This is a genomic window from Agromyces lapidis, assembly GCF_009749405.1.
Lineage (GTDB): Bacteria > Actinomycetota > Actinomycetes > Actinomycetales > Microbacteriaceae > Agromyces > Agromyces lapidis.
The window spans coordinates 511603-624795 of record NZ_WBIQ01000001.1 but is presented as its reverse complement, the minus strand read 5'-3'; the positions used below and the strand labels follow the sequence as shown (position 1 = coordinate 624795).

102 protein-coding genes (2 of these 102 cut by a window edge) are annotated in these 113193 nt (G+C 71.5%); 23 read left to right on the top strand and 79 right to left on the bottom strand.

The annotated features are described in order from the left end of the window. A protein-coding gene (locus GQQ93_RS02695; protein ID WP_157422658.1) for a hypothetical protein crosses the window boundary here: on the bottom strand, positions 1 to 638 show its 5' portion. Its footprint begins 253 nt before the window's first position; 638 of the gene's 891 nt are visible here — the first part of the coding sequence; the start codon lies at positions 636 to 638; the stop codon falls past the left edge of the window. 113 nt (positions 639 to 751) lie between these two features. Between GQQ93_RS02695 and GQQ93_RS02690 the strand changes: the two genes are divergently transcribed. Both GQQ93_RS02690 and GQQ93_RS02685 read left to right on the top strand, forming a co-directional pair. Continuing rightward, positions 752 to 1840 (top strand): M4 family metallopeptidase, encoded by a 1089-nt coding sequence (locus tag GQQ93_RS02690; protein ID WP_157422657.1) that lies wholly within the window; start codon positions 752 to 754, stop codon positions 1838 to 1840. A gap of 11 nt (positions 1841 to 1851) precedes the next feature. Then, positions 1852 to 2163, top strand: coding sequence for a protealysin inhibitor emfourin (locus GQQ93_RS02685; RefSeq protein WP_157422656.1), 312 nt, complete (start codon positions 1852 to 1854; stop codon positions 2161 to 2163). Here the strand turns inward: GQQ93_RS02685 and GQQ93_RS02680 are convergent. The 7 genes from GQQ93_RS02680 to GQQ93_RS02650 form a co-directional block, all read right to left on the bottom strand. Continuing rightward, positions 2063 to 2758 (bottom strand): lysoplasmalogenase, encoded by a 696-nt coding sequence (locus GQQ93_RS02680; RefSeq protein WP_157422655.1) that lies wholly within the window; start codon positions 2756 to 2758, stop codon positions 2063 to 2065. The genes GQQ93_RS02685 and GQQ93_RS02680 overlap by 101 nt on opposite strands. A 76-nt stretch (positions 2759 to 2834) precedes the next feature. Then, the gene (locus GQQ93_RS02675) at positions 2835 to 3206 is read right to left on the bottom strand and encodes an FKBP-type peptidyl-prolyl cis-trans isomerase (RefSeq protein ID WP_157422654.1); all 372 of its coding nucleotides are present in this window, start codon (positions 3204 to 3206) and stop codon (positions 2835 to 2837) included. Positions 3207 to 3436: 230 nt separating this feature from the next. Next, positions 3437 to 3883 (bottom strand): DUF779 domain-containing protein, encoded by a 447-nt coding sequence (locus tag GQQ93_RS02670; RefSeq protein ID WP_157422653.1) that lies wholly within the window; start codon positions 3881 to 3883, stop codon positions 3437 to 3439. A gap of 13 nt (positions 3884 to 3896) precedes the next feature. Further along, positions 3897 to 5420, bottom strand: a complete 1524-nt coding sequence (gene exaC / locus GQQ93_RS02665) for an acetaldehyde dehydrogenase ExaC (RefSeq protein WP_157422652.1) — start codon at positions 5418 to 5420, stop codon at positions 3897 to 3899. A gap of 138 nt (positions 5421 to 5558) precedes the next feature. Beyond that, a complete protein-coding gene (locus tag GQQ93_RS02660; RefSeq protein ID WP_157422651.1) occupies positions 5559 to 6893 on the bottom strand; it encodes a GAF domain-containing protein in 1335 nt (444 codons plus the stop codon). Positions 6894 to 6946: 53 nt separating this feature from the next. Then, positions 6947 to 8122, bottom strand: coding sequence for a PrsW family intramembrane metalloprotease (locus tag GQQ93_RS02655; protein WP_157422650.1), 1176 nt, complete (start codon positions 8120 to 8122; stop codon positions 6947 to 6949). Between the two features lie 9 nt (positions 8123 to 8131). Further along, a complete protein-coding gene (locus GQQ93_RS02650; protein ID WP_157422649.1) occupies positions 8132 to 9535 on the bottom strand; it encodes an FAD-binding oxidoreductase in 1404 nt (467 codons plus the stop codon). Positions 9536 to 9609: 74 nt separating this feature from the next. On the opposite strand from GQQ93_RS02650, the gene GQQ93_RS02645 reads away from it, so the two are divergent. Further along, entirely contained in the window at positions 9610 to 11172 is a 1563-nt protein-coding gene (locus GQQ93_RS02645) for a DNA-3-methyladenine glycosylase 2 family protein (RefSeq protein WP_157422648.1), read from the top strand. A gap of 31 nt (positions 11173 to 11203) precedes the next feature. Next, positions 11204 to 11875, top strand: coding sequence for a FadR/GntR family transcriptional regulator (locus GQQ93_RS02640; RefSeq protein ID WP_157422647.1), 672 nt, complete (start codon positions 11204 to 11206; stop codon positions 11873 to 11875). A 106-nt stretch (positions 11876 to 11981) separates the two neighbouring features. On the opposite strand, the gene GQQ93_RS02635 is transcribed toward GQQ93_RS02640, so the two are convergent. The 7 genes from GQQ93_RS02635 to GQQ93_RS02605 form a co-directional block, all read right to left on the bottom strand. Beyond that, positions 11982 to 12971: an ABC transporter substrate-binding protein gene (locus tag GQQ93_RS02635; protein ID WP_157422646.1), complete on the bottom strand. Its 990-nt coding sequence runs from the start codon at positions 12969 to 12971 to the stop codon at positions 11982 to 11984. 106 nt (positions 12972 to 13077) lie between these two features. Next, a complete protein-coding gene (locus GQQ93_RS02630; RefSeq protein ID WP_157422645.1) occupies positions 13078 to 14124 on the bottom strand; it encodes an ABC transporter permease in 1047 nt (348 codons plus the stop codon). Then, on the bottom strand, positions 14121 to 15647 hold the full coding sequence (locus tag GQQ93_RS02625; protein WP_157422644.1) for a sugar ABC transporter ATP-binding protein: 1527 nt from the start codon (positions 15645 to 15647) through the stop codon (positions 14121 to 14123). Before GQQ93_RS02625 ends, GQQ93_RS02630 begins: the two co-directional genes overlap by 4 nt. Next, positions 15644 to 16084 carry an RbsD/FucU family protein gene (locus GQQ93_RS02620; protein WP_157422643.1) on the bottom strand — a complete coding sequence of 147 codons (441 nt, stop codon included), beginning with the start codon at positions 16082 to 16084 and terminating at the stop codon, positions 15644 to 15646. The genes GQQ93_RS02625 and GQQ93_RS02620 overlap by 4 nt, the downstream gene beginning before the upstream one ends. Positions 16085 to 16194: 110 nt before the next feature. Next, complete coding sequence (locus tag GQQ93_RS02615; protein ID WP_157422642.1) at positions 16195 to 17040, bottom strand: amidohydrolase family protein; 846 nt, start codon at positions 17038 to 17040, stop codon at positions 16195 to 16197. Further along, the gene (locus tag GQQ93_RS02610) at positions 17037 to 18011 is read right to left on the bottom strand and encodes an aldo/keto reductase (RefSeq protein ID WP_157422641.1); all 975 of its coding nucleotides are present in this window, start codon (positions 18009 to 18011) and stop codon (positions 17037 to 17039) included. Before GQQ93_RS02610 ends, GQQ93_RS02615 begins: the two co-directional genes overlap by 4 nt. After that, a complete protein-coding gene (locus GQQ93_RS02605; RefSeq protein WP_157422640.1) occupies positions 18008 to 19312 on the bottom strand; it encodes an L-fuconate dehydratase in 1305 nt (434 codons plus the stop codon). The genes GQQ93_RS02610 and GQQ93_RS02605 overlap by 4 nt, the downstream gene beginning before the upstream one ends. 148 nt (positions 19313 to 19460) lie before the next feature. On the opposite strand from GQQ93_RS02605, the gene GQQ93_RS02600 reads away from it, so the two are divergent. The 3 genes from GQQ93_RS02600 (at position 19461) to GQQ93_RS02590 (ending at position 22127) form a co-directional block, all read left to right on the top strand. Next, on the top strand, positions 19461 to 20309 hold the full coding sequence (locus GQQ93_RS02600) for a fumarylacetoacetate hydrolase family protein (RefSeq protein ID WP_157422639.1): 849 nt from the start codon (positions 19461 to 19463) through the stop codon (positions 20307 to 20309). Between the two features lie 22 nt (positions 20310 to 20331). Then, complete coding sequence (locus GQQ93_RS02595; protein ID WP_157422638.1) at positions 20332 to 21105, top strand: SDR family NAD(P)-dependent oxidoreductase; 774 nt, start codon at positions 20332 to 20334, stop codon at positions 21103 to 21105. A 146-nt stretch (positions 21106 to 21251) separates the two neighbouring features. Next, the gene (locus tag GQQ93_RS02590) at positions 21252 to 22127 is read left to right on the top strand and encodes a fumarylacetoacetate hydrolase family protein (protein ID WP_246192023.1); all 876 of its coding nucleotides are present in this window, start codon (positions 21252 to 21254) and stop codon (positions 22125 to 22127) included. Between the two features lie 46 nt (positions 22128 to 22173). On the opposite strand, the gene GQQ93_RS02585 is transcribed toward GQQ93_RS02590, so the two are convergent. Next, on the bottom strand, positions 22174 to 23637 hold the full coding sequence (locus tag GQQ93_RS02585; protein ID WP_157422637.1) for an aspartate ammonia-lyase: 1464 nt from the start codon (positions 23635 to 23637) through the stop codon (positions 22174 to 22176). Positions 23638 to 23915: 278 nt separating this feature from the next. After that, positions 23916 to 24233, bottom strand: a complete 318-nt coding sequence (locus GQQ93_RS02580) for a DUF4190 domain-containing protein (RefSeq protein WP_246192021.1) — start codon at positions 24231 to 24233, stop codon at positions 23916 to 23918. A gap of 137 nt (positions 24234 to 24370) precedes the next feature. Here GQQ93_RS02580 and GQQ93_RS02575 point away from each other — a divergent pair, with 137 nt between their 5' ends. Further along, the gene (locus GQQ93_RS02575) at positions 24371 to 25657 is read left to right on the top strand and encodes a uracil-xanthine permease family protein (protein ID WP_157422636.1); all 1287 of its coding nucleotides are present in this window, start codon (positions 24371 to 24373) and stop codon (positions 25655 to 25657) included. Positions 25658 to 25742: 85 nt separating this feature from the next. On the opposite strand, the gene GQQ93_RS02570 is transcribed toward GQQ93_RS02575, so the two are convergent. From GQQ93_RS02570 to GQQ93_RS02540, 7 genes are all read right to left on the bottom strand, one after another. Then, the gene (locus GQQ93_RS02570; RefSeq protein ID WP_157422635.1) at positions 25743 to 27173 is read right to left on the bottom strand and encodes an NCS2 family permease; all 1431 of its coding nucleotides are present in this window, start codon (positions 27171 to 27173) and stop codon (positions 25743 to 25745) included. A 92-nt stretch (positions 27174 to 27265) separates the two neighbouring features. Then, entirely contained in the window at positions 27266 to 27610 is a 345-nt protein-coding gene (locus tag GQQ93_RS02565; protein ID WP_157422634.1) for a peptidase, read from the bottom strand. After that, positions 27607 to 28797, bottom strand: a complete 1191-nt coding sequence (locus GQQ93_RS02560) for an inorganic phosphate transporter (protein WP_157422633.1) — start codon at positions 28795 to 28797, stop codon at positions 27607 to 27609. The genes GQQ93_RS02565 and GQQ93_RS02560 overlap by 4 nt, the downstream gene beginning before the upstream one ends. A 57-nt stretch (positions 28798 to 28854) precedes the next feature. After that, positions 28855 to 29331, bottom strand: coding sequence for an 8-oxo-dGTP diphosphatase (locus tag GQQ93_RS02555; protein WP_157422632.1), 477 nt, complete (start codon positions 29329 to 29331; stop codon positions 28855 to 28857). A gap of 2 nt (positions 29332 to 29333) precedes the next feature. Further along, the gene (locus tag GQQ93_RS02550; protein WP_157422631.1) at positions 29334 to 30365 is read right to left on the bottom strand and encodes a 6-phosphofructokinase; all 1032 of its coding nucleotides are present in this window, start codon (positions 30363 to 30365) and stop codon (positions 29334 to 29336) included. Between the two features lie 192 nt (positions 30366 to 30557). After that, complete coding sequence (locus GQQ93_RS02545; RefSeq protein WP_157422630.1) at positions 30558 to 32681, bottom strand: DEAD/DEAH box helicase; 2124 nt, start codon at positions 32679 to 32681, stop codon at positions 30558 to 30560. A 216-nt stretch (positions 32682 to 32897) separates the two neighbouring features. Continuing rightward, complete coding sequence (locus tag GQQ93_RS02540; protein ID WP_157422629.1) at positions 32898 to 33629, bottom strand: ZIP family metal transporter; 732 nt, start codon at positions 33627 to 33629, stop codon at positions 32898 to 32900. A gap of 57 nt (positions 33630 to 33686) precedes the next feature. Between GQQ93_RS02540 and GQQ93_RS02535 the strand changes: the two genes are divergently transcribed. Further along, entirely contained in the window at positions 33687 to 33902 is a 216-nt protein-coding gene (locus GQQ93_RS02535; RefSeq protein WP_157422628.1) for a hypothetical protein, read from the top strand. Positions 33903 to 33962: 60 nt separating this feature from the next. Here GQQ93_RS02535 and GQQ93_RS02530 read toward each other — a convergent pair whose 3' ends face one another. After that, positions 33963 to 35867, bottom strand: a complete 1905-nt coding sequence (locus tag GQQ93_RS02530) for a DUF2207 family protein (protein ID WP_157422627.1) — start codon at positions 35865 to 35867, stop codon at positions 33963 to 33965. A 43-nt stretch (positions 35868 to 35910) separates the two neighbouring features. After that, the gene (locus GQQ93_RS02525; RefSeq protein ID WP_157422626.1) at positions 35911 to 38283 is read right to left on the bottom strand and encodes a heavy metal translocating P-type ATPase; all 2373 of its coding nucleotides are present in this window, start codon (positions 38281 to 38283) and stop codon (positions 35911 to 35913) included. A gap of 54 nt (positions 38284 to 38337) precedes the next feature. Here GQQ93_RS02525 and GQQ93_RS02520 point away from each other — a divergent pair, with 54 nt between their 5' ends. Then, positions 38338 to 38616, top strand: a complete 279-nt coding sequence (locus tag GQQ93_RS02520) for a metal-sensitive transcriptional regulator (protein WP_157422625.1) — start codon at positions 38338 to 38340, stop codon at positions 38614 to 38616. 10 nt (positions 38617 to 38626) lie between these two features. Here the strand turns inward: GQQ93_RS02520 and GQQ93_RS02515 are convergent, their stop codons facing one another. From GQQ93_RS02515 to GQQ93_RS02490, 6 genes are all read right to left on the bottom strand, one after another. Next, complete coding sequence (locus GQQ93_RS02515; protein WP_157422624.1) at positions 38627 to 39607, bottom strand: glycerophosphodiester phosphodiesterase; 981 nt, start codon at positions 39605 to 39607, stop codon at positions 38627 to 38629. A gap of 100 nt (positions 39608 to 39707) precedes the next feature. Continuing rightward, positions 39708 to 39947, bottom strand: coding sequence for a hypothetical protein (locus GQQ93_RS02510; protein WP_157422623.1), 240 nt, complete (start codon positions 39945 to 39947; stop codon positions 39708 to 39710). A 40-nt stretch (positions 39948 to 39987) separates the two neighbouring features. Beyond that, a complete protein-coding gene (locus tag GQQ93_RS02505; RefSeq protein WP_157422622.1) occupies positions 39988 to 40848 on the bottom strand; it encodes an aldehyde dehydrogenase family protein in 861 nt (286 codons plus the stop codon). Further along, complete coding sequence (locus tag GQQ93_RS02500) at positions 40845 to 42410, bottom strand: aldehyde dehydrogenase family protein (RefSeq protein ID WP_157422621.1); 1566 nt, start codon at positions 42408 to 42410, stop codon at positions 40845 to 40847. Before GQQ93_RS02500 ends, GQQ93_RS02505 begins: the two co-directional genes overlap by 4 nt. Positions 42411 to 42421: 11 nt before the next feature. Beyond that, positions 42422 to 43444 (bottom strand): deoxyribose-phosphate aldolase, encoded by a 1023-nt coding sequence (gene deoC, locus GQQ93_RS02495; protein ID WP_157422620.1) that lies wholly within the window; start codon positions 43442 to 43444, stop codon positions 42422 to 42424. Positions 43445 to 43482: 38 nt separating this feature from the next. Next, positions 43483 to 44427, bottom strand: a complete 945-nt coding sequence (locus GQQ93_RS02490; protein ID WP_157422619.1) for a sugar-binding transcriptional regulator — start codon at positions 44425 to 44427, stop codon at positions 43483 to 43485. Positions 44428 to 44546: 119 nt separating this feature from the next. Here GQQ93_RS02490 and GQQ93_RS02485 point away from each other — a divergent pair, with 119 nt between their 5' ends. After that, entirely contained in the window at positions 44547 to 45485 is a 939-nt protein-coding gene (locus tag GQQ93_RS02485) for an ROK family protein (RefSeq protein WP_157422618.1), read from the top strand. A 35-nt stretch (positions 45486 to 45520) separates the two neighbouring features. Here the strand turns inward: GQQ93_RS02485 and GQQ93_RS02480 are convergent, their stop codons facing one another. Genes GQQ93_RS02480 through truB form a run of 5 tightly spaced genes read right to left on the bottom strand, consistent with a single transcriptional unit; the run spans position 45521 to position 49455 of the window. Continuing rightward, positions 45521 to 46738, bottom strand: coding sequence for a CynX/NimT family MFS transporter (locus tag GQQ93_RS02480; protein ID WP_157422617.1), 1218 nt, complete (start codon positions 46736 to 46738; stop codon positions 45521 to 45523). Between the two features lie 35 nt (positions 46739 to 46773). After that, positions 46774 to 47706 (bottom strand): bifunctional riboflavin kinase/FAD synthetase, encoded by a 933-nt coding sequence (locus GQQ93_RS02475; protein ID WP_157422616.1) that lies wholly within the window; start codon positions 47704 to 47706, stop codon positions 46774 to 46776. Then, positions 47703 to 48140, bottom strand: a complete 438-nt coding sequence (locus GQQ93_RS02470) for a hypothetical protein (protein WP_157422615.1) — start codon at positions 48138 to 48140, stop codon at positions 47703 to 47705. The genes GQQ93_RS02475 and GQQ93_RS02470 overlap by 4 nt, the downstream gene beginning before the upstream one ends. Before the next feature lie 29 nt (positions 48141 to 48169). Further along, positions 48170 to 48538, bottom strand: a complete 369-nt coding sequence (locus tag GQQ93_RS02465) for a hypothetical protein (protein WP_157422614.1) — start codon at positions 48536 to 48538, stop codon at positions 48170 to 48172. Continuing rightward, the gene (gene truB / locus GQQ93_RS02460) at positions 48535 to 49455 is read right to left on the bottom strand and encodes a tRNA pseudouridine(55) synthase TruB (protein WP_376863484.1); all 921 of its coding nucleotides are present in this window, start codon (positions 49453 to 49455) and stop codon (positions 48535 to 48537) included. The genes GQQ93_RS02465 and truB overlap by 4 nt, the downstream gene beginning before the upstream one ends. Before the next feature lie 67 nt (positions 49456 to 49522). On the opposite strand from truB, the gene GQQ93_RS02455 reads away from it, so the two are divergent. Continuing rightward, positions 49523 to 50518 carry a ketopantoate reductase family protein gene (locus tag GQQ93_RS02455; RefSeq protein WP_157422612.1) on the top strand — a complete coding sequence of 332 codons (996 nt, stop codon included), beginning with the start codon at positions 49523 to 49525 and terminating at the stop codon, positions 50516 to 50518. Between the two features lie 106 nt (positions 50519 to 50624). Here GQQ93_RS02455 and GQQ93_RS18010 read toward each other — a convergent pair whose 3' ends face one another. The 3 genes from GQQ93_RS18010 to GQQ93_RS02440 all read right to left on the bottom strand — a co-directional run bounded on the left by GQQ93_RS18010 (position 50625) and on the right by GQQ93_RS02440 (position 56064). Continuing rightward, the gene (locus GQQ93_RS18010) at positions 50625 to 53021 is read right to left on the bottom strand and encodes a hypothetical protein (RefSeq protein WP_157422611.1); all 2397 of its coding nucleotides are present in this window, start codon (positions 53019 to 53021) and stop codon (positions 50625 to 50627) included. A gap of 413 nt (positions 53022 to 53434) precedes the next feature. After that, positions 53435 to 55159 carry a hypothetical protein gene (locus GQQ93_RS02445; RefSeq protein ID WP_157422610.1) on the bottom strand — a complete coding sequence of 575 codons (1725 nt, stop codon included), beginning with the start codon at positions 55157 to 55159 and terminating at the stop codon, positions 53435 to 53437. Positions 55160 to 55476: 317 nt separating this feature from the next. After that, entirely contained in the window at positions 55477 to 56064 is a 588-nt protein-coding gene (locus GQQ93_RS02440) for a nucleoside/nucleotide kinase family protein (RefSeq protein WP_157422609.1), read from the bottom strand. Positions 56065 to 56111: 47 nt separating this feature from the next. Between GQQ93_RS02440 and GQQ93_RS02435 the strand changes: the two genes are divergently transcribed. Then, positions 56112 to 56999: an HhH-GPD family protein gene (locus tag GQQ93_RS02435; protein ID WP_157422608.1), complete on the top strand. Its 888-nt coding sequence runs from the start codon at positions 56112 to 56114 to the stop codon at positions 56997 to 56999. A gap of 75 nt (positions 57000 to 57074) precedes the next feature. Here the strand turns inward: GQQ93_RS02435 and rbfA are convergent, their stop codons facing one another. From rbfA to GQQ93_RS02405, 6 genes are all read right to left on the bottom strand, one after another. Beyond that, on the bottom strand, positions 57075 to 57539 hold the full coding sequence (rbfA, locus tag GQQ93_RS02430; RefSeq protein ID WP_157422607.1) for a 30S ribosome-binding factor RbfA: 465 nt from the start codon (positions 57537 to 57539) through the stop codon (positions 57075 to 57077). Between the two features lie 57 nt (positions 57540 to 57596). Then, positions 57597 to 60377 carry a translation initiation factor IF-2 gene (gene infB, locus GQQ93_RS02425; protein WP_157422606.1) on the bottom strand — a complete coding sequence of 927 codons (2781 nt, stop codon included), beginning with the start codon at positions 60375 to 60377 and terminating at the stop codon, positions 57597 to 57599. An 83-nt stretch (positions 60378 to 60460) separates the two neighbouring features. Beyond that, entirely contained in the window at positions 60461 to 60724 is a 264-nt protein-coding gene (locus tag GQQ93_RS02420) for a YlxR family protein (protein ID WP_157422605.1), read from the bottom strand. Positions 60725 to 60788: 64 nt separating this feature from the next. Next, positions 60789 to 61787, bottom strand: a complete 999-nt coding sequence (gene nusA / locus GQQ93_RS02415) for a transcription termination factor NusA (RefSeq protein WP_157422604.1) — start codon at positions 61785 to 61787, stop codon at positions 60789 to 60791. 99 nt (positions 61788 to 61886) lie between these two features. Beyond that, on the bottom strand, positions 61887 to 62978 hold the full coding sequence (locus GQQ93_RS02410) for an LOG family protein (protein WP_246192019.1): 1092 nt from the start codon (positions 62976 to 62978) through the stop codon (positions 61887 to 61889). 163 nt (positions 62979 to 63141) lie between these two features. Continuing rightward, positions 63142 to 65214: a PhoX family protein gene (locus tag GQQ93_RS02405; protein WP_157422797.1), complete on the bottom strand. Its 2073-nt coding sequence runs from the start codon at positions 65212 to 65214 to the stop codon at positions 63142 to 63144. Between the two features lie 211 nt (positions 65215 to 65425). Between GQQ93_RS02405 and GQQ93_RS02400 the strand changes: the two genes are divergently transcribed. After that, on the top strand, positions 65426 to 66373 hold the full coding sequence (locus tag GQQ93_RS02400; protein WP_157422603.1) for an ion transporter: 948 nt from the start codon (positions 65426 to 65428) through the stop codon (positions 66371 to 66373). Between the two features lie 104 nt (positions 66374 to 66477). Beyond that, positions 66478 to 67986 (top strand): alanine/glycine:cation symporter family protein, encoded by a 1509-nt coding sequence (locus GQQ93_RS02395; RefSeq protein WP_157422602.1) that lies wholly within the window; start codon positions 66478 to 66480, stop codon positions 67984 to 67986. A gap of 57 nt (positions 67987 to 68043) precedes the next feature. Here GQQ93_RS02395 and GQQ93_RS02390 read toward each other — a convergent pair whose 3' ends face one another. Then, entirely contained in the window at positions 68044 to 69807 is a 1764-nt protein-coding gene (locus GQQ93_RS02390) for a proline--tRNA ligase (protein ID WP_157422601.1), read from the bottom strand. Positions 69808 to 69857: 50 nt separating this feature from the next. Between GQQ93_RS02390 and GQQ93_RS02385 the strand changes: the two genes are divergently transcribed. Continuing rightward, on the top strand, positions 69858 to 70874 hold the full coding sequence (locus GQQ93_RS02385; protein ID WP_157422600.1) for a phosphotransferase: 1017 nt from the start codon (positions 69858 to 69860) through the stop codon (positions 70872 to 70874). Between the two features lie 48 nt (positions 70875 to 70922). Next, the gene (locus tag GQQ93_RS02380) at positions 70923 to 72344 is read left to right on the top strand and encodes an RNB domain-containing ribonuclease (RefSeq protein ID WP_157422599.1); all 1422 of its coding nucleotides are present in this window, start codon (positions 70923 to 70925) and stop codon (positions 72342 to 72344) included. Positions 72345 to 72386: 42 nt separating this feature from the next. Here the strand turns inward: GQQ93_RS02380 and GQQ93_RS02375 are convergent, their stop codons facing one another. The 15 genes from GQQ93_RS02375 to GQQ93_RS02305 form a co-directional block, all read right to left on the bottom strand. Beyond that, complete coding sequence (locus GQQ93_RS02375) at positions 72387 to 72548, bottom strand: hypothetical protein (protein WP_157422598.1); 162 nt, start codon at positions 72546 to 72548, stop codon at positions 72387 to 72389. A 78-nt stretch (positions 72549 to 72626) separates the two neighbouring features. Continuing rightward, the gene (gene ispG / locus GQQ93_RS02370; protein ID WP_157422597.1) at positions 72627 to 73757 is read right to left on the bottom strand and encodes a flavodoxin-dependent (E)-4-hydroxy-3-methylbut-2-enyl-diphosphate synthase; all 1131 of its coding nucleotides are present in this window, start codon (positions 73755 to 73757) and stop codon (positions 72627 to 72629) included. A gap of 68 nt (positions 73758 to 73825) precedes the next feature. Then, positions 73826 to 74545 (bottom strand): hypothetical protein, encoded by a 720-nt coding sequence (locus GQQ93_RS02365; protein WP_157422596.1) that lies wholly within the window; start codon positions 74543 to 74545, stop codon positions 73826 to 73828. Positions 74546 to 74644: 99 nt separating this feature from the next. Beyond that, entirely contained in the window at positions 74645 to 75694 is a 1050-nt protein-coding gene (locus tag GQQ93_RS02360) for an alpha/beta fold hydrolase (protein WP_157422595.1), read from the bottom strand. 96 nt (positions 75695 to 75790) lie between these two features. Beyond that, entirely contained in the window at positions 75791 to 76432 is a 642-nt protein-coding gene (locus tag GQQ93_RS02355; RefSeq protein WP_212277231.1) for a CoA transferase subunit B, read from the bottom strand. A 1-nt stretch (position 76433) separates the two neighbouring features. Then, complete coding sequence (locus GQQ93_RS02350; RefSeq protein ID WP_157422594.1) at positions 76434 to 77207, bottom strand: CoA transferase subunit A; 774 nt, start codon at positions 77205 to 77207, stop codon at positions 76434 to 76436. Further along, the gene (locus GQQ93_RS02345) at positions 77204 to 78118 is read right to left on the bottom strand and encodes an alpha/beta hydrolase (RefSeq protein WP_246192017.1); all 915 of its coding nucleotides are present in this window, start codon (positions 78116 to 78118) and stop codon (positions 77204 to 77206) included. The genes GQQ93_RS02350 and GQQ93_RS02345 overlap by 4 nt, the downstream gene beginning before the upstream one ends. After that, entirely contained in the window at positions 78115 to 78861 is a 747-nt protein-coding gene (locus GQQ93_RS02340; RefSeq protein WP_157422592.1) for a 3-hydroxybutyrate dehydrogenase, read from the bottom strand. Before GQQ93_RS02340 ends, GQQ93_RS02345 begins: the two co-directional genes overlap by 4 nt. Beyond that, positions 78858 to 79541: a TetR/AcrR family transcriptional regulator gene (locus GQQ93_RS02335; RefSeq protein ID WP_157422591.1), complete on the bottom strand. Its 684-nt coding sequence runs from the start codon at positions 79539 to 79541 to the stop codon at positions 78858 to 78860. Before GQQ93_RS02335 ends, GQQ93_RS02340 begins: the two co-directional genes overlap by 4 nt. Further along, on the bottom strand, positions 79538 to 81112 hold the full coding sequence (locus tag GQQ93_RS02330; protein ID WP_157422590.1) for a class I adenylate-forming enzyme family protein: 1575 nt from the start codon (positions 81110 to 81112) through the stop codon (positions 79538 to 79540). The genes GQQ93_RS02335 and GQQ93_RS02330 overlap by 4 nt, the downstream gene beginning before the upstream one ends. Further along, positions 81105 to 82196 (bottom strand): branched-chain amino acid ABC transporter permease, encoded by a 1092-nt coding sequence (locus tag GQQ93_RS02325; protein WP_157422589.1) that lies wholly within the window; start codon positions 82194 to 82196, stop codon positions 81105 to 81107. The genes GQQ93_RS02330 and GQQ93_RS02325 overlap by 8 nt, the downstream gene beginning before the upstream one ends. After that, positions 82193 to 83068: a branched-chain amino acid ABC transporter permease gene (locus tag GQQ93_RS02320; RefSeq protein WP_157422588.1), complete on the bottom strand. Its 876-nt coding sequence runs from the start codon at positions 83066 to 83068 to the stop codon at positions 82193 to 82195. Before GQQ93_RS02320 ends, GQQ93_RS02325 begins: the two co-directional genes overlap by 4 nt. Then, positions 83068 to 83793, bottom strand: a complete 726-nt coding sequence (locus GQQ93_RS02315) for an ABC transporter ATP-binding protein (RefSeq protein WP_157422587.1) — start codon at positions 83791 to 83793, stop codon at positions 83068 to 83070. The genes GQQ93_RS02320 and GQQ93_RS02315 overlap by 1 nt, the downstream gene beginning before the upstream one ends. Then, positions 83790 to 84545, bottom strand: coding sequence for an ABC transporter ATP-binding protein (locus tag GQQ93_RS18005; protein WP_157422586.1), 756 nt, complete (start codon positions 84543 to 84545; stop codon positions 83790 to 83792). Before GQQ93_RS18005 ends, GQQ93_RS02315 begins: the two co-directional genes overlap by 4 nt. Positions 84546 to 84628: 83 nt before the next feature. Beyond that, on the bottom strand, positions 84629 to 85825 hold the full coding sequence (locus GQQ93_RS02305; RefSeq protein ID WP_157422585.1) for a substrate-binding domain-containing protein: 1197 nt from the start codon (positions 85823 to 85825) through the stop codon (positions 84629 to 84631). Positions 85826 to 85961: 136 nt separating this feature from the next. On the opposite strand from GQQ93_RS02305, the gene GQQ93_RS02300 reads away from it, so the two are divergent. After that, on the top strand, positions 85962 to 87146 hold the full coding sequence (locus tag GQQ93_RS02300; protein WP_157422584.1) for an acetyl-CoA C-acetyltransferase: 1185 nt from the start codon (positions 85962 to 85964) through the stop codon (positions 87144 to 87146). 135 nt (positions 87147 to 87281) lie between these two features. Further along, complete coding sequence (locus GQQ93_RS02295) at positions 87282 to 88532, top strand: low temperature requirement protein A (RefSeq protein WP_246192015.1); 1251 nt, start codon at positions 87282 to 87284, stop codon at positions 88530 to 88532. A gap of 78 nt (positions 88533 to 88610) precedes the next feature. On the opposite strand, the gene GQQ93_RS02290 is transcribed toward GQQ93_RS02295, so the two are convergent. From GQQ93_RS02290 to GQQ93_RS02265, 6 genes are all read right to left on the bottom strand, one after another. Continuing rightward, positions 88611 to 88910 (bottom strand): SHOCT domain-containing protein, encoded by a 300-nt coding sequence (locus GQQ93_RS02290; RefSeq protein ID WP_157422583.1) that lies wholly within the window; start codon positions 88908 to 88910, stop codon positions 88611 to 88613. Positions 88911 to 89068: 158 nt separating this feature from the next. Further along, positions 89069 to 89734: a response regulator transcription factor gene (locus tag GQQ93_RS02285; protein WP_157422794.1), complete on the bottom strand. Its 666-nt coding sequence runs from the start codon at positions 89732 to 89734 to the stop codon at positions 89069 to 89071. Further along, the gene (locus tag GQQ93_RS02280) at positions 89731 to 90939 is read right to left on the bottom strand and encodes a sensor histidine kinase (RefSeq protein ID WP_170296098.1); all 1209 of its coding nucleotides are present in this window, start codon (positions 90937 to 90939) and stop codon (positions 89731 to 89733) included. Before GQQ93_RS02280 ends, GQQ93_RS02285 begins: the two co-directional genes overlap by 4 nt. A gap of 91 nt (positions 90940 to 91030) precedes the next feature. Next, positions 91031 to 92356 (bottom strand): M50 family metallopeptidase, encoded by a 1326-nt coding sequence (locus tag GQQ93_RS02275; protein ID WP_157422581.1) that lies wholly within the window; start codon positions 92354 to 92356, stop codon positions 91031 to 91033. A 45-nt stretch (positions 92357 to 92401) separates the two neighbouring features. After that, positions 92402 to 93496: a 1-deoxy-D-xylulose-5-phosphate reductoisomerase gene (gene dxr, locus GQQ93_RS02270; RefSeq protein ID WP_157422580.1), complete on the bottom strand. Its 1095-nt coding sequence runs from the start codon at positions 93494 to 93496 to the stop codon at positions 92402 to 92404. Between the two features lie 37 nt (positions 93497 to 93533). Further along, entirely contained in the window at positions 93534 to 94175 is a 642-nt protein-coding gene (locus tag GQQ93_RS02265; protein WP_157422579.1) for a 4'-phosphopantetheinyl transferase family protein, read from the bottom strand. Between the two features lie 85 nt (positions 94176 to 94260). Between GQQ93_RS02265 and GQQ93_RS02260 the strand changes: the two genes are divergently transcribed. Next, entirely contained in the window at positions 94261 to 95022 is a 762-nt protein-coding gene (locus GQQ93_RS02260; RefSeq protein ID WP_376863500.1) for a lysophospholipid acyltransferase family protein, read from the top strand. A gap of 202 nt (positions 95023 to 95224) precedes the next feature. Further along, on the top strand, positions 95225 to 96166 hold the full coding sequence (locus GQQ93_RS02255; protein WP_157422578.1) for a hypothetical protein: 942 nt from the start codon (positions 95225 to 95227) through the stop codon (positions 96164 to 96166). Between the two features lies 1 nt (position 96167). On the opposite strand, the gene GQQ93_RS02250 is transcribed toward GQQ93_RS02255, so the two are convergent. Further along, the gene (locus GQQ93_RS02250; RefSeq protein WP_157422577.1) at positions 96168 to 96647 is read right to left on the bottom strand and encodes an OsmC family protein; all 480 of its coding nucleotides are present in this window, start codon (positions 96645 to 96647) and stop codon (positions 96168 to 96170) included. 126 nt (positions 96648 to 96773) lie between these two features. Here GQQ93_RS02250 and gabT point away from each other — a divergent pair, with 126 nt between their 5' ends. Next, on the top strand, positions 96774 to 98147 hold the full coding sequence (gene gabT / locus GQQ93_RS02245; protein ID WP_157422576.1) for a 4-aminobutyrate--2-oxoglutarate transaminase: 1374 nt from the start codon (positions 96774 to 96776) through the stop codon (positions 98145 to 98147). Positions 98148 to 98150: 3 nt separating this feature from the next. Continuing rightward, positions 98151 to 99140 carry an asparaginase gene (locus GQQ93_RS02240; protein ID WP_157422575.1) on the top strand — a complete coding sequence of 330 codons (990 nt, stop codon included), beginning with the start codon at positions 98151 to 98153 and terminating at the stop codon, positions 99138 to 99140. A 79-nt stretch (positions 99141 to 99219) separates the two neighbouring features. Here the strand turns inward: GQQ93_RS02240 and GQQ93_RS02235 are convergent, their stop codons facing one another. From GQQ93_RS02235 to GQQ93_RS02190, 10 genes are all read right to left on the bottom strand, one after another. Further along, positions 99220 to 100002: an ABC transporter permease gene (locus tag GQQ93_RS02235; RefSeq protein ID WP_246192057.1), complete on the bottom strand. Its 783-nt coding sequence runs from the start codon at positions 100000 to 100002 to the stop codon at positions 99220 to 99222. A gap of 113 nt (positions 100003 to 100115) precedes the next feature. Beyond that, positions 100116 to 101027, bottom strand: coding sequence for an ABC transporter permease (locus tag GQQ93_RS02230; RefSeq protein ID WP_157422574.1), 912 nt, complete (start codon positions 101025 to 101027; stop codon positions 100116 to 100118). A gap of 2 nt (positions 101028 to 101029) precedes the next feature. After that, positions 101030 to 102229 (bottom strand): ABC transporter ATP-binding protein, encoded by a 1200-nt coding sequence (locus GQQ93_RS02225; protein ID WP_157422573.1) that lies wholly within the window; start codon positions 102227 to 102229, stop codon positions 101030 to 101032. Between the two features lie 2 nt (positions 102230 to 102231). After that, positions 102232 to 103446, bottom strand: a complete 1215-nt coding sequence (locus tag GQQ93_RS02220; RefSeq protein WP_376863504.1) for an ABC transporter substrate-binding protein — start codon at positions 103444 to 103446, stop codon at positions 102232 to 102234. A gap of 136 nt (positions 103447 to 103582) precedes the next feature. Then, positions 103583 to 106654 (bottom strand): FtsK/SpoIIIE domain-containing protein, encoded by a 3072-nt coding sequence (locus GQQ93_RS02215; protein ID WP_157422571.1) that lies wholly within the window; start codon positions 106652 to 106654, stop codon positions 103583 to 103585. Positions 106655 to 106747: 93 nt separating this feature from the next. Then, positions 106748 to 107350, bottom strand: coding sequence for a zinc-ribbon domain-containing protein (locus tag GQQ93_RS02210; RefSeq protein WP_157422570.1), 603 nt, complete (start codon positions 107348 to 107350; stop codon positions 106748 to 106750). Continuing rightward, positions 107347 to 109644, bottom strand: coding sequence for a transglutaminase TgpA family protein (locus tag GQQ93_RS02205; RefSeq protein WP_157422569.1), 2298 nt, complete (start codon positions 109642 to 109644; stop codon positions 107347 to 107349). Before GQQ93_RS02205 ends, GQQ93_RS02210 begins: the two co-directional genes overlap by 4 nt. Further along, positions 109641 to 110954, bottom strand: coding sequence for a DUF58 domain-containing protein (locus GQQ93_RS02200; protein ID WP_246192014.1), 1314 nt, complete (start codon positions 110952 to 110954; stop codon positions 109641 to 109643). Before GQQ93_RS02200 ends, GQQ93_RS02205 begins: the two co-directional genes overlap by 4 nt. Further along, a complete protein-coding gene (locus GQQ93_RS02195) occupies positions 110951 to 111922 on the bottom strand; it encodes an AAA family ATPase (RefSeq protein ID WP_157422568.1) in 972 nt (323 codons plus the stop codon). The genes GQQ93_RS02200 and GQQ93_RS02195 overlap by 4 nt, the downstream gene beginning before the upstream one ends. Next, a protein-coding gene (locus tag GQQ93_RS02190) for an Ig-like domain-containing protein (RefSeq protein ID WP_157422567.1) crosses the window boundary here: on the bottom strand, positions 111919 to 113193 show its end. The gene runs 4593 nt beyond the window's last position; only the last 1275 of its 5868 coding nucleotides appear in the window; its start codon lies beyond the right edge, outside the window; it ends in the stop codon at positions 111919 to 111921. Before GQQ93_RS02190 ends, GQQ93_RS02195 begins: the two co-directional genes overlap by 4 nt.

The window sequence follows — 113193 nt, the reverse complement described above, 5'->3', positions numbered from 1 at the left end:
AGCAGTTCGACGGCGCGCGCCGCGCCGAGGTCCTTGCCGAGCCGCACCGACTCGACGTCGGTCGAGATGATCGTCGGATCGATGCGCCAGTGCACGCGCCCCGTGTCATCCGGCCGTTCATCGCCCTCGCGCACGGTGCCGAAGCCGCGCGCGGCGAGCGATTCGTGCGCGTGGGCGTCGAATCGGGGCTGCGCCTCGAGATAGCGCTCGGATGCCACGTGCACGTGCTGCTCGACGGAGACCATGGCCCGCTTGGTGTCGTCGAAGAACGCGAACTCGTCGAAATGCGCCTCGACGTAGGCGCGCATCTCGGCGGCGAAGTCGGCGGGCATGGCGAGATCGAGATCGACGAACACCTCGCCGAGCCCGCCCACGCCGATCTCGGCCCAGACCGCGCCCTTCTCGCAGATCGCCCAGACCGGCGCGCCCGGCGCGAGCCCCGCCGCGAGGAGCGGCGGCACGACCTCGGCGGCGATGAACGCGTCGGAGCGGCCCGTGTTGAAGACGACGGGATTGCCGGCGTTCGCGAGGGCCGCCAGATCGCGAGCGATCGACGGGATCGCGATCGACCGGGTGACCGGACTCGCGATGGGTCCGTCGACGTCGAGCAGCAGCGCGAGGAAGGGAGCGGCGGTCACGCCACCAGCCTAACCGGACGGCATGCGTCGGACCCGGCGCTGCAGCGACCGGCCGCGCCCGCCGGTCGCACGACGCGCCTCGACGTTGTCGGCGGCGGATGCCAACATGAGGCATGCGACAGATCGTTCCCCCCTACCTGCTCGATCGGATCGCCGACGCGGGCGCCGATCGCTTCCCGCTCGCCGCCGAGGCGGCCCGGCGTTCGCTGCTGCACGACGCTCCGCGTCGGGCACTTCGGGGTGCACCGCCGGTCTTGCCGCCGCTGCACGACGACGACGACCTTCCCGCGGTGCTGCCCGACGCCCCGTCGATGCCCGACCGCCGCATCTCCGACGCCGGGGGCCGCGAGACGCTGCCGGGCCGGCTCGTGCGCCGCGAGGGCGAGCCCGCGAGCGGCGACGCGTCCGTCGACGACGCGTACGACGGCCTCGGCGACACCCACCGGCTCTTCGACCGGGTCTTCGGCCGCGACTCGATCGACGGGGCGGGCATGCCGCTCGAGGCGACCGTGCACTTCGGACGGCTCTACGACAACGCCTTCTGGGACGGCGAGCGCATGGTCTTCGGCGACGGCGACGGCGAGGTGTTCCGGGGCTTCACCGACTCGCTCAGCGTCATCGGCCACGAGCTCGCCCACGGCGTCACCGAGCACACCGCCGGCCTGCGCTACCAGGGGCAGTCCGGTGCGCTCAACGAACACGTCTCCGACGCATTCGGCGCGCTCGTCGAGCAGTACGCGCTCGGCCAGGACGCGGGCGCCGCCACCTGGCTGATCGGCGAGGGCATCTTCACCGACGAGGTCGAGGGCCGGGCCCTGCGCTCGATGCTCGAGCCCGGCACGGCGTACGACGACGACGTGCTCGGCCGCGACCCGCAGCCCGGGCACATGCGCGACTACATCGACACCGACGACGACAACGGCGGCGTGCACCTGAACTCCGGCATCCCGAACCGGGCGTTCGCCCTCGCCGCTCGTGAGCTCGACGGCTTCGCGTGGGAGCACGTCGGGCGCATCTGGTACGACACGCTCATCTCGGGCCGGCTCGGCCGCGACGCCACCTTCGCCGAGTTCGCGGCCGAGACGGTGCAGAGCGCCGAGTCGCGCTTCGGCGCCGGCTCGCGCGAGGCCAGTGCGGTGCGGCACGGCTGGCAGACCGTCGGCGTGCTCGACGAGCAGGCGGCCGACACGCCGTCGGAGTAGCATCCAGCACGATGGATGTCATCGTGCAGCGCAGCGGCGGCCTCGCCGGCACGCGCCTCACCTGGGAGGTGCGCGTCGACGAGCAACCCGACCCCGACGAGTGGTACATCCTCATCGACGAGATCCCGTGGGCCGAGCCGCCCCCGGTGCCGCCCGAGCCCGATCGTTTCATCTACCGGATCCGCTGCGAACCGAACGAGGCGACCCTCGCCGAGCGTCAGCTCACGGGGCCGTGGCGTCAGCTCGTCGAGCGGGTGCAGGAGACGACGGACCCGACGCGGAACGATCCGCGCGAAGCTTCGCGACGACGCCCCACGCGATGAGCCCCTGGGCTGCGAGGTAGGTCGACATGACGACGAAGTCGTGGGCGGCGAACTCGTACCCGGGCAGGAACCGACCGAGCGCGAGCACCGAGTCCGAGACGACGAAGAACGCACCGCCAAGGGCGATCCACCCGCCGTGCATCGACGCGGTCGTCGCCATCAGGCCGATCGCGACCGCGTAGAGCGTGATCGGCACGGCGAGCATGCCGGCGTGCGGCAACAGCACGACGAGCATCACGACCACCCACGCCCAGTAGACGGTCGACCAGGCAGGCGGACGGCGGCGCGATCGGGGCAGCCGCACGAAGAGCACGATGTAGACGACGTGAGCGAGGAGGAACGATGCCAGCCCGGCCGCGAACCACCCGTCGCCCGGGAAGGTGAGGAGGACGTCGCCGCCCCATGAGCAGGCGATGCCGCCGAGGAGGAGGAGCGGGCCCGCGGCGCGCACCCTGGGCACGAGGATGAGGACCGCGAGCGCGAGGAGCGGCATCAGCAGCGACTTCGTCGCCGTCACGCTCCAGGCCGGGCCGGCGTACTGGAGCACGAGGTGGAGCACGGAGACCACGAGGTAGGGGGCGAAGGCGGGCAGCACCCCCGAATCGTAGCCCACGCGCGACGAAGGCCGGCGGGCTCGCGCCCACCGGCCTTCTCGGTGAATCGACGTCGGTTCAGCTGACGCCGAGCAGGTCGATCACGAAGATCAGGGTCTTGCCCGAGAGCTGGTGCCCGCCGCCCGCGGGGCCGTAGGCCTTGTGCGGGGGGACGGTGAGCTTGCGGCGTCCGCCGACCTTCATGCCGGGGATGCCCTCCTGCCAGCCGGAGATGAGGGCTGCGAGCGGGAAGTTGATCGACTGGCCGCGACCCCACGAGGAGTCGAACTCCTCGCCGCTGTCGTACTCGACGCCGAGGTAGTGCACGTCGACCGTCGAGCCGGCGGTCGCCTCGGCGCCGTCGCCCACGACGATGTCCTCGATGATGAGGTCTGCGGGCGCCGGGCCCTCGGGGGCGTCGATCTCGGGCTTGCTGTTCGTATCGGTCATGCGTCAAGCCAAACAGGTTCGCGGTGCACTCGCAATCGCGGACAACCGTCCACCCCCCTCTTGCGCTGACTGCGAACACGTTGCACTCTGGAATCCGAGAACTCGTCGCCCCGTAGAGATGTCGGCAGTGCCACACCACAGGGCGGCGAGTTTCCTCGTGTCGGGGGCATCGCTGGGCACCCCCGAGACGAGTCGGAGCAGGCGGGCTCCGCCGCCCTGTGGCGAGTCCATCACTCCAGCAGTCGCGACCTGATGAGAAATCGCACGCCCTCGGGCGCCTCGACCGAGAAGCCGCTGCCGCGGCCGGGCACGACGTCGACGGTGAGGTGCGTGTGGCGCCAGTACGCGAACTGCTCTGCCGACATCCAGAAGGGCACGACGCGCGTCGCCGCCTCCGAGCCCGTCCACGAGGCATCCGGCCCGGCGGCGCCGCGCCCCAGGTCGAGCTCGCCGAGCAACACGTCGGCGCCGCTCGTCAGGAACTCCCCCGCTGGATAGCACATCGGAGCACTGCCGTCGCAGCATCCGCCCGACTGGTGGAACATCAACGGTCCGTGCGCCTCCCACAGGCGCTCGAGCAGGGTCGCCGCCGCGGGTGAGAGCTCCACCCGCGGCGACGTCTCCCCCGCGATCACCACCCGGCCGACGACGCCGTCCGCGAAGCGCTCGAGTGACATCGTCCGCCGCCGATCAGAAGAACCCGAGCGGGTTCTCGTTGTAGCTGACGAGCAGGTTCTTCGTCTGCTGGTAGTGGTCGAGCGCGAGCTTGTTGTTCTCGCGGCCGATGCCCGACGACTTGTACCCGCCGAACGCGGCGCCCGCCGGGTACGCGTGGTAGTTGTTCACCCAGACGCGACCGGCTTGGATGTCCCGGCCGGCGCGGTAGGCCTCGTTGCCGTTGCGACTCCAGACGCCCGCACCGAGTCCGTACAGGGTGTCGTTCGCGATCGAGATCGCGTCGTCGTAGTCGGTGAAACTCGTGACGGCGACGACCGGGCCGAAGATCTCCTCTTGGAACAGTCGCATGCGGTTCTGACCCTCGAAGATGGTCGGCTGCACGTAGTAGCCCCCACTGAGGTCGCCGCCGAGATCGGCCCGCTCGCCGCCGAGCAGCAGCTTCGCGCCCTCCTGCTTGCCGATGTCGATGTAGCTCAGGATCTTCTCGAGTTGGTCGTTCGACGCCTGCGCGCCGACCTGGGTCTCGGTGTCGAGCGGGTTGCCCTGCTTCGCCTGCTTGGTTCGCTCGATCGCGTCGTCGAGGAACGTGTCGTAGATCGACTTCTGGATGAGCGACCGGCTGGGGCAGGTGCAGACCTCGCCCTGGTTGAAGGCGAACAGGCTGAATCCCTCGAGCGCCTTGTCGTAGAACGAGTCGCGTCGGTCGGCGACCGACTCGAACACGATGTTCGGGCTCTTGCCGCCGAGCTCGACCGTCGAGGGGATGATGTTGTTCGAGGCGTACTGCAGGATGAGCCGACCCGTCGTCGTCTCCCCCGTGAACGCGATCTTGCGGATGCGGTTCGACGAGGCGAGCGGCTTGCCTGCCTCGACGCCGAATCCGTTCACGACGTTGAGCACGCCCGCCGGCAGCAGGTCGGCGATGAGTTCGACGAGCACGAGGATCGAGGTCGGCGTCTGCTCGGCCGGCTTCAGCACGACGGCGTTGCCCGCGGCGAGCGCGGGGGCGAGCTTCCACACGGCCATGAGCAGCGGGAAGTTCCACGGGATGATCTGGCCGACGACGCCGAGCGGCTCCTGGAAGTGGTAGGCCACCGTGTCCTCGTCGAGCTGCGTGAAGCTGCCCTCCTGCGCGCGGATGAGGCTTGCGAAGTAACGGAAGTGGTCGCTCGCGAGCGGCAGGTCGGCGTTCAGCGGCTCACGGATGGACTTGCCGTTGTCCCACGTCTCGGCGACGGCGAGGAGTTCGCGGTTCCGGTCGATGCGATCGGCGATGGCGTTCAGGATGCCGGCGCGGTGCGCGGCACTCGTGCGGCCCCACGCGGGTGCGGCCTTGTGCGCGGCGTCGAGCGCGGCGTCGATGTCGGCGGCGGTGCCGCGGGCGACCTCGGTGAACGCCTTGCCGTTGACGGGCGAGATGTTCTCGAAGTAGGCGCCGCCTTCGGGCTTGACCCACTCGCCGCCGATGAAGTGCTCGTAGCGCGGCTTGAACTCGATGAGCGCACCGGGGGTGCCGGGCGCGGCGTACACGGTCATCGTGTCTCCTTGACGTCGTTGTCGGATGCCCCTGAGCGGGACGACGTCAGCGTAGGTGCGTGCCGGTTGCGGCGCAGTTGCCCCAGCGTTGCAACCACGTTGCAACGGCACGCACGACGCGGCCGTGCGCCTGCGCGCTCATCGCAGCGCCGCCTCGATGCGCTCGAGGTGCGCGACCACCGAGGCCCGCCGCGGCGACCGCGGCGGCAGCAGCTCGAGCAGTGTGCGCCACAGCTCGACGTCGAAGCGGGACTCCTCGCGCTCGGCGAACGTGGTCAGGACCTCTGCCGAGGCATCCGCCAGCATCGATTCGCGCACCCGGCTCGCGAGTTCTTCGCGGAGCTCGACGATGCCGGGCGCCGTCGACCCCGGAAGCACTGGTCCGACGTACCGTTCCGCTGCGCGGCGGAGCGAGCCCTGCCCGAGCAGTCGCGCGACGACGGCGGCGTCGAGCTCGAGCTCACGGCCGAGTCGGTACGGTCGGGATTCGAGCGGCGGCTCCCCCGCGGCATGGAGGACGCGACGAAGGCGCACGAGTTCGGCGCGGAGCGTAACCGGCGACCCTTCTGCCTCGTAGACGAGCGAGGCCAGGCGTTCGGTGCCGAGCCCCGCGGGATGCCACGCGAGGAGCGTCAGGATCTCGGCGTGCCGCGGGCTCAGCTCGAGCGCGCCGAGCCTCGGACGGCCCGCTCCGAGTACCGACAGCGGGGTGCGCGCGGGACGCTGGGTGCGCGACCCCCCGACGCTCACCATGCGCGAGCGCCGCAGCGTCGCCTGCACCGCCGACTCGAGACTCGCGATCTTGAGCTCCGCCTCGACCGCGGCGACCGTCGCCGAGACGAGTCCGAGCGTGTGCGGAGCGACGGCGTGGTCGGTGCCGGTGATGTCGATGACGCCGAGCACGAGACCGGTCGCCGGGTCGTGCACCGGTGCGGCCGTGCAGCTCCACGGGTGCACGATGCGATTGAAGTGCTCGGCCCCGCGGATCTGGACGGCCCGGTCGAGCGCGAGGGCGGTGCCGGGTGCGCTCGTGCCGACGACCGGCTCCGACCAGTCGGCGCCCGGCACGAAGAGCATGTCCTGCGCCCGGTGGCGCAGGGTCGGGTCGCCCTCGACCCAGAGCAGGCGACCGTGCTCGTCGCCGACCGCGACGACGAGGCCGGCGTCGTGCGCGCCGTCGACGAGGAGCCGCCGCACGACCGGCATCACCTGCGCGAGCGCATGCCCGGCACGGTAGTCGAGGAACTCCTGCTCGTCGTGCTCGAGCCGGGGCAGCGCACGGTCGGGGTCGACGGCGCCGCGAATGGCACGCTCCCATGACGCCCTGACGACGGGCCGAAGACTCAACGGCACGGTGCCCGTCTCGATCGCACGCTGCTGCACGTCGATCAGCCGGTCGCGGAGCGAGCCCGATCGACGGTCGGCGCCGCCGGGCGCGCCCGGATCGGGCTGCGGGAGCGCGGTGCCGGGCATGCCGTCTCCGATCGTCGTCGAGCGGGAATCAGGCCAGCTTAGTCGCGCGGAGATCAGCGCAGAAGTGCCCGGCGTCCGGCGACGATCGAGGCCAGCAGCGCCTGCTCGTCGACCACCGCGACCGCTGCGCCCTGCCCGGTCGCGATGCGCTGACGGGCGAAGGCGAGGTGCGTGGCATCCGCGATGAGCCGCTTCATCGTCGCGGTGCGCGGCGGATGCTGCGCGCGCGCCCACGACCTGGCCTGCCTCCTGCCCGCCGGGGTCGCGAGGAGCTCGACCTCGGCGTGGCTGAACCAGCCGACCGCCGCGTACTCGGCCAGACGACGACGGGTGACCCGCACCTCCTGGCGACGGAGGGCGACGGTCAGGAGGACGGCCGCGATGAAGATCGGCACCTGCACGGTGACGTACAGTCCGATCGCGTCGTCGCCGAAGGCGAGCGAGCCGTTCCAGAGGGCGTGCAGCCCGATCGCGCCGGCGAGGCCCAGCAGGAACCAGCCGATGACGCCCGCGCCCCCGCCGCGCCGTGCCCCGATGCCGATGCAGAGGCCGGTGCACGCCGTGAACAGCACGTGCGCGAACGGCGAGAAGATGCCGCGCACCACGAAGGTCGCCCCGAGGCTCTCGGCGCCGCCCTCGATGAGGGCCGATCCGAAGTAGATGATGTTCTCGGTGAAGGCGAAGCCGGCCGCGACCACCGCGGCGTACACCAGTCCGTCGAGCGGGCCGTCGAACTGCCAGCGTGCGAAGGCGAAGACGAGCAGCACGCCGAGGCCCTTGGCGAGTTCTTCGACGATGGGCGCCTGCACGACGGTGCGCACGACCTCGTCGGCCGCGCCGCCGGGTTGCGAGTAGGCCACGGCGAGCTCGACGCCGAGGTCGACGACGAGGGCGATCGCGACCGAGACCGCGGCACCCCAGAGGAACGCGAACCAGAGCGCGCCGCGCGGCTCGGGCTCCCAGCGGTCGACCCATCGCACCGCGAGGAGCACGCCCGCGAGCGGCACGAGGGCGAGCAGCGAGCCGATCGCGAGCACGGAGGCTCCGAGCGCGAGCGCGAGGTAGGCGACCACGAGGAGGCCGACGAGCCCGCCGATCACGATGCCGATGATCGCGAACACACTGCCGCTGGCGCTGCGACCGCGGACCGGCTCGGCCCACGCCGGCGCTGCGACCGCGGGTTGCGGCGCGACGGGGTACGGGGACGGCCCTGGGGCGAGGTGGCTCACGCGTGCAGCCTAGCGAGCGGCCACGACGGATGCCTCGAACATGACCCCCGGGTTCAGGATGCCCGTCGGGTCGAAGACCGCCTTGATGCCGCGCTGCAGCTCGAAGACGTCGTCGCCGAGCTCCTCGGCGAGCCAGCGTCGCTTCAGCACCCCGACGCCGTGCTCGCCGGTGAGCGTGCCGCCGAGGGCGACTGCCGCACGGAACATCTCGTCGGCGGCCTGCCAGATGTGCGCGGGCACCTCGTCGCCCGTGAACACGAAGTTCGGATGCAGGTTGCCGTCGCCGGCGTGCGCGATCGTCGGGATCTCGACGCCGTGCCGTGCCGCGATCTCGTCGATGGCGCGGAACATCTCGGGCAGCTTCGAGCGGGGCACCGCCACGTCTTCGATGAGCACCTGCCCGCTCGCGGCGAGCGCGGGATGCATCGCCCGGCGGAGGTCGAGCAGGCGCTCGCCGGTCGCCTCGTCGGTCGAGAGCGTGACCCGGCCGCCGGCCTCGGCGAAGAGCTCGGCGATGCGCGCGGCCTCTGAGGTGGCGCCCGCGTCGTCGGTCTGCGCGATGAGGAAGGTCTCGCCGGGCAGCACCTGTTCGAGCGGCGTGCCTGCGAGCGCCTCGTCGCCGAGGAACGCCGCGACCCGGGCGACGACGCCGGCGTCCATGAGTTCGAGGATCGCGGGCCGGATGCGGTCTGCGGTGACGGCGGCGCACGCCGCGGCGGCGGCGGTCACATCGGCGAAGGCGGCCGCGACCGTGACCGGGACGCCCGCGGTGATCGGGCGCACGCGCACGGTCGCCTCGACGATGATGCCGAGCGTGCCCTCCGAGCCGGTGAAGAGGGCCGTGAGGTCGTAGCCGGTGACGCCCTTCACCGTGCGGTGGCCGAGTCGGATCAGTCGCCCGTCGGCGAGCACCACGGCCACGCCGAGCACGGCCTCGCGGGTCACCCCGTACTTCGCGCAGAGCAGGCCGCCCGCGTTCGTCGCGATGTTGCCGCCGACCGAGGCGATCGCCCTGCTGGCGGGATCGGGTGCGAACCAGAGCCCGAGCGGGGCGAGCGCGTCGTTGAGGTCTCCGTTGACGACGCCGGGCTCGACGACCGCCAGCTCGTCGGCCTCGGAGATCTCGAGGATGCGGTTCATGCGCGAGAGGTCGAGCACGATCGCACCCGGGCTCGCGATCGCGCCGCCCGCGAGGCCCGTGCCCGCGCCGCGCGGCACGACCGGCGTGCCGTTCGCGTGCGCGATGCGCATGACCCGGCGCACCTCCTCGACCGACCCCGCGTGCACCACCGCGAGCGGGGGCGTCGCGCTGCGCCACCCCGATCGGTCTTCGCGGGTCGCCTCGAGCGCGTCGGCATCGAGTGAGACGGATGCCCCGAGGGCTTCTTGCAGCTGGGCGACGACGTGCGACATCCCTCCACCCTAGCCACGCGGGCCGAGTCCGATTTCCGCCAGTCGGTGTCGGCGGGACGTGCGAGGCTGGGGTCATGCCCGTCGAAGCCCTCCGCACCGACCCACTCGCCGACCCCGTGTTCGCCGAGCGCTACCGCGCCATGCGGGCGCGCGACGCCAGGTTCGACGGCCAGTTCATCACCGGGGTGCATTCGACCGGCATCTACTGCCGCCCGAGCTGCCCCGCGGTGTCGCCGAAGGCGCAGAACGTGAGCTTCTACCTCACCGCCGCCGCGGCGCACGAGGCGGGGCTCCGGGCGTGCAAGCGATGCCTTCCCGATGCGGTGCCCGGCTCCCCCGAGTGGGACCTGCGCGACGACCTCGCCGCCCGCGCGATGCGTCTCATCGCCGACGGCGTCGTCGAGCGCGAAGGGGTGCCCGGGCTCGCGGCCCACCTCGGCTACACGAGCCGGCACCTCACCCGCGTGCTCACCGCCGAGCTCGGCGCCGGTCCGCTCGCCCTCGCCAGGGCCCACCGCGCCCAGACCGCGCGCGCACTGCTCACCTCGACGACGATGCCCGCAGCCGATGTCGCGTTCGCCTCGGGCTTCGGCAGCATCCGCCAGTTCAACGACACCATCCGCGAGGTGTACGAGCGCAGCCCCCTCGAACTGCGGGCGGCCGCGCGCCTCGGCGAGCGGCCCGAGCGCGCGGGCGACGGGGTGGTGCGGCTGCGGTTGCCCGCCCGCGCCCCGTTCGACGCGGCGGGCGTCTTCGGCTGGCTGGCGGCCCGCGCGGTCGACGGCGTCGAGTCGGCCGGCCCCGGCCACTACGCCCGCACCCTGCGGCTGCCCGCCGGTCCCGCCGTCGTCGCGTTCTCGCCGAGCTCCGACCTCCGCTCCCCCGCCATCGAGGTCGAGGCCCGCCTCGCGAGCCTCACCGACCTGCCGCCGCTCGTCGCCCGCGTTCGGCGCCTGTTCGACCTCGACGCCGACGCGGTCGCGATCGACGAGATGCTCGCGGCCGACCCTGTGCTGGCCGCATCGGTCGCGGAGACCCCCGGCATCCGTGTGCCGGGCGCGCTCGATCCGCACGAACTCGTGTTCCGGGCGCTCATCGGCCAGCAGATCTCGGTGAAGGCGGCGCGCACTGCGCTCAGCCGGCTCGCCGCCGACCTCGGCGAGCCGCTGGCGATCGGCGCCGAGGCGGCCGACGGCGAGCCGCCCGTCGACCGCTCCGCCGACGGCGGCCTCCTCGCCGGCTCGCTCGTGCGCCTGTTCCCGACCGCGGCGGCCGTCGCCGCGGGCGGCGGCGAGGTGCTCCGCGGCCCGACCGCCCGCATCCGCACGATCGTCGACGTCGCCGAGCGGCTCGCCTCGGGCGAGCTCGTGGTCTCGGCCGATCGCGATCGCGGCGAACTCGCGCGCGACCTGATCCTCATCCCCGGCATCGGCCCATGGACGGCGGGCTACATCGCCATGCGGGTCACCCGCGCTCCCGACGTGCTCCTCACGAGCGATCTCGCGCTGCGGGCGGGCGCAGGGCGCCTCGGCCTGCCGGCCACCGCACCGGCGCTCGACGAGCTCGGCGCACGGTGGGCGCCGTGGCGCAGCTACGCGTCGATGCACCTGTGGCGCGCCGCCGCCGCAGAGATCTGATGTCTGGGCGCCCTCGCGATACGATGCGGGCATGGCCGTCACCGACGAAGCGATCCTGCGCATCAAAGAGATGATCCTTTCGGGCGAGTTGGCGCCGGGCGACCGGCTCCCGCCCGAGAAGGAGCTGAGCGAGCGGCTCGGGCTCTCGCGCTCTTCGCTGCGCGAGGCGGTCAAGGCGCTCGAGGTCATCCGGGTGCTCGACGTGCGTCGCGGCGACGGCACGTACGTCACGAGCCTCGAGCCGCGTCTGCTGCTCGAGGCCATGTCGTTCGTCGTCGACCTGCACGACGACCACTCGGTGCTCGAGATCTTCGCCGTCCGCCGCATCCTCGAGCCGGCCGCCGCGTCGCTCGCGGCGCGCCACGCCGGCGAGGCCGAGCTCGAGCGCCTCCGCGAGTCGGTCGCCGGCGTCGACCACGCCGCCGACGTCGAGAGCCTCGTCGACCACGACCTCGAGTTCCACCGCGGCATCGCCGACGCGACGGGCAACGGCTACCTCGCGAGCCTCATCGACTCGCTCTCGAGCCACACGGTGCGTGCGCGCATCTGGCGCGGCATCACGCAGGAGAGCGCGGTCGAGCGCACCCTCCAGGAGCACCACGCCATCCTCGACGCCATCGCCGCCGGCGACGCCGAACTCGCCTCGGCGCTGACCGTCGTGCACGTCAGCGGCGTCGAGCAGTGGCTGCGTTCAGCGCTCTGAACCCCTGATCTCGCCGGCAGCCGCGACCACCGGGACTGCCTCGACAACCGGGCGAGCTCGACGAAGGGGCGCCGGCCGCAGCCGACGCCCCCGAGTCATCCGATCGTCACTCGTAGAGGACGGCCTGGATCTCCTCGTCGTCGATGTTCGTCGCGTCGTACCAGTAGAAGCCGGTGTCGATGGTCTTCGGCAGCTCCTCGCCGTTGATCGCCTCGACCGCGGCCTTGACCGTCTCGTAGCCGATGCCGATCGGGTTCTGCGTGATCGCGCCGGTCATGAGGCCGTCGCGGATCGCGTCCATCTGGGCCTTGCCCGAGTCGAAGCCGACGACGGCGAGCGTCGAGGCGTCGATGCCGAGCTCCTTGACGGCCTGCACAACACCGATCGCCGAGCCCTCGTTCGAGCCGTAGATGCCCTTGAGGTCGGGGTGCGCCGCGAGGATCGCCTTGGCGAGGTCGGCCGACTTCGCCTGGTCGCCGCCGCCGTACTGGATGTCGACGATCTCGATGTCGGGCTCGTTCTCCTCCATGTAGTCGACGAAGCCGTCGCGACGCTGCTGGCCGGTCACCGAGGTCTGGTCGTGCACGACGAGGGCGACCTTGCCCTCGTGGCCGACGGCGTCGGCCATGTGCTTCGCGGCCTCGGCGGCCGCGGCGAGGTTGTCGGTCGCCGCCGTGGTCAGCGGGATGTCGCTGTCGACGCCCGAGTCGAACGCGATCACCGGGATGTTCGCGTCCTTCGCCTGCTGCAGCAGCGGCCCGGCCGCCTGGCTGTCGAGGGCGGCGAAGCCGATCGCGGCCGGGCTCTTGTCGAGCGCGGTCTGCAGCATCTGGATCTGCTGGTCGACGTCGGCCTCGGTGTCGGGTCCCTCGAAGGTGATCTCGACGTCGAACTCCTCGGCCGCCTGCTCAGCGCCCGTCTTCACGGCCTGCCAGAACTGGTGCTGGAAGCCTTTCGAGACGAGGGCGACGTACGGCTTGTCACCGCTCGAGTCGCCGCCCGAGCCCTCGGCTCCGCCGTCGCTGGCGCAGCCGGCGAGGATGAGGGCCGCGGCGACGGCGCCGACGACGACGCCCATCGTGCGCTTCTTGAACATGCTCACTCCTTGGTGTTGGTGGTGCGGTGGTACTGGTCGGGGACGGGGTGGTGCTGGGTCCAGGGGGGTACGGCTGGGTTCGGGGGATGCTGCGACTGAGCGCCGGTCAACCGCGGCGGCGACGGAGCATGTCGAGGTAGACGGCCACGAGGATCACGATTCCGACCGCGACCGACTGCCATTCCTGCGGCACCGAGATGATGCGCAGGCCGTTCGTGAGCACCGCCATGATGAGGGCGCCGATGACGGTGCCGACGATCGAGCCCTTGCCGCCCTGGAGCGACGTGCCGCCGATCACGACCGCGGCGATCGCCTCGAGCTCGAGGCCCATGCCGCCGGTCGGCTGGGCCGACGAGAGCCGTGACGCGCTCAGCACGCCCGCGAGGCCGACGAAGAGGCCGGCCAGCGTGTAGATGGTGATCTTCCAGCGACGGACGTTCACGCCGGAGAGCGCGGTCGCCGCCTCGTTCGAGCCGATCGAGAAGGTGTAACGGCCGAGGATCGTCTTCGAGAGCAGCACGGCCGCGACGATGATCATGACGATGAAGATGGCCACCCCGAGCGGGAACCGCATGCCCGGGATGATCGAGAGGTTCATGATCGACTGGAAGTCGGGCGTCTCGGTGAAGTAGATCGGCTTCGTGCCCGAGATCACGAGCGAGAGGCCGGCCGCGATCAGCATCATGCCGAGGGTCGCGATGAACGGCGGGATGCCGAGCACCGAGACGTTGACCCCGTTGATGAGACCGATCAGCGCACCGAAGAGGATCGTCGCGGTCACCCCCAGCCAGAGCGGCCAGCCGAGGTAGGTGAGGAAGACGCCCGCCATGACCCCGCAGAGCACCATGCCCGTGCCGATCGAGAGGTCGATGCCGCCCGTGATGATGACGAAGGTGGTGCCGAGCGCGAGGATGCCGGTCACCGTCGCCGCCGTCAGGATGGAGACGAGGTTGTTCGCGGTGAAGAAGTGCGGGCTCGCGAACGAGAACACCGCCACGATCACGATGAGGCTCGCGAAGGCGAGCAGCTGCTGCAGCGAGCCGCGCAGCCAGGCGAAGCGGGGCTTGCCCGCCTCGATCGCGGCGTACGCGCTCGTCGAGGGCGTCGAGCCGCCCGTGCTCCCGGTTTCCGGTTTCGTGGTCGTCGGGCTCATCGGGCGATCGTTCCTTCGCTTGAGAATCGGGTTGCGTAGTCCATGAGGTTCTCCTGGGTGGCCTCGGCGTTGTCGAGCACGGCGGTCAGCCGCCCCTCGGCCATGACGGCGATGCGATCGGAGAGTCGCAGCACCTCGGGCAGTTCGGACGAGATCATGACGATCGCCTTGCCCTCGTCGGCGAGCCGCCGGAGGAGCGCGTAGATCTCCTCCTTCGCTCCGACGTCGATGCCGCGGGTCGGCTCGTCGAAGATGAGCACGTCGCAGTCCTTCACGAGCCACTTCGCGATGACGACCTTCTGCTGGTTGCCGCCGGAGAGGTTGCGCACGAGCTGGGCCGTCGAGGGCGTCTTGATGCGCAGCTTCTCGACGTACTCGCGCCCCGTCGCCTCGATGCGCCCGTCGCGCACGAAGCCGGATCGGGAGGCGTAGTCGCGCAGGGAGGAGAGCACGATGTTCTCGCGCACGCTGCGTTCGAGCAGCACCCCGAGCTGTTTGCGGTCCTCGGAGAGGTAGCCGATGCCGAGGCCCGCCGCCTCGGCGGGGCTCGAGATCGCGACGGCGCGCCCGCGAACGCGGATCTCGCCCGACTCCCGGCGGTCGGCACCGACGATCGCGCGCGCGACCTCGGTGCGTCCGGCCCCCATGAGACCGGCGAAGCCGAGGATCTCGCCGGCGTGGACGTCGAAGCTCACGTCGCGCAGCAGGTGCCTGGTCGTGAGGCCCCGCACCGAGAGCACGGGCTCGCCCTCGGGCTGCCGCGGAGCGGGGCGCTGCTCGCCCGAGATCTCGCGCCCGACCATAAGCGAGATGATCTCGCTCGGCGCGGTCTCGGCGGTGACGCGGGTGCCGACGTACCGCCCGTCGCGCAGCACGCTGATGCGGTCGGAGATCCGGGCGAGCTCCTCCATGCGGTGCGAGATGTAGATGACGCCGGTCTCGGGGGTGCGGAACCGCTCGATGAGTTCGAACAGCACGTCGACCTCGGCGTCGTTCAGCGCGGCGGTCGGCTCGTCCATGATGAGGACCTTCGCGTCGAAGGACAGCGCCTTCGCGATCTCGACCATCTGCTGCCGGGCGACCGTCAGCTGCTCGACGCGCTCGGCGGGGTCGAGCGCGAGCCCGAGCCGGTCGAAGAGCTCCTGCGCCCGCCGGTTGAGCGCCCGGTCGTCGAGGAACAGCCCGGCCTGGCGGTGCTCGCGGCCGATGAAGATGTTCTGCGCGACCGTGAGGTCGGGCATCAGGTTGAACTCCTGGTGGATGATCGAGATACCGAGTTCCTGCGCGTGGCGCGGGCCCTCGATCGCCAGTTCGCGGCCGTTGAGCCGGAAGGTGCCCGCGTCGGGCGTGTAGATACCGGCGAGCAGCTTCATGAGCGTCGACTTGCCGGCGCCGTTCTCGCCGACGAGCGCGAGCACCTCGCCGTGGCGCAGCTCGAGCTGCACGTCGGCGAGCGCCTGCACGCCGGGGAACCCCTTGCTGACGCCCTCGACCTCGAGGAGCGCCGTGGTGCCGGCGGTCATCGGGCGGCCTCGTTCGGCTCGTACTCGTTCACGACGCCCTTGCGGATGATCACGTTGCCGTAGGGGCGCAGCTCGCCGCTCCTGATGATCAGCCCGGCACCGCCCGCACGGTCGTAGAACGCGAACCGTTCGAGCTCCTCGACGCGGTCGGCCGGCACCGCCGACGCCGAGACCAGCTCGTGCTGGACGGGCAGCCGTTCGCCGCCCTCGGCGGTCATGAGCAGCACCGAGGGGCCTTCGTAGCGGTCGGCCGGCACGACGGTGCGGACGGCCTCGACGACGCTCGCAGCGGCGAGGCCCGGAAGCTCGACCACGGCCGCGCCGAATCGGTACGCCGGGAAGTTCGCATCGGCGACGACGAGTTCGTCGCCATGCCCGAGCCGATCGAGCGCGGCGAGCAGTTCGCCGTGGAGAATCGGGTGGATGCCGGTGAGCACGTGGTGCCTCTCTTCCTTGAGATGTGATGAGTGTACTACTCATCCGATGTTTCAGCCCAGATCAGGCGAGATGGTTGCCTTTCCGACGAATTCGACGCCGAGACATCAGATTACTCAAGGCGATACACCCGCTCAGCGGTGCCGCCGAGCACCGCGTCGCGCTCGACGGGATCGAGGTCGTCGACGCATTCGCGCATGACGCGCCAGGTCGGCTGATAGCCCCCGTGCGGCACCGTCATCGGCCAGTCGCCACCGTACATCACCCGATCGGGCGTGAATCGCTCGATCGCCAGCTCCCAGAGCGGTCGCACGGTGGCGGGCCCGAAGGGCACACCGGGAAGGTGGAGTCCGGAGAACTTCGCGACCGTGTTCGGCAGCGCCGCGAGCGCGACGAACTCGCGCTCCCATGCCGCGAAGTCGTCGCCGCCGACCGGGGGCTTGGCGAGGTGGTCGATCACGACCGTCAGCTCGGGCAGCGCCTCGGCGAGCCGCCGCGCCGCTCCGAGGTGACGCGGCCACGCGTCGGGGACGTCGAACGCGAGCCCGCGGGCGGCCACCTCTGCGAGCGACGCACGGACCGCCGGCAGTTCGAGGAACTCGTCGCGCGGATCGTCGTGCACGAGATGGCGGATGCCGCGGAGCCGGCGCTCGCCCGCGAGCGCGTCGAGTGCGGCGAGCGCCGAACGCGTGTCGTCGAGCGGCACCCAGCCGACGACGCCGAGCACCCAGTCGTTCGTCGCGGCGACGTCGAGCAGGTAGCGGGTGTCGGCCGCGGAGTCCTCGGCCTGCACGAGGATCGCCCCGTCGATGCCGGCCGCGTCGAGTTCGGCGCGCGCCTCGCCCGGGCCGAAGTCGGCGTTCAGCGGCCCGAGCTCCGGAGTGATCCACCCGTACTCGCTCAGCGACCGGTCCCAGAGATGCAGGTGCGCGTCGATCGTGAGCGACCGGCCGCTCACGGGAGGAGCCCCTGTTCGGCGAGACTCGTCCAGAAGCTCTCGGGCAGCGGTTCGGCGATCCGTGCGAGATTCTGCTCGACGCTCGTCGCACGCGCCGAGCCGACGACGACCGAGCGCACGGCGGGGTGGCGCAGCGGGTATTGGATCGCCGCGACCGGGAGTTCGACGCCCTCGGCCGCGCAGGCCTCGGCGAGGCGCCGCGCACGGGCGAGCATCTCATGCGGCACCGTCGCATAGTCGTAGCGCGCGTCAGCCTGCGGCGAGGCGGTCGCGAGCAGGCCCGAGTTGAAGACCGCGGCGGCGACCACGCCGACGCCCCGCGCCTCGCACAGGGGCAGCAACTCGGCGAGCGCCGGCTGCTCGAGCAGGGTGTAGCGGCCGGCGATCATGACGAGATCGAGATCGCCCTCGCGGACGGCGCGCGCCGCGGCATCCGCGCTGTTCGTGCCGATGCCGATGGCGCCGACGACGCCCTCGTCGCGCAGCTTCGCAAGCGCGGGCAGGCCCTCGGCGAGGCCTCGATCGAGGTCGTACACGTCGGGGTCGTGCAGATAGGCGATGTCGATGCGGTCGAGCCCGAGCCGCTCGAGCGAGTCCTCGAGGCTCCGGCGCACGCCCGCCTCGCTCGGGTCGAAACGGCGCACCAGCCGATTCGGTACGGCGTACTCGAAGGCCAGGTCGTCGCCGCCCGCGTAGTCGGGGTTCGGTTCGAGCACCCGGCCGACCTTGGTCGACACGATGAACTCGTCGCGGGGGCGAGAGCGGAGGAACTCGCCCAGGCGTCGCTCGGAGAGCCCGAGCCCGTAGTGGGGCGCCGTGTCGTAGTAGCGGATGCCTCCCGCCCACGCCGCACTGAGCGCGGCATCGGCGTCGGCGTCGGCGACCTCGCGGTACAGGTTGCCGATGGAGGCGGCGCCGTAGCCGAGTCGGCCGAGTTCGGCCGCCCCCGGCCACCGTGACTCGGGGCTCATGCCGGCACCTCGGCCACGTGCGCGCCGCGCCAGGTGTAGCGCTCGATCGAGGCCTCGTGCATCTCAGTGCCGGCCCCGGGCGCGGTCGGCGTGAGGTAGCGCCCGCGCTCGACGACCGCCGGGGTGACGAAGTGCTCGTGGAGGTGGTCGACGAACTCGATCATGCGACCGTCCATCGTGCCCGACAGGGCGACGTAGTCGAACATCGAGAGATGCTGCACCGCTTCGCAGAGGCCCACGCCGCCCGCATGGGGGCAGACCGGCACGCCGTACTTGGCGGCGAGCAGCAGGTTGGCGAGGTTCTCGTTCACGCCGCCGACGCGCGCGGCGTCGATCTGCATGACCGCCATGCCGCCGGCCTGCAGGAGCTGCTTGAACACGATCCGATTCTGCACGTGCTCGCCGGTCGCGACGCGCACGGGCGCGACGCCGCGGGCGATGGCCGCGTGCCCGAGGATGTCGTCGGGACTCGTCGGCTCCTCGATCCAGGCGAGGTCGAAGTCGGCGAGCGCGCGCACCCACTCGATCGCCTCGTCGACGCCCCAGCGCTGGTTCGCGTCGATCGCGATCGGGAAGCCCGCGCCGACGGCCGCCCGGGCGATGCCGAGTCGGCGCACGTCGTCGTCGAGCGAGGCGCCGACCTTGAGCTTGATCTGCGGGTAGCCGTCGGCGACGGCCTCGCGGCAGAGCCGTTCGAGCTTCTCGTCGGAGTACCCGAGCCAGCCCGGGGTCGTCGTGTACGCGGGGTAGCCGAGCTCGAGCAGCTTCGCGGTGCGCTCGGCGCGACCCGGCTCGGCGGCGCGGAAGAGTTCGAGCGCCTCGGCCGGGGTCACGGCATCGGAGATGTAGCGGAAGTCGACGAGCGAGACGAGCTCCTCGGGACTGAGCCCGGCGAGCAGCTGCCAGAGGGGCAGCCCGGCGCGCTTGGCCCTGAGATCCCACAGCGCGTTGAGCGCGGCGCCGATCGCCATGTGCATGACGCCCTTCTCGGGGCCGAGCCAGCGCAGCTGCGAGTCGTGCGCGAGCAGGCGCCACGCCGCACCCATGTCGCCGAGCAGCTCCTCGACGTCGCGGCCGACGAGGTGCGCGCGCAGCGCGTCGAGCGCGGCGACCTCTACGTCGTTGCCGCGGCCGATGGTGAACACGAAGGCGTGCCCGGCGAGCCCGTCGGCGGCGTCGGTGCGGATCACGAGGTACGCCGCCGAGTAGTCGGGGTCGGGGTTCATCGCATCCGATCCGTCGAGTTCGAGGGAGGTCGGGAAGCGGATGTCCCGGGTATCAACGCTGACGATCGTGCTCATGACGTCCTTTCGTGGGGCGTGATGAGCATAAACATCGGATGTCTCGCCTGTCAACCGTCGGCAGATGTGCAAGAATCTCCGTGAATCCGGCCTGAACCCAGTGGATACTTCAGATGTTCACGCAGCGCCGCGAGCGGAAGGACCAGCGATGAGATTCGCCCGGCTCGGCGACCCCGGCTCCGAGATCCCAGTGCTCCTCGACGGAGGGCGCACCCTCGACCTCCGAGGCGTGACCCGTGACGTCGACGCGGAGTTCCTCGGCGGCGACGGCCTGGCGCGAGTGCGTGCGGCCCTCGAGGCCGGCAGCATCCCCGAGCTGGACGGCGCCGCCGAGCTGCGGATCGGCGCCCCCATCGCACGGCCGGGCGCCGTCTACTGCATCGGCATGAACTACGCCGCGCACGCGGCCGAGTCGGGCTCCGCGCCACCCGAGCACCTCGTGATGTTCATGAAGTCGCCGAACACGGTGATCGGTCCGAACGACGAGGTGGCGATCCCCCGCGGGAGCACGAAGACCGATTGGGAGGTCGAGCTCGGCATCGTGATCGGCGCCCGGGCGAGCATGCTCGACTCCCCCGCGGACGCCCGTGCGCACATCGCCGGCTTCGTCACCGCCAACGATCTCTCCGAGCGCGACTGGCAGCTCGCCGTCTCGGGCGGCCAATGGTCGAAGGGCAAGAGCGCACCGGGTTTCTGCCCCACGGGGCCCTGGCTCGCGACGCCCGACGAGCTCGACGCCGACGACGTGCGCCTGCGCAGCTTCGTCAACGGCGAGCGCCGGCAGGATTCGAGCACCGCCGACCTCATCTTCGGCATCGACACGATCGTGTGGCAGCTGAGCCAGTACCTCGCCCTCGATCCCGGCGACCTCGTGCTCACGGGCACGCCCGAGGGCGTCGCCCTCTCGGGTCGCTTCCCCTACCTCGGCGCGGGCGATGTCGTCGAGATCGAGATCGACGGGCTCGGTCGCCAGCGCCAGCGCTACGTCGACGCCTGACCGCACGAACGAGAGGAACACCATGAGCCAGCACACCACCGGAGCCGCCGAGTTCGACGGCCTCGTGGCCGTCGTCACGGGCGGCGCATCGGGCATCGGCGCCGCGATCGCCGGCCGCCTCCGCCGCGGCGGCGCACGCGTCGCCGTCTTCGACCTCACGCCGGGCTCGGCCCCGCATGCCGACCTGGCGGTGGCGGTCGACATCGCCGACGACACGAGCGTTCGCGCCGGCGTCGACCGCGTCGTCGCCGAGTTCGGCCGGCTCGACATCGTCGTGAACAACGCCGGCATCGGCGCCCAGGGAGACATCTCGGCCAACGACGACGAGGAGTGGCGCCGCGTGCTCGACGTCAACGTGCTCGGCACCATGCGGGTGGCGCGGGCGGCGCTTCCGCATCTGCGCGACTCCCCCGCCGCCGCGATCGTGAACACCTCCTCGATCGCCGCGACCGCGGGCCTGCCGCAGCGGGCGCTCTACAGCGCGAGCAAGGGCGCGATCTCGGCCCTGACCCGGGCGATGGCCGCCGACCACCTGCGGGAGGGCATCCGGGTGAACGCCGTCAACCCGGGTACGGCCGACACCCCGTGGGTCGGACGGCTGCTCGACTCGGCCGACGATCCGGTCGCGGAGCGCGCCGCGCTCGAGGCGCGCCAGCCGCACGGCCGCCTCGTCGATCCCGACGAGGTCGCCGGCGCCGTCGCCTATCTCGCGAGCCCCGCGTCCGGGTCGACGACGGGCGTCTCGCTCGCGGTCGACGGCGGCATGCAGGAGTTGCGGCTGCGGCCGGCGCAGTGACCGCCGCGCGCGCGGCCGGCCGAGCGCTCGACCTGCCGCGCGCGCACGCGGCCGGACATCGGATTGTCGACACCACGGCGTATGCGAAAGCATTCGTTGTACATGCCGCACAGAGCCGGGTCAGGTGCGCCCGATAGCCTAGACAGGTGAAGTTCGCGCACCTGAGAGCCGAAGGCCAATCGACCCCTCGACTCGCGGTGGTCGTCGCAGAGGCTGCGCTCTTCCTCGACGAGATCATGCCCGAGGCGCCGCGCGACCTCCAGGACCTCATCGAGCAGGGCGACGCCGGCCTCGCCGCGGTTCGCGAGGCCGTCGACCGAGGGCTCGCCGTCGGCGCCGAACTCTCCCCGGTCTCCGAACTCCGACACTCCTCGGCTGTGCTCCGCCCCGCGCAGGTCATCGCGATCGGCGCGAACTACGCCGCACACGCGTCAGAGCTGAAGCTCCGCTCCGAGACGGCGATGACGATCTTCTCGCTCTGGCCGAACTCGCTCGCGGCGCACGGCGCCACCACGACCTGGGCGGGCGACCTCGCCACGCAGGTCGACTACGAGGCCGAGCTCGGCGTCATCATCGGCAAGCCCGCTCGCGGCGTGCACGCCCGCGACGCCCTCGATTACGTGTGGGGCTACACGGTCGTCAACGACATCACCGCCCGCGACATCCAGTTCAGCGAGGCCCAGTGGTCGCGCTGCAAGTCGTTCGACGGCTTCACCCCGACCGGCCCTGTCGTCGTCACGGCCGACGAGATCCCCGACCCGCAGGATCTCTGGCTCACCACGAACCTCGACGGCCGCATCCTGCAGGACGCGTCGACCAACGAGATGGTGCGCAGCGTCGCCGACATCATCGAGTACCTGTCGCGCTCCGCCACCGTGCCGGCCGGCACGCTCATCTCGACGGGCAGCCCCGGCGGCGCCGGCTACTCGCGCAACCCGCAGGTCTTCCTCCGCGACGGCTCCACCGTCACCGTCACCATCGAGGGCATCGGCTCGCTCACCACGCACTGCCGCGTGATCTGAGCCGGCCCCGGGGCGCCGCGCACGGCGGCACCCCGAGGCATCCGACTCACTCGTGCGGTTCGGAGTGCAGCTGCTGCACCGGGATCACGGTCGTGATCGGCCGGATGCCCGACAGCTTCGAGGGCTGCAGCTGCGCCATGACCTCTTCACGGCTCATCAGCCCCGCCTCGACGACGAGGTCGGCGACCGGCCGCCCCGTCGCGAGAGCCAGCTTCGCGAGCTTCGCGGCCTCGGTGTAGCCGATGAACGGGATGAGCGCGGTGATCACGCCGACGCTCGACGCGACCATCTGCTCGAGCCGCTCGGTGTTCGCGGTGATTCCGTCGACGCAGTTGACGCGGAGGGTCCAGCAGGCCTGGCGCATCCACGTGATCGACTGCAGCAGCGAGTGCGCGATGACCGGCTCGAAGGCGTTGAGCTGCAGCTGGCCGCTCTCGGCGGCCATCATGACCGTGACATCCGCGCCGGCGACGGCGTACGCGACCTGGCTGACGGCCTCGGGGATGACGGGGTTCACCTTGCCGGGCATGATCGAGGAGCCGGCCTGCATCGGCGGCAGGTTGATCTCGCCGAAGCCCGCCTGCGGGCCCGAGGAGAGCAGGCGCAGGTCGTTGCAGATCTTCGAGAGCTTGATCGCGCTGCGCTTGAGCGCGCTCGAGAAGGTCATGAAGACACCCGTGTCGCTCGTGGCCTCGATGAGGTCGGGCGCGGTCTCGAGGCGCAGCTCGGTGATCGCGCTCAGGTGCTCGACGACGGATGCCGCGTAACCCGGGTCGGCGGTGATGCCGGTGCCGATCGCGGTCGCACCGAGGTTCACCTCGCCGAGCAGCTTGATCGTCTCGCGGAGCCGGTCGATGTCCTCGCCGAGCGTCGTCGCATAGCCGTGGAACTCCTGGCCGAGCGTCATCGGCACCGCGTCCTGCAGCTGGGTGCGGCCGACCTTCAGCACCTCGTGGAACTCGCGGCCCTTGCGGCTGAACGCGATGCGCAGCAGGTCGAGCTCGGTGAGCATGGTGCGCAGCGAGAACGCCATCGCGACCTTCACCGCGGTCGGGTAGGTGTCGTTCGTCGACTGGCTGCGGTTCACGTCGTCGATCGGGTGGATCACGTCGTAGCGGCCCTTGGGGTACCCCGCGATCTCGAGCGAGACGTTCGCGATCACCTCGTTCGCGTTCATGTTCGTCGAGGTGCCCGCCCCGCCCTGGATGACGCCGACCACGAACTGGTCGTGGAACTCGCCGTCGATGATGCGCTGGCAGGCCTCGTCGATCCACGCCGCCTTCTGCGAACCGAGCACCCCAACGTCGCGGTTCGCCCGGGCCGCGGCCTGCTTCACCGAGGCGAGCGCGACCACGAGTTCGGGGTAGACCGAGATGGGTCGCTTCGAGATCGGGAAGTTCTCGAGCGCCCGCTTCGTGTGGACGCCCCAGTAGGCGTCGGCGGGCACCTCGACGGACCCGAGCGAATCGGTCTCGGTCCGGGTCGCCGGGGTGATCTCGGGCTCCTGCATGTCGTTCCTCCACGGAGCCGTGCGGCGCGTCATCGTTCGGACGCTCCGGAACCGGCCCCATCGCCTCATTCGCGCGGGATCGCCGCGCGGTCGTCCCCTCGAGCCTATCCCGCGAGGACGAGCGCGGCGGCGCCGACGGGCGGCCGAGGCGTCCTGACCGTGCTGCCGGGCAGGACGCTCTGCGCGGGCGCAGGTGGGTGCGACCGCGCTGCGACCGCATGCGACGAGCGGGGTCCGAGCTCAGCTCGGACCCCGCTCGTTTCGGTTCGGTGCTGGGCTCAGAGGAAGGCGAACGGCAGCATCACGAGGCCGAAGACGGCCGCGCCGATCGCGACGAGCGTCGCCCCGGCGAGCAGGACCGCGTTGAGCACGATGCCCCAGATGGCCATCGTTCGAGCGGCGGGCTCACGCTTGAGCGCCATGATCCCGAGCACGAGTCCGACGATCGGCACGACGAAGCTGTAGCCGGCCACGATCGAGACGAGGCCGAGCACGAGGCTCGCGATGCTGAACCCGCGCGACTCCGCAATGGGAGCGTCAGCGGGGCGCGCCTCCGCGTACGGCGCCTGGGTCGCGGTGTCGGTGACGGTGGTCATGAGATGTTCTCCTGTTCGTGGGTACCCGTTCGTGGGTATGACTCCACGCTACGGAGGCGGCGCGGCCTCCGACATGGGGCTATCCCCCCGGTACGATCTGATGGATCCCCACCCCTCGACTCCCCGAACGGAGCAGCATGACTCTGCCCTGGACCCTGCACGGCGACGGCAAGAACGTCAACCCGGGCGAGGTCGTCGCCCCCGGCGAACGCCTCAGCTGGCCCCGCACGATCGGCCTCGGCGCCCAGCACGTCGTCGCCATGTTCGGCGCGACGTTCCTCGTGCCGATCCTCACGGGCTTCCCGCCCGCGACGACGCTGTTCTTCTCCGGCCTCGGCACGATCCTCTTCCTTGTGATCACGAAGAACCGGGTGCCGAGCTACCTCGGTTCCTCCTTCGCGTTCATCGCCCCGATCAGCGCCGCGATGGGTGCGAAGGGCATCGCCGACCCGATGGGCGCCGCGCTCTTCGGCATCGTCGTCGTCGGCGTGCTGCTCGCCCTCGTCGGCCTCCTCGTGCAGTGGGTCGGCACCCGGTGGATCGACGCGCTCATGCCCCCCGTCGTCGCCGGCGCGATCGTCGCGCTGATCGGCTTCAACCTCGCGCCGGCCGCGAAGAACAACTTCATGCTCGCCCCGCTGACCGCGCTCATCACCCTCGCCGCCGTGATCATCGCGAGCGTCGCGTTCCGCGGCATCCTCGGGCGCATGTCCATCCTCGTCGGCGTGGTGATCGGCTACATCGCCGCGGCGATCCAGGGTGAGATCGACTTCGCGCGCATCGAGGATGCCGCGTGGATCGGCCTGCCGACCTTCCACCTGGCCGCGAACCCGTTCGCCGACTCCGCCGTGTGGGGCTTCCTCCCGGCGTTCCTGCCGGTCGTGCTCGTGCTCATCGCCGAGAACGTCGGCCACATCAAGGGCGTCGCCCAGATGACCGACGCCTCGGTCAACAAGTCGACCGGCCGCGCGCTCTTCGCCGACGGCCTCGCGACGACCGTCGCCGGCCTCTTCGGCGGCTCGGGAACGACCACTTACGGCGAGAACATCGGCGTCATGGCCGCGACGCGCGTCTACTCGACCGCCGCGTACTGGGTCGCGGGCATCGTCGCCGTGCTGCTCGGTCTCTCGCCGAAGTTCGGCGAGGTCATCAACACGATCCCCGCCGGCGTGCTCGGCGGCGTCACCACGGCGCTGTACGGGCTCATCGGCATCATCGGCGTCAAGATCTGGCTCGACAACAAGGTCGACTTCTCGAAGCCGGTGAACCAGTTCACCGCCGCGACCGCGCTCATCATCGGCATCGCGGACTTCACCTTCGCGATCGGCGGCGTCTCGTTCAACGGCATCGCGCTCGGCACGATCGCGGCCATCGTGATCTACCACGTCATGAACGGCATCGCGAGGGCGCGCGGCACGAACTGACGCGGTCGCCGCGAACGACGGATGCCCCGGGCTGCAGTGCAGCCCGGGGCATCCGTCTTCTCGCGCTCGAGCGGAGCGCGCAGGATCAGCCGGCGAAGAGCGCCTCGATCGGTCCGCGTGCGAAGTACAGCACGAAACCGGCACCGACGATCCACAGGAGCGGGTGGATGGTCTTGGCCCTCCCGGACAGCGCGTTCACGACGACCCAGCTCACGAAACCCGCACCGATGCCGTTCGCGATCGAGTACGTCATCGGCATCACCGTGATGGTGAGGAACACGGGCAGCAGGACGCGGTAGTCGCTGAAGTCGATGTTCTTGATCTGCGAGAGCATCATCGCGCCGACGAGCACGAGCGCGGCACCGGCGATCGCGCCGGGCACGAGCGAGGTGAGCGGCGTGAAGAACATCGCCAGCAGGAACAGGCCGCCGGTGACCACCGTGGCGAAGCCCGTACGAGCGCCCTCGCCGATGCCGGCGCCGGACTCGACGAACACCGTCGCCGACGACGACGAGGTGCCGCCGCCCACGATCGCGCCGACGCCTTCGACGACCAGCGCCGACTTGATGCGCGGGAAGTCGCCCTTCTCGTCGGCGAGGTCGGCCTCCTTCGCGAGGCCGGTCATCGTGCCCATCGCGTCGAAGAAGTTCGAGAAGACGAGGGTGAAGACGATCATCACGAGCGCCAGGCCCCCGACCTTGGAGAGGTCGAAGCCGAAGTCGACGGCACCGATGAGGCTCAGATCGGGCAGGCTCATGATGCCGCCCGCGAAGCCGAAGTCGAGCCCGAACGGCCAGATGAGGTTGATGATCGCGGCGAGCACCGTGCCGCCGACGAGGGCGATGAGGATCGCGCCCTTCACGCGCAGCGCGATCAGGACGCCGCCCGCCAGCAGGGTGATGACGAAGAGCAGGGTGGGCAGGGTCGCGACCGAGCCGCCGATGCCGAGGTCGACCGGCGGCGAGGGGTTGCCGGTGGCCGTCACGAAGCCTGCGTTCACGAAGCCGATGAACGCGATGAACAAGCCGATGCCGACGGTGATCGCGAGCTTCAACTGCACGGGGACTGCGTCGAAGATCATCTTCCGAAGGCCCGTGGCCGCCAGCAGCACGATGACGACGCCGTTGATCATGACCAGCGCCATCGCCTCGGGCCAGGTGACCGAGCCGACGACCGAGAACGCGAGGAACGCGTTGATGCCGAGACCTGCGGCGAATGCGAACGGCAGGCGGGTGACGAGCCCGAAGAGCACGGTCATGACGCCCGCCGTCAGCGCGGTGGCCGCCGCGACCGCTGCGCCGTTCAGCGTGTTGCCGTCGACGTCGGGCGTCGACAGGATGATCGGGTTGAGGATGACGATGTAGGCCATCGTCACGAAGGTGACGATGCCGCCGCGCACCTCGGTGGCGTAGTTGGAGCCGCGCTTCGTGATCTCGAAGAAGCGGTCGACTGCGCCGACCGGCCGCTGCTCGGTCGGGTCGGCGGGGTCGGTCGTCGGGGTGGTTGCAGTGGTCATCCGGGAACCTTCGATGAGGGACGCACGCCGGGGGCGCGCGACGGGTGGACTGTCGGATATGGAGTTGCGGGCGGTGCGGGCGCGCGACGCGTTCAGCTGAAGATCTTGATGAGGTGGTCGCCGACGATCAGGTAGATGCCGACGAGCACCGCGAATCCGCTGACTGCGAAGCAGGCCCAGGCGCCGACGAGTGCGGCGCGCTTCTGGCCGTCGGTGAGCGGGCTCTTCTTGGCGGCCTTCTTCGCACGCTTCTCGGCCTGCTTGATCTCGGCGGGGGTCACGATGGTGATCGCGTCGGTGAACTCGGCCGGCGTCACGATCGGGGTGCGCCCCGAGACGGTGAGCAGGCGGATGCCCAGCGAATAGGCGGAGACCACGACCACGGTGCCGATGAGCGCCGAGACGAACACGAGGAGGAATGCGAGCCAGTCGATCACGACGTCACCTTCTTCTTCGGCTTGGGGTTGCGCTTGATCTTCACGGCGCGGCCCGAGTGGGCGACCTCGCTGACGACGTTGTGGTGCGAGACCTCGTTGCGGCGCGACCACAGGAAGATGCCGACGATGACGCCGACGCCGACGACCGTGTCGATGATGATGCCCACGACGCCCATGTGCGCGACGAGCGCGGCGAGCGCGCCGACGGCGCCCGCGGCGGGCAGGGTGAGCAGCCAGCCGACCCCGATGCGCCCGGCGGTGCGCCAGCGCACCTTCGAGCCGCGACGGCCGAGGCCCGAGCCGATGACCGAGCCCGAGGCGACCTGCGTCGTCGACAGCGCGAAGCCGACGTGGCTCGACGCGAGGATCGTCGCGGCGGTCGCGGTCTCGGCGGCGAAGCCCTGGGCGGGCTTGACGTCGGTGAGGCCCGTGCCGAGGGTCTTGATGATGCGCCAGCCGCCCATGTAGGTGCCGAGCGCGATGGCGACGGCACAGGTCACGATGACCCACCAGTACACGTCGCTGCCTGCGGGCTGGAGGCCCGCGGCGACGAGCGTGAGCGTGATGACGCCCATGGTCTTCTGCGCGTCGTTCGTGCCGTGTGCGAGCGCGACGAGCGAGGAGGAGAAGATCTGCGCGTGGCGGAAGCCGTCGCGGCCGTCGGGCTTGCCGTCGTAGCGACGGGTGATCGCGTAGGCGAGCTTCGTCGCGGCGTACGCGATGAGGCCGGCGGTGAGCGGCGCGAGGATCGCGGGCAGGATGACCTTCGACATGACGACGGAGAAGTCGATCGGGTTGCCGGCGCTGGCGATCCAAGCACCGACGAGCGCCGCGCCGATGAGGCCGCCGAACAGCGCGTGGCTCGACGAGGAGGGCAGCCCGAGCAGCCACGTGATCATGTTCCACACGATCGCGCCGATGAGGCCGGCGAAGATCAGTTCGGGCGTGATCAGCACGCCGCCCTCGCCCTCCTTGATGATGCCCCCCGAGATCGTCTTCGCCACCTCGGTGGAGAGGAATGCGCCGACGAGGTTCAGCAGGGCCGCGAGCGCGACTGCGGTCTTCGGCTTCAGGGCACCCGTGGCGATTGGCGTCGCCATCGCGTTCGCCGTGTCGTGGAAGCCGTTCGTGAAGTCGAAGAAGAGCGCCAGTGCGATGACCAGCACGACGATGAGGGTGAGATCCACCGGCGTCTTTCTTGCGAGAGGGAAGAGTTCACCTGGAGTTCAGGAACCCCGACGATCCTACGCGACCGATGAGCGCTCCGTCACCACCGTGGCGAGATCCTCGCCGAACACGAAGGTGCGGCGCACCGTTCCGCCCGCGAGCACGCCGGGGAGCCACCGCTTCGCGTCGTCCCACATCTCGTCGTACGGCACGTCGGCGAGCGCGAACCACTCGGGGTCGAGTTCGTCGGATGCCACGGGGTCGCCCTCGAAGCGGCGGCCGACGAACACGCTCGACTCCTGGCTCCACGACTCGCGCGAGGGGAAGTGGTAGCTGAGGACGCCGCGCGGCTCGAGGTCGTCGCCGACCACGACGAGGCCCGACTCCTCGAAGACCTCGCGCACCGCGGCATCCACCGCCTGCTCACCGGATTCGAGCTTGCCGCCGAGCCCGACGTAGTAGCCCTCGCCCAGGCCGTGCTTCTTGCGCCCGAGGAGCACCTCGGTGACCCCGGCGCGTTCGCGCAGGAGGTAGCAGACGCAGACCTGGTACATGCTCAGCCGAAGAGGACGCGCGCCTCGTCGTAGCGCGACTGCGGCACACGGTTGAGCGTGCCGACCGCTTCGGCGATCGACACCGTCTTGATCTCGGTGCCGCGGAGCGTGACCATCGAGCCCCACGCGTGGTCGTAGACGGCGTCGATCGCCGCCATGCCGAGGCGGGTTGCGAGCACGCGGTCGTACGCCGAGGGGGCGCCCCCGCGCTGGATGTGCCCGAGCACCGTCGCACGCGACTCGATGCCCGTGCGCTCCTCGATCATCGGCGCGAGGACGTCGGCGATGCCGCCGAGCCGCGGCCGGTTGAAGGCGTCGAGCCCCTTGTGCGAGTGCGCCTCGTCCATGCCCTCGAGCGTGAAGCCCTCGGCGACGACGACGAGCGGGGCGCGGCCGCGGTCGCGCACCGACTCGACCCACTCGCAGATCTGCTCGATCGACTGCGGCTGCTCGGGGATGAGGATCGCGTGCGCTCCTCCGGCCATGCCCGAGTGCAGGGCGATCCAGCCGACGTGGCGGCCCATGACCTCGAGCACCATGCAGCGGCCGTGCGAGTCGGCGGTCGTGCGCAGGCGGTCGATCGCCTCGGTCGCGATCTCGACGGCGGTGTCGAAGCCGAAGGAGTAGTCGGTGGCGGCGAGGTCGTTGTCGATCGTCTTCGGCACGCCGACGACGTTGATGCCGCCCTCGTCGTGGAGGCGGCGGGCCGCGGTCAGCGTGCCCTCGCCGCCGATCGCGATGATGGCGTCGATGCCGTTCGCGTCGAGCATGCGCTGGATGTTCTCGGGGCCGCCGCCCTCGCCCTCGAAGGGGTTGGTGCGGCTCGAGCCCAGGATCGTGCCGCCCTGCTTGGCGAGACCGCGCACGTCATGGCGGACGATCGGAACGATGTCCTCCTCGACGACGCCGCGCCACCCGTTGCGGAACCCGACGAACTCGGTGTCGTGCGAGATGACGCCTCGGAGGACGGCACCGCGGATGACGGCGTTGAGGCCGGGGCAGTCGCCACCAGAGGTGAGCATTCCGATCTTCATGGCGCGTGGGACTCCTTGCAGGTGGGAAATCGTCGCTGGAGCCGCTTCATCGGGGCACGACTCCGGGAAGTCTAGCGAACCTCGACTCTCGTGCGAGGGCTCGGACGGGGCCTCGAATCAAGGTCGCCAGAAGCCGCAAGAATCGCGCCAACGAGTTCCGTTCGAAGCGATCGATCCGACTGCGCGGCGCCGCTACAGCGCCCCGTCGAGCGCCTGACGCAGCAGGTGCTGCAGCGCGTCGAGCTGCACCGAGTCGGCCGAGCCGGGCTCGACGTCCTGTCCGTCGAGGGCCCGGGCCGCGAGGCCCTGCTTCGAGTCGATGAGTTCGGCGATGCGGGCGTCGATCGTGTGCGCGGCGATGATGCGCCACGCGGTGACCGGCTCCTCCTGGCCGATACGGTGCACGCGGTCGATCGCCTGCGTCTGCTCGGCGGCCGTCCAGCTCAGCTCGGCGAGCACGACGTTCGACGCCGCCTGCAGGTTCACGCCGACGCCGGCCGCGGTGAGCGAGCAGACCGCCACCGAGACCTCGGGGTCCTTGTTGAACGCGTCGATCGCGGCCTGGCGCTGCAGGGCGGTCTGGTCGCCGCGCAGCGACACCGTGCGCAGCTCGCGCGCCGAGAACGCGGCCTCGGCCTGGTCCATGACGTCGATGTGCTTCGCGAAGAACACGACCTTGCCCACCGAACGGGCGAGCTGCGCGGCGTAGTCGGCCGCGAGTCCCGCCTTCGCCTGGCCGATGCGGCGCACCATCGTGAAGACGTTCTCGCCCGACTTCGACGACTTCGCCTCCTCGAGCTCGGCGCTCGCGACGGCGCGGATGAACTGGTCGCGGGTGTCCTCGTCGAGGTCGCCGACCTTGAGGTGGCGGGCTTCGACGAGCGCGCGGAACCGCGAGGCGAGGCGGTTGCCGAGCTCGCGCTCTGCGGCGCGCACCGAGCGGCCGAGCTCGTCGTCGAGTTCGACGGGGAGGTCGGCGATGCGCTTGGCCGGCAGGTCGGCCGCGACATCCACCTTGCGACGCCGCACGATGCCGAGGTCGATGACGGTGCGTCGCGCCGCGGAGTAGAAGCCGGGCTCGGCGGGGGTGAGCCCCGTCTCCTCGAGCTTCGCGAGCAGCTCTGTCGAGGGCTTGTCGCCGTCGATCCAGCCGAGGAACTTCCAGATGGCGCGGAAGTCGTCGACGTCGTTGATGAGCGGGGTGCCCGTGAGCGCGAGCAGCAGCGGGTTGCCGCCGGGCGTCGCCTTGCGGATGCGCTCGGCGAGGGCGAGCACGTTCTTCGAGCGCTGCGACTGCAGGTTCTTGATGAAGTGCGCCTCGTCGACGACCATGCCGCGGAAGCCGAGCGTCGACAGCCACGCCATGTGCCGGTCGAGCACGTCGTAGTTGACGATGACGACGTCGGCGAACGCGTCGAGGGTGTCGCCGTCGCCGTGGATCACGGTCGCCCGACGGTGCGGGGTCCACCGTTCGACCTCGCGCGCCCAGTTCATCTTCACGACGTTGGGCACGACCGCGAGCAGCGGGTAGGCATTCGCCACGGATGCCGCGAGCACCGACTGGGCCGTCTTGCCGAGACCCGGCTCGTCGGCGAGCAGGAACGCGCGGTGCCCCTCGCGGGCGCTCTCGATGAAGCGCGCCTGGTGCTTCATGAGCTCGAGGCCGCGCGGAGAGAGCCGGTCGGCCTTCGGCGCCTCGGGCAGCTCCATCGAGGCGGCCTGGCCGCCCGAGCCCTGCTCGAACGACTTGAAGAGTGGGCCGAGCAGCTCCCAGTTCGCGAGCCGGCGCACCGGCACGAGGGGTGCGGCGGGCTTCGAGAAGTCGGGTGCGAGGAAGGGGTTCGCGAGCTGGCGCGACTTCACCGAGGCGGGGATGACCTGGTTCTCGGAGATCTCGATCTTCGCCTCGGGCTCGCGGGTGATGATGAGCTCGTCGGGGCTGAGCTCGGCACCCGACTCGAGCAGCCAGTCGCGGCGGAAGCGCTGCGCGACGGTCGAGATCGAGGCATCCGGTTCGAGCAGCTGGATGAGGCTCGTGTCGCGGGCCGCGGTCTTCGCGAGGATCTGCGCGATGCCGTCGAGGCGCTTCAGGAGCTCGCCGCGCGCGGCGTCGCCGATCTCGGCGTCGGCCTTCACCCGGGCCCGCTCCTCGCGCATGAGCAGCGCGATGACCTGGAACTTGGTGCGGTTCGTCGGGCCGAGCTTGCCCTTCTGCGCCTTCTGCTCGACCTCTCGCACCTTGCGGGCGAGGATCGGGATGATGGGTGCTTCATCGTCGCGCGAACGCGTACGCTGCCGCTGCCTCGTCTGGGCCATGGTCCTCCCGTTTCCTTCGTGCCGTGCCCGGCACGCCCCCTCGGCACCACTCGGTGGTCGAGCCCGCACGCTGCGGCTCGGTTGCCGCGCGGCGCGGTACGCCGAATCCCGAACCGAGCAGCGGCGAGCGGGGCTCGCACGGTCGGCCGAAGAACGGATTCGTCGGGCGCTTCCCCCATTCTAGCGGGCGCGGGGCCCCTGCCGTGAAACGGCGCGTCACCCGATGACGTGCACGGCGTAACTGAGCAGGAAACCCGCGGTGGCGAGGAGCCCCGTGAACGAGTGCGCGGTGCGGAACGCCTCGGGGATCATCGTGTCGCAGATCATCGCGAGGATCGCGCCGGCCGCGATCGCGGTGATGAACGCGGTGAGCTCGCCCGGGGCCTCGTCGAGCAGCACGTATCCGGCGAGCGAGGCGAGGGCGCTCGCGAGCGCGATGCCCGACCACAGCACGAAGACGTACGTTCGCGAACGCCCGCTCTCCTTCAGCGAGGCCGTCGACGACAGCCCTTCGGGGACGTTCGAGATCAGGATGGCGACGAAGACCGGCACGCTCACTCCCCCGCCTCCGACCATGCTGAGCCCGAGCACCGCCGACTCGGGGACCCCGTCGAGGAGCGCACCGACGGCGATACCCGTGCCGGTCCCGGGATCCTGGCCGGTGCCGCGCGGGTTGCGCTGGTCGAAGCGGTCGAGCAGCTGATTCGCGAACACGTAGACGACCGCTCCCACCGCGAAGCCGCCGACGGTCGGCCAGAAGCCGCCCTCCTCCTGCGCCTCGAGCACGAGATCGAAGGCGAGCGCCGAGACGAGCACGCCCGAGCCGAACGCCATGATCGACGCCACGACGCGGGTCGGCACCTTCACATACCAGGCGATGACGGCGCCGACGAGGAGCGCACCGCCGGCGAGGAGGCCGGCGATGCCTGCGAGGATCCACTCAGGCATGCTGCGAGCATAGGGCCGGGGCTACCCGATCGGCGTCGACGCGCCTACCCTTGGAACATGGACGAGCTCGCGGGGGCGGGCGCGGAGATCGCGCCCGACGACGAAGATTTCACGGTCTCGCAGGACACCGAGTTCGACGAGGCCGACGAGGCGCACGACGACGACGAGCGCTCGCTCGACGACGTGCTCGACGAGGAGGTCGCGGGGCTCGACGCCGAGCGCCGGGTCGATCTCGACGACGAGCGCGCGATCTCGTCGGGCGACGCCGAGTAGCGTCGTCGCTGCGCGACGGCCCCGGTCTCTCGGACGGGCCGCGCCTCGGACGTCGCCGCCTCAGACGCCGCCGCCACCGCCGCCGCCGCCACCGCCACCAGACGACCCGCCGCCGCCCGAGCCGCTCGAGGAGGAGCTCGCGCTCGACCCCGACCACGAGCTGTTCGACGAGCTCGAGAACGAGGCGACCCCTGCGGCGAAGTAGGCCGCGTTGAAGCCGCTGCTGCCCGAGTACCAGCCCGGCTGGGTGCCGAGCTGCTCGTAGAGCACGGCGAGTTCGCGGCTCCAGTCGCGCTCGAACCCGAACAGCACGGCGTACGGCAGCAGCCGCTCGTTGAGCTTCAGCACCTGGCCGGGGTCGCTCGTGTCGACCCGCAGCGCGCCTGTCGGGCTCTGCAGCACCCGGATGCGGTCGGCCTCGGCGAGCCGGATGTAGACCCGCAGCCCCTCGAGGTGGTCGCGCAGCTCGCGCCCGCGTTCGGTGAACGGCCGTACCCACACGACCAGCCCGACCGCGAGCAGCGCCGCGAGGACCGCCACGATGAAACAGAGCGCGGGCCAGCCTCCGCCCATCACCGCGGCGAGCGCGACGACGCCCAGCACGAAGCTTGCGACGGCCGCGAGGCCGGCGCCGACCGCGAGCCAGATGCGGAGGCCGACGTCGGGGCTGCGCCGGAGCCCCGCGGCGACGACCCCGCTCGACACCCGCTGCCTGATCGCCAGCAGTCTCTTGCCGAGCGCGGTGTCGCTCGATTTCATCTCGCGCATCGCGCCCGGCTGGGGCGGGCTGCCGAACAGCGCCTCGACGACGGCCCTGGCGTGCTCGTCGCCGGCCGGCCCGCCACCTGTGAACTGGACCGCGTATCGGCGCGGCGCCGTCTCGACGACACGGAGCTCGCCCGCGACGGCGCGTTCGAGCACGGTCGCGGTGACGCCCTTCGACATGCTGCCCACGAGCTCCGCGGCGACGAACGCCGAGACGCCCGCCTGCGGTTCGTACTGCGCGATGATCGTGCCGCGCCCCGGGTGATTGCGCCATCGGCCGAGCCTGAGCCCGAGCGCCACGGCCGCCATCACTGCCGCGATCGCGGCCGCGACGCCGCTGCCGACGGCCGCGGGCGACGACCAGAACGCGTCGTCGCGCGGCACCACGGTGCCCGGCTCGAACGCGACCGCGAAGCTGAGGTTCTCGTACGGCCCGATCGCGGCGGCCTCGGCCACGACGACGGCCTCGCCGTCGACCTCCTCGCTCGTCATCGCATCGCAGGGATCGGTCGACCCCGACCAGCCGCGGTAGCAGGCCATGTCGCTGGTCATCGCCTCGGTGAGTTCGCCGGAGAGGCGCAGCTCGCTGCGCACGACGCCGAAGGGCTGCGCCCACCCGGTGCCGTTGACGTCCCAGTAGAGCTCGTCGATCGCCGCATCGTCGGGCACGTGGGTGACGTTGTGCATGCGGTAGCGGAACACGTACGTCTGCTCGCCGTGCACGAAGTCGTCGGCGCGGCTGGTGACGAGCAGGAACTCGTCGTCCTCGTCGGTCTCGGTCTCGTACGGGCGGGGTGCGCCCGAGGCATCCGTCACCGATTCGACGACGAGGTCGACCGGATGACCGTCGTAGCCGAGCGGGATCGCCCGCCGGATGCCGCGGTTCTGGTCGAAGTCGGGGAACACGGCGACGAGGGTCTCGGTGACCACCATCACCGAGCGGCCCTCGTCGTCGAGGGAGAGTTCGTAGACCGCGTCGAACGAGTCGAACACGAAGTCGTCGGCGTCGGCCCGGGCGGCGCCGAGCGCTGCGACGGCGGGCGGCGCGGCCGCCGCATCGAGCGCTTCGGATGCCGCGCGCTCCCCCGCGGCCGCGGGCGACGCGCCGCCGGCGCAGACCAGGAGCAGGGCGAACGATGCGGCCGAGAGCGCGGCGGCGAGTCGCGCGACGACGGGGCGGCGGGCGGGGCGACGGGGCATGCCCCCACGCTAGCCGCCGCCGCGCCCGTACGTCAGGTGATGCTCAGGCCCGACGCAGCCGCAGGCTGTTCAGCACCACGAAGATGCTCGAGAACGCCATCGCCGCGCCCGCGATCATCGGGTTCAGGAACCCGGCCGCCGCGAGCGGGATCGCCGCGACGTTGTACGCGAACGCCCAGAACAGGTTGCCCCGGATCGTGCCGAGCGTCGCGCGGGCGAGCGAGATCGCATCGGGGATCGCCCCGGGCTCGTCGCGCGTCAGCGCGAGGTCGCTCGCACTCGCCGCCGCGTCGGTGCCGCCGCCCATCGCGATGCCGAGGTCGGCCGCCGCGAGCGCGGCGGCGTCGTTCACGCCGTCGCCGACCATCGCGGTCTTGCGCCCGGCGGCCTGCAGCTCGGTGACGGCCGCGAGCTTGCCCTCGGGACTGACCTCGGCGTGCACGCGATCGATGCCGAGCTCGGCGGCGACGCGTTCGGCCGGGCGGCGGGCGTCGCCCGTGAGCAGGATGGGCTCGAGGCCCTGGGCGCGGAGCCGGTCGACCGCCTCGCGGGCACCCGGGCGGATCGAGTCGCCCACTTCGAGGAGGGCACGCACCTGGCCGTCCCATCCGACCCCGACGGCGGTCGCATCGGACGCCGCGACCCGTTCGGCGAGCGCCGCGGGCAGGGTCATGCCGAGCCCCTCGAGGAAGGCGGGCCGACCCACCGCGGCCCGGGCGCCGTCGACGGTCGCGGTGACGCCGAGCCCGGCGTGGGCGCGGAACTCCTGCGCCTCGGGCACGCTCACCCCGCGCTCGGCGGCGCCGTCGACGACGGCCCGTGCGATGGGATGCTCCGAGCGTCGCTCGAGCGCGGCGGCCACGCCGAGCGCGATGCTCGCGTCGGTGCCGGCCGTCGGGGTGACCTCGCCGAGGCGCATGCGTCCCGTCGTCAGCGTGCCGGTCTTGTCGAGCAGGATCGTGTCGATGCCCGCGGTGCGGTCGAGCGTCTCGGGCCCCGTGATCAGGATGCCGCGCTCGGCGCCGCGCCCCGTGCCGACGAGGATCGCCATCGGCGTCGCGAGCCCGAGGGCGCACGGGCAGGCGATCACGAGCACTGCGACGGCCGCAGTGATGGCCTGCTCGACGGGACTGCCGGTCGCGATCCAGACGATCGCGGTGCCGACGGCGATCGCGATGACGATCGGCACGAACACCGCCGAGATGCGGTCGGCGAGCCGCTGCGCACGCGACTTGCCGAGCTGCGCGTCCTCCACGAGGCGGGCGATCTGAGCGAGGCGGGTGTCGGCGCCGACGCGGGTCGCGGTGACGACGATGCTGCCGCCGTGCACGATGGTCGCCGCGGTGACGGCAGTGCCGGCCGCGACGTCGACGGGTGCGGGTTCACCGGTGAGCATCGACTCGTCGACGCTCGCCTCGCCGTCGGCGACCACGCCGTCGGCGGCGATCCGCTCGCCGGGGCGCACCACGAAGCGGTCGCCGGGGCGCAGCGCGCTGATCGGCACGCGCACCTCGGCGTCGGCAGCGTGCTCGGGCGTGCCGGCCGCGGCGCGCAGCACCGAGACCTCGCGGGGTGCGAGTTCGAGCAGGGTGCGCAGCGACTTGCCCGCCCGCCGCTTCGACTTCGCCTCGAGCACGCGGCCGAGCAGCAGGATCGTGATGACGCCCGCCGCGACCTCGAGGTAGATGTCGCCGCCCGGGGTTCCGCGCACGCCGAACGACCACTCGTGCGTCATGCCCGGCATGCCGGCGTGCCCGAAGAAGAGCGACCACAGCGACCAGGCGAAGGCGGTGAGGGTGCCGAGCGAGACGAGGGTGTCCATCGTGAGGGCGCCGTGCCTCAGGTTCTGCCAGGCCGCCCGGTGGAAGGGCCAGCCGCCCCACACGACGACCGGCGCCGCGAGCGTGAGCGAGAGCCACTGCCAGTACGTGAACTGGAACGCCGGGACCATGGCGATGACCACCACCGGCAGGGTGAGCACCGCCGAGACGATGAGCCGCGTCATGAGCGGGTCGGATGCCTCGCGGCCGTTGCCCGAGGCGCGGGCCCCTCCGGGCGCGAGCCCTCCGTCGGCAGCACTCGGCGACGCGCCGGGAACGACCCCCGCAGAGACGGCGGGTTCCGCGGAACTGCCGACGAACGGCACCGGCGCCGCGTGCGGGGCGGGCGCCGCGGCATCCGCCTGCTCGACGGGAGTGGCCGCGTAGCCGGCCTGCTTGACCGCCTCGACGAGCGCCTCGATCGAGGTGCTCGTCGGGAAGGTGACGCGGGCGCGTTCGGTGGCGAGGTTGACCGCGGCCTCGACGCCGTCGAGGCGGCCGAGGCGTTTCTCGACGCGGCCGACGCAGCTCGCGCACGTCATGCCCTCGATGTCGAGATCGATCGTGCGGAGGGGTGGCGTGTCGAGCGTCGTCATGCGTTCGAGAGTACCCCCTAGGGGTATTCGACGCAAACGGGGTATCCTGTGAGGGTGATCGAGGACATCAAGAAGCGCGCATTGCACCGCACGAAGATCATCGAGGGCCAGCTGCGCGGCATCGAGAAGATGATCGAGAACGAGGACTACTGCGTCGACATCATCACCCTGTCGCTCGCCGTGCAGAAGTCGCTCGGTTCGCTGAACAAGCTCCTCGTCGAGAACCACCTGCGCACGCACGTCTCGCACATGTACGAGCAGGGCGGCGAGCAGCGCGACGAGGCGGTCGCCGAGCTGGTGCGCATCTTCGAGCTGTCGAACAACCGCAGCTGACGCCCGGCGCTCAGGTGCCGGGCGAGGTCACCGCGAGCCATGCATCGAGTTCGCTCGGCTCGTCGGTGATGATGCCGTCGACGCCGAGCGCGTTCACCGTCTCCCAGTGCTCGTCGGAGTTGAGCGTGTAGCAGAGCACGGCGATGCCGGCCTCATGGGCGAGCACGAGCGCACCGGGCTGCGCGGTCACCGACTCGACCGTCGTGCCGAAGCCGATGAGCCCCAGTCGCTCGGCGAGCGGCACCGGGTCGGCCGGCAGCTCGCGGATGAGCATGATGCGCGGGAGCGTCGGCGCCACGGCCTGCAGCGACACGAGCGTCTCGAGGCTGAAGCTCTGCAGCACGACACGGCCCCGGAGGCCGTGCCGGTCGACGAGGTCGGTGACCTTCCGCACCTCCTCGCGCGTCCAGTCGGCCTTCAACTCGACGAGCGCGCGGGCCGAATCGCGCTCGGCGAGCGCCGTGAAGAACTCCTCGAGCGTCGGGATCGGGGTTCCCGCGAACTCGGGCGCGTACCAGGCTCCCGCGTCGAGCCGCCGCACCTCGGCGAGGTCGAGCTCTCCGATCGTGCGGACGTCGCCGGTCACGCGTTCGAGCGTGACGTCGTGGAACAGCACGGGCACCCCGTCGCGGGTGAGCTGCACGTCGGTCTCGACGAAGGCGAGCTCGTCCATCGCGAGCTCGAGCGACGGCATGGTGTTCTCGGGCGCCGTCGCGCGATCACCTCGGTGCCCCACGGTGAACGCCGGCTCACCGGGCTCGCGCAGCGCGCCGAACACGTCGATCGCGTAGACCGTGGGCGGAATCTGAACGACGAGGAGCGCCGTGGCGACGATCGCGACCGCGACGGCCGCGAACACCGCCCGCACCTCACGACGCGGCGGGTGGGTGAATGAGATGAGCGATCGGGATCGGGCGGTGGGCATGGGGGCGACGGCGCTGGGCCGCCGGCGCAGGGTCTCGGGGTCGACCATGCGGAAGGCGTGTTTCACGGGTTCGGGCCTTTCCACCGCCCGGGCCTCCTTGCCCGACCGGTGCACGCCACTCTAGCAACACCGTTACCGTTTCGTTACCGAATTTTCGCGGCGGGATTCAGCGCCGCTCGTTGCCCCGTCGGTAGTTGCCCGTCGCTCGCGCGAGCAGATGCTGCACCTGCTCGTCGCCGGCCTGCTGCAGGCTCGCGGCGAGCCGCGCCGCATCGCGGCCGCCGACCGTCGTCACGACGCGACCGCCGCGCGAGACGATCACCGCGCCGTCTTTCGCGATGCGGTAGTCGAAGGGGTCGGTGACGAGTCGCCCGCGCTCGTCGGAGGCACCGTTGCGTCCCGCCACCGCTCCCCTGCTCTCTGCTCGCGCCGTCGTGCGGATTCCGCTACCGCAGGCTCTTCGTGTGCCAGACGGTCTTCGTCTCGGTGAACGCCGAGATGCGCCCGAGCGCCGGCGCCGCGGCATCCTGGCCGTTCTCGGGGCGCAGCACCCGCTTCAGCGTGTCGGCCGCGTCGACCTCGAGCGAGATCCAGTCGAGCGCGCCCGCGCCGACGAGGTCGATCGCGTTCACGTCGGCGTGGCTCGCGAGCCACGGCGCGATCTCGGCGGGCGAACCGGTCAGCACGTTCACGACACCGCCCGGGACGTCGCTCGTCGCGAGCACCTCGGCGAGGCTGATCGCCGAGAGCGGGAAGCGCTCGCTCGCCACCACGACGACCGAGTTGCCGGCGACGAGCGCCGGAGCGACCGCCGAGACGAAGCCCAGGAGCGACGTGTCCTGCGGGGCGACGATCGCGACCACGCCGGTCGGCTCGGGCACCGAGATGTTGAAATACGGACCCGCCACCGGGTTGGCGTTGCCCGCGACCTGGGCGAACTTGTCGGCCCATCCGGCGTACCAGACCCAGCGGTCGATCGACTCGTCGACCTGCGCGGCGGCGACGGCCCGCGAGACGCCCTCCGACTCCTCGATCTCGGCGATGAACTGCGCCCGGCGCCCCTCGAGGAGCTCGGCGATGCGGTACAGCACCTGGCCGCGGTTGTACGCGGTCGCCCCAGCCCAGCCCGAGACCGCGGCGCGCGCGGCGACGACCGCGTCGCGCGCGTCCTTGCGGGAGGCCAGTGCGGCGTTCGCGAGGAAGCGGCCGTCGGGCGCCGCCACCTCGTAGGTGCGCCCCGACTCGCTGCGCGGGAACTTGCCGCCGATGTAGAGCTTGTAGGTCTTCGGCACGGCGAGGCGGGTCATCGCTTCGATCCCTTCGTGGTGGCCTTCTGCGTTCGACGGGGGCGCTTGGCGGCCGGCTCGGGCGCCGAGGCATCCGCCGTGATCGCCGGCTTCGTGGCGGAGCGTGCAACCGCCGCCTGACCGATGGGTGCGGGCGCGAGGTACGCGGCGAGCCCGTGGCGGCCGCCCTCGCGACCGTAGCCCGACTCCTTGTAGCCGCCGAACGGCGAGCTCGGGTCGAAACGGTTGAAGGTGTTCGCCCAGATCACGCCGGCGCGCAGCTGGTCGGCGACCGCGAGGATGCGGCTGCCCTTGTCGGTCCAGATGCCCGCCGAGAGGCCGTACGGCGTGTTGTTCGCCTTGGCGATCGCCTCCTGCGGCGTGCGGAAGGTGAGCACCGAGAGCACCGGGCCGAAGATCTCCTCGCGGGCGATGCGGTTCGAGGTCTGCACGCCCGTGAAGATCGTCGGCGCGTACCAGAACCCGTTCTCGGGGATCTCGCACGGCGCGCTCCAGCGCTCGGCGCCCTCGGCGACGCCGGCGTCGCTGAGCTCGCGGATGCGGTCGAGCTGCTCGCGCGAGTTGATGGCGCCGATGTCGGTGTTCTTGTCGAGCGGGTCGCCGAGGCGCAGCGTCGAGAGACGCGCCTTCAGGCGGTCGACGATCTCGTCGTGGATGTTCTCCTGCACGAGCAGGCGGCTGCCCGCGCAGCAGACGTGGCCCTGGTTGAAGAAGATGCCGTTGACGATGCCCTCGATCGCCTGGTCGACGGGTGCGTCGTCGAAGACGATGTTCGCCGCCTTGCCGCCGAGCTCGAGCGTGGCCTTCTTGTCGGTGCCGGCGATCTGCTTCGCGATCGCACGGCCCACCGCGGTCGAGCCCGTGAAGGCGACCTTGTCGACGCCCTCGTGCGAGACGAGCGCCGCCCCCGTGTCGCCGGCCCCCGTGATGATGTTCACGACTCCCGGGGGCAGCTCGGCCTGCTGCAGGATCTCGGCGAAGATGAGCGCCGTCAGCGGCGTCGTCTCTGCGGGCTTCAGCACGACGGTGTTGCCGGCCGCGAGCGCGGGGGCGATCTTCCACGCGAGCATGAGCAGCGGGAAGTTCCACGGGATCACCTGGGCGGCCACGCCGAGCGAGCGCGGGCTCGCACCGAGGCCGGCGTGGTCGAGCTTGTCGGCCCAGCCCGCGTAGTAGAAGAACCAAGCCGCGACGAGCGGCACGTCGACGTCGCGCGACTCCTTGATGGGCTTGCCGTTGTCGAGCGACTCGGCGACCGCGAGCTCGCGGGCGCGCTCCTGCACGAGCCGGGCGATGCGGAAGAGGTACTTTCCGCGATCGCGCCCGCTCATCTTCGACCACACGCGGTCGTAGGCGCGCCTGGCCGCGGCGACGGCGTCGGCCACATCGGCGTCGTTCGCGTTCGCGATCATCGCGATGCGCTCTTCACTGGCGGGCGAGATGGTCTGGAACGGGGTGCCGCGGCCGTCGACGAACTCGCCGTCGATGAAGAGGCCGTAGCTGTCGCGGAGCGAGAGGATCGCCCGCGACTCGGGGGCGGGTGCGTAGTCGAGGAAGCTCATGTCCAGTCCAGTCAGTCGATCGTCACGTAGTCGGCGCCCGAGTAGTGGCCGCTCGTCAGCTTCTGCCGCTGCAGCAGCACGTCGTTGAGGAGGCTCGAGGCGCCGAAGCGGAACAGGTGCGGCACGAGCCACTCCTCGCCGACCGTCTCGGCGACGGTGACGAGGTACTTGATCGCGTCCTTCGACGAGCGGATGCCTCCCGCCGGCTTCACGCCGACCTTGTGCCCCGTCAGCCGGTGCCAGTCGCGCACGACCTCGAGCATGAGCAGCGTCACGGGCAGGGTCGCCGCCGGCGACACCTTGCCGGTCGAGGTCTTGATGAAGTCGCCGCCCGCGAGGATCGACAGCCACGAGGCGCGGCGCACGTTGTCGTACGTCACGAGCTCGCCGGTCTCGAGGATCACCTTGAGGCTCGCGCTCGTGCCGTCGGGCCGGCGGCACGCCTCTTTCACGGCGACGATCTGGTCGAAGACCTCGCCGTAGCGCCCGGCGAGGAACGCACCGCGGTCGATGACCATGTCGATCTCGTCGGCGCCGGCTGCGACGGCCTCTGCCGTGTCGGCGAGCTTGATGGCCAGCGAGGAACGACCGCTCGGGAACGCGGTGGCGACCGCGGCGACCGAGATGAGGCCGTCGTCGGGGTCGCCGTGCGCGGCGCCCAGCGCCTCGACGGCGAACGGCACCATGTCGCCGTAGACGCACACGGCGGCGACGCGCGGCGTCGTCGGGTCGGCGGGGTCGGGGTTCAGGGCCTTCGCGACGAGCGAGCGCACCTTGCCCGGGGTGTCGGCGCCCTCGAGCGTCGTGAGGTCGATGAGCTCGATGATGCGGTCGAGCGCCCACGCCTTCGACGTCGTCTTGATCGAACGGGTGCCGAGGGCGGCGGCGCGCTGCTCGAGGCCGACGGCGTCGACCCCGGGGATGCCGTGGAGGTAGCGGCCGAGTGTCTGGTCGTCGGGCTCGCCGCCGAGCACGGCGAGCGCGCGCTCGCGCGCGGTGGCGAGGGCGGTGCCGGCGTTGACCGGTGCTGGCATGAGTGGACCTGGCTTTCGTGTGGTGGAGGGCGGCTCGATCAGCCGTCGAGGAGATGGAGGGCGGTGGACTCGTCGGTGACGAGCACCGTGCAGAGCCGGCTGCGCACGACCGCGTCGGCCACGGCGTGCTTGGCGGGGCCCGCGACGACGGCGATCGCGAGCGGTGAGCTGCGGATCTCGTCGAGGGTGAGCCCGACGGTGCGGGCGTCGAGGGCGGGGTCGACGATGTTGCCGTCGGAGTCGATGTAGCGCCCGACGACGTCGCCGACGGCGCCCTTGGCGACGAGGAGGTCGACGTCGCCCGGGGCGAGGTAGCCGCTCTCGACGTGCACCGAGTTGTGGTCGGCGGCGCCGGCGCTGAACAGGTAGGCCTCGGCCGACCGTGCGAGTTCGATGACGCCCGCGACGACGCGGTCGGACTCGATGGCGTGCTTCGTCTCGAGTCGCTCGAGGATGGCGGGGCTCGGCAGCAGGGTCGCCTGGCCGCCGCCCTTCTGGGAGATCGCGACGGCGGTCGCCGCCGCGGTGCCCGCGCGCCGGTTGAGACTCACGCCGCCGTTGATCTGCACCACGTTGACGCCGGTCGCCCAGCCGTTGCGCAGGTGCTGGGAGATGTCGAAGAGGGTGCGCCCCCAGCTCACCCCGAGCGTGCGCGGCACCGGGCGGAGCGCCGTCAGGTAGTCGGCTGCGGCCTGCGCGGTGCGCGCCTGCAGCTCTTCGGCCGACGAGACGCCCGCCGACGAGACCACGATGGCGTCGGTGAGCCCGCGCTCCTCGCGGAGCCGTCGCTCGATCGGCAGCCTGCGTGCGCGCGGGTGCAGGATCTCGATGCGGATGAACCCGCGGTGCTTGGCCTGCGCGAGCAGGCGCCCGACCTTCCACCGGGTGAGATTCAGCGCCTGGCCGATCTCGTCCTGGGTCTTGTTCTCCTCGTAGTAGAGCTCGGCCGCCCTGATGGAGAGGAGTTCGTCGATCTCGTCCATGCGCCTCCATCCGCCTCGACTTCCAGCGTAGGCAGGCCCGTGCTCATCGGCAACACTCGCAGGCGATCCTGCTCATATGAGCAAGGTGACGGCGGATGCCGCGCGCCTATGCTGGTGCAATGCCCACGCCCCTCGCGCTCGCCGTCGACTTCGGCGGCACCAAGGTCGAGGCCGCGCTCGTCGACGAGCACGGCACGCTCCTGCCCGGCTCCCGTCATCGCCGCCCGACCGGACCGACCGCGACCGCCGACGAGCTCGACCGCTCCGTGCGCGAGGTCGTCGAGGCCGCCCTCGCCGCCCTCCCGGCAGACGCCGAACTCGTCGGCGCGGGCATCGGCTCGGCCGGCCCGATCGAGGTGTCCATGGGGCGCGTCTCGCCGCTCAATGTGCCCGCCTGGCGCGAGCACCCCCTTCGGGATCGCATCATCGCGATCCTGCCCGAGACACCGGTGGTGCTGCGCATCGACGGCCTCTGCATCGCACTGGCGGAGCACTGGGTCGGCGCCGGGGCCGGTGCCCGCGGCGAGAATCTCCTCGGCATGGTCGTCTCGACGGGCGTCGGCGGGGGGCTCGTGATCGGCGGCCGCGCCGTCGCGAGTCCGACCGGCAACGGCGGCCACATCGGCCATGTCGAGGTCGGCGGCTACGACGACCCGTGCACCTGCGGCGGGCGCGGCTGCCTCGAGGCGATCGCCTCCGGCCCCCGCACGGTCGCATGGGCGCGCACGCAGGGCTTCGCGGGCACGACGGGAGAGGACCTCGCGCGTGCCCACGCCGCGGGCGATCCCGTCGCGCTCGCAGCGGTCGAGCGCGCCGGCACCGCGATCGGCCACGCCATCGCCTCGGCGACGAATCTGCTCGACCTCGACCTCGTCGCGATCGGCGGCGGGTTCTCCCGGGTCTCCCCCGTGCTCTTCGACCACGCCCGCACCGCGGTCGCCGAGCGCAGGGGCTTCGCCTTCGCGACCCGCGTCGAGATCGTCCCCTCCGCGCTCTCCGACGAGGGCCCCCTCATCGGTGCCGCGGCGCTCGTGCACCGCCCCGACCTCATCGTCTGACCGGCGCGAGCGCGCCGTCGGGCGTCACGCCCCGTTCAGCGACCTCGGCGGTCGTCCTCGACGAAGTGCGGCCGCGCCACGACGACCCCGGCGACCGCCGCGGGCAGCACCGACACCAGCATCAGCACGAGCGGGGCCGTCCACCCGCCGCTCACCTGGTGCAGCAGCCCGACCACGAGCGGCCCGGTCGCGGCGACCAGATAGCCCACCGACTGCACGAAGCCCGAGAGGGCGACCGCACCGGCGTGGGTGCGCGAACGCAGGTTGATGAGCACCAGCGTCAGCGGGAACACCAGCGGGCCCGTGCCGATGAGCGCCACCCACAGCCAGGTCGCGGACTGCGGGGCGAGCAGCAGCCCGAGGTAGCCGATGATGAACGACGCCACCGAGACGCCGACGAGCAGGCGGATGCGACCGTAGCGGGCGGCGATGATCGGCACCGCGAGCGCGGCGGGCAGCCCCATCGCGGCGTACAGCGACAGCAGCGCTCCCGCCTCGGCGGGCGTTGCGCCCGCGACGTCGTGCAACAACTGCGGCAACCAGGCGAACGCCACGTAGGCGTTGAAGCTCGAGACGGTGAACACCACCGTGAGCGCCCAGGCGAGCGGCGAACGCACCATCTGCGCGAACCCGCCGGCGCCCGGCTCCTCGGGCGCCGTCTCGGGCGACTCGCGCTTCGGGTGCACGAGCAGCGCGATCCACGGCACGAGCGAGGCGGCCGCGACGATCGCCCACTCGCCGAGCGAGACCCGCCAGCCGGCGGCCTCCGCAACCGGAACCGCGATGAGCGGCGGGATGAAGGTGCTCACCGACATCGCCGACACGTAGACGGTCGTCACGAGCCCGATGCGATCGGGGAAGTAGCGCTTCACGAGCGGCGGCAGCAGCACGTTGCCCACCCCGATCGCCGCGAATGCGAGCGCACTCGCCGCGACGAGGGCGAGCGCCGAGTTCGCGAGGCCGCGACCGGCGAGGCCGACCGTGAGCACGGCGAGCGCCCCGACGAGCGTCCGTTCCAGACCGAGGCGCTTCGCGAGGCGCGGGGTCGCGATGCCGCACACGGCGTAGCAGAGCAGCGGCAGCATGCCGAGGAGGCCCACCACGACCGGCCCGAGCGCGACCTCCTCCTGGAGCAGTCCGAGGATCGGCGAGAGCGAGGCGACCGCCGTGCGCAGGTTGAACGCGACGAGCACGATGCCGACGAGCGCGAGGGTTCGGCCCGCCCACAGGGGACGGGGCGGCAGTCGGGTCACTCTCTCGAGTCTAGGTCGCTTCGAGCGACGCGCGTTCAGAGCCCGAGGATGCCACGGGTGCGCTCGACGTCGTCGCGGATCGTGTCGATGAGCGCGGGGATCGAGGTGAACGCCACCATGCCGCGGATACGGTCGACGAACTCGACGTCGACGACGTGGTCGTAGAGGTCGAGCTCGCGGTCGAGCACGTACGCCTCGACCTGCTTCTTGGGCACGCCCTCGAACGTCGGGTTGTCGCCGACCGAGATCGCCGCCGGGTACCGCGTGCCCGCGTCGGTGAGCCAGCCCGCGTACACGCCGTCGGCCGGGATGAGCCCCTCGGACTCGGGCGTCAGGTTCGCCGTCGGGAATCCCAGCTCGCGCCCGCGGGCCGCACCGTGCACCACGATGCCCGACACGGTCGGCGTATGACCGAGCAGTCGGGTGGCCCGCCGCACGTCGCCCTCGGCGAGGAGCTCGCGCACCCAGGTCGACGACACGCGGCGCTCCCCCTCGGGGGCGACGTCGTCGACCACCTCGACGGTGAAGCCGAAGCGAGCGCCGAGGTCGATGAGCAGCGCCACGTCGCCGGCGCCGCGTGCGCCGTAACGGAAGTCGCTGCCGACGAGCACCGCCTTCGCCTGCAGCGTGTCGACGAGCACCCGTTCGACGAACTCCGTCGCCGGCACCGAGGCGAGGGCACGATCGAACGGCAGCAGCACCGTGGCATCCAGCCCCGTCGTCGCGAGCAGCTCGAGCTTCTGGCGCACGCTCACGAGTGACTCGGGGCACTTGTCGGGCGCGAGGAGTGCGAGCGGATTGCGGTCGAACGTCACGACCGTCGTCGCGAGATGCTCGGCATCGGCGATCTCACGGAGACGGGCGATCACCTCGCGGTGCCCGCGGTGCACGCCGTCGAACTTGCCGATCGTGACCGCAGAGGGCCCGAACCCCTCGGGGACGGCGCCGAGGCCCTTGTACGTCTTCATTCGGCGCCCGCCGTCGGCCGGTGCTTCGCGAGCCACCACATGCCGAGCACGGGCAGCACGAGCGGAATGAACAGGTACCCGCGACCGAACCACGACCACACCGTGTCGTGCGGGAACAGCGCCGGGTCGACGATGCTCAGCGTGCCCACGACGATGACGCCGGTGAACTCGAATGCGATCGTCGCCCAGGCGACCCGATACCAGACCACGCCCGGCCGGACGAGGGCGATCGTCGCGACGACGTAGACGACGGCGGCGAGCGCCGACAACGCGTAGGCGAGTGGCGCCTCTTCGTACTTCGACACGATCTGCACGAAGGAGCGGCCGAGTGCCGCGAGCGCCAGCACGCCGTATACGGCGACGAGTACGCGCCCGATGCCGCTCATCGTCGTCGGCGTTCGGGTCTCCGGCGGGGCGCTCTGCAGGCTTTCCATGTCGTTCGATTCTCTCAGAAGTGCGGCGCTCAGACCGACTGCACGGTCCAGATCTGCAGCATCCGGTACACCATCACGCCGACCGAGAGCGCGGCGACGCCGAGCACGACGGTCGACCAGCGATTGCGTTCGAGCAGCGCCCAGAACGCGGCGGCCGGCGGCAGCAGCGCCGCGGAGACGAGATAGACCCAGAATTCGAGCGCGCTGCCCGTCGGCGAGTTGCCGAACGCGGGCGCGGCGATCGCGATCACGATCTGCACGAGGATGAGGAGCTCGACGACGGCGAGCGCGCCGAGCGTGAGGTCGCTCGGCACCCTTCCGGCGAAGCCGAGCACGAGGCAGAGCAGGCCGGCCGTGACGGCGACCGCGAGCTGCACCCAGGCGAACCACTCGATCATGCTCCGACCTCCTGCGGGAACCCCGTGACGACCTTCCATTGCCCACCGCGCCGCTCGACGATCGCGACGAGTCGCTCGCCCGGCGCGACGGCCGCGAAGGGTTCGCCGCGACGATCGGCGGATGCCTCGTCGCCGGCGCCGCTCACGGCCACGCGCTTGCCGTGCCCGAGGTCGACGGCCTCGGCCGCGGTGAACTCGACGACCGGCAGCGCCCGCCGCGCGGCGGCGGTCGGGCTCATCATCGATGCGGCGACGTCGAACCCCTCGAGCTCGCCGGCCTCGTCGACGTCGAAGCGCCCGATGCGGCTGCGCCGGAGCGCGGTCAGGTGCCCGCCCGTGCCGAGCGCCGCGCCGAGATCCCGTGCGAGCGCGCGGATGTAGGTGCCCGAGGAGCACTCGACGCGCACGTCGAGGTCGAGGCATCCCTCGCCTGCCCGCACCGCGAGCAGTTCGTAGGCCGAGACCGTGACCCGGCGCGGCGCGATCTCGACGGCTTCGCCGTCGCGCACCCGTTGGTAGGCCCGCTTGCCGTCGATCTTCACCGCGCTCACCGCACTCGGAACCTGCTCGATCGCGCCGGTGAAGGCGAGCATCGCCTCGCGCAGCGTCGCCTCGCCCTGGGCGAGGGCGGCCGCCGTCATCTCGGGGGTTGCGGGCAGCGCCTCCCCCTCGGCGTCGTCGGTCGTCGTGCCCCACCCGAGGCGGATCGTCGCGAAGTACTCCTTGTCGAGCCCGACGAGATAGTGCAGGAGGCGCGTGGCGTTGCCGACGCCGAGCACGAGCAGGCCGGTCGCCATCGGATCGAGCGTGCCGGCATGGCCGATCTTGCGCGTTCCGGCGAGGCGGCGCATGCGCGCGACGACGTCGTGGCTCGTGATCCCCTGCGGCTTGTCGACGAGAAGGATGCCGCTGTTCACGCCGTACAGGCTAACAGTCGCGGCGCCAGGGGCCGGTGCACCCCTGGCGCGGCCCTACGCTGGAGCGGTGAGGATCGGCATCATCGGCGCCGGGGCGCTGGGCGGAACGTTCGCGGCGCTGCTGGCGCGCGCGGGGCACGAGATCGAGGTCACCGCTCGCGGCGCGGGCCTGGCGGCGATCAGGGCCGACGGCATCCGCCTGAGCGGCGGCTACGGCGAGGCCCACGCGCGGGTCGCGGCGGGCGAGCTGCTCACCGTCCGCCCCGAGCTCGCGCTCGTCTGCACGAAGGCGCAGGACGCCGAGGCGGCCCTCACCGCGAACCTCGAGCTCCTCGACGGGGTACCGCTCGTCATCGTGCAGAACGGCCTCGACGGCGTCGCGACCGCCGAGCGCATCGTGCCCGGGTCGAGCGCGGTCGGGCTGCTCTCGATCATCGCGGCGAACTACACCGAGCCCGGAGTCGTGCGGGTGACGACGCCCGCGACGAGCTATCTCGGCCGCGGCGACGGCGCCCCAGACGCCGAGTCGATCCGCCTCGCGGCGATCCTCTCGGAGGCCGTGCCGGTCGTCGCGATCCCGGGCTTCCGCGGCGCCCAGTGGACGAAGCTCATCGTGAACATGCTGAACGCCGTGCCCGCCGTCGTCGGCTGGAGCGTGCAGGACGTCATTCGCGACCGTCGGCTGCGTCGCGTCGTGGCGGCGTCGATGCGGGAGGCCGTGCGCACCGGCATCGCCCGCGGGGTGCGCTTCGGCGCCCTGCAGGGTCTCGGCGACCGGCGGCTCCGGCTCTTCGCGCGGCTTCCGCTCGCACTCGGCCAGGTGCTCCCCTGGCTCATGGGGGTGCGGATGGGCGGGGTGCCGAACCTCGGCTCGACGCAGCAGAGCCTGCGCCGCGGGCAGCCCACCGAGATCGACTTCCTGAACGGCGCCGTCGTGCGCGAGGCCGAGCTCGCCGGGCTCGACGCCCCGGTCAGTCGCGCGCTCACCGCGCTCGTGCACGAGGTCGAGGCGAGCGGCGCCCCGCTCGCACCCGAGCGGGTGCTCGCGGCCGTTCGCGTCTGATTCGGATGCCGCGCGCCCCGCGCCGCGCCGCCGGCGCGCGGTCGTCGCGGCGACGGCACCGACGACGAAGGGGGCCCGGCGAACCGGACCCCCCTCGTGTGCTGCGTCAGGACTGCTTGCGACGCAGGCGTGCGATCACGAGGAACGCGATGCCCGCGAGGACCACGACGCCCGCGACGATCGCGATCGTGGTGCCGGCGAAGCCGGTCGAGGCGAGTCCGTCACCGGCCGGCGTCGACGGCGTGTCGCCGTTGCCGCCGGGCTCGCCCGGGGTCTCGGGCGTCGGCGGTGCCGCGATGCAGTCGGGCGTGGCCGGCGGGTAGGCCAGCTCGACCGCGAGCTCGGGGTTCACCACGAACGTCGCGCTCGTGAGGTTGCGGGTCCAGGCGAAGTTGTCGTCGGTCTGCACCCAGGTACCGTCGCCGAGCTGCTTCCAACCCGGCCATCCGGTCGCGTTGCCCTCCTCGTCGACGGAAGCACCGGGCCAGAGGACCCGGCCCTCGAGCACGCCGTCCTCGCCGACCGTGCCGAGCTCGATCGTCTCGGTGTGCTCGCCGTCGCTCAGGACGAGCGAGACCTCGCGGCTCGTCGACTGGGCGTCGGGATCGGTCAGGACGACCTTGTACGAGATCCACGGCGCGTCTGCCTCGCAGACGCCGGTCGCGACCGAGCCTTCGAGCACGGGTGCGATGCAGGGCTCGTCGTCGAGGGTGTAGGTCCACACGACGACCGGGCCCTGGGGGAAGGTGTTGCCGGGGGCTGCCGTCGCCGTGACCGTGACGACGCCGTCCTTCTCGCTCTGCGCCCAGGTGACGAGATCGGTGTCGCCGGGGTGGCTGACCTTCTCGTTGTCGGGGCCGCAGACGTCGGAGAGCGTCGGCTCACCCGTGAGCTCGATCACGCAGGGAAGGTCGTCGATCGTGAAGGTCCACGTCGCCTGCGCACCCTCGGGGAAGACCGAGCCCTCGAGCGCGGTCGCCGTGACCGTGATGACGCCGTCTTCCTCGATCCACTCCCAATCGATCGTGTCGGTGTCGTCGGGGAGGGTGAGCTTCTCGTTGTCGGGGCCGCAGGTGTCTTCGAACCTCGGTTCACCCTCGACCTCGACGACGCAGGGCTCGTCGTCGATCGTGTAGGTCCACTCGGTCTGGGCGTCCTTCGGGAAGGCGAAGCCCTTCTGCGGGGTCGCCGTGACCGTGATCACGCCGCCGACCTCGTTCTGCTCCCAGTCGATGAACTTCGTGTCGTCGGGGACGGTGAGCTTCTCGTTGTCGACGCCGCAGGTGTCGGAGAAGGTGGGAGCGCCGACGACCTCGACGATGCAGTCGCTGTCGTCGATCGTGAAGGTCCACTCGGTCTGCGCGTCCTTCGGGAAGACGTAGTCCTTCTTCGCCGTGGCGGTGACGGTGATGACGCCGTTCGACTCGCTGTGGTTCCAGTCGACGAAGTCGGTGTCAGCGGGGACGGTCAGCTTCTCGTTGTCGACGCCGCAGGTGTCGGAGAAGGTCGGCTCGCCGCCGACCGGCACCTCGGTGGGCGGGCACGGGGCGTCGTCGATCGTGAAGGTCCACTCGGTCTTCGCGCCCGGCTTGAAGACGTAGCCCGTGTTCGCCGTCGCCGTGACGGTGATCACGCCGTTCTGCTCGCGCTTCTCCCAGTCGATGAACTTCGTGTCGGCCGGAACAGTGAGCTTCTCGTTGTCGGGGCCGCAGGTGTCGGCGAAGCTCGGCGCGCCCTCGACCTCGATCTCGGTGGGCCCCGGCTTCGTGCAGTCGCCGGTCGTCAGCAGGCTCTGGTCCCCCTGCGCGGGAACTGTGATGAGCTGACCGTTCTTGCCGGGCTTCTTATAGGTGAACTCGGGGTAGATGTCGCCGCGTTTCTGGTGGTCGATGTGCCCGGCGTTCAGGAACGCGCTGACCGACGTGGTGAGTCGGACGTACGGGTTCGTGGCGCTGCCCGTGGCGTGGCAGAAGGTGATCTTCTTGACCGTCGTCTCATTGCCGCAGTCGCCATTCAGGCCCTCGATGCGCCCATCGGAACCCTTCTTGTTGTTCCTGTCCCAGCTCGTGAAGGCATAGACCCAGGGGCCGTTGCCCACTGTGTCGCCCGGCAGGCTTTCGGTGCCGAGCTCGAGGGTCGCGTTGCCCGTGGAGCTGAGGGGGCCACGATCCATGCCGTCGGCACTCTTCGGCGTGCCCTCGAATCTCGAGCCGCCGACCTCCCACATCGTCGTACCGGTCTTTCCCGTCGGCACGTTCGAGAGCTTCAGCGTGTAAGTGACGTCATACTCGCCCGTCTCGACGTTGCACACCGCGGAGGCCTTGAGGTCGCCCGTGTGCGCCGAGGCCGGAGCCGCGACGCCGACGAGGGCGAGACCGCCGCCGAGCACGAGGGCGGTGACCGCCGCCGCGAGACGGCGGAGCGGGGTCGAAATCGATGATCGGCTGCGCGGACGGGCATCGCCGTGGGCAGCGTGCGCCAGGCCGGCGCGGGGCTTGCTCATTCGGGTTCTCTCCAGAGATCGGCCCGGCACGGCGGCGGAACGGAGAACTCGAACGCACGGCGAAGGCGTGCATGATCGCAGGGCTTCGCCGGGGCGCTCGACCCCGCCTCCCGGGTGCGTGGTACGCACCTGGGTGGCCGGGTCGAGCGCACACAGCGGCGATCGCCACGGACGGGTGTCCGTGACGATCATCTTCGGGTTTCGGGTGGTGCGGGTGTTGCTTCGGGTTCCGCTACTGCCGGGGGCTTTGGCAATGTCCCCCATTATGTCCTCGAAATGGGGGACTTGTCAGCCCCTTTTCGCGACGAGGTACCAGATGTCCCCCGAAATGGGGGACAAATCTCCCTTTTCGAGCCGATGGAGCCCGGAGCACGAGAGGGGCCCGGTGGACCGGGCCCCTCTCGCGTGCTGCGTCAGGACTGCGTGCGGCGCAGGCGCGCGATCACGAGGAACGCGATGCCCGCGAGAACCACGACCCCCGCGACGATCGCGATCGTCGCGCCGGCGAAGCCGGTGTGCGCGAGCCCGTCACCGGCGCCGGCCGGCGCCGACGGCGACTCGCCGTCGCCACCGCCGGGCTCGCCCGGGGTCTCGGGCACGGGCGGCGCCGCGACGCAGTCGGGCGTGGCCGGCGGGTACGCCAGCTCGACCCCGACCTCGGGGTTCACCACGAACTTCGCACTCGTGAGGTCACGGGTCCAGGCGAAGTTCTCGTCGGTCTCGACCCACGTGCCGTCGTCGAGCTGCTTCCATCCGGGCCAGGCGATGGCATTGCCCTCGTCGTCGACCGCGGCGCCGGGCCAGAGCACTTCGCCCTCGACCACGCCCTCGTCGTTCAGCGTGCCGAGCGCGATCGTCTCGGTGTGCTCGCCGTCGCTCAGCACGAGCGAGACCTCGCGCGACACGACGATGCCGTCGGGGTCGGTGAGCGTGACGTGGAAGTAGATCCACGGCGCGTTCGCCACGCAGACGCCGGCGGCGATGCTGCCGTCGAGCGTCGGCTGCGCGAGCTCGGTGGGCTTCAGGCCGAAGGTGTACTCGACGCAGCCGAGGGCGATCTTCGTGATGACGCCGTCGCCGTGCACGCCCGAGCCGAGCGAGTAGCCGATCGCCTCGACGATCGCCTCGGGGAACGCTTCGACCCATTCCGCGGCCGTGCCGAACCACTCGGATCCGTTGCCGCCGCCCGTGTTCGGGGCGCCGTCCTTGAGCGCCGGTGCCGAGCCGCCGCTCAGCCACCAGTTCTCGCCGTAGACGGCCTCGCCGACGAGGATGCCGTCGCCCGTGCCGTCACCGTCGACGTCGACGACGAGCTGGAGGCCCGGCTCGGGACCGGTCGTCGCCGTGTAGTCGAGCGCGTCGGCAATCGAGGTGACGCCGACCCCGCTCAGCGGGAAGTTGGTGTCGTAGTAGCCGGCGGCCTTGTCGGTCGAGCTCGTTCCCTCAGTCCAGACACGGAGACCGTTCGCGACGATCTCGTTGTGGCCGGTCGCGCGGGTCTGGCCGAGGTCCCACTTCGAGAGATCGGTCGAGCGGTTCGTCGAGAACGTCTCGCACTGCGCGAGCGGCGGAGTCTCGCACTCCTCGTCGGTGAAGACGTGCGAGAACTCGACGGTCGACCCGCCGCCGACGAAGGTCTTCCCGTTCTGCGCCGTCGCCGTGACCGTCTCACGGCCCTCCGCGTCGCGGCCGCTGCTCGTCCAGGCGACGTCGGCGGTGACGGGCAACACGTAGCCGTCGCCCTCCACGCCGCACTCGTCGACCCAGGCGGGCTCGGCCGGGATCGGCAGCCCTTCGGGGTCCTCGGGGTCGTTCGGCACGTCGACGTAGCTCACCGAGTAGTGGCTCACCGAGTCCTTCGTCGGGTGGTCGATCACGACGGTCGCCTGCGGCGGCTGCACGGGGACGAAGTGCTTCGTCGTGCCGGCCTTGACGCAGTAGCCGTCGATGAGCCGACCCTCGGGCGCGGTCACCGTCACGGTGGCCGGGCCGCCCGTCGTATCGATCTTGCCGGAGTCGAGCGGTTCGCAGACGAACGACGGCTGCGTCGCCTGGGCGGGCAGCACGCCGGCGCCGAGCGTCAGCGCGAGCGCGCCGACGACGGTCGCCGCGACGCGGAGTGCACGGGTGGTCCTCATCGGGTGGGTCTCCTGGAGTCGGCCCGGTCGAGGAGGCGCCCGCGCGCTCGCGCACACGCGAACAGCGACGACTCGCCGCGGCTCGAGCGATGCTCGAACAGGGCGCCGTCGTGCGTCGTCGATCGGCGCAGGCGGGTGTTCCGCGTCGATCGACTTCGGGATGTCCGGTGGTGCTGAGTGGTGCGTCGGGTATCACTGCTGCCGGGGGCTGGCAATCAGCCAATTATGGAGAACGATCGCACCCCTGATCGGCCGATTCCGTCGATCGGGGTACAAAATGACCCCCGGAATGGGGAATCCGACCGGGGTACAGACGCCTACGTTCGGCGCGGTGCCGAGGAATTCTCGAGGTCCACGACCACGTCGGCCGCCCGTCGCGGGTCGCGCTCCGCGTACGCGAGGCGGTCGGCCGGATCGACGGGCTCGCCGTCGATCGCGATGCGGAAGTCCCAGAGCTCGTCGAGACGCTCGCGGAGCACGAACCGCCCGTCGAGCACGAGGATCGCGTCCGCGGGGCCCGTGATCCACTTGGGCTCGACCCACGCGTCGCGCGCCGGGTCGAACACCCGCGTGACGAACGCGGTCGAGCCGCCGAGCCGGAAGGGCTCGACGAGCACCCGCCGCAGCGCCGACTCGTCGAAGCCGTAGCGGTAGTACCGATCGGCGGTGTCGTCGCCGAACACGGCCTGCGCCGCCCGGGAGCGGTGGAAGTCCTCCATGCTCGCCCGGAACACGGTGTGCCCCGCCTCCTCGAGCACCGCGGCGAGATCGTCGGCGAACGCCGTCTTGCCGCTCTGCAGCGGACCGTCGACCGCGACGATCATGCGCCCGCGCCCGGAGTGCGCGATGATCTCGCCCGAGAGCTCACGGAGGAAGGTGACCCGGGGCGTCGTGACGAGGCGCATGCTGCGAGCATAACCCCGCGACATCCGCCGCGGCCTAGGCTGGTCGGATGCCTCGACCGGCCGCTCCCGACCTCGCCCCCGCCGTCAACGAATGGTTCGCGGATGCTGCGCGGCCGCTGCCATGGCGTGCCGCCGAGGTCTCGCCGTGGGCGGTGCTCGTGAGCGAGTTCATGCTGCAGCAGACGCAGGTCGATCGGGTGCTCCCGCGGTGGGAGGCCTGGATCCGCCGATGGCCGACGCCGGCGAGCCTGGCCGCCGAGCCCGCCGCCGAAGCGGTGCGCGCCTGGGACCGGCTCGGCTACCCGCGCCGTGCGCTCTGGTTGCATCGCGCCGCCGTCGAGATCGTCGAACGGCACGGCGGCGAGGTCCCGCGCGGAGTCGACGAGCTGCTCGCCCTGCAGGGGGTCGGCCCCTACACCGCGCGAGCCGTCGCGGCCTTCGCCTTCGGCGTACGGGTGCCCGTCGTCGACACCAACACGCGGCGGGTCATCGCCCGGGCGGTCGACGGCAACGCCGAGCCCGCTCCCCCGTCGACCGCCAGGGACCTGGCCGCGATGTCCGCGCTTCTTCCCGAGTCTCCGCACGAGGCGCGCGCGTTCAACGCCGCCGCGATGGAGCTCGGAGCGACCGTCTGCACGGCGCGCGCCCCTCAGTGCGGAGTGTGCCCGGTCAGCGATCGCTGCGCCTGGCTCCGCGCGGGCTCCCCGGCCTACGACGGGCCGCGCAAGCCGAAGCAGGCCCGCTTCGCGGGCTCCGACCGGCAGGTCCGCGGCCTCGTCATGCGCGAGCTCCGAGCGGCGCACCGACCCGTGACCCGCGCCGAGATCATGGGCATCTGGGCCGATGCCGTGCAGCTCGAACGCGCGATCTCCGGGCTCATCGCCGACGGCCTCGCGGTCGAGACCGGCGAGGGAATGACACTGCCCGAGGCCTGACGGCCCCGGGCAGTGGTGCGTCGACGTCTTCGGTCGATGCGGAGTGGGAATCGCGTCGCGAGACCGCTCGCGAACTCAGCGGACCTCGACGTCGTCGAGATCGTCTTCGTCGTCGTCGAGCTCGCGCGGCTTCACGTACGGGTCGGGATCGCCCGCGTACTCGGCGTTCGCCGCCTGCGCGAGCATCTCCTCGTCGCGCGTGCGGGCCTCACGCAGCAGATCGGCGATGTGCTGCGCGTTCTCGGGCACCGCGTCGGCGATGAACTCGAGGCTCGGCGTGAGCCGAGCCGTGATGTTGCGGCCGACCTCGCTGCGAAGCATCCCGGTCGCGGCCTTCAGCGCGAGCGCCGAATCGCGGCGCTCCTCGTCGGTGCCGTAGACCGTGTAGAAGATGCTCGCGTGCTGGAGGTCGCCCGTGACGCGCACGTCGGTGATCGTCACGAAGCCGAGACGAGGGTCGCGAAGACCCTTGTCGAGGCGCCGGGCGACGATCTCCTTGATTCGGTCGGCCATCTTCCTGGCGCGTGCCGGATCAGCCATGGTTGGTCTCTCCTTCCGAGCGAAGCCCGGGGCGGCGAGCCGCCCCGGGCCGTTCGGTTACGCGCGAGGCTTCTCGCGCATCTCGATGGTCTCGATCTCGTCGCCGACCTGGATGTCGTTGAACTTGCCGAGGCCGATGCCCGCCTCGAAGTCCGTACGGACCTCGGTGACGTCGTCCTTGAAGCGGCGCAGCGACTCGATCGCGAGGTTGTCGCCGACGACGACGCCATCGCGGATGACGCGGGCCTTGGCGTTGCGCGTGATCGTTCCCGACCGCACGATGACACCGGCGATGTTGCCGAACTTCGAGGAGCGGAACACCTCGCGGATCTCGGCGACGCCCGACTGGACCTCTTCGTATTCGGGCTTGAGCATGCCCTTCAGCGAGTCCTCGATCTCGTCGATCGCGTTGTAGATCACCGAGTAGAAGCGGATGTCGACGCCCTCACGAGCGGCGCGTTCGCGCGCCTTCGTGTCGGGGCGCACGTTGAACCCGACGATGATCGCGTTGTCGATCGTCGCGAGGTTGACGTCGCTCTCGGTGATGGCGCCCACACCGCGGTGCAGGATGCGCAGCTGCACCGAGTCGTCGACCTCGATCTTCATGAGCGACTCTTCGAGCGCCTCGACGGCACCCGACACGTCACCCTTGATGATGAGGTTGAGCGACTCGACCTTGCCCTCTTCGAGTGCACGCGTGAAGTCCTCGAGCGAGATGCGCTTGCGGGCCTTGGCCAGCTGCGCGTTGCGCTCGGCGGCTTCGCGCTTCTCGGCGATCTGACGCGCGGTGCGGTCCTCGTCGGTGACGAGGAAGGTGTCGCCGGCGCGGGGCACGGACGAGAGACCCTGCACCTGCACGGGGCGCGACGGCGTCGCGGCGACCACGGGGTCGCCGTTCTCGTCGACCATCGCACGCACGCGGCCGTAGGCGGTGCCTGCGACGATCGCGTCGCCGACCTTCAGCGTGCCCGACTGGATGAGCACGGTCGCAACCGCACCGCGTCCCTTGTCGAGCTTCGCCTCGATGGCGACACCGCGGGCGTCCTTGTTCGGGTTCGCGCGCAGGTCGAGCCCGGCGTCGGCGGTGAGGAGCACTGCGTCGAGCAGGTCCTGGATGCCGATGTTCTCGCGAGCCGACACGTCGACGAACATGACGTCGCCGCCGTACTCCTCGGCGACGAGGCCGAACTCGGTGAGCTGCTGGCGCACCTTGGCCGGGTTCGCGTCGGGCTTGTCGATCTTGTTGACCGCGACCACGATCGGCACGTTCGCCGACTGCGCGTGGTTCAGCGCCTCGACCGTCTGCGGCATGATGCCGTCGTCGGCCGCGACCACGAGGATCGCGATGTCGGTGACCTGCGCACCACGAGCACGCATGGCGGTGAACGCCTCGTGACCCGGGGTGTCGATGAAGGTGATGGCACGCTCGATGCCCTCGTGCTCGGTGTGCACCTGGTAGGCACCGATGTGCTGCGTGATGCCACCGGCTTCGCCCGCGACGACGTTCGCGTTGCGGATCGCGTCGAGGAGTCGGGTCTTACCGTGGTCGACGTGGCCCATGACGGTGACCACGGGCGGACGCTGCTCGAGCACATCGTCGCCCTCGTCCTCGAGTTCGGCATCGAGGTCGATGTCGAAGCCCTCGAGGAGCTCGCGGTCCTCGTCTTCGGGCGAGACGACCTGGATCTTGTAGCCGAGCTCGGCGCCGAGCACCTCGAACGTGGCCTCGTCGAGCGACTCGGTCGCGGTCGCCATCTCACCGAGGTGGAACAGCACCGTGACGAGCGAACCGGGGTTCGCGTCGATCTTGTCGGCGAAGTCGGAGATCGAGGAGCCGCGACGCAGTCGGATGACGGTGTTGCCGTCGCCGCGGGGAACGCTCACGCCGCCGAGCGACGGGGCCTCCCGCATCTCGAATTCGGCCCGCTTCGTCCGCTTCGACTTGCGCGCCTTCGACTTGCCGCCACCGCGACCGAAGGCACCGGCGGTGCCGCCGCCCGGGCCGCGGCCACGACCGCCGCCGCCCGCGGGACGCGGGCCGCCGAAGCCGGTGCCGGGTGCGCCACCGGGGCGCTGGAAGCCACCGCCGCCGCCGGGACGCGCACCTGCGCCGCCGCCTGCACCGCCGGGGCGCTGGAAGCCGCCGCCGGGGCGACCGCCGGCACCGGCCGGACGCGGGGCGCCGGGACGCGGCGAACCGGGACGCGGAGCCTGCGGGCGCGGGATGTTGCCGGGGCTCGGGCGCTGGCCCATGCCCTGCGAGCTCGAGAACGGGTTGTTGCCCGGGCGCGGCTGGGCCGGGCGCGAGCCCATGCCCTGCGAGCTCGAGAACGGGTTGTTGCCGGGACGGGGCGCACCGGGCTTCGGAGCCGGACGCGGCACAGCGCCACCGGGCTTCGGAGCGGATGCACCGGGCTTGACGGCGTCGCTGGCGGCGGGCGCCTCTGCTGCCTGCTCGGCGGCCTTCTCAGCGGCGACCTGCGCCGCCTTCTCCTCCGCCTGCGCCTGGCGCTCGGCGACGGTGAGCGGCGCGTCGACCGGGGCCGCAGGAGCGGCCGGGGCCGCCGCCGGGGCGGGCTCCGCGACCGGCTTGGGCGCCGGCTTGGGGCCGGGCTTCGCACCGGGCTTCGCCGGTGCGGCGGGGGTCGCCGCGGGTGCGGCCTGCGCGGCGGCGCCGGCGGCCTCGAGCGCCGCCTTCAGGCGACGTGCGACGGGGGGTTCGATGGACGACGAGGGTCCCTTGACGTACTCGCCCATCTCCTTGAGCTTCTCAAGGGCGATCTTGCTGTCGACACCGAGTTCGGATGCGATCTCGTGTACGCGTGGTTTGGCAGCCACTTCTCTCCTGTTCCGGGCCTGCGCCCGGACAGGGGCAGACCATCAATGGCGGACGGGACTCATTTCGAGCCGCTCATTAGTTGTCACTCATTGGTCATCACTTGTGGGTTCAGCCTGTTCTCTACGTTGCCGGTGTCCACCACGCCGCGAACTCGGAGCGCCCGCCCGAAGGCGCGCTTCCGAACGGCGAGCCGGTAGCACTCGGGTGTCGGATGCAGCCACGCACCCCTGCCCGGAAGCACGGCCGTGACATCGGCCACGACGTGGGAGTTCTGGGAGACGACCCTCAGAAGTGAGGATCGCGGGGCGCGCGAACGGCAACCGATGCACGTTCTGACAGGTTCCATCTTACACTCTGCGCTCATGCCCGCCGACGCGGCGGGCGGCCTGGCGCCGACGACCCTCGGCGGATCAGCCCTGTTCGAGGATCGAGTCGGGCTGGATGTCGATCTTCGCCCCGGTCAGCTTGGCGGCCAGACGGGCGTTCTGGCCCTCCTTGCCGATGGCGAGCGAGAGCTGGTAGTCGGGCACGAGGGCTCGGACCGCTCGCGTCGCCTCGTCGATGATGTACGCGCTCGTCACCTTCGCCGGGCTCAGCGCGCTCGCGACGAAGGTCGCGAGGTCGTCGGACCAGTCGACGATGTCGATCTTCTCGGCGCCGAGTTCGGCGGTGACCGCGCGCACACGCTGGCCGAGTTCGCCGATGGCGGCGCCCTTGGCGTTCACGCCGGGCTGGTTCGCGCGAACGGCGATCTTCGTGCGGTGTCCGGCCTCGCGGGCGAGCGAGACGATCTCGACGACGCCGTTCGCGATCTCGGGCACCTCGAGGGCGAAGAGCTTGCGCACGAGCGCGGGGTGCGTGCGCGAAACCGTGATCGACGGTCCCTTCGTGCCCTTCGACACACTGGTCACGTAGACGCGGATGCGCTGGCCGTGCGGGTACTCCTCACCCGGAACCTGCTCTTCGGGCGGCAGCATCGCCTCGACCGTGCCGAGGTCGACGTGCACCATCCGCGGATTCGGGCCCTGCTGGATGATGCCGGCGACGATGTCGCCCTCGCGTCCGCGGAACTCGCCGAGCACCGCGTCGTCGGCGATGTCACGGAGACGCTGCATGATGACCTGCTTCGCCGCGAAGGCGGCGATGCGGCCGAAGTCGTTCGGGGTGTCTTCGGCTTCGCCGATGACCTCGCCCTCTTCGTCGAGTTCGGGAACGAAGATCGAGACGTGACCCGACTTGCGATCGAGCTCGGCGCGCGCACCCGTGGGGTTCGCGTGGCCGTGCAGGGTCGGGTTCTGGTGCTTGAGGTAGGCCATCAGGATCGCCTGCTCGATGATCTGCACCAGTTCTTCGAACGGGATCTCTTTCTCGCGCTCCACCATGCGAAGCATGCTGAGGTCGATGTCCATCGCCCGGCCTCCTCTATTCAGCTCTCATGCCGCCACCCCTCGGAGCGGACACTCTACGGTACCGGATGCGGGGGCCTCCGAATACCCGGAGGGCGCGGTTCACTCGCCGGCGGCCGGCACCGCCGGCGGCGTCGCGTCGGTCGGCGCCGACGGCAGCGCGTTCAGCGCGCGGATGAGCCGGTGCAGCTCGCCCACGCGGTGCTGATCGGGCTCGAAGACGACCCGCGCCAGCCCGAGCGCGTCCTCGCTCTCGCGCTCGGGCCGGAGCGGCTCGGTCCGTTCGATGCGACCGCCCGCGAGGAGCCCGCCGAACCGCTCGTTCAGCTCGTCGATCTCGTCGTCGCCCGGCTGCGCGTTGAGGCGCAGCACGAGCCGGCTCCCGACCCAGCGCATCGAGTCGTAGTTGCGCCAGAATCCGGTGATCTCGGCGGCGGCGGCCTCCACCGAATCGGTGATGAGCACGCGGTCGAGGTCGTTGCGGTTGATGAGCCCCGCCGGCACGAGCGAGTCGTCGACGAATCGCTCGAGCCCCTCCCAGAATCCGACGCCCGGCGCGTCGAGCAGCACGATCGGCATGGGTTCGGCCTTGCCCGTCTGCTGCAGCGTCAGGAGCTCGAAGGTCTCGTCGAGCGTGCCGAAGCCGCCCGGCAGGCACACGAAGCCGCGCGACTCCTTCACGAGCATGAGCTTGCGGGTGAAGAAGTACTTCATCGCCACCCGGCTCGCCTCGGCGATCGCCTCGTTCGGCTCCTCTTCGAAGGGGAGCCGGATCGAGACCCCGAGCGCACGTCCGGGACCGGCGCCCGTCGTCGCGGCCTCCATGATGCCCGGCCCGGCACCGGTCACGACCATCCAGCCGTCCGCGGCGAGCGCGGATGCCACGTCCTGGGCCTGCCGGTAGAGCGGGTCGCTCGGCGAGGTGCGCGCCGAGCCGAACACGGTGACCTTCGGCACCTGCGCGTACGGGGCGAACAGCCGGAAGGCGCCGCGCATCTCCTCGAGCGCCGAGGCCGTGATCTTCAGGTCGAGCCGTCTCGTGCCGTCGGTGCCGAGCCGAAGCCCGGTGAGCACGATCCGCTCGATGAGACCCCGGTTCTCGGCGATGCCGGCCTCGTCGAGCAGGGCATCGACGCCCTCGAGGAGTTCTGCTGGGAGCGTCTCGTCGACGCGGCGAGCGGGCTGCATGGTCATGGCTCAAGCCTCCCACGGCATTCCGCCCACGGGTCGAGCGGAGGCCGCGCGGCTCGCGCCGTGCGGCCTCCGTTCTCATCGCCGCGCCCCCACGCGGCGGAGTCGGATCCGCGCCCCCACGCGGCATCCGACCGCTTCGCCCGACCCCCGTGCGGTGGGGCGCCTACCCGCGCCACACCTGCACGACCGAGGGCCTCGGCGCAGCGACCGCGCCGGGCGCCTGCGAGCCGTAGTCGGGGAACAGGGAGGTCGGCGCCGCGAAACTGCCCTCCTCGCCCGGGTGCTGCACCGCGACGAACACGACGCCCTCCTCCGCCCGGATCACGGGGCCGCAGGTCTCGGCGTCGCGCGGCACCGAGAGGAACTGCTGCACGTGCCCGCGCTCGGGTCCCTCGAGCGGCACCTTGAACAGGCCGTCGTTCTTGCGGATGGCCGAAGGTTGGCCGTCGGTCGAGATCCAGAGGTTGCCCTCGGTGTCGAACGCGACGTTGTCGGGGCAGGAGATCGGCGAGACCTGCTCCTTCGGGTAGCCGGCGAAGTAGGTCTGCGTGATCGAGGCGGGGTCGCCGCAGAGCAGCAGGATGCTCCATGCGAAGCGCTCGCCCGACTGGCCGCGCAACTCGGTGAGCTCGATGACGTGCCCGTCGCGGTTCGTCGCCCGCGGGTTCGGCTCGTCGACCGGCGGCCGGCCCGCGGTGCCGCGCTGGGTGTTGTTCGTGCAGGCGACGTAGACGCGGCCGCTCGTGGGGTGCGGTTCGACGTCCTCGCAGCGGTCCATCTTCGTCGCGCCGACGAGGTCGGCCGCGAGGCGGGTGTTCACGAGCACCTCCTCGATCGACATGCCGGCGACGGCGCTCGCGCCCTTGCGGGTGAGCGCGATCCACTCCCCCGAGCCGTCGAAGGCGCCGTCGCTCGGCAGCTTGCCGGTTCCGTCGATCTCGGCGGCGGGCGAATTGCCCGAGAAGCGCGCGACGAACAGGTCGCCCTCGCTCAGGAGGCGGCGGTTCTGCTTGCGCGCACCCGGGTTGTCCTTCGGGTTGAACTTGTGCTTCGAGACGAACTTGTAGAGGTAGTCGCCGCGCTCGTCGTCGCCCATGTAGGCGACGGCCCGGCCGTCCTCGGCGATGCGCACGTTCGCGCCCTCGTGCTTGAAGCGGCCCATCGCGGTGTGCTTCACGGGCGTCGACTCCGGGTCCTGCGGGTCGATCTCGACGATGTAGCCGAAACGGTTGCCCTCGTTCTCGTAGCCGGGCGCCGAGCCGTCGAATCGCGGATCCCAGGTCTCCCACCCGGTCGAGGTCGCGGTGTCGGCGAAGCCGTAGCGCTTGCGCGCGACGGTGTCGGGAGCCGCACGGAAGTAGCCGTTGAAGTTCTCCTCGCCGCTCAGCACCGTGCCCCAGGGGGTCGTGCCGCCTGCGCAGTTGCCGAGCGTTCCGTGCACGACGGTGCCGCTCGGGTCGCCCGCCGTCTGCAGCAGCGCCGAGCCCGATGCGGGGCCGGTGAACGCGAACTCGCTCTCCACCGTGATGCGGCGGTTGCGGGCGCCGCCCGTGACGATGCGCCACGGGCCGCCGATGCGGTCGCGCGCGACCTCGACCACGGTCATGCCCTGCGCGACCTTGTAGATCTCGCTGCGGCGACGCAGTTCGGCCGGATCGCTCGACGGCGGGAACATGATGCCGGGGTTCACGTACTCGTGATTCGTGACGAGCACGCCGGTGAGTCCGCCGCGGTCCGCGATCACATCGAGGTAATCGTTGTTGTACCCGAACTGGCGGGCCTGGGCCGCCGCGCTCTGGTTGTGGAGGTCGAACGCCGGCGCGTCGGGGAAGATCGGGTCGCCCCAGCGCACGAGGGCCTCCCAGCGGTACCCGGCGGGCACCGTGAACTCGTCGACGAGGTGCGAGACGGGGGTGATCGGCTCGAACGGCAGGCGGGATGCCGCGGCGGTACGGGTGGCCGCGAGGTCGCCCGCGACGCCGAATGCGGCCGCCTGGGCGGGGGCGGGCTTCATCGCGCCCGCCGCGACGAGGGTGAACGCGCCCGCGGCGCCGAGGCCGAGCAGCGCGCGCCGGCTGAGGGCGGCCGAGGCGAGCGAACGGAACTCGGGGTTGCCCGAGGTGTTGCATTCGGGCCCGAGACACGCGTCGGCGCACTTCAGGCGGCAGGTCACGGGCGACCGCTTCCCCCTGGCGTGGTCGATGATCGGCAGCGAACGGCGGGTCTGGTCGGCCAGGGTCACGGGGGCGTCCTCACTCTCGGGGTCTCACGACGAGCGTGGGTGCACCGGGCGACGCGCACCGGGCGCCGGGGTGAACGCCCGGTGAAGCTGCGGTCAACGCTCGGTGGCGGATCGCGCGCGGCGCGGTTCGCACGGCACGCCGCCCGCTTCCAGCACAATGGATGCCGCGGCGGCTGCGCCGCCACGACCAGCACGAGGAGCAGTCATGCGCAGGCAGCGCGCGAAGGTGCGGACCGAACTCAAGAACACGGCCTACGAGATCTTCATCGGCGTGCTGTCGATCCTGTCGATCGCGAACCTCGTGTTCGTCTACGCGTTCAGCGGCGACGGAGCGCTCCAGCTCATCCTGTCGGTCATGAACGGGCTGTTCAGCCTCATCTTCCTCGGCGACTTCATCTACCGGATGGCGACCGCGCCGTCGGCGGCGCGCTACTTCTTCCGCGGTTTCGGCTGGGCGGACCTGCTCGCGAGCCTGCCGTTCCCGCAGCTCAAGGTGCTGCGGCTGTTCCGGCTGCTGCGAGTGCTGCGACTCATGCGCGACCTCGGGCCGCGCACGATCTGGAACACGCTCATCCACGACCGCGCCAACAGCACCCTGATGACGCTGCTGCTGCTCGGCGTCTTCGTGCTGCAGTTCGGCAGCCTCTCGATCCTCGCCGTCGAGGAGCACGCCGAGGGTGCGAACATCACGTCCGCCTCCGACGCGCTCTGGTACACGATCGTGACGATCTCGACGGTCGGATACGGCGATCAGTTCCCGGTCACGAACCCGGGGCGCACGCTCGGCGCCGTCATCATCATCGTCGGCGTGGGGATCTTCGGCACGTTCACCGGGTACCTGGCCAACCTGTTCCTCGGCCCCCAGCGGGACGCCGATGCCGACGGCGGATCCGCGGGCGGCAAGCCGGAGGTCGTCGTCACGGCCGACTCGTCCGACGACCTCGCGAGTGCCGCGGCGACCGGCGTCGCGGCCGGTGCGCTCTCGGGGGCCGTGGCGGCCGGATCGAACGCCGGCGACGGCAGCGATCCCGCGGAATCGCCGGGAATGGCGTCAGCCGAGCTCCGCCTGCGTCTCGCCGCACTCCTGGAGCAGTCCGAGCAGACGTCCGCGGAGCTGCGGCGACTCCTCGCCGGCGCCGCCCGCGATGACTGACCCCGCGGACGCCTCGGCCGTCGCCCGAAGCTCTCCGGTGCCGCCCGGCCCGCCGCGGCGGCGCGCCACCGCCGGGCGCGACGATCGCTCGGCATACTGACGGAATGGATCTCCTCAACGATTGGGTGCTCGCCGCGGGCGACACGCTCTGGACCTGGATCGTGCTGCCCGTCGTCGCCGTGCTCGGCGTCTACTTCACGGTGCGCTCGGGGGTGGTGCAGTTCCGGTTGATCCCCGAGATGTTCCGAACCCTGACCGACAAGACCCCGCGCGACGCCTCGGGCGAACCGCAGTCGGTCTCGGCATTCCAGGCGTTCACCATCTCGGCCGCCTCTCGGGTCGGGGTCGGCAACATCGCGGGCGTCGGCACGGCGATTGCGGTGGGCGGGCCCGGCGCAATCTTCTGGATGTGGACGATGGCGTTCATCGGCGGCGCCTCGAGCTTCGTCGAGTCCACCCTTGGTCAGCTGTTCAAGGTGCGCGACCGCGACGGATTCCGCGGCGGACCCGCCTACTACATGGAACGCGGCCTCAAGGCGCGCTGGATGGGGATCCTCTTCGCGATCATCCTGATCATCTGCTTCCCGTTCGCGTTCTCGTCGCTGCAGGCGAACACGATCAGCGCGACGGTCTCGTCGACGATCGCGCCCGAGGGTGCGCCGGGCTGGGTCCCGTGGGTCGTCGGCATCGCCCTCGCCGCGCTCACCGCCCTCGTCGTGTTCGGCGGTGTGCGACGGATCGCCTCGGTCACGCAGGCCGTCGTGCCGCTCATGGCACTGCTCTACCTGCTGCTCGGACTCGTGATCGTGGCGCTCAACATCACGAGCTTCCCCGAGGTCTTCGCCTCGATCTACACGCAGGCGTTCGGCTTCAACGAGGTCGTCGGCGCCGCACTCGGCACCATCGTGCTCACCGGCGTCAAGCGCGGGATGTTCTCGAACGAGGCGGGTCTCGGTTCGGCCCCGAACGCGGGCGCGAGCGCGGCGGTGACGCACCCGGTGAAGCAGGGGCTCGTGCAGACCCTCGGCGTCTACTTCGACACGTTCCTCGTCTGCTCCATCACCGCGTTCATCATCCTGGTCTCGAACCCCGACCTCGAGAACGCCTCCAAGGGCATCGGACTCACGCAGGACGCGATCGTGAGCAATCTCGGCGCGTGGTCGAGCATCCTGCTGACGGTGATCGTGTTCCTGCTGGCGTTCAGCTCGATCCTCGGCAACTACTACTACGGCGAATCGAACATCGAGTTCATCAGCGCCCGTCGATCGGTCCTCACGAGCTACCGAGTACTCGTCGTCGTCGCGATCCTCGTCGGCTCCGTCGCGTCCTCCGACCTGATCTGGAACACCGCCGACGGCATCATGGGACTGATGGCGCTCGTGAACCTCATCGCGATCGCGCTGCTGTCGGGAATCGCGTTCAAGCTGCTGCGCGACTACACGCGGCAACGACGCGAAGGGCGCAACCCGGTCTTCACCCGAGACCTGCTGCCCGAGGTCTCGGGCATCGAGTGCTGGGAGGACGAGCTGACCGTCACGGGACCCATCGATGTCGCGACCCTCCGCCGCGAAGCGGAGAAGCATCGCGACCATCTGCACGACGACCACCGCTGACACGTCGGCGGGGTGCGCCCCGAAGGGCCCACCCCGCCGAGCGTTCGGCGCAGCCGGTCAGCCCTGCAGCGCGGCGACGACGCCGTCGAGCGGCACCTGGGTGCGCTCGCCCGTCGCACGATCCCAGACCTCGACGACGCCGTCGGCGACGCCGCGGCCGGCGATCACGATCTTCGGCACGCCGATGAGCTCTGCGTCGCCGAACTTCACGCCGGGCGACACCTTCGGGCGATCGTCGTACAGCACCTCGTAGCGCGCGCCCTCGAGCTCGGCGACGATCCGCTCCGCGGCCTCGAACACCGCCTCGTCCTTGCCGGTGGCGACCACGTGCACGTCGAACGGGGCGACGGCGGCGGGCCAGATGAGGCCCTTGTCGTCGTTGTGCAGCTCGGCGATGATCGCGAGGATGCGGGTGATGCCGATGCCGTACGAGCCCATCGTGACGGTCGCGAGCTTGCCGTTCTCGTCGAGCACCTTGAGCCCGAGCGCCTCGGCGTACTTGCGGCCGAGCTGGAACACGTGTCCGATCTCCATGCCGCGGGCCAGTTCGACCGGACCCGAGCCGTCGGGTGCGGGGTCGCCGGCGCGCACGTCGGCGATGTCGACGACGCCGTCGGCGGTGAAGTCACGGCCGGCGACGAGCGACAGCACGTGCTTCTCGTGCAGGTTGGCGCCGGTCACCCAGGCCGTGCCGTCGACGACGCGCGGGTCGACGAGGAAGCGGATGCCGCTCGTCGACTCCTCGCCGAGCACGGGACCCTCGGGCGACCACGGCCCGATGTAGCCCTTCACGAGCGCGGGGTGCTTCGCGAAGTCGGACTCGGTCGCGGCCTCGACCTCGGCGGGGGCGAACGCCACCTCGGCGCGCTTCATCTCGACGTCGCGGTCGCCGGGCATGCCGACGACGACGAGCTCGCGCGTGCCGCCCGGGTGGGTGAGCGCGAGCACGACGTTCTTCAGCGTGTCGGCCGCGTGCCACGGGCGGTCGGTGCGCGCCTGGTGGTCGTTGACGTGGTCGACGAGGCTCAGGATCGTGGGCGTGTTCGGCGAGTCGAACACGATCGGCGCGGGCTGGCCCTCGATGGGCAGCGCCTCGGGCGCGAGCGTCTCGAACGCCTCGACGTTCGCGGCGTACCCGCCCGCCGACCGCACGAAGGTGTCTTCACCCACGGGTGTCGGGTGCAGGAACTCCTCGCTCTTCGAGCCGCCCATGGCGCCCGCGTCGGCCTTGACGATGACGTACTCGAGTCCCAGGCGCGTGAAGATGCGCTCGTAGGCGTCGCGCTGGGCCTGGTACGAGACATCCAGCCCCTCGTCCGAGATGTCGAAGGAGTAGGCGTCCTTCATCGTGAACTCGCGGCCGCGCAGGAGGCCCGCGCGGGGGCGCGCCTCGTCGCGGTACTTGTCCTGGATCTGGTAGATCGAGAGCGGCAGGTCCTTGTATGACGAGTACAGGTCTTTCACGAGCAGCGTGAAGACCTCCTCGTGCGTCGGCGCGAGCAGGTAGTCGGAGCCCTTGCGGTCCTGGAGGCGGAAGAGCGCCTCGCCGTACTCGGTCCACCGGTTCGTGACCTCGTAGGGCTCGCGCGGCAGGAGCGCCGGGAAGTGCACCTCGTGCGCTCCCGCGTTCTCCATCTCCTCGCGCACGATGCGCTCGATCTTCGCCTTCACCCGGAGGCCGAGCGGCAGCCATGCGAACACGCCCGGGGCCTGGCGGCGGATGTAGCCGGCGCGCACGAGCAGCCTGTGGCTCGTGACCTCGGCGTCGGCGGGGTCTTCGCGGAGCGTACGGAGGAAGTAGTTCGAGAGACGTGTGGGCACCCGACGATTCTACTGAGCACGATGGATGCCTCCTGCCCTATCGTGCTGACATGGATCAACACCGGCCCTTCTCCGCCGAAGTGACGTCGGACGGCTGGCACGATGCCGCCACCGCATGGGCGGCCTCGGCGCTCGGTGAGCGCGGCGCCGGCGTCACCGCCGTCGCGCAGCCGCGGGTGCGACCGTGGTCGACGCAACTCGTGATCGACGCGGGGCGCGGCGAGGAAGCGGCGCGGTTCTGGTTCAAGGCGAACTGCCGCGCGCAGGCGTTCGAGCCGGGGCTCCAGGCGTTCCTCGCGAGCGTGCTGCCCGACGCGGTCGCCGACCCGATCGCCGCCGACCCCGAACGCGGGTGGATGCTCACCGCCGACCACGGCGCGACGCTCCGCGAAGCGCGCGGCGAGGCGGGCGCCACCGCGCACGACTGGCTCGCGGTCGTCGCCGAGTGGGCACGGGTGCAGCGCGCACTCGTGGGCCGCGCCGAGGAGATCGCGGCGCTCGGGGTGCCCGACTGCTCGCCCGGCACCGTGCCCGCTCGGTTCGAGCTCATGCTCGAGCGAGTGCTCGGGCTCGCCCCGGGGCATCCCTCGGCGCCCGGCGACGAGACCGCCTCCGCGCTCCGCGCCGCGCGACCGAGGGTCGCCGAGGCGGCCGAGACCCTCGCCGCGAGCGGGCTGACCCCGACGCTGCAGCACGGCGACCTGCACCCTGGCAACGTCTTCGCCGCCGCCGCGGGCGAGCCGGGGCGGCTGCGCGTGTTCGACTTCGGCGACGCGCAGTGGGCGCACCCGGTCGAGGCGATCCTCATCCCTACGGCCGTCATGGAGTACGGCGGGCTCGACCCGACTCCGGTCGAGGCGGCGTTCCGCGGGGCGTGGGCCGAGTCCGGCGCCCTCGACGACGACCGCTGGGCCGAACTCGTCGCCGCCGCTGAGATCACTCAGGCCGTGAACCGCTCGCTCACCTGGTGGGACTGCCTCGCCGAGGCGAGCGGGTCGGAGACGAGCGAATGGGGCGAGTCCGTGCTGCGGCACCTCTCGCGCGTGCTCGGGCGCGACGACGACTGACGAAGCCGACGAGGCATCCCGTCGTGGGCGCCTCGTAGGCTGGGGGCCATGCCAGCCCGCCGCCCGCATCTCACGGAATCCGTCGCGCAGAGCGAGCTGGCCGACTCCCTCGCCGCGCTCCGCGCCTCGCTCGACCTGCCCGAGGCGTTCCCGCCCGAGGCGCTCGCCGAGGCCGAGGCCGCATCGGCGCCCGCGCCGGCCGCCGACCTCCGCGAGCTCCCGTTCGCGACGATCGACCCCTCCGGCTCGACCGACCTCGACCAGGCGATGCACCTCGCTCGACGCGGCGACGGCTACCTCGTGCACTATGCGATCGCGGACGTCCCCGCGTTCGTGGCCCCCGGCGGCGCCGTCGATCTCGCGGCACGCGGGCGCGGACAGACGCTCTACGCCGCCGACGGCCGCATCCCCCTGCACCCGCCCGCGATCGGCGACGACCGCGCGTCGCTGCTGCCCGGGGTCGATCGCCCGGCCTTCGTCTGGCGCTTCGAGCTCGGAGCCGACGGCGCGATCGCGAGCACCCGCCTCGAGCGCGCGCTCATCCGCTCGAGGGCGCGTCTCGACTATCCCGAGGCGCAGGCGCTCATCGAGGCAGGCGATCGCGACGCACCCGTCGCCCTGCTCGGCGAGATCGGCCGCGCCCGCATCGAGCAGGAGCGGCTCCGCGGCGGCGCGAGTCTCAATGCGCCCGACGAGGAGATCGTGCGCCGCGACGGCGGCTACGACCTGCTCCGCCGCACGCCCCTGCCCGTCGAAGACTGGAACGCGCAGCTCTCGCTCATGACGGGAATGGCCGCGGCCGCCATGATGCTCGACGCCCGGGTCGGGGTGCTGCGCACCATGCCCGCACCCGATGGCGAGCGGCTCGCCGCGTTCCGACGGCAGACCGAGGCGCTCGGATGCCCCTGGCCCGACGAGCTCTCGTACGGCGAGTACCTGCGCGGCCTCGACCGCAGCGACCCGCTCGCCCTCGCCGTGCTGCAGGTCGCGGGCGGGCTCTTCCGCGGGGCCGGTTACGTCGCGTTCGACGGCACCCCACCCGCCGAGACCGAGCAGGCGGCCCTTGCCGCACCGTACGCGCACGTCACCGCCCCGATCCGTCGTCTCGTCGACCGATGGGGCCTCGTCGTGTGCGAGGCGGTCGCCGCCGGTCGCGAGGTCCCCGACTGGGCGCGCGACTCCCTCGCCGCGCTCCCGCCGATCATGGCCGCCTCCGCGCAGCGCGCCGCCCAGCTCGACTCGGGCTCGATCGCCCGCGTGGAGGCGGCCCTCCTCCACGGCCGGGTCGGCGAGCGGTTCACGGCGACGGTGCTCGAGCTGCGCGGCGAGCGCGCGGTGTTCCAGCTCGAGACGCCCGCCGTCACGGCGAGCTGCCCGGCGCCGGCGGGTGCGCGGGCCGGCGGCACGATCGAGGTCGTGCTCGAAGCGGCCGACATCAAGGCGGGCACGGTGCGCTTCAGCGCGGTCTGAGGCCCCGCTCGACAGAGTCGTGCAGCCCGTTGCGCGTGGAACTCAGTCGCCTTCGACGTCCTCCTCGTCGGTCATCGCGAACTCCTCGACCTCGTCGGCCTCGTCAGCCTCGTCGGCCTCGTCCGTGCCCTCGTGAAGCGTTCCCATGCCGTCGGGATACCCCGCTGTGTCGGGATACTCGAACTCGGCGCCGTCGCCGCTCATCACGGCCCCCTCTCGCCACCGGATGCCGTCGGGGCATCCGATGTGCGAGAACCTACTCGCCTCCGGTCGAGGCGGCTACTACGGGGTGACGACGGTCGGCGTGCCGACCGGCGCATCCACGCCCATCTCGTCGGCGATGCGGTTCGCCTCGGCGATGAGCGTCGCGACGATCTCGGACTCGGGCACCGTCTTGATGACCTCGCCCTTGACGAAGATCTGGCCCTTGCCGTTGCCCGAGGCGACGCCGAGGTCGGCCTCTCGCGCCTCGCCGGGGCCGTTGACGACGCAGCCCATGACGGCGACGCGGAGCGGCACGCTCATGCCCTCGAGCCCGTCGGTGACGTCGTTCGCGAGCTTGTACACGTCGACCTGCGCACGGCCGCACGAGGGGCACGAGACGATCTCGAGCTTGCGCTCGCGGAGGTTCAGCGACTGCAGGATCTGCAGGCCGACCTTCACCTCTTCGACCGGCGGCGCGCTGAGCGAGACACGGATCGTGTCGCCGATGCCCTCGCCGAGCAGGACGCCGAACGCGGTCGCCGACTTGATCGTGCCCTGGAATGCGGGACCCGCCTCGGTCACGCCGAGGTGCAGCGGCCAGTCGCCCCGCTCGGCGAGCATGCGGTACGCCTTCACCATGACGATGGGGTCGTTGTGCTTCACCGAGATCTTGAAGTCGTGGAAGTCGTGCTCCTCGAAGAGCGAAGCCTCCCAGACGGCCGACTCGACGAGCGCCTCGGGCGTCGCTTTGCCGTACTTCTGCAGCAGTCGCGGGTCGAGCGAACCGGCGTTCACGCCGATGCGCAGCGAGACGCCGGCCTCCTTCGCCCGGCGGGCGATCTCGCCGACCTGGTCGTCGAACTTGCGGATGTTGCCCGGGTTCACGCGCACCGCCGCGCACCCCGCGTCGATCGCTGCGTACACGTAGTTCGGCTGGAAGTGGATGTCGGCGATGACCGGGATCTGGCTCTTCTTCGCGATGATCGGCAGCGCCTCGGCGTCGTCGCGGCTCGGCACGGCGACGCGCACGATGTCGCAGCCCGAGGCCGTGAGCTCGGCGATCTGCTGCAGGGTCGCGTTGATGTTCGTCGTCGGCGTCGTCGTCATCGACTGCACGCTCACCTGCGCGTCGCCGCCGACGAGCACCTTGCCCACCTTGATCTGGCGCGACTTGCGTCGCGGGGCCAGGACTTCGGGGATTTTCGGCATTCCGAGATTCACAGCAGGCACGACTCAAGTCTAATTGCGTCGAGCGGGGTATCGGCTGCGAGTGCGACTCAGGCGCAGCCGTCCTCGTGGATCGGCATCGGCGCACGCACGCGTGCGACACTCGATCCGTCGTCGCTCGCGACGAAGTCGACGCCGAAGCGCTGTTCGTGCGAGGTGCCGTCGGACCAGACCTCTTCACGGACGACGTAGTCGAGATAGGGGCCGGAGCAGCCGCTGGGGTTGACCTGGAGCTCGGGCATCGCCGCCAGCTCGACCCAGGTCCACCCCACAGCAACCCCCTGCTCGGTCGTCAAGGTGAGGCCCGCGGAGTCGGGGGCGGTGAGCGAGACCGTGAAGCCCGGGCGGTACAGGGTCCGCTCGTCGTCGGCGAAGTCCGCCCATCGGTCGATGTAGCGCTGCTCCCGCAGCTCCACGCCGCCCCAGCGATACGTGCGAGTCGGCGGGTAGTGGTTGTTGCCCGGGTGGTCCTCGACGGTGGGAGCCGACCCGATGACCTGCTCGATGGTCGCGACCGCCGGCTCGGCGGCGTCGAGGTAGTCGAGTTCCAGGATCACCGTTCCGGCGGCGTCGCGCAATTCGACGACATCGGGCCGGGGGACGATCGCCGTCACGGTGTCGATCGGATCGACCGTCGGGGTCGGCGCCGGCGTCGTGGGGCGCGCACTCGTCGCCGGCGGCGTCGGCACGCCGCCCCCCTCAGCAACGCAGCCGGCGAGCAGTCCCATCGCCAGCACCGCCACCATGACCGAGACGAGACGTCGCGTCATCTCCGTAACCTCCAGTCCTGCAGACACCTCACGCCATTCTGGTGCCGGAGGTGTGCCGGTGGAGCGAACGCCCCGACACGATCCGATAACGCCCCGCAGTCACCCGATGAGCTCGGCGAGCGCCCCCAAGAACGCCTCGGGATGCTCGAGGTGCGGCGAGTGCCCGCAGTTCTCGAGCTCCACCTCGGTGACGGCGCCGCCGCCCGCCGCGTAGCGCGCGAGCACGGCGCGGGTCTGCGAGACCATCGGCTGCGGCGGGGCGATCTCCTCGCCAGGCCATCCGGGGATGATGCCGGCCTTGCCGAGCTGGTTCAGGTCGAAGAACGACGCATCGCCGACGATCGCGTCCTGTGCGCCGTGAATCCAGAGCACGGGCGGCTTCGCCTCGAGCTCGACGATCGCCGAGGTGTCGAAGTTCGTCGGCGCCATCGTGTTGAGCACACCGCGCCCGCCGGGGGCGAAGCCCGGCCAGTTCTCCGAAGCGGTCGCGTCGCCCGGGTAGTTGTCGAGCCCCGTCGCCGTCGAGAGCATCGACTCGACCCAGATCGGCTCGTACTCCGAGGCGAACCCCGCGGCGACGTAGCTCGAGCGGTAGACGGCGAGCGGCGAGGCGCCGGCCTCCTCGGTGCGGTCGCCGGCCTCGAGCCGGGCCACGAAGTCGGGGTTCGCTCCCCCGCCGCCGCTGCCCGCGGCATCCGCGACGAGCAGCGAGCCGTCGGCGGCGGTGCCGCCGAATCCGTAGGGCGACACGGTCGACTGCAGCGTGAGGCTCGCGACGAGCTCGGGCCGGTCGAGCAGGAGCTGCATGACGACGCCGCCGCCCATGCTCCAGCCGACGAGGTGCACGGCGCCGAGTTCGAGGGCGTCGATCACGCTCGCGACGTCGTCGGAGAAGTCGCGGACGCCCCGAGTGGCGTCGACCGGCAGCGTCTCGCTCGTACCGAAGCCGCGGAGATCGATCGCGACGGCATCGATCTCGGCGGGCAGCGCGAGCATGATCGGCTGCCAGAACAGCGAGGAGGAGACGTTGCCGTGCACGAAGACGACGGTCTTCGAGGCGGCGTCCGATCGTCGGCGCAGGACGCCGGCGCGGAGGCGGGGCGTCTGCACGGTTCCCGACTCGATGCCCGGGAGGATGGTGTCGGTCATGATGTGCTCTTTCCGGGGTCGGCGCGGTCTCGGTGCGGGTCGCGTTGGACCCGCACCGAGCCTCACGTGGGATCGGTTCGGTCTCGGGGCTGCGGACTACGCGAGCCCGGAGGTGTCGAGGGGCGGCTCGGTCGCGGCGACCACCTCGTCGACGGTGACGCCGGGCGCGCACTCGACGAGCACGAGCCCGTCGGGAGTGACGTCGATCACGGCGAGGTCGGTGATGATGCGGTGCACCACCCCGCGGCCGGTCAGCGGCAGCGAGCAGTCGTTCACGATCTTCGGCGAGCCGTCCTTCGCGACGTGCTCCATGAGCACGATGACCCTGCGAGCGCCGTGCACGAGATCCATCGCACCGCCGGGGCCCTTCACCATCTTCCCGGGGATCATCCAGTTGGCGAGGTCGCCCCCCGCCGACACCTGCATGGCGCCGAGGATGGCGGCGTCGATCTTGCCGCCGCGGATCATGCCGAAGCTCTGCGCGGAGTCGAAGTAGGCGGCGCCGGGCAGCACCGTCACGGTCTCCTTGCCGGCGTTGATCAGGTCGGGGTCGACCTCTGCCTCGCTCGGGTACGGTCCGACGCCGAGGATGCCGTTCTCGGACTGGAGTACGACGGTCACCTCGTCGGGCACGTAGTTCGGCACGAGCGTGGGCAGGCCGATGCCGAGGTTGACGTACGAGCCGTCGGCGAGTTCGCGGGCGGCGCGGGCGGCCATCTCGAGTCTCGTGAGTGCCATCTCAGTTCCCCTCCCGCACGGTGCGGCGTTCGATGCGCTTCTCGATGCCGGTGCCGACGACGACGACGCGGTCGACGTAGACACCCGGCAGGTGCACGCCGTCGGGGTCGAGCTCACCGGGTTCGACGAGCTCCTCGACCTGGGCGACGCAGACGCGCCCGGCCATCGCCGCGAGCGGCGAGAAGTTGCGCGCCGACTTGTCGAAGACGAGGTTGCCGTGACGGTCGCCCCTCAGGGCGTGCACGAGGGCGAAGTCGGTGGTGATGGCCTCTTCGAGCACGAACTCGCGGGGCGAGCCTGCGAACTCGAACGTCTGCACGGGCTTCGCGGGGCTCGCGACGGCGATGGTGCCGTCGGCGTGGTACCTGCGGGGCAGCCCGCCCTCGGCGACCTGCGTGCCGACACCGGTCTGCGTGAAGAAGGCGGCGATGCCCGAGCCTCCGGCCCGAAGCTTCTCGGCGAGGGTGCCCTGCGGGGTCAGTTCGAGCTCGAGCTCGCCCGAGAGGTACTGGCGCTCGAACTCCTTGTTCTCGCCGACGTACGAGGAGGTCATCTTGGCGATGCGCTGCTTCGCGAGCAGCACGCCCAGCCCCCAATCGTCGACGCCGCAGTTGTTCGAGACGACGGAGAGCCCGTCGACGCCGGCATCGAGCAGTGCCTGGATGAGCACCATCGGGATGCCGCAGAGCCCGAACCCGCCGACGGCGAGACTGGCTCCTGAGGGGATGTCGGCGACCGCTTCTTGGGCGGACCCGACGACTTTGTCGAGTGTCACGTTGCACCTTCCTGTGTGTCGGCGGCCTCGATGCGGGCGCGGATCACAGGGATCACGCTACCCGTGCCGCCCTCGGTCATGAGGATCGTGTAGTGGTTGACGTCGGCGACCTCGTGGGTGACGAGCGCCGGCACCCGCGCGGCCCACTCGGCGACGAGCGCCTCGGGGTAGAGCGGTGCCTCGTCGAGGAGCCCGCGCGGCGCGCGGAACACGTCGACGGGCGCGGGCAGCGCCGCGAGGGCGGCCGTGTAACCGCCCCGCCCGTCGAGCTCGACGGCGTTCACGGCGACGGCGTCGGCGTTCGCCGAGCTGCGGAGCTGGGGCTCGCGCCCGTCGAGGTCGTAGTCGACGTACCCCTCGATCGCGTCGTTCCAGTACGGGCCGAGGGCCGGATGCCGCCGCCAGAAGGCGAGATAGGCCGCACGATCGGCGAAGGTCATCGACAGCCGCTCGAGAGCGGGCCCGAGCAGCAGCTTCGGCAGCTCCTCGGCGGCGACGCCCGCTGGGCTCGGCACGGGCAGTCCGCCGTCGACGAGCGCGAGGCCCGCGACCCGTTCGGGGTGGCGCTGCGCGAGCCGCACCGAGACGAAGGCGCCCATCGAGTGACCCACCACGTAGGCCCGATCGATGCCGAGCGCGTCGAGCACCGCGGCGAGGTCGTCGGCGTGCTGCTCGAGCCCGTACGGCCCCGGCAGTCCGTTGCTGTGCCCGCGCCCCCGGAGGTCGGGTGCGACGATGCGGCGCTCGGGCATCGCCTCGGCGAAGAGGTCCCAGTTGCGGTGGCTCGCGGTGATGCCGTGCACCGCGAGCACGGGCAGCCCCGCGGCATCCTCGTGCCATTGGCCGCCGACGAGCGCGCCGCCCGCGACGGGCACCGAGAACGCGGACGCGGCGAGGGAGGCGGTGGTCATCGTGCGCTCCATCCGCCGTCCATCGTGTAGCTCGCCCCCGTCACCATGCCGGCGTCGGGGCCGGCGAGCCAGAGCGCGAGGCTCGCGACCTCGGCGGGCTCGACGAGTCGCTTGACGGCCGACTCGGTGAGCATGATCTTCGGCAGCACCTCGGACTCGGGGATGCCGTGCACCCGGGCCTGGTCGGCGACCTGCCTCTCGACGAGCGGCGTGCGCACGTAGCCGGGGTTGATGCAGTTCGAGGTGACGCCGTGCGGGCCGCCCTCGAGCGCGGTCACCTTCGACAGCCCCTCGAGGCCGTGCTTGGCGGCGACGTACGCCGACTTGAACGGCGAGGCGCGCAACCCGTGCACGCTCGAGATGTTGATGACGCGGCCGAATCCGCGCTCGTACATGCCCGGGAGCGCCGCCCTGATGAGCAGGAAGGGCGACTCGAGCATGAGCCGCATGATGAGCGAGAACCGCTCGGGTTCGAAGTCCTCGATGGGTCGCACGTGCTGGATGCCGGCGTTGTTCACGAGGAGGTCGGCGTCGAGCGAGAGCTCGGCGAGGGCGGCGGTGTCGCTGAGATCGACCGCCCAGGCCTCGCCGCCGAGCTCGCCCGCGACGCGCTCGGCGGCCGCGGCGTCGAGGTCGGCGATGACGACGTGCGCGCCCGCGGCGGCGAAGGCGCGCGCACAGGCCTCGCCGATGCCGCTCGCTCCCCCGGTGACGACGGCGCGTCGTCCTGAAAGCTCGGTCACGGTTCCTCCTTGTCGTCCGCGGCGGGGCGCGGGTCGTGTGCGAGCGCGGGGCGGCCGAGCGCCCCGGCGATGAATCGCATCATCTCGTCGAGCACGTGCTGCGGCACCTCGCGGGTGCCGCTCGCCGTGGGGTCCGCCGGGTCGCCGGGGGCGGCGTCGCCGTCGCCCCAGAGCACCCAGCGCATGCCGATCATCTCGCCGACGCCCATGAGCGCCCACGCGGCGACGGTCGGATCGATGTCGCCGATCTCGCCCTCCTCCGCGGCGTCGCGGAGGCCGTCGATGTAGCCCTCGACGATGCGCGAGTAGTGCAGCCGCAGGGCGTCGGGCGAGACGAGTTCGGCCTCGCGCACGACGCGGTAGAGCGCCGGGTGCTCGGCGGTGAAGCGGAAGAACGCCGCGAAGCCTGCGCGCTCGGCCTCAATGCGGCTCGCCGCACCGCGAGAGCCCTCGCTCATCGCCTGCCGCACCCGGTGGTTGAGGTCTTCGACGAGCTCGTTGAACACGTCGAGCTTGGTGTCGAAGTAGAGGTAGAAGGTGCCCTGGCCGACGCCCGCGCGTTCGGTGATGCGCGAGACGGATGCCTCGTGGTAGCCGTGGGCGGCGAACACGTGCTCGGCCGCCTCGAGGAGGCGCCGCCGGGTCTTCTCGCCGCGGGCGGTGCGGGGTGCCGCGCTCATCGGGTCTCCTCCAGCTCGGATCGGGTCGGTCGGGGTGCACGGTCGGGGCCGGCTCGTTCGACGAGCGCGCGTCGCAGCACCTTGCCCGCCGCCGAACGCGGCAGCTCGTCGATGAAGCGCACCTCGCGCGGTGCCTTGAAGTGCGCGAGCGACTCGCGGGCGAACTCGATGAGCTCCGAGGCATCCGTGACCCGGCCGCGCGCGGTGACCACCCACGCGACGCCGGCCTCACCCCAACGGTCGTCGGGAACGCCGACGACCGCCACGTCGGCGACCGCCGGGTGCGTCATGAGCGCGGCCTCGACCTCGGCGGGGGCGACGCCTTCGCCGCCGGTGATGTACAGGTCTTTCAACCGGTCGACGATCGTGAAGTAGCCGTCGGCGTCGCGGCGCACGAGATCGCCCGTGTGCAGCCAGCCGTCGCCGAGCGCCGCGGCACTCGCCGCCCCGTCGCGGAAGTAGCCCGCGAAGACGCCGGGGCCCTGCACGAGCAGCTCGCCCTCGGCAGCGCCCTCGAGGTGCTCGCCCGTGACCGGGTCGGCGACGGCGACGTCGACGTGCGGGTAGGGCTTGCCGGCCGATCCGGCGCGGCGCAGCGCGTCCTCGTCGGGCAGGCACAGCACGTTCGGCGAGGCCTCGGTGAGCCCGTAGCCCTGCGTGAGCGCGATGCCGCGGGCGTGCCAGGTGCGCAGCAGCGCAGGCGGCATCGGCGCTCCGCCGACGATCGCGTGCTCGAGGCTCGAGAGGTCGGTGTCGCCGAAGGCGGGGTGCTGGGCGAGGAACAGGTAGTTCGCGGGCACGCCCATCATGGTGGTGATGCGCCGCTCCTGGATGAGGTGCAGCACTCGCCCCGGGTCGAAGGTGCGCTCGAGCACCACCGTCGCGCCCGTCCACCAGGCGAGCAGCGGCTGGATGTTCCAGCCGCCGACGTGGTATTGCGGCATCACCGCGAGCACCGTGTCGGTCGCCCGCAGTTCGGCGATGCGCGAGAACGAGAGGTTGGTCCAGAAGCAGTTCGCATGCGTCAGCACCGCCCCCTTCGGGGTCGCGGTGGTGCCCGAGGTGAAGATGATGAGCAGCGCGTCGTCGTCGTGCACCTCGGTGCGCTCGGATGCCACGGGCCCGGCGCCCCGGCCGGGTGCGGGCACCTCGGCCTCCACCCCGTGCGCACCGAGTGCGGTGCTCGGCACGCGGCGTGCGAGCCGCGCGAGCGTCGCCCGGCCGAGCGAGTCGAACTCGTTCTCGACGAGGAGGAGCGCGGGCTGCGCGATCTCGAGCTGCGCCGCGAGCTCACGGGGGGCGAGCCGCCACGACAGCGGCACGAGCGCGAGCCCGGCCTTGGCGCAGGCGAAGAAGAGCACGACCTGGTCGGCGCTGTTGCCGGTGATCGTCGCCACCCGGTCGCCGACCGCGTAACCCGCCGCGCGGAACGCCACCGCCAGCCGTTCGGCCCGCTCGTCGAGCTCGCGGTACCGCACGACCACGCCGCGGTCGTCGATCGCGATGCGCTCGGGCGTCGCTCGCGCCCGGTCGCGGGTCCATCGCCCGAGTGTGTGCCGTCCGTCAGGCATCGGCCACCTCTTCCGATTCGGCCGGGTGGCTCGCGCGCCCCGAGCGGATGCGCTGCGGGATGCCCGCGATCCCCCCGGGCAGGAACAGCACCACGAGGATGAAGAGCGTTCCCAGAATGAACAGCGGCTCGCTCAGCGGAACCCGGAGCACGGCCGGAAGCCCCGCGATGAACTCGGAGCCCGCGAGCGCCGTGAGCCGCTGATCGAGCAGTGTGTAGACGATACCGCCGACGATCGCGCCCCAGCGATACCCCACTCCGCCGAGCACCACGATGACGAGGAGGGTCAGGGTGAAGTCGGCCGTCGCGACGCGCGGCGCCGCCCCCGACTGCAGCAGCAGGTAGCCCATTCCGGCGACGGCGGCGAGCACCGAGGCGACGATGAAGATGAGCAGCTTCACGTTGTACGGCCGGAGGCCGAGCACCCGCACCCGCAGCTCGTTCTCGCGGGTCGCCGCGGCGACGTGGCCGGCCCGGCTCTGCTCGACCCAGAGCACCACGAGGTACACGAACACGAGCACCCCGAGCGCGACCCAGTAGAGGTTGCGAGTGTTGAGCACGCCGACGAGGGCGCCCGGCACGTGCTCGATGTCGAGCGCGAGGCCCTCGTCGCCGCCGGTGGCCCCGCCGGGGTTGCGGCGGATGAGCACCGAGCCGGCCTGGGCGAAGGCGAGGGTCACCATCGCGAAGGAGATGCCGGTCACCCGCAGCGCGAGCGCGCCGACCGTCGCGGCGAGCACGAAGCCCGCAGCGAGGGTGACGACGATCGAGCCGAGGAAGATGAGCTCGCTCGGCCACTCGGCGGGGCCGAAGGCGTCGAGCGTCATGCCGAGCCCGTAGGCGCCCGCCGCGAAGAACAGGGCGTGCCCGAACGAGAGGAGGCCGGCGAGTCCGAACATCATGCGGTAGCTGAGCGCGAGGGCCGCGATGAGCATCGCGTAGGCGATGAGCTGCAGCGTACCGGGCGTGTACGTCGGGCCGGGCAGCACGCCCGGGATCTCGATCGCGAGGAGCGGCAGCACGGCGAGCAGCACCACGAGGAGCACGCCGCCCACGGCGAGCCAGAGGGTCTTGTTCCGGGTCATGCGATCTTCCCCATGAGTCCTCGCGGGCGGATGAGCAGCACCGCGGCGAGCGCGACGACGACGACGAGGTCGCCGGTGCCGCCGAGGTAGTAGTTGGCGAACTGCTGGAGCACGGCCACGAGCACCGAGGCGACGGCGGCGCCCGTGAGCGATCCGAGACCGCCGATCACCGTCACGATGAACGCGAAGATGAGCAGCACCGAGCCGAGGTGGGCCGAGACGTAGCCGTAGTACACCGAGGCGAGCACCCCGCCGAGGCCTGCTGCCGCGCCGCCGATCGCGAACACGAGCGTGAACGAGCGTCGCACGTCGATGCCGAGCGCGGTGACCATCTGCCGGTTCTCGACGCCCGCGCGGATGATGAGGCCGTAGCGGGTGCGCTTGAGGAAGAGCACGATGCCGCCGAGCACGATGACGGCGCACGCGATCAGCAGGAACCGGTCGTTCGGGATCTTCGCCCCGAGGATCTCGGTGGTCTGCGTGAGCCACTCGGGCCGGGCGGTGTAGATGGGGTCGGTGCCCCAGATGCCCTCGAAGAGGGCGACGGTCGCGAGCGAGAGCCCCACCGTGACGAGCGCCTGCTCGATGTGCCGTTCGTAGAGCCGGCGGATGAGCAGGTACTCGGTGAGGGCGGCGACGATCGCGCCGACCGCGATGCCGACGATCGCCGAGATCGCGAGCCCCCACCAGGTGCCGTCGGAGACACGGCGGCCGACCTCCCAGCCGAGGAAGGCCGAGATGGTGAGGAAGGAGCCGTGGGCGAAGTTCAGGACGCCCATGAGGCCGTAGATGAGCGAGAGCCCGCTCGCGACGAGGAAATAGAGGGCGCCGAGGCCGAGACCGGTGATGAGCAGCAGGACGATCGTCGACATCAGGCGGCCTCGCTCGCGTCGTGCACGCCGAGGTGGCGGTGGATGAGCTCCTCGTCGTCGAGGAACTCGACGGCGGTGCCGGTGAAGACGACGCGTCCGCCCGAGAGCACCACGACGCGTTCGGCGAGGCGCCGCACGACGCGCAGGTTCTGCTCGACGAGCAGGATGGGCACGGTCTGCGCGGCCTCGGCGAGCGCGACGGCGACCTCGTCGACGATGCGGGGGGCGAGGCCCTTCGTGGGCTCGTCGACGAGCAGCAGGCGGTTCTCGTTCACGAGCGCCCGCGCCAGGGAGACCATCTGCTGCTGGCCGCCCGAGAGGGTGCCTGCACGTTGTGCCCGGCGTGCGACGAGGTCGGGGAAGAGCCGTTCGACGAGTTCGCGCCGGGGTGCGGCGTCGCGCTCGGCGAGCCGCAGGTTCTCGGCGACGGTGAGCTGGCCGAACACCTCGCGATCCTCGGGCACGTAGCCGACGCCGCGCTGCACGATGCGGTGGGTGGGCAGCGCATCGATCCGCTCGCCCGCGAGGCGCACGTCGCCCGTGCGTTCGATGAGTCCGAGGATCGACTTGATGGTCGAGGTCTTGCCGACGCCGTTGCGACCGAGGAGGGCGGTCACACCCGTGGCGGGCACCTCGAACGCGATGTCCTCGATGACCTGCTGGCCGGCGATGCGCCCCGAAAGGGCGTCGACGACGAGGATGGGTTCGCTGGCGGGCTCGCTCACATCGCCTCCCCGAGGTAGGCGGACTGCACGGTCGGGTTCGCCATCACGGCCTCCGGGGTGTCGACGGCGAGGAGCTCGCCGTGGTGCATGACCGCGACGCGGTCGACGAGGCCGAGGACGACCTCCATGTGGTGCTCGACCATGAGCACGGTGCGCCCGCCCCGATGCAGTCCGCGGATGACCTCGGTGAGCGCGGGCACGTCGCCCGAGGCGACGCCCGCCATGGGCTCGTCGAGGAGGATCACCTTCGGGTCTGCGGCGATGAGCATGGCGATCTCGACCTTGCGCTTCTCGCCGTGGGCGAGTCCGGATGCCTCGGCGCCCGCCCGGTGCTCGAGGCCGACCTCGGCGAGGCATTCGAGGGCGCGCTCGCTCGCAGCGTCGCCTGCCCGGGGGATGCGGACGAGGCTCGTCGCCCCGCCCGCGTGCGCCTGCGCCGCGAGTCGCACGTTCTCGAGCACGCTGAGCGCGGGGAACAGGCTCGAGGTCTGGAAGGTGCGCCCGAGGCCCGCTGCCGCGCGGCGGTGGATCGACTCGCGGGTGACGTCGGCGCCGTCGAGGAGGACGCGCCCGGACGTCGGCCGGACGACGCCCGAGACGACGTTGAAGAGGGTCGTCTTGCCGGCGCCGTTCGGGCCGATGACGCCGAGCATCTGCCCGGCCGGCACGTCGAGCGAGACGCCCTCGAGGATGCGGGCGCCGCCGATGCGGAGGCCGATCTGCTCGAGACTGAGCATCGCGTGGTCGGTCATCGCTGCCTTCTGTCGTGGTTCGGTCGAGGGGGTCGGGGGGGGGGGGGGGCGGCCGCGGGGGGGGGCGCCCCCCGACCCGGGGATCACTCGCCGGCGACCGGCGGTGCGACGTCGTCCGCGTCGATCGTGTCGACGAGTTCGGGCTTCCAGGCGTCGCCGTCCTGCACGAGCTTCGCCTGGTACATCGGCTGGATCACGGCGTGGTCCTCGGCGCGGACGGTGATCTCGCCCTTGACCGAGTCGAAGGTCCACCCCTCGAGCGCGTCGATCATGCCGTCGACGGTGTCGCCGCCCTCGCGCACGGCCTGCACGATCATCTGCGCCGCCACGAAGCCGTCGGGCGAGAACAGGTCGGGGGTGGCGCCTGCGGCCTCGAGGTGCTCGATCATCGCGGCCTCGGCCTCGGTGCCGGCCGCTCCGCCGAAGTAGTGGTTGAGGAAGGAGATCTCGGCGGATGCCTCGCCGTAGGCGCCGTAGGTGGCGACGTCGCCGAGACCGGTGACGACCGGGACGGCGTCGAATACGCCCTGCTGCGAGAGCGCGGTCCACATGGCGCCCGAGGAGGCGCCGGCCCAGGCCACGAACACGAGGTCGGGCGACGCGCTGATCAGCTGCTGCGCGAACGGCGTGAACTCGGTGGCGTCCTCGGCGACGAGCACGCCCTCGACCGTCGCGCCCTTGCTGCCGAGCACGGCCTCGACGCCGGCGAGGTTGCCCTGTCCGAACGCGTTGTCCTGAGCGAAGACGACGACCTTCTTGCCGGCCGGGTCGCCGATGAAGGTGCCGGCGGTCGCGACGTCCTGGAAGGTCTGGCGGCCCGAGCGGAAGGTGTACTCGTTGATGCCGGTGATGGCGTCGGCCGCGGCCGGGCCCGAGATGTAGAGGATCTCGTTCTGCGCGGCCTGCTCGGCGAGTGCCGTCGCGATGCCGGATGCGGCGGTGCCGGCGAGGATCTGGTAGCCCTGGCCGATGAAGTCCTTCGCCTTGGCGACGGCGGTGTCGGGGTTGCCCTGGTCGTCGCCCCACTCGATCTCGAGCTCGCGGCCGTCGACGGTGCCGGTGCCGTCGGTCGCGTAGTCGAGGCCGGCCTCGAATCCGGCCGTGTAGGCCGCGCCGTACGCGGCGAGCGGGCCGGTCTGCGAGGTCAGCATGGCGATCTTGACCGGGGCGCCGGCGTCGCCCGCGGCGGGGTCGGCACCGGCCGTCGGCGCGCAGCCGACGAGTGCGAGGGAAGCGGCGGCGATGACGGCCGTCGCGAGGTACTTCTTCGTAGCCCGCATGGGTTCTGCCTCTCAACTGTGAATGGCTGGGAATGTGATGCCTCTCGGCAAACCTGACAGCTGGTTCAGGTCTCAGGAAAGTACAATAGGCTGCGAAGCGCAACGCTCGCAACCCGTACGAAGGAGTCCAGGAGACATGAGCATCCCCGACGTCGTCATCATCGCGGGGGCACGCACCCCGTTCGCCCGCATCAACGGCAATCTCGCCGGGCAGAGCGCGGTCGAACTCGGCACGGTCGCCATCCGCGGCGCGCTCGCGAAGGCCGGCGTCTCCCCCGACGACGTCGACGCCGTCATCATGGGCCAGGTCCTCCAGGCGGGCGCGGGGCAGAACCCCGCCAAGCAGTCCGCCGTCGCCGCCGGCATCCCGTGGCGCGTGCCCGCGACCACCCTCAACAAGGTCTGCCTCTCTGGCCTCGTCGCGATCACCGACGCCGCACGGCTCATCCGCCTCGGCGAGGCCGACGTCGTCGTCGCCGGCGGCCAGGAGTCGATGACGAACGCACCGCACCTCCTGCCCGGCTCTCGCGCCGGCCACGTCTACGGCAGCGTCGAGCTCCTCGACCACGCCGCGCACGACGGCCTCACCGACGCCTTCGACCGCGAGTCGATGGGAGCCTCGACCGAGCGCTTCAACGGCCGCTACGGCCTCGGCCGCACCGAGCAAGACGAGATCGCCGCCGGGTCGCACGCGCGTGCCGGCGCCGCGCAGGCCGCAGGCCTCTTCGCCGACGAGATCGTGCCGGTCGAGATCCCCCAGCGCAAGGGCGACCCCGTCGTCGTGTCCGAAGACCAGGGCGTGCGCCCCGACTCGACCGTCGAGGTGCTCGCGAAGCTCCGCCCCGCGTTCACCGCGAACGGCACCATCACCGCGGGCAACTCCTCGCCGCTCTCCGACGGCGCTGCGGCCGTCGTGGTCGCGAGCCGCGCGTGGGCCGAGTCGCGGGGCCTGCCGTGGCTCGCCCTCGTCGGCGCCGCCGGCCAGGTGGCCGGCCCCGACAACTCGCTGCACTCGCAGCCCTCGAACGCCATCGCGGCGGCCCTCGAGAAGGGCGGGGTCGAGGCATCCGCCCTCGACGTCGTCGAGATCAACGAGGCCTTCGCCGCGGTCTCGCTGCAGTCGGCGCGCGACCTCGACCTCGACCTCGAGCGCGTGAACGCGCACGGCGGCGCCATCGCGCTCGGCCACCCCATCGGGGCCTCGGGCGCGCGGCTCGCGCTGCACGCCGCCCTCGAGCTCGCGCGCCGCGGCGGCGGCAACGCTGCGGTCGCCCTCTGCGGCGGCGGCGGCCAGGGCGAGGCGCTGCTGCTCAGTCGCTGACCGGCCTCGCGGGGTGCCTCGGCCATGCGCCGGGGCATCCCGGTCATGTCACCGTTTCAGGAAGACGTGCGCGGCTCAGGACGATCTCGACCGTATCGTCCTGACGGGCGTGCGATTTCCTGAAACGATATGCGCATGACGACGCCGACCCATCCCCCACTCGACCACCGGCTGCGCCGGATGGTGGGACGCGATCCGAACGAATCGCATCGCTCCGCCACGCCGCTCGAGCTGCTGTTCGACCTGACCTTCGTCGTCGCCTTCAGCCAGGCCGGCGCGCAGGCCGCGCACCTGCTCGAACTCGGGCACTTCGGATCGGCGCTCATCGCCTTCACGCTCGCGGTCTTCGCGATCTGCTGGGCGTGGATCAACTACTCGTGGCTCGCGAGCGCCTACGACAACGACGACGCGTACGTGCGCGTCGCGACCATGGTGCAGATGGTCGGGGTGCTCGTGATGGCACTCGGCATGCCCGAGTTCTTCCACTCGATCGACGGCGGCGAGCACGTCGACAACGGGGTCATCATCGCCGGGTACGTGGTGATGCGCATCTCGACGATCGCGCTCTGGCTGCGCGTCGCCCGGCACGACCCCGGCTCCCGTCGCACCGCCCTCCGCTACGCCGCCCTGCTCGGCGTCGTGCAGCTGGCGTGGATCGTGCTCATCATCGTGAACCTGCCGTTCGCGCTCACACTGTGGCTCTGGGTGCTGCTCGGCGTCTGCGAGATGGCGGTGCCGCCCCTCGCCGAACGCCGCGGCGGCGGCACCCCGTGGCATCCGCACCACATCGCCGAACGCTACGGGCTGCTCGTCATCATCACGCTCGGCGAGGTCGTGCTCGGCACCATCCTCGCGGTCTCCGCCGTCGTCGAGGAACTGGGCTGGTCGATCGACGCCGCCGCGGTGGCGTTCGGCGGCACACTGCTCGCGTTCGGCCTCTGGTGGACGTACTTCATGATGCCCTCGGGCAAGCTGCTCAGCGCCTTCCGCCGACGTTCGTATCTCTGGGGCTACGGGCACATGGTGGTGTTCGGATCGCTCGCCGCGACCGGCGCAGGGCTGCACGTCGCGGCGAACGCGATCGAGGGCGAGGCCCATATCGACGACGTGGCGGTGCTCGCGACGATCGTGGTGCCGGTCGCGATCTTCCTCATGGCGCTGTTCACCCTCTACACCTTCCTCATGGGACGGTTCGACCCCTTCCACATCGGACTGTTCGCCGGCAGCCTCGTCGTGCTCGCGGGCTCGATCACGGCGGTCGCCGCGGGGGCGAGCCTGCCGCTCGGCATCGTGATCGCCGCGCTCGCGCCGGTCGTCGTGGTCGTCGGCTACGAGACCGTCGGCCACCGGCACCAGCTGCGGGCGCTGGAGGAGATCCTCGGCTGAGCACCGCGGGTGCGACGACGAGGGGCGGACGCCGCACGCGGCATCCGCCCCTCGTCTCACCAGAGCCCGGCCCCCGCGCTACGCGCCTGGTCGGTTCGCGCGCAGCACCTCGAGGCGTGCGCGGTACTCGGTCTCGTCGATGTCGCCGTTCGCGAAGCGCTGGCCGAGCGTCTGCTCGGCGCTCGCGCCGCGCGCCCACGGCGGGCCGTAGCCCTCGGCGCCGCCGTTCGCCCAGGAGCGGCGGTTGCGGCTCACGAGGAAGACGACGAGCCCGATGACGAGGAACCAGAAGATCGGGATGAGGAAGAAGACCCATCCGAATCCGGCCGCCCAGGGGCCGGCGTGGGTGGCCGCGGTGGCGGCGAGGGTCGTGAACATGTGGTGCTCCCGGTTGATTCGTGCGGTCGCGTCTCGACCGTCGAATCGAGTCTCGTCAGGGCCGCCCTCCGGCGAATCCGCCCGTCGGAGGCACTTCGCCTGCTCCCCCGGGAGCAGGCTCGGCGAAGCGGGCGGCGAGTGGGCGGCGCAGCGTGCGCCTACTCCTGCCAGCCGGGCGCCACGAGGCCCGACTCGTAGGCCACGACGACCAGGTGCACCCGGTCGCGGGCGTGCAGCTTCTGCATGATGCGCGAGACGTGGGTCTTGGCGGTGAGCGGACTCAGTACGAGGCGCCCCGCGATCTCGTCGTTCGTGAGCCCCAGTCCGACGAGTCGCAGCACCTCGCGTTCGCGCTCGGTGAGCGTGGCGAGCGAGGCCTCGTCGGGGGCGTCGCGGAGCCCGCTCGCCATCCGCTCGAGCAGCCGCTTGGTGACTCCCGGCGAGAGCAGCGCCTCGCCGGCCGCGACCACGCGCACGGCCCGCAGCAGGTCGACGGGCTCGGTGTCCTTCACGAGGAATCCGGCGGCGCCGGCGCGAACCGCCCTCGCGACGTACTCGTCGAGTTCGAAGGTCGTGACGATGACGACGTGAACGCCCGCGAGCGCCGGGTCGGCGGCGATCTGCTCGGTCGCCCACAGCCCATCGCCGCCCGGCATGCGGATGTCCATCAGCACGACGTCGACCGGGCGATCGCGCACGAGGGCGAGCAGCTGCTCCCCGGTGGATGCCTCGCCGACGACCTCGAGGTCGTCCTCGGCGTCGAGGAGCGCACGGAACCCCGCCCGTACGAGCAGCTGGTCGTCGGCGAGCGCCACGCGGATCATACGGCGTCGCTCCACGGGAGCCGCGCCGTCACGCGGGTGCCGCCGATCGGCGATGCGCCGAGCTCGACGGAGCCGCCGAGCAGGGCGGCGCGCTCGCGCATGCCGAGGATGCCGCGGCCCTCCGTCGCAGCATCGGCGCCGTCGCCCGCGAAGCCGTCGCCGTCGTCGTCGATCACGACGAGGAGCTCGTCGGCGGAGCGCTCGAGCGACACGACGGCGCGGCTCGCCTCCGCGTGCCGCACGACGTTCGTGAGCGCCTCCTGCACGATGCGGTAGGCGGCGAACTGCACGGCACGGCCGGGCGGCGCCGCGAGCCGGTCGTCGAGCTCGACCGCGAACCCGGGGGCGGCGAGCCCGCCGACGAGCCTCGGGAGTTCGGCGAGCTCGGCCTGCGGCACGAGCGGCGCCTCGCCGTCGCGGATCACGCCGAGCACGCTCCGCACCTCCTCGAGGGCGGTCTTCGACGTCTCCTTGATGTGCGCGAGGGCGGTGCGTGCCTGCTCGGCATCGCGATCCATGAGGTGGAGGCCGACGCTCGCCTGCACGTTGATCTGCGAGAGCGCGTGCCCGATGACGTCGTGGAGTTCGCGTGCGATGCGCACCCGCTCGCGCTCCTCGGCCGTCTGCCTGCGGCGCATCGCCTCGGCCCGGTACGCCGCCGCCCGGGTGCGGCGCGTGCGCACGAACCAGCCGATGCCGAAGCACGCGGCGAGCGCGAGGGTCGTGATCGCGATGCGGAACGGATGCCACGTCAGTCCGAGCATCGAGCCGACGACGAGCGCCGCCGCCCACACGGCGACCACCGAGGCCGCGGCCCAGATGACGGCGCCGCGCGCGACGGCGAGCACGATCGCGAAGGCGAGTGCGAGATACGGTGGGCCGGCATCCGAGGTGAGCACGAGATCGGCGAGCGCCAGGAGCGAGACGACCGCCACCGTCGGGCCGGGATACCGTCGCGAGGCGACCAGCGCGAGCGGGCCCGCGACGGCGAGCGAGATCTGCAGGAGCCCCGCGGCCCAGTCGAGGTGCTGCCACACGGCGATGCCGATCGCCGCCGGCACCTGCACGAGCAGACTGATCACGACGGGTGCGAGCAGCACGAACGCGGCGGGCGGAGCCTGGCGCTCGCGCCCGTTCCACGGCGGGCGTCCCGCCCACGGCGGCGGTCCGCCCCAGTTCTGCTCGGGGCTGCGCGAATCCGACACGGCCCGATCGTAGCCCCGTGGCCGCCCGCGGCCATCGACCCGGCGGCGACTCATCGCCTACTCCCCGTGGAGTACGGAACGGCCAGGTGCATCAGAGCAGCGACACCGGCTTCACGATGTCGGCGTAGATGAGCAGCGCGCTCATCGCGCCGAAGATGACGACCACGCCGAGCGTGATGGGCATGAGCTTCGCGAGGTCGACGGGGCCCGGGTCGGGGCGGCGGAAGAGCTTCGCGAAACCGCGACGGATGGCCTCCCACAGGGCGCCCGCGATGTGACCGCCGTCGAGCGGCAGCAGGGGGATCAGGTTGAACACGAACAGTGCCACGTTGAGCGCTGCGAGCAGGCCGACCATGCTCGCCGCCTTCGACGCCAGCGGGATCTCGTCGAGGCTCGCGATCTCGCCCGCGACGCGGCCGACACCGACGACCGACATCGGCCCGTTCGGGTCGCGCTCCTCGGGGCCGAACGCCGCATTCGCGACGTCGACCATGCGCTGCGGCAGGTTGAAGATGATGCCGGCGACACCGCTGATCTGCTGACCGACCGCCGGCAGCACGGCAGTCACGGGCTGCGGCACGGTCTCAGTGGCGGCGGCGATGCCGACGAAGCCCGCCTGCACGGTGCGGGGATCGCCCGAGGCATCCGTGACGACCTGGCCGTTCTCGTCGAGCACGTACCGCTCGCTGAGCATCGGCGTGACCGTGAGCGAGACCGTCTCGCCGTCGCGTTCGACGACGAACGCCACGGGCTCGTCGGCGTGCTCGCGGATGATCTCGGTCGACTCGGCCCAGCTGTCGATGGGCTCGCCCGCGACCGAGACGATGCGGTCGCCCGGTTCGATGCCGGCGGCGGCCCCCGGCGCCGCCGGGTCGCCGGGCTCGCATGCCTGGCGCTCGCTCGTCGCCGGCAGCGCGCACGCCGAGACCGAGCCGACGGTCGTCGAGGCCTGCGCCGTGCCGAAGCCCATGAGCAGCACCCCGAAGAGCACGACCGCGAGCAGCAGGTTCATGAACGGCCCGCCGAACATGACGATGATGCGCTTCCACACCGGCAGGCGGTAGAAGGCGCGGTCCTCATCGCCCGCGCCGATCGACTCGGCGCTCGAGTCCCGCGCATCCTGCACGAGGCCGCGGAAGAATCCCGTCGAGTCCGCGTGCACGCGCTCGCCCTTGGCCGGCGGGAACATGCCGATCATCGAGATGTACCCGCCGAGCGGGATCGCCTTCAGGCCGTACTCGGTCTCGCCCTTGCGGCGCGACCAGATCGTCGGGCCGAAGCCGATCATGTACTGGGTGACCTTGACGCCGAAGAGCTTCGCCGGAACGAGATGGCCGATCTCGTGCAGGCCGATCGACACGGCGAGGCCGATCACGATGATGGCGACACCGATCACGAATGCGAGCACGGAATCCACGGTCGACAGCGTACTGCCGCTCGCTCGGTGCCCGCTGGGTGCTGGCTATCGATCCGCTGAGCGGCGCTCGATGCGCGCGTCGGCGGCGCGACGGGCGGCCTGTTCGGCCGCCGCGAGCGATTCGAGGGTCACGGGGCCGGATGCCTCGTGCTGCTCGACCACCTCGCGCACCGTGTCGACGATGTCGAGGAACCCGATGCGCCCCGCGTGGAACGCGGCCACCGCCTGCTCGTTCGCGGCGTTGAAGACCGCGGGGTACTCGCCGCCCGCACGGCCGACCTGCTTCGCGAGCCGGATCGCCGGGAACGCCTGCTCGTCGAGCGGCTCGAAGGTCCACGTCTGCGCCGCGGTCCAGTCGATCGGTCGGCCCGCCGCCGCGACGCGGTTCGGCCAGTCGAGGCCGAGCGAGATCGGCAGGCGCATGTCGGGCGGCGAGGCCTGCGCGATCGTCGATCCGTCGACGAACTCGACCATGGAGTGGATCATCGACTGCGGGTGCACGACGACGTCGATGCGGTCGTAGTCGACGTCGAACAGCAGGTGCGCCTCGATCACCTCGAGCCCCTTGTTCACGAGCGTCGCCGAGTTGGTGGTGATGACGAGACCCATGTCCCACGTGGGGTGGGCGAGCGCATCGCCGGGCGTCACGTCGACGAGCGACTCGCGGCTGCGCCCGCGGAACGGACCGCCCGAGGCGGTCAGCACGAGCCGGCGCACCTCGTCGTCGGTGCCCGAGCGCAGCGCCTGCGCGATCGCCGAGTGCTCGGAGTCGACGGGCACGATCTGCCCGGGCTTCGCCAGGCGCGTCACGAGGTCGCCGCCGACGATGAGCGACTCCTTGTTGGCCAGCGCGAGCGTCGTTCCGCGCTCGAGCGTCGCGAGCGTCGGCCCGAGCCCGATCGAGCCGGTGATGCCGTTCAGCACGACGTCGGCGTCGACGTCCTGCACGAGCTGCACGGCCTCGTCGATGCCGACGGCCGTGTGCTCGACGCCGAACTCGGCCGCCTGCTCGGCGAGCAGAACACGGTTCGAGCCGACGCCGAGGCCGACGAGCTCGAACCTGCGCGGATTGGCCCGGATGACGTCGAGCGCCTGGACGCCGATCGAACCGGATGAGCCGAGGATGATGATCTTGCGCACGAGACCACTGTATGGCGCGGAGCGCCGAGGCATCCGGTCAGACGAGCACCGCGACCGAGGCGACCACCGCGCCCGGCACGGCGAGGTCGTGGAAGCGCACGCCCCGCCACCCCGGTCCGAGCTCGGGCACGGTGCGCTCGATGCGCCCGATGCCCTCGTCGTTGCCCGGCATGCTCACGGCGAGGGTCGAGGGCTCGGTGAACCCGGTGTGGCCGATCGCGCGCAGGAGTGCCGACTTGCGGGCCCACAGGATCGCCCGTGCGCGAGCCTGCTCGGGCGGGTCGAGCGCGGCGAGCGCGGCACGCTCGCTCGCGTGGAGCGCCGCCTCGTCGACGCCCTCGAGGGCTGCGGCGCTCACGAGCTCGAGTCCGACGCCCACCCGTCGCCTCGTCGCCGCCGCAGCAACGACGAGTTCGCCTGCGGCGCCCGCGTCGACGAACCACGGCGCCCCGGAGGGGGTCGTCGGATACCCGACGGTCGGTCGGCCATGGTTGCCGCCGCACGTCTCGCAGGAGTGCACGAGCTCGACGTCGTCGGCGGGCACCCCCGCCCCGGCGGCGAGGAGTCGCCGCAGCAGCAGCTCGGGCCCGAGGCCGCCACGCCGCCCGCGCGCGGCCGTGACCACCCGGGCGTCCCCGCCCGGCAACTCGACGATCTCACCGTCGGCGGCCGCGTCCATGCCGTCCATCCTCCCCCATCCGACTCACGCGCGGCATGCCGCGGATATTCCGCCCATCGCATACCCGCACTCGTAGGGTCGGAAGGTGAGTGAGATCGAGGCCGACGCCGTTCCCGCCCCCGCGGTCAAGCGGGGTCCCGCCTACCGCATCTTCCGCGGCATGCTGAAGCCGATCGCCCTCCTCGTGTACCGGCCCACGATCACCGGCCGTGAGAACGTGCCGAAGCACGGGCCCGTCATCCTCGCCTCGAACCACCTGTCGTTCGTCGACAGCGTCGTGATCCCGCTCGCCTCGCCGCGGCCCGTGCAGTTCCTCGCGAAGTCGAGCTACTTCACCGGCACCGGCTTCTCGGGCTGGCTCTCGCGCACCTTCTTCGGCGCGATCGGCGCAGTGCCCGTCGAACGCGGCGCGGGCGCTGCGGCGCAGGAGGCCCTCGACGCCGGACGACGCATCCTCGAGCAGTCCGAGGCCTTCGCCCTCTACCCCGAGGGCACCCGCTCCACCGACGGACGCCTCTACCGGGGCCGCACCGGGGTGGCGTGGCTCGCCCTCACGACCGGTGCGACGGTCGTGCCGGTCGGGCTCGTCGGCACCCAGGAGATCCAGCCGATCGGTGCGAAGATGCCCCGCGTGCGGCCCGTCACGGTCCGCTTCGGCAAGCCGCTCGACCTCAGCCACCACGGCCCGGCGACGAGCGGACGCGCCCGCCGCGCCGCGACCGACGAGATCATGGCGGCGATCCACGACCTCACCGGGCAGGAGCTCGCCGGCCAGTACAACGAGGTGCCGCCGCAGAGCGCCCTCGCCCGACTCGCCGACCGGGTCGTGCCGCGCGAGCGGGTCTGAACGTCCCAGGGCCCGACTCGCCGACCGGGTCGTGCCGCGCGAGCGCGTCTGAACGTCCCAGGGCCCGACTCGCCGATCGGGTCGTGCCGCGCGAGCGGGTCTGAACGTCCCAGGGCCCGACTCGCCGATCGGGTCGTGCCGCGCGAGCGGGTCTGACCCGGTTCCCAGCGGGCCCCGACGTGCACCCGGTATGGTCGCTTCGATGACTCCCGCGAAGCTCGCCGCCGCCGTCGCACTCGCGACGGCCGCGCTCCTCGGCCTCGCCTCCTGCGCTCACGCCTCCCCCGATGCCGCATCCCAGGGCGCACAGTGGCAGGGCGGTGCCGCGGTGCGCGCCGTGCCGACGCCCGAGTTCGAGATCCCCTCGGCGAGCGCGGAGTTCGACCCGGGGCTCATCGTCAGCGACGACGCCTTCTACGACGCGAGCGCGATGAACGCGGCCGAGATCCAGGACTTCCTCGAGGGCCTCGACTGCCGGCCGGCCGACGACGTGCCGTGCCTGGCCGACTACCGCCAGACGACCGAGTCGCAGCCCGTCGTCGGCGGCCGGCACTGCGCCGCCTACGAGGGCGCCACCCGCGAGCGGGCGAGCCGGATCATCCAGAAGGTCTCGGAGGCCTGCGGCATCAGCCCGCGCACCCTGCTCGTGCTGCTGCAGAAGGAGCAGTCGCTGCTGACCCGGCCGAGCGAGTCGGGCTACCTGCGGGCGACCGGCTACGCCTGTCCCGACACGGCCGACTGCGACACGAAGTACTTCGGCTTCTTCAACCAGGTGTACAACGCGGCCTGGCAGTTCCGGCAGTACACCGAGGAGCCCGCGCGGCAGTACCGCATCGGCGAGGTGCGGGTGCAGTACCACCCCGATGCGGCGTGCGGGGCGACGAAGGTGGCGATCCGCAACCAGGCGACGGCGAACCTCTACAACTACACGCCGTACCAGCCGAGCGCGGCCACGCTCGCCGCCCCCGAGACCGGCGACGGCTGCTCGGCCTTCGGCAACCTCAACTTCTGGCGTCTGTGGCACCGATGGTTCGGCGACCCGCAGGCCGAGCGCTACCCCGGGTTCCTGCCCGAGTGCAGTCGACTGGTCGGCGGGCACACCTGCCCGCCCGGGCCGACCCTCCCGGCTCGCCCCGGCGCCTGACTCAGTCGCCGCGCACCACGACGGTCGCCGCGTGGCGCACCGGGAACGCCACCGAAGCGGCGATGAAGCACTTCTCGGATGCCTCGGCGTGCAGCCGCTCGGCGAGCTCGACCATCGAGGCGTCCGCGACCACGACCCTCGGGCGCAGCACCACCTCGGTGAAGGCGCCGCCCCCGCGGCCGTCCTCGACCATCGTGCCGCTCGGCGCATCGGTGTAGCCGCGGACGATCACGCCGTGATTCGTGGCGACGTGCAGGTACGAGAGCATGTGGCACTGCGCGACGGCCGCGAGGAGCATCTCCTCGGGGTTCCACCGTTCGCGGTCGCCGTGGAAGGTCCGATCGCTCGACCCCGCGATGTCGTGCTCCTTGCCCGCCGCGCGCACGACGTGCCTGCGACGGTAGTCGCGGTAGCCGCTCGTGCCGGTGCCCTCGTCGCCCTGCCAGTCGATCGCGACCTCGTAGTGGTGCGTTCCGAGCATTCCGCCGCCTCCTCGTCCGTGCCGGCGCGTCCTGGTCGCAGCACCGTGCACCCTCCGATTCTGCCCCCTTCGCGCCCGCCCGCGGCCCGGCGCCGACGACGCCTGCGGCGATAGGGTGGAGGCACCATGACTGACTCCCAGATTTCAACCCGGGCCGCCGCGCCCGCGTACTCCGTGCCCCAGGAGCGCAAGATCGTCACCGCCGTTCCCGGCCCCAAGTCGCAGGCGCTCCAGGCCCGACGCCTCGAGGTCGTCTCGGCCGGCGTCTCGAGCGCCCTGCCCGTGTTCATCGAGCGCGCGAACGGCGCCATCCTCGTCGACGTCGACGGCAACCAGTTCATCGACTTCGGCGCCGGCATCGGCGTCACCACGATCGGCCACACCGACGCGCGCGTCGTCGCCGCCGCGACCGAGCAGCTCGGCGACGTCATCCACACGCTGTTCACCGTCACGCCGTACGAGGAGTACGTGCGCGTCGCCGAGCTCCTCGCCGAGCACACGCCGGGCAACTGGGCGAAGAAGTCGGTGCTCGTGAACTCGGGCGCCGAGGCGGTCGAGAACGGCGTGAAGATCGCGCGCAAGCACACCGGCCGCCGCGCCGTCGCCGTGCTCGACCACGCCTACCACGGCCGCACGAATCTGACCATGGCGATGAACTACAAGGCGATGCCCTATGGCACCGGCTTCGGCCCCTTCGCCGGCGACGTGTACCACGCACCGAGCTCCTACCCCTACCGCGACGGCCTCTCCGGCGTCGATGCCGCGGCCCGCACGATCGCCTACCTCGAGAAGGTCGTCGGCGCGAGCGACCTCGCCTGCCTGGTCGTCGAGCCCATCCAGGGCGAGGGCGGATTCATGGTGCCCGCCGACGGCTTCCTGCCGACGCTGCAGGCCTGGTGCACGGCGCAGGGCGTCGTCATGATCGCCGACGAGATCCAGTCGGGCTTCGCCCGCACCGGGCGCTACTTCGCGAGCGAGCACTTCGGCTGGGAGCCCGACCTCGTGCTCAGCGCCAAGGGCATCGCCGGCGGCCTGCCGCTCGCGGCCGTCACCGGCCGCGCCGAGATCATGGACGCCGCCCACGCCGGCGGCCTCGGCGGCACCTTCGGCGGCAACCCGGTCGCGTGCGCCGCGGCGATCGCCGTGTTCGAGTCCATCGAGGAGCACGACCTGCTCGCCGAGGGGCGTCGCATCGAGGCCGCGCTGCTCGCCGGCCTCGAACGGCTCGCCCAGCGCTACGACGTCATCGGCGAGATCCGTGGCAAGGGCGCGATGATCGCGATCGAGCTCGTGCAGCCCGGCACCGGTGCCACCACGAAGGCGCCGAACCCCGAGGCGGTCTCCCAGCTCGTCGCCTCCGCGGCTCAGCAGGGCGTGCTGTTCCTCAGCGCGGGCACCTACGGCAACGTGCTGCGATTCCTGCCGAGTCTCGCGATGAGCGACGCGCTGATCGACGACGGCCTGCGCGTACTCGACGACGGCCTCGCGGCCCTCGGCTGAGCCGTGGCCGAGACGTTCTCCGTCCAAGACTCCGTCCAGCTCGCAGTGGTCGAACGAAGTGGTTTCATCGAGTCCAGGCACGCCGGTTCCGCCGTCGTGCTCTCCCCCGACGGCGAGGTCGTGCGCGCCCTCGGCGACGTCGCGACGCCCGTCTTCCCGCGCTCGGCCCTGAAGCCGTTCCAGGCCGTCGCGGTGATGACGAGCGGGGTCACCCTCCGCGGCGAAGACGCGGCGATCGCGATGGCGAGCCACTCGGGCACGGCCGCCCACGTCGCGCTCGTCGACGGCCTGCTCGGCCGGGTCGGCCTCACCGACGCGGCGCTCGGCTGCCCGAGCTCCGCCCCGGGCGATCGGGTCGCCCGCGACGAGCTCGTCCGCCGCGGGGGCGCCAAGCGCCGCGGCTACATGACCTGCTCCGGCAAGCACGCCGCGATGCTCAACGCGTGCGTCGCGAACGAGTGGCCGGTCGAGGGCTACCTCGACCCCGAGCACCCGCTGCAGAAGCGCATCCTCGATGTGCTCGAGCGGCTCACCGGCGAGCGGCCCGCGGCCTCGGCGATCGACGGCTGCGGCGCCCCGGTGCACGCGATCACGCTCACGGCGCTCGCGCGGGGCATCCACAAGATCACGACCGCGCAGGCCGGTTCGCCCTTCGCCCTGTACCGCGAGTCGGCGGCGCTCACCGCCGCGGCCCGCGAGCACGCCTGGGCGGTCGCCGGGCCGGGCCAGCCCGACACCGTCGCCATCGACCGCCTCGGCGTCTTCGCGAAGTTCGGGGCCGAGGGCGTCATGGTCATGTCGGCACCCGACGGCACGACGACCGCGCTGAAGGTGCTCGACGGCTCCTCGCGCGCGTCGACCATCATCGGGCTGCGCCTGCTCGCCGCGGCGGGCGCCCTCGACGACGCCGCGATCGACGCGGTGCAGACCGAGCTCGATCTCTGGGTCATGGGCGGCGAGCGCCGCGTCGGCGAGATCCGCGCGACGGTCTGAGCAGCTCGCAGCGAAACGACGGATGCCTCGGCGGGATCACTCCCGCCGAGGCATCCGTCTCGGTGCGAACCGGTTCGGGTCAGCTCAGCTTCGCGAGTCGTTTCGCCCGTGCCGCGCGCGACACCTGGGCGGCGACGACGAGCACGAGCGCGAAGAGGAACACCGCGGAGGCGATGACGTTCGCCTCGGCCGGGATGCCGCGCGACGCCGAGATGTAGATGTACTTCGGGAACGTCGAGACGGCGCCCGAGTTGAAGTTCGTGATGATGAAGTCGTCGAAGCTGAGCGCGAACGACAGGAGGGCCGCGGCGAGGATGCCGGGCATGAGCAGCGGGAACGTGACCCGCCAGAACACCTGCGCCGGCGAGCCGTAGAGGTCGCGACCCGCCTCCTCGAGCGCCGGGTCGAGGCTCGCGACGCGGGCCTTCACCGTCACCACGACGAAGCTGATGCAGAACATCGTGTGCGCCAGGATGATCGTCGTCATGTCCTTCGCGACGCCCACCGCGAGGAACTGCGCGGCGAGACCCGCACCGAGCACGACCTCGGGGGTCGCCATCGGCAGGAACAGCAGCAGGCTGATCGCCGAACGCGCCCGGAACCGGTAGCGCACGAGCGCGAGCGCGATCATCGTGCCGAGGGTCGTCGCGATGACCGTCGCGACGAGGCCGATCACGATGCTGTTGCCGAACGCCTCGCAGACCGCTCCGCCCTCGACGTTGCAGACGTTCAGCCACTTGTCGAAGGTGAACCCGCGCCAGGCGATGTTCGACTTGATCGAGTCGTTGAACGAGAACACGAAGGTGTAGACGATCGGGATGAGGAGGAACACGAACGCGATCACGGTGTAGACCGGCAGCAGCCAGTCGCCGAGACCGAGCCGGCGCGGCCGGACCCTGCGCCCCGGGCGCTGCTCGTCGAGCTGTTCGCTCTCGCTGAGGCCGCCGAGCACGGCGGCCGCCTGGACTTCTCCGCTCACAGCAGGTCCTCCGTTCCGGAGCGCTTCACGTAGACGCCGACGAGCACGAGGATCGCGGACATCAGGATGATCGACAGTGCCGCTGCCGCCGGGTAGTTCAGCAGCACGAGGAAGTTCGCCTCGATCACGTTGCCCATCATCTGGGTGTCGGGCCCGCCGAGGAAGTCGCGGCTCGCGTTCACGTAGTCGCCCGCGGCGGGGATGAACGTGAGCAGCGTGCCGGCGACGATGCCCGGCATCGACAGCGGGATCGTGACCTTGCGGAACACCGTGAACGGGTTCGCGTAGAGGTCGCTGCCCGCCTCGAGGTAGCGCAGGTCGAGGCGCTCGAGCGTCGTGTAGAGGGGCAGGGTCATGAACGGGATGAAGTTGTACGTCAGACCGAAGATGACCGCGAACGGCGTGCCCGTGAAGTGCGCGTCGGGCGCCATCAGCGAGAGCGCCTTCAACGAGGTGATGATGAACGACTCGTCCGAGAGGATCTGCTTCCACGCGAGGGTGCGCAGCAGGAAGCTGATGAAGAACGGGGCGATCACGAGCACGAGCATGAGGCTCTGGAGGAGCGGCCAGCGCCTGGCCTTCACGCCGATGAAGTACGCCAGCGGGTAGCTGAACGCCAGCGCGAGCACCGTGGCGGCCAGGGCGTAGCCGAACGACCGCAGGATGTGCGGCCAGTACGCCTCGACGACGTCGACGTAGTTCTGCCAGTTGAACGCGTAGTCGTACTGGCCGATGTCGCCGAACTCGCTCGGCGCCTGCAGCGAGGTCAGCACGAGCGACACCAGCGGCGTCAGGAAGAAGAGCACGAGGTAGAGGATGCCGGGCAGCAGGAGGAAGAGCGCGATGCGGCTCTTCTTCCTGGGTGCCTGCGGCTGCACCTCCGCCGTCGCGAACGCTGCGAAGGCCATGGTCAGTGCTCCTCGAGCTCCGCGACGAGCGCATCGCGCCGCTGCGCGGCGATCGACCGGGTGTCGGTGTCGGCCGGGAATCGAGTCGTCTCGCCCGGCTCGTCCTCGAGGCCGAAGCCGTGCTCGACCTCCCAGCTGATCCACGCCTCGGCGCCCTCGGCGGCGACCGGCCCGAAGCCGATGTTCTGCGCGAACACCGTGAGCGTGCCGAGCCCGGGCACCGCGACGAGGTACTGCGTGCTCACGCCCGAGAACGAGACGTCGATCACGCGGCCGGGGCCGATGAGGTTGCGCTCGGAGGAGGCGGCTGGCGCCTCCCGGTGCAGCGCGACCTTCTCGGGGCGCACGCCGATCGTGACCTCGCCCTGGTGACGGGCCGCGCGGGCCGTCGGCACGATCACCGGGGTGCCCTGCACGTCGACCGTGATCGCGGTGTCGGTCGTGCCGACGACCGTGCCCGTGAAGAGGTTCGACTGCCCGAGGAAGTTCGCCACGAACGCCGTGCGCGGCAGCTCGTAGAGCTCTTCGGGCGCGCCCATCTGCTCGATCGCGCCCTTGTTCATCACCGCGACGGTGTCGGCCATGGTCATGGCCTCCTCCTGGTCGTGGGTGACATGGAGGAAGGTCAGGCCGACCTCCTCCTGGATCGACTTCAGTTCGAGCTGCATCTGCCGGCGCAGCTTCAGGTCGAGCGCGCCGAGCGGCTCGTCGAGGAGCAGCAGGGCCGGTCGGTTCACGATCGCGCGGGCGAGGGCGACGCGCTGCTGCTGGCCGCCCGAGAGCTGGGCGGGGCGGCGCTGCGCGAGGTGGTCGAGCTCGACGAGACGGAGCGCCTCGTGCGCACGCGCCTCGGCGTCGGCGATGCGCCTGCGCTTCAGCCCGAAGCCCACGTTCTCGAGGATCGACATGTGCGGGAAGAGCGCGTAGCTCTGGAACACCGTGTTGACGGGCCGCTGGTGCGCCTTCGTCGAGGTCACGTCGGTGCCGCCGATGAGGATGCGGCCCTGCGTCGGCTCCTCGAGGCCGGCGACGAGTCGCAGCGTCGTCGTCTTGCCGCAGCCGGAGGGGCCGAGCAGCGCGAAGAACGATCCGGCGGGGATCGTGAGGTCGAGCTCCTCGATCGCGGTGAAGCCCGGGAAGCGCTTCTGGATGCCGACGAGCTCGAGGTCTGCGCCGCGTTCGGCGAATTCTCGGATCGACACCGTCACGACCCCAACAGGATCGACTGGAACTCGGCCTGGTACTTCTGCTCCTCCGCGCCCGAGAGCGTGCGGAAGATGTGGGCCTGCGACAGCGTCTCCTCGTTGGGGAAGATGAGCTGGTTCTCGGCGAGCTCGGGGTCGATCGCGACAGCCGCCTCCTTCGCGCCGACCACCGGGGTGATGTAGTTCACCCAGGCTGCGACCTCTGCGGCGACCTCGGGCTCGTAGTAGTAGTTGATGAGCGTCTCGGCGTTCGTCTTGCGGGGCGAGCCGACGGGCACGAGGAAGTTGTCGTTCCAGAGCGTGCCGCCGGCGGAGGGCAGGGCGAACTCCCACTTGTCGCCGGCTTCGGCGTTGAGCACGGTGATGTCGCCCGACCAGACGATCGCGGCCAGCGTGTCTTCGCTCTTCAGGTCTTCGAGGTACGAGTTGCCCTTGATGTTGCGCACCTGGCCGTCCTCGACCTGCTGACGCAGGACCTCGATGGCGGCGGTGTACTCCTCGTCGCCCCAGTCGCCGGCGATGTCGACGCCCATGTCGAGCATGATGCAGCCCATCGTGTCGCGCATCTCGGAGAGCACGCCGACGCGTCCCTTGAGCGAGGAGTCCCACAGGTCGGACACGCTCGCGAGCCCGCCGGGGATGGCCTCCTTGTTCCAGGCGATGCCGGCGAAGCCGCCCTGCCACGGGACCGAGAACTTGCGGCCGGGGTCGAAATCGGGGTCGGCGAGCGCCGGGGTGAGGTTCGCCAGGTTCGGGATGTTGTCGTGGTTCAGCTCCTGCGTGTAGCCGAAGCGGATCCAGCGGCCGACCATCCAGTCGGTGAGGCAGACGGTGTCGGCGCCGATGTCCTTGCCGAGGGCGAGCTGGTCCTTGACCTTGCCGTAGTAGGTGTTGTTGTCGTCGACCGCGACCTCGTAGTTGACCTCGATGCCGGTCTCCTCCGTGAAGCGGACCAGCGTCGGGTAGTTGCCGTCCTCATCCTCGTCGATGTAGGCGGCCCAGTTGGCCCAGTTGAGGGTCTTGTCGGTCTCGGACTTGTCGGCCGCGGCGGTCGGCTTCGCCTGGCCGCCGCCGGTCGAGCAGGCGGCGAGGGCGAGTGCGGTCGCACCGGCGCCTGCGCCGGCGAGAAGGGTGCGACGATTCAGCTGCGACTGGCGCGCCTGTGCGATCAGCGAGCGGATCATCGGGTCTTGGGGCAGGGGGCGAGTGCTCACGAGGGACTCCATTTCGGTTGCAAGCGCATGCGGGGTGGGAAGATACTGACACACTGCAGGGCGATCACGCAGTACTTGATGTCCGAATCGTTAATTTCTTGGAACGTTCTGTACGGATTCCGTCACGGATCGCGCCTCACACGGCGGAATCGGTTGTCGATCCGACGGCCGGCCACGTGCGGCGCACGGTCGCACCGCCGGGCGGCCTCACCCACAGCTGCGCGGCCCCCTCGTCGAGGAGGGGCGGCAGCGTGCGATCCGCGATGAGCGCGCGATACTCGGATGCCCCGCCGCGCACGAGGATCGTCGCGGTCTCCCTGATCGTCGGGAGGAGGGACCAGTGCGCCGTCCACGCCTCGGCGCTGCCGACCGCGACGACCGGCGCATCGCGGCGGCCGAGGGCCCCGAGCGTCGCGGCGTCGGCGTGCGAGCCGAGCACGACCGCCGCCTGTCCGGCACTGCCGAGCAGTTCGGCGTCGGCCATCGGGCTCGTCGTCACGAGCGCGATGCGTGCACCGGGCTCGAGCTCGAGCGGCGGAATGCGCGTCGCGAGTCGTGCCGGGCTCGGCAGCTGTGCGCCGGGTGCGTCGACGACCTGCACGCGCCGCCCCCGCCATTGTCCCGAGCCCGGCGCCTCGACACCCTTCCAGAGCTCGCCTGCTCCCCCGGCCTGCATGAGTTCGGCGCGCGTCGCGTGGTGCAGCAGGAGGCGAGCGCCGAAGGCGTCGCGGAGACCGTGCGGGACGCCGAGCCATTGGGTCGTCGAGGCGGCCACCCAGAGCCCGCGGGACCGTCCTTCACGCATCAGCGCCTCGAGCCGCTCGAGCGCGAGTGCCCGGTAGTCATCGGGCCACGCCCGGAAACGGGTGTCGAGCTCGTCGATGACCAGCAGCCGAGGAGCGGGAGCACTCCCGCGTGCACCGTGGGCGAGCTGTTCGATGGTGTCCCAGACCGCGCTGCGCGGGCCCTCGAGCCGCACGAGCGCCGAATCGCCGTGCCGGGCTCGCACCACGGCGGCGACCGCCTCGAGCGCGGTCGAACGGCCGCTGCCCTGCACCCCGGCGACGAGCAGGTGACCGTCGACCGCCGGATCCCACACGGCGGCCGATCGTCGCTGCAGCTCGGGCTCGTCGACGAGTCCGAAGGCGCTCGGGACCACCCGGTCGGTGCGAGCATCGACGACGCCCGGTGCCTCCGCGCGGCCCGATTTCGCCGCACCGCCCGTCGCGCCCGCCGCCGGGTCATCGGACCCCAGGAGCCCGGGGAGCTCGTCGGGCGCGATGCGATGGGGAAGCGGGTCGACCCACGGGCGGCGAGCCCGTGCCAGCGACGCGCTCGCCACACGGGCGCCGAGCACGGCCGCCTCGTCGGCGATCGCCGACTGGAACCGCACCGGCCGACCGTCTCCACGATCGACGACCGCACGCCCGGGCGCATCCGGGGGAATCTCCGCCGCCTCCTCGGTGCCGACGATCGCGAGGCTGTCGACCCGTTGCATGACGCGGAGCGAGACGCGGAGCGCGCAGTTGGCGGAGACCTGCTCGCGCACGACGCCGTTCGGACGTTGCGAGGCGAGCACGAGATGCACCCCGAGGGAACGGCCGCGGGCCGCGATGTCGGCGATGACCGCGCCGAGTTCGGGGAACCGCTCGATCATCGCCTGGAACTCGTCGACCACGATCACGAGTCGGGCGAGCGGAACCTCTTCGCCGAGCTCGCGGAGGTCGCGCGCACCGACGTCGGCGAGGATGGCCTCGCGCTGCCGGAGCTCGGCCCGCAGACTCTCGACCGCCCGCAGCGCCTCGCCCTCGTCGAGATCGGTCACGACGCCCACGACGTGCGGAAGCGAGCGGATCGGCTCGAAGGCCGCGCCGCCCTTGAAGTCGACGAGCAGGAACGAGACGAGCGCCGGCGGGTACGCCCGGGCGAGCGCCGTGAGCCACGCGAGGAGGAACTCGCTCTTGCCGCTGCCGGTGGTGCCGGCGACGAGTGCATGCGGGCCGTGCGCGACGAGATCGAGCACGAGGGGGCCGCCGGCCGCGGTGCCGACGGCCACGGCGAGCGAGGTACGCGCGTGCGCGCCGTCGATCGCGGCGGGAAGCTCGGCGAGCGCGACCCTGCGCGGGATCCCGGCGTCGCCCGCGAGGTCGAGCAGCTCGGCGACGCCCGCGACGGCGTCGCCCCATCGATTCGCCTCCACGAGGCCGACGAGCGCCGGCTCGATCGCAGCCTGTGCCGAGACGCCGTCGCGGTGCACCACCGCCGCCCGTGGGCCGGCGAGGCGGACGACGGTGGCGAGCCCCGGCGGCAGGAGCCGCACCTCCTCGGCGACGACGAGACGGAACGGCTCAGCGGATCTGCCGCGGGACGCCCGGCGCGGACGGCCAGTCGCTGCCGTGCCCACGACCCCCGTCGCCTCGACCGTGCCCGCCGTGTTCGCGGCGGGCTCCTGCTCGGATGCCGGGTCGATGACGACGATGCACGGTGCGTCGTCGCCGCCGGGCCCCGACGCGTCGCGCCGACCGTGCGGCAACCGCCGCACCCACTCCCATTCGACGCCGTGCGGAGCGGCCACGGAGACCGCACGCGGATCGACGCGGCCGGCGAGCTGGACGAGCGCGGCCCGCGCGGCGGAGCGTGCCAGCGCGATCGGCCCGACGTAGCCGACCCCGGTCGAGGGCTCGGCGAGCACGGGTGCCCCGTCGAGTCGGGCGGCTGCCTCGAGCACGGCACGGTCGCGCGCATCGGACGGAACACCGTCGACGCGCACGCCACTGCGCCTGACTCCGACGCCGACCACGAACGGCGACGGTGTCCGATCGGTCCACGCGGGCCGCGCCGCGCCCGCGACGATCGACGAGGGCGACGGCGTCTGCCGCCACGCCGCCCGGCGCTCCTCGTCGTGGCGTGCCGAGATCTCCGCACGGAGCTCGTCGAGGCGCGCCTCGCGGTCGGTCTCGGCGCGACGCAGCCGGCGTCTCGCCTGACGGCGGGCGTCGAGCAGCGACGCGACCGCGACGATCGGCCCGAGCACGGCGAAGACGAGCGAGAACGGCGAACCCGTGATCGCCCAGAGGGCGAGCGCACCGCCGACGGGGGCGAGGGTCGCGAGCACCGGGAAGCCCGGTCGTTCGGGTCGGGGAGACGCCTGCGGCAGCGTCAGCGGCAGCAGCAGGGCGCTCGGGTCTTCGTCGTGGAGGGGGTGCACCGGGACATCCGATCACCCGGCGCACGCGCGTTGCGCGGAGCCGCTCAGGCGGTGGACGACGTGCCCCGCGCCCCGGCTGTGGAGGAGCGGACGTCAGGCGACGACGAAGGACTGCTCGGCCAGCTCGACCCGGCTGCCGCGCGGCACGAGGTAGCGCCGCCCCGGCTCGCAGCGGAGCGCGCCGTCGTCGGGTCGCCGCACGACGGTGCCGTTGCCGGAGAAGCGGTCGGCGACCCACAGCACGCCCTCGTGCTCGCCGAACTCGAGGTGGGTCTTCGAGACCGAGAGGGTGCGGTCGGCGATCTGCACGAGATGATCGAACTCCTCGCCGGGCTGCGGCAGCGGCCGCCGGCCGATGAGGCCCGTGCCGAAGACCATCAGCGTCTCACCGGTGCTGAATCGCAGGGTGAAGCGCGGTGCGGCGGGCCGCTCGGCCGCAGGCGGTGCCGGCCGTTCGGCCGACGTTGCGACGTGGCCCGCTTCGGGGATCGGCACGGGCGCGGCGAACCCTTCGACGGGCACGCTGACCACGCCGCTGTTGCGCTGGGAGGTGCGTAGCCGATCGACGACCGTCGTGTCGCCCGGCCGCGGGTCGGCGCGCCGCCGCGACTCGGGCGTCGCGCTCGTCGAACTGCCGCATTCGCCGCAGAACATCGCCTCGGCGGGCAGTTCGGCACCGCAGATCCGACACCTCACGAACGTGCTCCTCTCCGGGTCACAGCGTACCCGCCGAGCGAGCGCAGCGAGATCGCCGCCCGGAGCCGGTCGATCGGCCGGCGCGTCTCGCCGAGGCGCCGCTGCAGCTCGTCGACCGTCTCCCAGACCCGTCGATCATCGCCGTCGGCCGGGCCGCCGGGCGCGTACACGGCCCGGTCGACCACCGAGGCGAGCACGAGCGGGCCGAACCCGCCGACCATCGCCGCCTGCTCGGCACGCGTCGCGTTGGGCACGATCGCATAGCCGTAGTCGCTCGCGGAATCGGCGAACTCCCGCCACCCGCCCTCGATGCGTTCGACGGCGGTGCCGGCGCGACGGCGGAGTCGACGTCGCCGCAGCTTCGCGACCATCACGGCGAGGAACGGGCTGAGGATCGCGGCGAGGCCGAGGAGCACCATCCCGGAGACCTCGAGCACCGCGAACAGCGCGTCGAGCCACCCGGCCGAGCCGTCCGTCGGGTCATCGGCCGAGGCATCCGGCTTCGTCGCGTCGTCGTCGACGGGCGTGAACTCCGCGGGCGGCGGCAGCGCGGACTGCGGTCGCGAGACGCTCTGCGGCTGGTCGGGCACCTTGTCGGGGATGGGGCGCAGCGGCGGATTGGGATCGACCGCGACCCACTCCCCTTCGGAGGTCTGCACCTCGATCCAGGCCTGCCGGTCCTTGCTCCTGAATCGTACGAGATCGGCCTCGACGTCGTACTCGGTGCCGGGCTGACGGAGATACCCGACGACCACGCGTGCCGGGAACCCGATCCGTCGAGCCATGAGCGCGGCGGCGACCGCGTACTGCTCGCCGTCGCCCACCATCGGCCGTTCCGAGGCGAGCTCGGCGATCCGGTCGAGCGCATGCCCCGAACGGCTCCGCTCCCCGTTCAGCCCGTGGCTCACGTAACCGTCCCGATGGAAGCCCTCGATGATCGCGGCCAGCCGCTGCCCCTCCGCGTCCGCGGGCGGCGCCCACTCGTCGAGGAGGTCCTCGAGCTCGTCGGGCAGTTCGGGCATCGGCGGCAGCACGCTCGTTCCGGGTCGAAGCACCGAGAGGTCTCGCGGCGGAGCCGGCACCATCGAGACCGCGGTGTACCGGTCGCCCTCGCGGAGCCCCTGCTGCACGGCCGCGGTGCCCGTCACGTCGTTGTAGAAGAACCCCTCGGCGAGCTCGTCGCTGCGCGGCCCCGCGAAGTCGATGCGTTCGAGCCGCCCGATCCCGGGGACCCACACGTCGTCGTAGCCCAGGACAGAGACGTCGATCCGCTCCGGTTCGCCGTAGCCCTCGGGCTGGTCGAGCCGATAGGGCACCCGGCTGAACCTGCCCGAGAGGCCGTTGCCGTCGTCGCCGCCCACCGAATAGACGATGCCGTCGTACGTGTCGAGCACGGCGATCCTGAGGCCCGCCCGAGCCGGGAGCCCATGCACCTCGAGCATCGGCTGCTCGGCCACTTCGTCTCCGAAGGCGGTCCGGAACCCGGCGAGCGGACTGTCGTGCTCCCGGGGCTCGAACGGCGGCTGCAGTTCGGAGCGCACCACGGTGCGCGGCGGCATCGGCAGCACGACCGCGGCCGCGGTCGCCCCGACGAGGGCGACGGCGATGAGGGCGGATGTCCCGACCACGCGCCGCGCATCGGCGAGCGTCGCCTCGACCTGCCGCCCGCCCGGGACCCGCCGGCGCTGTGCGATCCTGACCCGGGCGAGCCACGCGACGGCGGCCACGAAGAACGCGAGCCCGGCCTCGAGCGCGAAGGTGGAGTGCACGACGCCGAGCGCGATGCCGGCGAGGAGGAGAGCCGCGGGCGGCAGCACCGCGAATGCCGGATGACGGGACCGGAGCGCGATCGTCACGGCGCAGGTCGACGCGACGAGTCCGAGGAGGAAGGGCGGCACGAGGAGGGCCTGGTACGAGCCGACCGGCACGGCGATCGTGACGAGCTGCTTCCAGGAGAGCGCGGCCCCGGACACGAGCTCGGCGAGGCCCTCAGGGGTCGGCAGCAGCCCGAACAGCGCGCGGTCGGGCACGGCGACGGCGACGCCCAGCACGAGATATGCGGCGAGGACGGCGAGCACCACGACCCAGGCGGGAGCCCGGAGCCTCGCCCCGGCCACCCCGATCGCCGCTCCGGCGACGATCGCGGTGCCCGCCGCCGTGAAGAACGCCGCGCTCTCGTACGTCGGCCACCAGGGGATCATCGCGGCTGCGAGCATCGCCAGCACGAGCGCGACGCTGAGCGCGGTCGACCATCCGCCGCCGGCGGCAGTGGCACTCCGCTCGCGGGCGTTCATGCGACCGACGCCGATCTCGCGAGCATCGCCCGAAGGTCCTCGAGGTAGCCGATGCCGAACACCGTGAGGCCGGAGACGGCACGGGCGGTCGGCTCACCCTCGGGCGAGCACTGCACGGCGACCACGTCGACCCCGGCGGGCACCCGGCTCGCGGCCGAGCGCAACGGGCCGGTGCCGCGCGCCGTGCCGGTGACGAGCACCGCGAGCGAGAGGCCGTGGAGCGATTCGGCGGCGCTTCGCGCGACGTCGGGCAGGAGTGCGACGCGCTCCTCGCGCTCGACGACGCAGAGCGCGTCGACGAGCCGGTCGCGCGACACGGTCGGGAGTTCGCGCATCGAGCCGGTGCGCCCTGACTGGCGGCCCGAGACGACGAAGGAGACACTGCGCGCGTCGCGGATCGCGCGGGCGCCGACGGATGCCGCGGCACTCACCGCGAGCTCGAACTCGGCATCGCTCGCATAGGCCCCGGTCTCGAGGTCGAGCACGACCATCAGCCTGCTGCGCCGGGACTCCTCGAACTGGCGCACCATGAAGGTGCCCGTCTTCGCCGAGCTCTTCCAGTGGATGTAGCGGCGGTCGTCGCCGGGAACGTACTCGCGCAGCGCATGGAAGGCGATGTCGCTCGAGGTGAGATCACGGGTCGGCGAACCCTCGAGATCGCGGATGAACCCGCTGCTGAGCGCCGCGATCGGGACCGTGCGCGGGTGCACCTTGAGCTCGGCGGTCTCGGACCAGACGATCTCCCGGCGCATCAGGCCGATCGGGTCGGCGCGCACCGTGCGGGCGGGGCCGATCGGCACGATGCCGCGTCGGTCGGTCGGGATGCGGAACTGCACCTCGTACTCGCCTCCGCGGGCCAGGCCCGGCAGCACCCGCTCGACGACCGCGTCGCCGACGGGCAGTTCGAGCTGCACTCCTCCGAACCGGCGGCGGCCGGGGTTGACCGCGACGAGGCGCGCCTCCGCTTGCTCGCCGACGACGACCCTGGGGATCGGCACGACGAGCCGCACCTGGCCCGCACCGCGTCCGACGAGCCAGAGCGCGGCGGCCGCGATCAGCACGACGAGCGCCCAACCGAGCGCGACCACCTCGAGCAAGCCGAACGCGTAGCCGACCACGAGCGCGACCAGGCCCGAGGCGAGCACGCACCAGCCGAGCGGGGTCACGACGCCCTGCACCGCCCGCACCGCACCGCCGAGGTATGCCGACGCGGCCGCGGCCGCGCCCACGGCGCGCCCGATGACCACCGCGAGCACGCCCTCCTTGCGGGCCTCCTCCGGGATCGTCGTACGGGTCGGACCGAGGGTCACATCGCCTGCCTCGTCGAGGGTGGCGGCGTCTCGATGAGCACCTGCGCGATCATGTTCGAGGCGGTGACGCCGTCGAACTCGGCTTCGGGGTCGAGGATGAGCCGGTGCGCGAGCACGGGCTCGGCGAGCGCCTTGACGTCGTCGGGCACCACGTAGTGCCGCCCGCGACCTGCGGCATGCGTCTTCGCCGTGCGGATGAGGGCGAGCGCGCCTCGCACGCTCACGCCGAGACGCACCTCGCGGGCCGTGCGGGTCGCGTCGACGAGCCTCGACACGTAGTCGTGGATGGTGGGATCGACGAAGACCGTGCGCGCGAGCGCGGCGAGCTCGATCACCTCGGCGGCGTCGACCTGCGGATCGACCCGCTGGTCGTGCGCCCGCTGGTCGGCGCCCTCGAGGATCCTGATGGTCGACGCGTGATCGGGGTAGCCGATCGAGGTGCGCATGAGGAACCGGTCGAGCTGCGCCTCGGGCAGCCGGTAGGTGCCGGCCTGTTCGACAGGGTTCTGGGTCGCGATCACCATGAACGGATGCCCCACCGGGTGCGACTGCCCGTCGACGGTGACCTGCCCCTCCTCCATCACCTCGAGCAGCGCCGACTGGGTCTTCGGGCTCGCCCGGTTGATCTCGTCGGCGAGCACGACGTTCGCGAACACCGGCCCGGCGTGGAACTCGAACAGTCCGGTGCGCTGGTCGTAGACCGTCACGCCGGTGATGTCGCCCGGCAGGATGTCGGGCGTGAACTGCACCCGGTTGCTCGATCCCGAGACGGACTGCGCCATCGCACGCGCGAGCGAGGTCTTGCCCGTGCCCGGCACATCGTCGAGCAGGAGATGCCCCTCGCTGAGCAGTGCGGTGAACGCGAGCCGCACCACTCGGTTCTTGCCGAGCAGCACCTCCTCGACCGCGCCGACCAGGCGATCGAGGGTCGCCGCGAACCGCGCGGCATCATCTGCGGACATCGTCATGACGGCTCCTTACTCGTCGCCACGTACCGGGCTGTCACGCCGGCGACCTCAACATCCAACCAGACCCGGTCGCCGGCGCTGACGCCTGCGATCTGGCAGCTCGTCGGCGTCTGGGCGCGACGACCCCGGTCTCCCTCGATTCCGCAGCTGAACGTCGCGGGCAGACCCGAGTTGTCGGGCGGGCTCGTCCACGACCAGGCGGCAGCGCGATCGTCCCAGAGCCGACTCGGCAGCGCGAAGGTGAGCGACGGAGAACTGCCCGCGGGCAGCACGTCCGACCAGGGGCCGCAACTGCCCCACGCGCTGCAGCCCCGTACCTGGAATCGGCCGGTCTCGCCGAAGTCGAACCGCCCGTTCAGCAGGTCGCGCAGCCAGCCGGAGCCGCGGAACTCGCGCGTCGAACCGGGCAGCTGGATGCCGTTCTCGTCGACGGCGACGATCTCGAGGCGGGACGCATCCGAATCGACGCCGTCGATGTAGCGGTCCCAGGTCTCCGCACCGTTCCATCCCATCCGGCTGTCGACGCCGCCGACGCCTCCCGGAGCCGGCCGCACGACCGTGCCGGCGACCCCGGTGTGCGCGCATCCGGCCCGGTTGTAGCCCCAGACGATGAAGGAGTACCGGGTCGACTCCGTGGCCGTCCCGGTGAAGCGGACGCTGGAGGTGTCGGGGCCGACGCCGATCGTCTCGGCGACCGTGCCGCCCGTCGAGGGCGGCACCACCGAGCCGGGCGCCGGGGTGGTCACCGAGCAGGCCTGCGCACCTCCGGGCACCGCGGTCTCCCCCGCGACGAGTCGTTGCACGAAGTATCCGGCGATGGCGTCGCCGTTGCCCGAGAACGGCGCCCACGTCACGGTGACGGTGCCGGCCACGGCGTCCCCGACCACGTCGATCCCACCCGCGATCGGTGCACCGAACGGCGTGCCGGCGGTCGTCGCCTCGGTCCATGTCGCGAGCGCCGGGTAGGCCTGGTTGCGGGCGCTGACCGCGACCGGGACCCGACTGCCGTTCGGGATCGACTGCGAGTCGACGCTGCAGAGCGATGCGGTGCACGCCGACGCCGCGGAGACCTCGGTCGCGACCCCGGCGACCGTCACGACGTACGACCCGACCGGGCTGCCCGATCCGGCGGAGACCGGACTCCACTCGAGGCGGAGGCGCCCGTCGCGCGGGAGTGCGCGAAGCCCGTCGGCGGGCGGAGGGACGACGTCCGACCAGACTGTACCAGGGACGGTCACCGGATCCGAGAACCCGATCCCGTTGCGCGCCCG

What these genes read in the sequence shown, in the direction of transcription:
- GQQ93_RS02690 (WP_157422657.1), top strand. Translation starts at nt 752, where the DNA reads ATGCGACAGATCGTTCCCCCCTACCTGCTCGATCGGATCGCCGACGCG.
- GQQ93_RS02685 (WP_157422656.1), top strand. Translation starts at nt 1,852, where the DNA reads ATGGATGTCATCGTGCAGCGCAGCGGCGGCCTCGCCGGCACGCGCCTC.
- GQQ93_RS02675 (WP_157422654.1), bottom strand. Translation starts at nt 3,206, where the DNA reads ATGACCGATACGAACAGCAAGCCCGAGATCGACGCCCCCGAGGGCCCG.
- GQQ93_RS02670 (WP_157422653.1), bottom strand. Translation starts at nt 3,883, where the DNA reads ATGTCACTCGAGCGCTTCGCGGACGGCGTCGTCGGCCGGGTGGTGATC.
- exaC (WP_157422652.1), bottom strand. Translation starts at nt 5,420, where the DNA reads ATGACCGTGTACGCCGCGCCCGGCACCCCCGGTGCGCTCATCGAGTTC.
- GQQ93_RS02660 (WP_157422651.1), bottom strand. Translation starts at nt 6,893, where the DNA reads ATGCCCGGCACCGCGCTCCCGCAGCCCGATCCGGGCGCGCCCGGCGGC.
- GQQ93_RS02650 (WP_157422649.1), bottom strand. Translation starts at nt 9,535, where the DNA reads ATGTCGCACGTCGTCGCCCAGCTGCAAGAAGCCCTCGGGGCATCCGTC.
- GQQ93_RS02645 (WP_157422648.1), top strand. Translation starts at nt 9,610, where the DNA reads ATGCCCGTCGAAGCCCTCCGCACCGACCCACTCGCCGACCCCGTGTTC.
- GQQ93_RS02640 (WP_157422647.1), top strand. Translation starts at nt 11,204, where the DNA reads ATGGCCGTCACCGACGAAGCGATCCTGCGCATCAAAGAGATGATCCTT.
- GQQ93_RS02635 (WP_157422646.1), bottom strand. Translation starts at nt 12,971, where the DNA reads ATGTTCAAGAAGCGCACGATGGGCGTCGTCGTCGGCGCCGTCGCCGCG.
- GQQ93_RS02630 (WP_157422645.1), bottom strand. Translation starts at nt 14,124, where the DNA reads ATGAGCCCGACGACCACGAAACCGGAAACCGGGAGCACGGGCGGCTCG.
- GQQ93_RS02625 (WP_157422644.1), bottom strand. Translation starts at nt 15,647, where the DNA reads ATGACCGCCGGCACCACGGCGCTCCTCGAGGTCGAGGGCGTCAGCAAG.
- GQQ93_RS02610 (WP_157422641.1), bottom strand. Translation starts at nt 18,011, where the DNA reads ATGAGCCCCGAGTCACGGTGGCCGGGGGCGGCCGAACTCGGCCGACTC.
- GQQ93_RS02605 (WP_157422640.1), bottom strand. Translation starts at nt 19,312, where the DNA reads ATGAGCACGATCGTCAGCGTTGATACCCGGGACATCCGCTTCCCGACC.
- GQQ93_RS02600 (WP_157422639.1), top strand. Translation starts at nt 19,461, where the DNA reads ATGAGATTCGCCCGGCTCGGCGACCCCGGCTCCGAGATCCCAGTGCTC.
- GQQ93_RS02595 (WP_157422638.1), top strand. Translation starts at nt 20,332, where the DNA reads ATGAGCCAGCACACCACCGGAGCCGCCGAGTTCGACGGCCTCGTGGCC.
- GQQ93_RS02585 (WP_157422637.1), bottom strand. Translation starts at nt 23,637, where the DNA reads ATGCAGGAGCCCGAGATCACCCCGGCGACCCGGACCGAGACCGATTCG.
- GQQ93_RS02580 (WP_246192021.1), bottom strand. Translation starts at nt 24,233, where the DNA reads ATGACCACCGTCACCGACACCGCGACCCAGGCGCCGTACGCGGAGGCG.
- GQQ93_RS02575 (WP_157422636.1), top strand. Translation starts at nt 24,371, where the DNA reads ATGACTCTGCCCTGGACCCTGCACGGCGACGGCAAGAACGTCAACCCG.
- GQQ93_RS02570 (WP_157422635.1), bottom strand. Translation starts at nt 27,173, where the DNA reads ATGACCACTGCAACCACCCCGACGACCGACCCCGCCGACCCGACCGAG.
- GQQ93_RS02555 (WP_157422632.1), bottom strand. Translation starts at nt 29,331, where the DNA reads ATGTACCAGGTCTGCGTCTGCTACCTCCTGCGCGAACGCGCCGGGGTC.
- GQQ93_RS02550 (WP_157422631.1), bottom strand. Translation starts at nt 30,365, where the DNA reads ATGAAGATCGGAATGCTCACCTCTGGTGGCGACTGCCCCGGCCTCAAC.
- GQQ93_RS02545 (WP_157422630.1), bottom strand. Translation starts at nt 32,681, where the DNA reads ATGGCCCAGACGAGGCAGCGGCAGCGTACGCGTTCGCGCGACGATGAA.
- GQQ93_RS02540 (WP_157422629.1), bottom strand. Translation starts at nt 33,629, where the DNA reads ATGCCTGAGTGGATCCTCGCAGGCATCGCCGGCCTCCTCGCCGGCGGT.
- GQQ93_RS02535 (WP_157422628.1), top strand. Translation starts at nt 33,687, where the DNA reads ATGGACGAGCTCGCGGGGGCGGGCGCGGAGATCGCGCCCGACGACGAA.
- GQQ93_RS02530 (WP_157422627.1), bottom strand. Translation starts at nt 35,867, where the DNA reads ATGCCCCGTCGCCCCGCCCGCCGCCCCGTCGTCGCGCGACTCGCCGCC.
- GQQ93_RS02525 (WP_157422626.1), bottom strand. Translation starts at nt 38,283, where the DNA reads ATGACGACGCTCGACACGCCACCCCTCCGCACGATCGATCTCGACATC.
- GQQ93_RS02505 (WP_157422622.1), bottom strand. Translation starts at nt 40,848, where the DNA reads ATGACCCGCCTCGCCGTGCCGAAGACCTACAAGCTCTACATCGGCGGC.
- GQQ93_RS02500 (WP_157422621.1), bottom strand. Translation starts at nt 42,410, where the DNA reads ATGAGCTTCCTCGACTACGCACCCGCCCCCGAGTCGCGGGCGATCCTC.
- deoC (WP_157422620.1), bottom strand. Translation starts at nt 43,444, where the DNA reads ATGCCAGCACCGGTCAACGCCGGCACCGCCCTCGCCACCGCGCGCGAG.
- GQQ93_RS02490 (WP_157422619.1), bottom strand. Translation starts at nt 44,427, where the DNA reads ATGGACGAGATCGACGAACTCCTCTCCATCAGGGCGGCCGAGCTCTAC.
- GQQ93_RS02485 (WP_157422618.1), top strand. Translation starts at nt 44,547, where the DNA reads ATGCCCACGCCCCTCGCGCTCGCCGTCGACTTCGGCGGCACCAAGGTC.
- GQQ93_RS02475 (WP_157422616.1), bottom strand. Translation starts at nt 47,706, where the DNA reads ATGAAGACGTACAAGGGCCTCGGCGCCGTCCCCGAGGGGTTCGGGCCC.
- GQQ93_RS02470 (WP_157422615.1), bottom strand. Translation starts at nt 48,140, where the DNA reads ATGGAAAGCCTGCAGAGCGCCCCGCCGGAGACCCGAACGCCGACGACG.
- GQQ93_RS02465 (WP_157422614.1), bottom strand. Translation starts at nt 48,538, where the DNA reads ATGATCGAGTGGTTCGCCTGGGTGCAGCTCGCGGTCGCCGTCACGGCC.
- GQQ93_RS18010 (WP_157422611.1), bottom strand. Translation starts at nt 53,021, where the DNA reads ATGAGCAAGCCCCGCGCCGGCCTGGCGCACGCTGCCCACGGCGATGCC.
- GQQ93_RS02445 (WP_157422610.1), bottom strand. Translation starts at nt 55,159, where the DNA reads ATGAGGACCACCCGTGCACTCCGCGTCGCGGCGACCGTCGTCGGCGCG.
- GQQ93_RS02440 (WP_157422609.1), bottom strand. Translation starts at nt 56,064, where the DNA reads ATGCGCCTCGTCACGACGCCCCGGGTCACCTTCCTCCGTGAGCTCTCG.
- GQQ93_RS02435 (WP_157422608.1), top strand. Translation starts at nt 56,112, where the DNA reads ATGCCTCGACCGGCCGCTCCCGACCTCGCCCCCGCCGTCAACGAATGG.
- rbfA (WP_157422607.1), bottom strand. Translation starts at nt 57,539, where the DNA reads ATGGCTGATCCGGCACGCGCCAGGAAGATGGCCGACCGAATCAAGGAG.
- GQQ93_RS02420 (WP_157422605.1), bottom strand. Translation starts at nt 60,724, where the DNA reads ATGGAACCTGTCAGAACGTGCATCGGTTGCCGTTCGCGCGCCCCGCGA.
- nusA (WP_157422604.1), bottom strand. Translation starts at nt 61,787, where the DNA reads ATGGACATCGACCTCAGCATGCTTCGCATGGTGGAGCGCGAGAAAGAG.
- GQQ93_RS02410 (WP_246192019.1), bottom strand. Translation starts at nt 62,978, where the DNA reads ATGACCATGCAGCCCGCTCGCCGCGTCGACGAGACGCTCCCAGCAGAA.
- GQQ93_RS02400 (WP_157422603.1), top strand. Translation starts at nt 65,426, where the DNA reads ATGCGCAGGCAGCGCGCGAAGGTGCGGACCGAACTCAAGAACACGGCC.
- GQQ93_RS02395 (WP_157422602.1), top strand. Translation starts at nt 66,478, where the DNA reads ATGGATCTCCTCAACGATTGGGTGCTCGCCGCGGGCGACACGCTCTGG.
- GQQ93_RS02385 (WP_157422600.1), top strand. Translation starts at nt 69,858, where the DNA reads ATGGATCAACACCGGCCCTTCTCCGCCGAAGTGACGTCGGACGGCTGG.
- GQQ93_RS02380 (WP_157422599.1), top strand. Translation starts at nt 70,923, where the DNA reads ATGCCAGCCCGCCGCCCGCATCTCACGGAATCCGTCGCGCAGAGCGAG.
- GQQ93_RS02375 (WP_157422598.1), bottom strand. Translation starts at nt 72,548, where the DNA reads ATGAGCGGCGACGGCGCCGAGTTCGAGTATCCCGACACAGCGGGGTAT.
- ispG (WP_157422597.1), bottom strand. Translation starts at nt 73,757, where the DNA reads ATGCCGAAAATCCCCGAAGTCCTGGCCCCGCGACGCAAGTCGCGCCAG.
- GQQ93_RS02365 (WP_157422596.1), bottom strand. Translation starts at nt 74,545, where the DNA reads ATGACGCGACGTCTCGTCTCGGTCATGGTGGCGGTGCTGGCGATGGGA.
- GQQ93_RS02360 (WP_157422595.1), bottom strand. Translation starts at nt 75,694, where the DNA reads ATGACCGACACCATCCTCCCGGGCATCGAGTCGGGAACCGTGCAGACG.
- GQQ93_RS02355 (WP_212277231.1), bottom strand. Translation starts at nt 76,432, where the DNA reads ATGGCACTCACGAGACTCGAGATGGCCGCCCGCGCCGCCCGCGAACTC.
- GQQ93_RS02345 (WP_246192017.1), bottom strand. Translation starts at nt 78,118, where the DNA reads ATGACCACCGCCTCCCTCGCCGCGTCCGCGTTCTCGGTGCCCGTCGCG.
- GQQ93_RS02335 (WP_157422591.1), bottom strand. Translation starts at nt 79,541, where the DNA reads ATGAGCGCGGCACCCCGCACCGCCCGCGGCGAGAAGACCCGGCGGCGC.
- GQQ93_RS02330 (WP_157422590.1), bottom strand. Translation starts at nt 81,112, where the DNA reads ATGCCTGACGGACGGCACACACTCGGGCGATGGACCCGCGACCGGGCG.
- GQQ93_RS02325 (WP_157422589.1), bottom strand. Translation starts at nt 82,196, where the DNA reads ATGACCCGGAACAAGACCCTCTGGCTCGCCGTGGGCGGCGTGCTCCTC.
- GQQ93_RS02320 (WP_157422588.1), bottom strand. Translation starts at nt 83,068, where the DNA reads ATGTCGACGATCGTCCTGCTGCTCATCACCGGTCTCGGCCTCGGCGCC.
- GQQ93_RS18005 (WP_157422586.1), bottom strand. Translation starts at nt 84,545, where the DNA reads ATGACCGACCACGCGATGCTCAGTCTCGAGCAGATCGGCCTCCGCATC.
- GQQ93_RS02305 (WP_157422585.1), bottom strand. Translation starts at nt 85,825, where the DNA reads ATGCGGGCTACGAAGAAGTACCTCGCGACGGCCGTCATCGCCGCCGCT.
- GQQ93_RS02300 (WP_157422584.1), top strand. Translation starts at nt 85,962, where the DNA reads ATGAGCATCCCCGACGTCGTCATCATCGCGGGGGCACGCACCCCGTTC.
- GQQ93_RS02295 (WP_246192015.1), top strand. Translation starts at nt 87,282, where the DNA reads ATGACGACGCCGACCCATCCCCCACTCGACCACCGGCTGCGCCGGATG.
- GQQ93_RS02290 (WP_157422583.1), bottom strand. Translation starts at nt 88,910, where the DNA reads ATGTTCACGACCCTCGCCGCCACCGCGGCCACCCACGCCGGCCCCTGG.
- GQQ93_RS02285 (WP_157422794.1), bottom strand. Translation starts at nt 89,734, where the DNA reads ATGATCCGCGTGGCGCTCGCCGACGACCAGCTGCTCGTACGGGCGGGG.
- GQQ93_RS02265 (WP_157422579.1), bottom strand. Translation starts at nt 94,175, where the DNA reads ATGGACGCGGCCGCCGACGGTGAGATCGTCGAGTTGCCGGGCGGGGAC.
- GQQ93_RS02255 (WP_157422578.1), top strand. Translation starts at nt 95,225, where the DNA reads ATGACTCCCGCGAAGCTCGCCGCCGCCGTCGCACTCGCGACGGCCGCG.
- GQQ93_RS02250 (WP_157422577.1), bottom strand. Translation starts at nt 96,647, where the DNA reads ATGCTCGGAACGCACCACTACGAGGTCGCGATCGACTGGCAGGGCGAC.
- gabT (WP_157422576.1), top strand. Translation starts at nt 96,774, where the DNA reads ATGACTGACTCCCAGATTTCAACCCGGGCCGCCGCGCCCGCGTACTCC.
- GQQ93_RS02230 (WP_157422574.1), bottom strand. Translation starts at nt 101,027, where the DNA reads ATGGCCTTCGCAGCGTTCGCGACGGCGGAGGTGCAGCCGCAGGCACCC.
- GQQ93_RS02205 (WP_157422569.1), bottom strand. Translation starts at nt 109,644, where the DNA reads ATGAACGCCCGCGAGCGGAGTGCCACTGCCGCCGGCGGCGGATGGTCG.
- GQQ93_RS02195 (WP_157422568.1), bottom strand. Translation starts at nt 111,922, where the DNA reads ATGACGATGTCCGCAGATGATGCCGCGCGGTTCGCGGCGACCCTCGAT.